The sequence below is a fragment of the Streptomyces kaniharaensis genome (genome assembly GCF_009569385.1).
Classification (GTDB): Bacteria; Actinomycetota; Actinomycetes; order Streptomycetales; family Streptomycetaceae; genus Kitasatospora; species Kitasatospora kaniharaensis.
The window spans coordinates 1,248,135-1,360,344 of the sequence record NZ_WBOF01000001.1 but is presented as its reverse complement, the minus strand read 5'-3'; the positions used below and the strand labels follow the sequence as shown (position 1 = coordinate 1,360,344).

Sequence of the window (112,210 nt, the reverse complement as noted above, 5' to 3'; positions counted from 1 at the left end):
CAGGCCAAGCTCGCCGAGCTGGACACCACCACGCAGCAGCTCAAGACCGCCAAGGAGGAGGTCCAGGGCAAGCTCAGGGCCGCCCAGGACCTGCTCAACACCCTGACCGAGCAGGAGCGCCAGGCGCTCCGCGCGGCCGAGGAGAAGGCCGCCGCCGACGCGAAGGCCAAGGCGGACGCCGCCAAGGCCGCCCAGCAGGCCGCCGACCGCGCCTCCCGCGACAGCACCCGCACCGGCCTGGGCTCGCAGCCGAGCTCCTCGCCGAGCTCCTCGCCGGTCGCCAAGCCGGCCCCCGGCAGCTCGCACGGTGCCGCCGCGCTGTCCTACGCCGCCAGCAAGGTCGGCAGCCCGTACGGCTGGGGCGACACCGGCCCGAACTCCTTCGACTGCTCCGGCCTGATGGTCTGGGCGTTCGACCAGGCCGGCGTGTCGCTGCCGCGCACCTCGCAGGAGCAGGCCCACGCCGGCACCCGGATCGGTACGGACCTCTCCCAGGCCCAGCCCGGCGACCTCCTGATCTTCTTCAGCGACGCCCACCACGTCGGCATCTACGCCGGCAACGGCCAGGTGCTGCACGCGCCGAAGCCGGGCGCCTACGTCCGCTACGAGGCGGTCTCGAACATGCCGCTCTCCGCCATCGTGCGCGTCTGATCCCCCTTCAGGCCCTCGCAGGCCCGGTCTTCCACCACGGAAGGCCGGGCCTGCGGCTTTTCCCCGGACTCGGACTGATGTCCGATTAGATGTCAAATATTCGGGTTGGGAAGGGTTTGGACTCGGTTGCCCGGACTCGCTAACGTCTGCCACCGGACTCCCGCTTCCAGGCCGCCCGCTCCGGTGCGGCGGCGGGGCCGTGCCGCAGGATTTGGAGCCGCCGCCGTCATGCCCGTGCACCGCCGTTCCCAACTGCTCGCCCGTGCGCTGGTACTGACCGCGGCCGCCACCACCGCCCTCGGCGTCACCGCCGGCGGCAGCGCCCACGGCGCCCCCGTGCCGGACGCGCCGAACCGCGGCGACGTCAAGGCGCAGGTCGAGCAGCTGTACAACGAGGCCGAGCAGGCGTCGGAGAAGTACAACGCCGCCCAGGAGGCCCAGCAGCGGCTCCAGGGCGAGACCACCATCCTCCAGGGCGAGATGGCCGTCGCCCAGGACCAGCTCAACCAGCTGCGCGGCGACCTCGCCACGGTGGCCGGCGCCGAGTACCGCGGCGGCGGCATGACCCGGGCCGTCCAGCTGATGCTCGCCACCGACCCGGACGGGTACCTCACCCGGGCCCGCACCCTCGACCAGGCCGCCGAGCGGCAGAACGACACGCTGCACGAGCTGGTCACCCGCCAGCGCCGGCTCGACCAGCGCCGCGCCGAGACCACCGGCAAGCTCGCCGAGCTCGACCAGGCCCGGCGCTCGCTCGCCGACAGCAAGGAGCAGATCCAGCAGCGGCTCGCCAAGGCCCAGAAGCTGCTCAACGGCCTGGGTGCCACCGAGCGGACCCGGATGGCCGCGCAGGACGCCCACGAGGCCGAGCAGCGCGCCACCCGGGGCACCGACCGGCTGGACCTCGGCACCGTCCCGCCGGCCTCCGACCGCGGCGCGGCGGCGCTGGCGGCCGCCGTGAGGATGATCGGATCCCCGTACGTCTACGGATCCGCCGGGCCCCGCACGTTCGACTGCTCCGGTCTGATGTACTACAGCTGGCGGCAGGCGGGAGTGACCCTGCCGCGCACCTCGCAGGCCCAGGCATACGCCGGCCAGCGGGTCAGCCTCTCCGAAGCGCGACCGGGAGACCTCGTGATCTTCTACCGGGACATGCACCACGTCGGCATGTACGCCGGCGGCGGGGTGATCGTGCACGCCCCCTACCCGGGCGCCAAGGTCCGCTACGAGAGCGTCAACGCGATGCCGGTCGCCGGGGTGGTCCGGCTCTGAGCCCGACCCCGGCCGCGATACGGTCCTGCGTCCTCTCCCGCCGCGGCGCGCTGCTGCTCGCGGCCGGCGGGCTGGTCCAGCTGTCCCTGCCGCCCGCCGCCCCCGCGGCGCCCGCCCGGGGCCGCGCGGCGGCGGAAGGGCGCGCCGAGGTGGCGGCGCTGCTGGACGAACGGGCACGGGCCCTGCCCGGCGCGTCCGGGCTGCCGCTCGCCGAGGCCGGCTACCGCAATCTGCTGCTCGCCGCGGACGGCGGTCCGGACCGGCTGACCGTCGCGGCCGACCTGGCCGTCCGGGTCGCCGGGTACGACGAATACCCCACGGTGTACCCGCGCCGCCTCGCGCTGGCACGGGCCGGCGACGGCTGGCGGGTCGAACGGGAGGAGAGCGCGAGCGGGCCCCCGGCGCTCTGGGACCTCGGCACCGGTCGGTCCGCGCAGGGCGCGCACTGCCTGGTGCTGGGCCTGGCCGACGGTCCCGACCCGGCCGGCCTGCTCGCGGTCGGCGACCGGGCCGCCCCCGCGGTCAGCGCGGTCTGGGGCGCCGGCTGGGCAGGCCGCCTGCTGCTCGAACTGCCCGCCACCGAAGCGCAGTTCGCCCGCCTGCTGGAGGCCGACCCGGCCGGCTGGACGGGCATGGCGGCGGTCACCGTGGCCGCCCCCGGTGCACCCCGGCACGCCCCGGCGGACCGGGTGCTGATCAACCCCGAGACGTACGGGCGGCTCAGCGACTTCGGCCGGCAGGCCGTCGTCACCCACGAGGCCACCCACGTCGCGACCCGGGCCGACACCCGCGCCTGGACGCCGCTCTGGCTCTCGGAAGGCGTCGCCGACTGGACGGCCTACCGGGACTGCGGCCGCTCGCCCCGGCAGATCGCCCCCGAGCTGGCCCGTGACGTCGCCGCAGGGAAGCCGCCCACCGCGCTGCCCGCAGACCGCGACTTCACCGCTGGTGCCACCGGCATCGCCCAGGCCTACGAGCAGGCCTGGCTCGCCTGCGAGCTGATCGCCCAGCGCCACGGCCCCGACCGGCTGGTCGGCCTCTACCGGGCGGTCGGCGCGGACGACGGCGCCGGGGAGGACCGGGAGCGCCGGCTGGACCGGCTGCTCCGCGCCGAACTGGGCGTCGGGACGGCCGAGTTCACCAGGCTCTGGCTGGCCGAGGTGGCCACGCTGGCCGGCTAACGACCGGCCGGGGTGTTCGGGCGGTCGATGCCGTCCAGCAGGTCCTGCTCGTAGGCGATGCCCGGGCGCACCGGGTACGCGGCGGCCGCGACCGGCTCGGGCTCGGCCAGCACCACCGTCGGCGGCAGCAGCCGGTCCGGCCCGCGGGTGGAGCGCCAGAGCCGGACGCAGGACAGCACGGTGGCGGCCAGCAGCAGCAGGTTGCGCGCGCTCAGCACGGCGACGGCCGACGGCTCGCTGGCGAGGATCCGGTTGAACATCAGCGGGAACTCGACGAGCGTCAGCGGGCTGGCGAGCAGGATCAGCACCGCCACCGGCCGCTGGCTGGTGCCGTGCACGGTCAGGCAGACCGCCGCGACGCCGATCAGCCACACCACGTACTGCGGGCTGATCACCCGGCTGGTGACGGTGAAGATGAGCAGCGCGGTCAGCGCCGCGTCGTACATCGTGGCGGCGTTGCGGCGCCGGGCGGTGAAGCGCCACAGCAGCAGCCAGACGAAGCCCAGCACGGTGCCGGCGATCATGACCTTGCCGATGACGCCGACCCAGGGGCCGAGCATCTCCGGCGAGCCGTAGTTCATCGTCACCCTGCCGTCCCAGGCGCCCGCGAGCCGGGCGTAGTGCAGCGGCAGCGCGCCGAGCGACTCCACCTCGATGCCGCGCTCCTTCTGGAACGCCAGGAAGTCGAAGGCGCCGTTCATCCCGGCCGCGAGCAGGAAGCCCACCGAGACGGCGGTGGCCGCCGCGAGCGTCCAGGAACGGCGGGTGCGGCGCCCGGAGGGGGTGCCGATCAGGCCGAGCAGCGGCCAGATCTTGATGATCCCGCCGAGGCCCAGCAGCATCCCGCCGACGGCCGGGCGGCGGATCAGCGCCAGCAGACCGGCCAGCGTGATCGCGGTCACGATGACGTCGAAGCGGTTGTAGACCATGGGGCCGAGCAGCGGCACGCCCACCACCCACATCCAGGCGCCGGTCAGCGCCCGGCCCCGGCGCAGGCCCGTGCGCACCAGCAGGGCCGTCGCGGCGACGTCGGCGACCCCGCACATCACCCAGAACGAGACCAGGTACGACCAGGGCAGCAGGCCCGGCAGGAGGATCACCAGGGCCGCGCCGGGCGGGTACTGCCAGGTCACGTCGTCGAACGGGAAGGTGCCGGTCTGCAGGACGCCGTACCAGGCGTGGTAGATCATCCAGACGTCGGCGGTGATGTCCCCGCCGGGCCCCTTCAGCACGCCGGTCATCAGCAGCACCAGCACCGTCCGGGTGGCCACCCAGGTGGCGCCGAGCGCCGCGAGCGCCCCGAGCGGGCGGCCCGCGCGGCCGCGCGAAGAACCGGACTCGGTGGCCGGGGCCAACTCCACTGCGCTCCCTCGTTCGTCTCGGACGTCCCCACCGGAGGCGCCGCGCGACGGACGCCCGGGCCGCCGCCTCAACGGCGCCTAGGTACTAGGACTGACCCGGGTGTGGAACGGTTGCCGTGCGGGGATCCGTTCCCGGCGGGTCACGGTGTTGACCTATCGTACGGATCACCCAGCGGTACACCGAGCACCCCCCGACCGAGCGAGCCGTGGCCTGATGCACAAGACCCTGATCGTCACCAACGACTTCCCGCCCCGCCCCGGCGGCATCCAGGCCTTCGTGCACAACATGGCCGTCCGTCAGCCCGCCGGGAGCATCGTGGTGTACGCCTCGACCTGGCGCGACGGCAGCGAGGTGGGCCGGTTCGACGCCGAGCAGCCGTTCCCGGTGATCCGCGACCGGACGAAGGTGATGGTTCCCACACCGCGGGTCACCCGGCGGGCCGCCGAGATCCTCCGGGCGGAGAAGTGCGACGCGGTCTGGTTCGGCGCCGCCGCGCCGCTCGGGCTGATGGCGCCCGCGCTGCGCCGGGCCGGGGCCGGGCGGCTGCTCGGCATGACCCACGGGCACGAGGCCGCCTGGGCCCAGCTGCCGGCCTCCCGGCAGCTGCTGCGCCGGATCGGCGCGGGCACCGACGTGCTGACGTACCTGGGCGAGTACACCCGCTCCCGGATCGCGGACGCCGTCGGGCCGGAGGCGGCGGCCCGGATGGTGCAGCTGCCGCCGGGCGTGGACGAGACGACGTTCAACCCGGGCTCCGGGGGCGGCGAGGTCCGGCGCCGGCTGGGGCTGGCGGACCGCCCGGTGGTGGTGTGCGTGTCCCGGCTGGTGCCGCGCAAGGGCCAGGACACCCTGATCGAGGCGATGCCGCAGATCCTCGCCGACGTCCCGGACGCGGTGCTGCTGATCGTCGGCGGCGGCCCCTACCGGGCGGACCTGGAGAAGCTGGCGGACGCCCGGGGCGTGCGCTCCGCGGTGCGCTTCACCGGCTCGGTGCCGTGGGAGGAGCTGCCCGCGCACTACGGCGCCGGGGACGTCTTCGCGATGCCCTGCCGGACCAGGCGCGGCGGGCTCGACGTCGAGGGCCTCGGCATCGTCTACCTGGAGGCCTCGGCGACCGGCCTGCCGGTCGTCGCTGGGGACTCCGGCGGCGCGCCGGACGCCGTCCTGGAGGGCGAGACCGGGTACGTGGTGCCGGGCGGCTCGGCCACGGCGGCGGCCGAGCGGATCGTCCGCCTGCTGCGCGACGAGGAGCTGCGGCGGCGGATGGGCGAGGCCGGGCGGCGCTGGGTGGAGCGCTCCTGGCGGTGGGACCTGCTGGCCGGGCGGCTGACGTCGCTGCTCGCCGCGTGACGCGCGCAAGCAGAAGCAGAAACAGAAGGGCCCGCCTCCCGGGGCGGGCCCTTCGTCGTGCGCTCAGCGCTGGTAGATCGCCTCGACGTCGGCGGCGAAGTCCTTCAGCACGACGTTGCGCTTCAGCTTGAGGGACGGCGTGAGATGGCCGCTCTCCTCGGAGAACTCGGTGTCCAGCAGGCGGAACTTCTTGACCGCCTCGGCGTGCGAGACGGCCGCGTTGCCGTCGTCCACCGCGGCCTGGAGCGCGGCCAGCAGGTCCGGGTCCTCGCACAGGTCGCTGACCGTCGCGGTGGCGGGCTTGCCGTTGAGCTCCTTCCACTTGGGGAAGAAGTCCGGGTCGACGGTGATCAGGCAGGCGACGAAGGGCTTGCGGTCGCCGACCACCATGACCTCGCCGACCAGCGCGTGCGCCCGGATCCGGTCCTCGATCACCGCCGGGGCGACGTTCTTGCCGCCCGCGGTGACGATGATCTCCTTCTTGCGGCCGGTGATGGTCAGGTAGCCCTCGGAGTCCAGCGAGCCGAGGTCGCCGGTGGCGATCCAGCCGTCCCTGAGGGTGTCGGCGGTGGCCTGCGGGTTGTTCCAGTAGCCGGTGAAGACCTGCGGGCCCTTGAAGAAGACCTCGCCGTCCTCGGCGATCCGGACGGCGGCGCCGGGCAGCGGCTGGCCGACCGTACCGATCTTCGGCTTGTCCCACGGGTTGAAGGCGGTGGCCGCGCAGGTCTCGGTCAGACCGTAGCCCTCCAGGACGGTGAAGCCGATGCCCCGGTAGAAGTGGCCCAGCCGCTCGCCCAGCGGGGCGCCGCCGGAGATGGCGTGGGTGGCCCGGCCGCCGAGGGCGGCGCGCAGCTTGCTGTAGACCAGCTTGTCGAAGATCGCATGCTTGATCCGCAGGCCCAGGCCAGCGCCGCCGGTGTCCATGGCCCGGCTGTAGGCGATCGCGGTGTCGGCGGCCCGGTCGAAGATCTTGCCCTTGCCGTCGGCCTGGGCCTTGGCGCGGGCGGTGTTGTAGACCTTCTCGAACACCCGGGGCACGCCAAGGATGAGGGTCGGCCTGAACGCGGCCAGCTCGGCGGTGACGTCCTTGATGTCGGAGACGTGGCCCAGCTTGATCGGGGCCATCGTCGGGGCGATCTCGGCGATCCGGCCGAGCACGTGCGCCAGCGGCAGGAACAGCAGGACGGAGCTCTCGCCGGTGCGGAACAGCGGGGTCAGCCGCTCCACGACGTTGCCGCACTCGGCGAGGAAGTTGCCGTGCGTCAGCTGACAGCCCTTCGGGCGGCCGGTGGTGCCCGAGGTGTAGACGATGGTGGCGACCGAGTCGGAGGTCGCGATCGAGCGGCGCTCGGCGACGGTGTCGTCCGCGACCTTCTCGCCGGCCTCGGCCAGCGCGGCGATCGCGCCGCCCTCGATCTGCCAGGTGTGCTTCAGCTCCGGCAGCCGGCCGCGCACCTCCTCGACCGCCTCGGCGTGCTGGTCGGTCTCGGTGAGCACGGCGACCGCCCCGGAGTCGCCGAGGATCCACTCGACCTGCTCGGCGGAGGAGGTCTCGTACACCGGCACGGTGATCGCGCCGGCCGTCCAGATCGCGAAGTCCAGCAGCGTCCACTCGTACCGGGTGCGGGACATGATGCCCACTCGGTCGCCGGGCCGGATGCCCGCGGCGATCAGGCCCTTCGCGGCGGCGTGCACCTCGACCTGGAACTGGGCGGCGGTCAGCTCCTGCCAGCGGCCGTCCACCTTCCGGCTGAGCACCGCGACGTCCGGGTGCCGCTCGGCGTTCTGGTGCACCAGGTCGGCGAGGTTGCCGCCGCTCGGTACCTGGTAGAGGGCCGGAAGGCTGAAGTCGAGCAAGACTGCTCCTCGTTCGCGACGCTGCGGGACGGCAGGACGTTACTGCCCGGTAGACGGCTTCGGCCAGAGGGGTCGGCTCCGGTGTTCGAAGTGTCACACCCGGACGGGTCCGGCCAGGCCCTGACCGGGTCGTTCGACTGGCACCCTACGGCAGGCCGGGGGTGACCGGCCGGTAGCATGCCCCGCCGCCCCGTGCCACCGGGCGCCCGCCGACCGCCGCCGGGTGCCCGTGCCGCCGAGGCGATCCCGGTCGCGATAGCCTGCTCCGGGCGCACCCGGGCGAGCACGCTCGACCGGAGCGGCAGGCAGACGGCAGGCAGAGGGACGAGGCGGAGGGCCATCCATGGCGGAGCACACCAGGTCGAGCATCACCATCGACGCGACCCCGGCCACGGTCATGGCCGTGATCGCCGACTTCGCCGCCTACCCGGCCTGGACCGGCGAGGTCAAGGAGATCGAGGTCGTGGAGACCGGCGAGGACGGCCGCGCGAGCCAGGTCCGTCTGCTCCTCGACGCCGGCGCCATCCGCGACGAGCACGTCCTCGCCTACACCTGGAACGGCGACCGCGAGGTGAGCTGGACCCTGGTGCGCAGCCAGATGCTCCGCTCGCTGGACGGCTCCTACACCCTCGCCCCGATCTCCGGCGGCGACCGCACCGAGGTGACGTACCAGCTCGCGGTGGACGTCAAGATCCCGATGCTGGGCATGATCAAGCGCAAGGCCGAGAAGGTCATCATCGACCGAGCCCTGGCCGGCCTGAAGAAGCGCGTCGAGGGCTGACACCGCGGAACGGGGGCCGGACGGCATGACGGCGACACGCACCATCCTGGTCAGCGGCGACACGGGCGCGCCCGCGGTGGCCGCCGCCACCGCCCTGCACGCCGCCCGGCGCGGGCACCGCACCTGGCTGCTCGCCGCGGACGACCCGCACCGGGCCCTGGACACCGTCCTCGACACCCGGCTGGAGCCCGAACCGGCCCGGTACGCACCCGGCCTGACCGTCTCCCGGATCGACGAGCAGGCCGCCTTCCGGCACGCCCTCGGCGAGATCGGCGGCCGGCTGGGGCCCGCCCTCGACCTGCTCGGCGCCGACCCGCTCGACCCCGAGGAACTGACCGCCCTCCCCGGCATCGCCCGGATCGCCCTGCTGCGCGCCCTGCCCGCCGCCGACCAGGACGTCCTGGTCGTGCTCGCCCCGCCGCCGGCCGAGCTGATCGCCACCCTCGCCCTGCCCGAGCAGCTGGAGCGCTACCTGGACCGGCTGGTCCCCGAGCAGCGGCAGGCCGCCCGGGCGCTGCGCCCGCTGCTGGCCGGCCTGGCGGGCGTGCCGATGCCCGCCGACTGGCTGTACGAGGGCCGGTCCAAGGCCGCCGCGCTGCTCGCCGAGTCCCGGTCCGCGATCACCGCGCCCGGCACCAGCGTCCGCCTGGTCGCGTCGGCCGACGGCCACCCGTACGAGGAGCTGCGCCGGATCCGCGCCGGGCTCGCCCTGCACGGGCACCGGCCGGACGCCGTCGTCGTGCACGGCGCCCTGCCGGACGCGGCGCTCGACTCGCCGGACCCGTGGCTGGCTGCCCTGGCCGGGCGCCGCCGCGACGAGCTGGCCGCGCTGACCGCTGCGACCGACGCCCCCGTCCTGGTCACCGGGCTCGCCGACGCGACCCTGGAGGCCGTCGCCGACCGCCTCTACGGTGACGGGCCCGGCCCGGAGCCGCTCGCCCCCGAGCCGTGGCGGGTCGAGGACCGGCTCGCGGAGGAAGGCCTGCTGGTCTGGCACCTCGCGCTGCCGGGCGCCGAGCGGGCCGACCTCGACCTGGTCCGGCGCGGCGACGAACTGGTCGTCGGCCTCGGCGCCCACCGCCGCGTGCTCACCCTGCCGTCCGCGCTGCGGCGCTGCACCGTCACGGGCGCGGGCCTGCACGACGGGGCGCTCGCGGTGCGGTTCGCGCCGGACCCGGCGCTCTGGCCTCGGGGCTGAGGCACTTCCCGGTCCCTCGGGTAGCGTCGGGGCCGGTGGCCGCGGGGTGCGGCCCCAGCAGAGGAGGCCCCGCGATGACCAGCACCGACCGGACCGAGCCCGCAGCTGAGCCCGCAGCCGAGCCGGCCGATGGCCCCGCCGCCGAGCCGGGCGGCCCGCAAGCCCACCCGTTCGGGCCGGAGCTGGGCCCGCTGGTCGACGAGGTGCGCCGGTTCGCCACCGTCGTCGGCCAGCGGGCCCAGGAGGCGAGCGCCGACACCCTGATCACCCTGGCCGGGCTGGCCGACCGGCTGCGCGAGCAGCAGCCCGAGGTCTACTCCCACCTCGCCGCCGCCGGCTCCGGACTCGCCTCGGCCGGTGCCGAGCTGCTGGCCGCCTACCGTGCCGCCGTCGTCGGCCACGAGCGCCGCTGGACCGCCGGCCCCGACGCCCCCGCCGAGCGGATCGACCTCGACACGCCTGACGAGCCGTCCGCCAAGCAGTGAATCCGTGACCGCTGAGCGGTGACTCGCCTTTCCCCGTGCGGGAAGAACCGGGAATATATGTACGACTTTTGAAGTGTCGCTGCCCGGTTCGTCCAGAATTGTCTTCGGTTAATGTATGCGAGGCTGTGTACGGGGGCCGGGTTGGGCGGTACCGTTCCGTCCAGCGGAACGAGTGAATAGCTGAGGGACACATGGCTCTGACCATCGGCGTCGATGTCGGCGGGACCAAGATCGCGGCAGGCGTGGTCGACGAGGCGGGCACGATCCTGGCCAGGACCAGGGTGCCCACCCCCGCTGACCCGCAGTGGGCCGTCGACGCCATCGCGCAGGCCGTGCGCGAACTCAGGGAGCAGCACCCCACCGTCACCGCGGTCGGCGTCGGCGCCCCCGGCTTCGTGGACCGCAATCGCTCCACCGTGATCTTCGCCCCCAACATCGCCTGGGAGAACGAGCCGCTGCGCGGCCGGATCGAGGAGCTCACCGGCCTGGACACCGTCGTCGAGAACGACGCCAACTGCGCCGCCTGGGCCGAGTTCCGCTTCGGCGCCGCCGCCGGCCACGAGGACATGGTCCTGATCACCGTCGGCACCGGCATCGGCGGCGGCATCGTCCTGGACGGCCGGCTGCACCGCGGCCGGTTCGGCGTGGCCGGCGAGATCGGCCACCTCAACATGGTCCCCGACGGCCTGCCCTGCGGCTGCGGCGGCAAGGGCTGCTGGGAGCAGTACGGCTCCGGGCGGTCGCTGCGCCGCTACGGCCGGGAGAAGGCCGCCGCCGACCCGGTGCGCGGCCAGCGGATGCTGGAGCTCAACGACGGCGTCGCCGAGACCATCCGCGGCATCCACATCACCCAGGCCGCCGAGGAGGGCGACCCGCTCGCCCTGGAGTGCTACGCCGAGCTGGCCGACTGGCTGGGCCGCGGCATGGCCGACCTCGCCGCACTCTTCGACCCGGGTGTCTTCGTCCTCGGCGGCGGCGTCTCCGACTCCGGCCGGCTGCTGCTCGACCCGGTCGCCAAGGCCTTCGAGCACTACCTGACCGGCGGCGGGCACCGCCCGCGTGCCGAGGTCGTGCTGGCCTCGATGGGCTCCGCCGCGGGCATCGTCGGCGCGGCCGACCTGGCCCGCACCGTCTGACGGCAGCCGCCGCTTCGCCTCCAGGGCCCTTCGGCTCAGGAGCAGCCCCTACGCCCGCCGGCGGCGGTGCGTCCGGACCCCGACCAACTCCGGACGCGCCGCCGCCGTCGCATTCCCCCGGCCCTGCCGTACGGTCGGTCGTACGGATCACGCACGGATCATGCACGGATCACGTACGGGGAGGACCATGACCACGGCACCGGTCGAACCGCTGCCCGGGCCGGGCCCGGGCCGGCTGCGTCTGCTCGGCTACAACGTCCGCTCGCTGCGCGACGACCGCGAGGCGCTGGTCCGGGTGATCCGGGCCTGTGCGCCCGACCTCGTCTGTATCCAGGAGTCGCCGCGCTACTGGCGGCCCGAGGGTCAGGCCGCCTGGCTGGCCCGGCGGACCGGGACGGCCGTCCTCGCCGGCGGCGGGCGGACGGCGGCCGGGCCGCTGCTGCTCGGCCGGCCAGGCGCCGTGGAGGTGCTCGGGGTGTACGACCGGCTGCTGCCCAAGGCCCGCGGCCTGCACGCCCGCGGCTTCGCCACCGCGCTGCTGCGACTGCCCGGCTCGGCGCCATTCACCGTCACCAGCTGCCACCTCAGCCTGGACGCCGACGAACGGTACGGCCAGTTCGAGTTGCTGCTCGACCAGCTGCGGATCGCCGAACTCGGCATCGTCGCAGGAGACTTCAACGAGCACCCGGACGGCCGCGGCTGGCGCCTGCTGGCCTCGCGGCTCCAGGACGGCCACTCCACCGCGCCCTGGGGCGGCGAGTTCACGTCCGTCCCGGAGCGCCCCTACCAGCGGATCGACGGGGTCTTCGCGACGCCCGGGATCACCGTGCTGGCCTGCGGAGTGCCGCACGGACTGCCCGGTGTCACCGAGGCCGACCTGCGGGCCGCGACCGACCACCTGCCGGTGCTCGCGGTGCTGGAGGTACCGGCGGCCTAGACCCGCCCTGGGCCGCCCTAGACCACGGCGCCGTGGTCCGGGTCCTCCGGCTCGTCCTCGTCGCGGTCCTTCATCCGGACCACCAGGGTGACGAAGCCGCCCAGGAAGGCGGTGAACCCGACCCAGGCCGGCCAGCCGGAGATCTCCTGCCACACCACCGCGTCGAACAGCAGCAGCGCCGGGCCGCCGAGCACCGCGATCCAGGCGAACTTGGCGGTCACGTCGACGTGCGGCAGCGGCGGGGGCTCCGGCGGGATGTAGTGGCCCTCGTCCGTCTCCTCGGCCAGCTCGAAGTCGCGCGGGCTCGCGCCGCCGGCCGGCAGCACCGGGCCGCCGGAGCGGGGGCGGGGCTGCGGGGCCAGGTCGGCGAGGTCGTCCGGCCCGCTCCGGTGGTCGGCGCCGTCCTTGAAGCCGCCCTTCAGCTCGCCGCGGGCCCGGAGGTTCTCGATCTCCGGCCAGTTCGGGTTGTTGAGGTCGACGGGGTCGTCGAACTGGGCGACCAGGGCGGCGAAGATCTCGTCCTGCTCGGCCTGGCTGCGCTCCGGCGCGCGCCGCGACCGGGGCTGCGCCGGGGCGGCGTCCCGCTCGGCGGCGCCGCCCGCCGCCGGACCGCCGCCGGCACCGTCCTTGGTCGCGTCGTCGGTCGTGCCGTCCTCGCGGGGTGCCTCGTCCCCGCCGCCCGCCGTGCTGCTCTCGTGCACTTCCGGCCCTTCAGCCATGGTGATCGTCGGATTCCACCCGGGTGACGCCCGCCGCGTGCGCGGGAGCCAGCCGTCGGATGAAGTCCAGACTGGCCGTGAATATTTCCGCCGCGTCGTGGTCCAGCGTCGCGACGTGGAAGCTGCGCTCGCACAGCCGCTCCGTCACGTCGGTCGAGGATATCCGCGCCAGTACCAGTTCCGAGTTGGCCGGCGAGACGACGTGGTCCTGCGGGCTGTGGAACAGCAGCACCGGCTGCGTCACCTCCGGCAGCCTCTGCTGGACCTCCCGCCACAGCCGGCCCAGCGACCAGGCGGCGTTCAGCGGTGTCCGGTCGTAGCCGCCCTCCGTCACCCCGGGCAGGGCGATGTCGTCGGCGATCCCGCGCAGGCTCGGGACGAGGTGCCGCAGCACCGGAAGGAGCACACTCGCGGGGTTGTCCGAGCGCACCGACGGGTTGACCAGCACCAGCCCGGACACCGTCGGGCCGTGCAGCGCCGCCAGCCGCAGCGCCAGCGCGCCGCCCATCGACAGCGCGCAGACGAAGACCTGCTCGCACTCCTCGGCCAGCGCCAGCAGCTCGCGTTCGACCTCCGCGTACCAGTCCTCCCACCGGGTGACCTGCATGTCCTGCCAACGGGTGCCGTGCCCGGGCAGCAGCGGCAGCGAGACGGTGAACCCGGCCGCCGCCAGTTCCTCCGCCCACGGGCGCATCGACTGCGGCGACCCGGTGAAGCCGTGACACAGCAGCACCCCCACCGGTCCGCCGCGGTGGTGGAACGGCTCGGCACCGGGCAGCAACGGCATGGCGGGCTCCTTCGCGGGCGGGCGACGCTGGGGGAGAGGACGCTGGAACGAGGGGCTGCGGTGTTCGACGAGAGGCTGCGAATTCGCATCGTCCCACGCATCCCGCCGGGTCGTACACCCCTGGTCGGATCCCCGGTCACCGCCCCGGGTGGCGGCCCATCGAGCGGGGCGGGGCGCGGGCGGCGCCCACGGGGCATTAGGATCGTGCGGTCCGCATAACAGGAGGCCCGGGTTGTTCTACCGACTGATGAAGTTGATCGTCGCGCCACTGCTTCGGATCTTCTTCCGGCCGTGGATCGAGGGTGAGGAGAACATCCCCACCGAGGGTGCGGCGATCATCGCGAGCAACCACCTGTCCTTCTCGGACTCCTTCTTCTTCCCCGCGCTGATCAAGCGCCGGGTGACCTTCATCGCGAAGGCCGAGTACTTCAACACCCCGGGCGTCAAGGGCCGGCTGACCGCCGCGTTCTTCAAGGGCGTCGGCCAGCTGCCGGTGGACCGCTCGGGCGTGCGCGGCGCCGGCGAGGCGGCGATCCGCAGCGCGATCGCGGTGCTGGAGCGCGGCGAGCTGTTCGGCGTGTACCCCGAGGGCACCCGCTCGCCCGACGGCAAGCTGTACCGCGGCAAGGTCGGCGGCCTGGCCCGCGTCGCGCTGGCCACCGGCGCGCCGGTGATCCCGGTCGCGATGATCGACACCGAGAAGGTGCAGCCCCCCGGCCAGGTCGTCCCCAACTTCGGCATCCGCCCCGGCATCCGGATCGGCCGCCCGCTGGACTTCTCCCGCTACCACGGCATGGAGAACGACCGCTTCATCCTCCGTTCGGTGACGGACGAGGTGATGTACGAGATCATGCGGCTCTCCGGCCAGGAGTACGTCGACATCTACGCGACCGCCGCCAAGCGGCAGATCGCCGAGGACAAGAAGCGCGCCGACGCCGAGCGCAAGGCCGCCGCCAAGGCCGAGAAGGCCGAAGCGGAGAAGGCGGAGGCCGAGAAGGCCGAGGCCGACAAGGCGGCCGAGGACCAGAAGGAGACCGGGTCGGCCTGACGGACCACCCGGGCGCCCAGGGGAGGGGCAGGCGGATGACGGACGGCGGCAGAACCGGCGCGGTCGGCGGCACGGTCGCGGCGGGCGGCATGTCCGTCGAACTCCCGCTCTGGCGGGCCATCTCCTACTTCCGGGTGCTGGCCCTGTGCTACGCCCTGCTGCGCTTCTTCAACTCCTACCTGCACTTCCTGCACCCCGTCGCCGGCTGGATCTACCTCGGCGCGCTCACCCTCTGGACCCTCGCCAGCACCCGCGCCTTCGCCGGCCCGCAGCGCTGCACCTGGTTCGTGCTCGGCACCGACCTCACCCTCGCCGTCACAGGCATCGTGATGAGCGGACTGACCGACGACCCGGTCCGGATCAACCACGGCGCGGCCACCCTGCCGACCATCTGGGCCGCCGGCACGGTGCTCGGCTTCGCCGGCAAGGGCGGCTGGCGCTGGGCGGCGGCCGCCGGCTCGGTCATCGGCGTGGCCAACATCCTCGGCCACGGCGGCCCCACCGCCGACAACATCCACAACATCGTGCTGCTGATGGTGGCCGGCTGCGCCATCGGCTACGTCATCGAACTCGCCCGCGCCAGCGAGGCCACGCTCACCCGGGCCCTCCAGGTCGAGGCCGCCACCCGGGAGCGCGAACGGCTCTCCCGGGACATCCACGATGGCGTCCTCCAGGTGCTCGCCCTCGTCCAGCGCCGCGGCGCCGAGCACGCCGAACACACCGGTGGCGGCGCCGACTTCGCCGAACTCGGCCGCCTCGCCGGCGAACAGGAGCGCGCGCTGCGGGCGTTGATGACCGGCGGCCCGCTCCCGGCCCAGCGAGCGCCGCAGGCCGTCGAGGAGCCGCCCGACCTCACCGCGCTGCTGCGCCCGTACGCGGACGACCGGATCACCCTCTCCGCCCCCGGCACACCGGTCGTGCTGCCCGCGCACGCCGCCGCCGAACTGGCCGCCGCCGTCGGCGCCGCCGTCGACAACGTCCGCAAGCACGCCGGGGAGCGGGCCCGTGCCTGGATCCTGGTCGAGGACGAGCCGGAGGCCGTCACGGTCAGCATCCGCGACGACGGCCCCGGCTTCGCCCCCGGCCGGCTCGGCGAGGCGGAGCAGGCGGGGCGGCTGGGCGTCTCCCAGTCGATCCGAGGCCGGCTGCTGGACCTCGGCGGCACCGCCGAGCTGTACTCGGCGCCCGGGCAGGGCGTCGAGGTCGAACTCCGCGTCCCCAGGAAGGGCTCTGATGACCGACCAGCCGACGACTGACCCGGCGGCCGAACGGCCGGTACGGGTGATGGTCGTGGACGACCACCCGATGTGGCGCGACGCCGTCTCGCGCGACCTCGCCGAGGCCGGGCTGGACGTGGTGGCCACGGCAGGCGACGGCGAGGAGGCCGTCCGCCGGGCCCGCGCCTGCTCGCCGCAGGTGGTCGTCCTCGATCTCAACCTGCCCGGCCTGCCCGGCGCCGAGGTGTGCCGCCAGGTCGTCGCACACGACCCGTCGGCGCGGGTGCTCGTGCTGTCTGCGAGCGGCGAGCACCAGGACGTGCTGGAGGCGGTGAAGTCCGGCGCGACCGGCTACCTGGTCAAGTCGGCCGGGCGGGAGGAGCTGCTGGACGCGGTGCGGCGCACGGCCGTCGGCGACGCCGTCTTCACGCCGGGCCTGGCCGGCCTGGTGCTGGGCGAGTTCCGCCGCCTGGCCGCCGAACCGGCCCCGGCCTCCGCGCCGGCCGTCCCCCAGCTGACGGCCCGCGAGACGGAGGTGCTGCGCCTGGTGGCGAAGGGCCTGTCCTACCGCCAGATCGCCGACCGCCTGGTGCTGTCGCACCGGACGGTGCAGAACCACGTGCAGAACACCCTGGGCAAGCTGCAGCTGCACAACCGCGTGGAGCTGGTGCGGTACGCGATCGAGCAGGGGCTGGACGACGAGATCTGACGGGCCCGGGCGGGCACACCGCCCGGGCCCGCCTCGCCCGTCCTCAGCGGCGGACGGCCGTCGCCTCGCGCAGCAGCCCGGCCACGATGTCGACGCCCTCGCGGGTCAGCACCGACTCGGGGTGGAACTGGAGGCCGGCGAAGCCGGGGCCGCGCAGGGCGTGCACGTCGCCGGTGAGGGCGTCCCGGGCGACCTCGACGCCCTCGGCGGCGAGCCGGGCGGCGTCGGCGTCCGAGCAGCGCGCGGTGAACGTGTTGTAGAAGCCGACCGTGTGCTTGGTGCCGAACAGGTCGACGGTCTCCTGTGCGCCCTGGTACGGGACGGCCTTGCGCCCGAGCGCGAGCCCGAGTTCGGCGGCGAGCAGCTGGTGGCTGAGGCAGACCGCGAGCAGCGGCGCCGTGCGGGTGCCGGAGCGGGCGGCGGCCAGCGCGTCCGCGACGATCGGTCGGAGGACGGCCATCTTGGGGTCGTCGGCGAGCGCCGGGTCGCCCGGCCCGGGCCCGAGCACCAGCGGCCCGTCGTGCGCGGTGACCAGCGCGCGCAGGCCGGGCTCGTCGTAGCGGACGACGGAGACCTGGTGGCCGAGCGAGCCGAGCAGGTGGGCGAGCATCGCGGTGAAGGTGTCCTCGCCGTCGACCACCAGGGTCGGCGCGGGCTCGGTGACCGCGGCCGGCGCCTGCATCCGCAGCCAGAACGGCGCGAGTCCGGTCCGCCGGGCGTCGAGCGCGGCCTGGACCCGGTGGTCGTCGGCGAGCCGGGGGCCGCTCCCGCCGGGCAGCCGGGTGGGCGCGGTCCGGGCGCCGATCGCGGCGAGCACCCCGGCGGCCTTGGCGTGGGTCTCGGCGACCTCGGAGTCCGGGTCGGAGTGGCGGACGAGGGTGGCGCCGACCCGGACGACGAGGCGGCCGGTGGCCGGGTCGATGTCGGCGGTGCGGATGCAGATGGGGGAGTCGAGCAGCTGCCCCCCGCTGGCGGAGCGGCCGATCAGGGCGAGCGCGCCGGAGTAGTAGCCGCGCCCGCCGGGCTCGTACCGCTTGATGACACGGGTGGCGTTCTGGACCGGGCTGCCGGTGACGGTCGCGGCGAACATCGTCTCGCGGAGCACCTCGCGGACGTCGAGCGAGGTCCGCCCGCGCAGTTCGTACTCGGTGTGGGCGAGGTGGGCCATCTCCTTGAGCCGGGGGCCGAGCACCTGGCCGCCGAGGTCGCCGACGGTGCACATCATCTTCAGCTCTTCGTCGACGACCATCGTGAGCTCTTCCGACTCCTTGGGGTCGTGCAGGAACTGGAGCAGCGAGTCGATGTCGGAGCCGCCCGCCGGATAGCGGTAGGTGCCGGAGATCGGGTTCATGACGACGGTGCCGCCGCTCTGCCGCACGTGCACCTCGGGGGAGGCGCCGACCAGCACGCGGTCCCCGGTGTGCACCAGGAACGTCCAGTACGCGCCGCGCTCCTGGTCGAGCAGCCGCCGGAAGAGGGTGAGGGCGAGCTCGGGCGAACAGTGTCCGCCGCCGGCTCCGCCGGGGGCGTCCAGGGTGGCGCTGAAGTCGCGCCGGATCACGAAGTTGGCGCCCTCGCCGTTGCCGATCTCGTCCTCGATCACCCGGCGGACGATGTCGGCGTACCGCCGGTCGTCGACGTCGAATCCGCTGCCGGACAGCGAGACCGGCAACTGCGGTAGTGCGGCGGCGAATTCGGCCAGCGGCAGGGCGTACTGCTCGGTCACCGCGAGGGCCCGCAGCGGGGTGCCGTCGTCGTGCGCCTCGAAGCCGCGCTCGCGGATCTGCCGGTACGGCACGAGCGCGAGCAGGTCGTGGACGGGGCCGCCGGCGGGGACGCCGGAGCGGACCGGCAGGTCGGCGAGGTGCTCGTAGTCGTCGACGGTGCCGAGCAGCACCTCGACGGTGTCCGGGGCGAGCCGGGGGGTGCGGCGGTGCAGCAGCGCGAAGGCGGGGGCGTCGGGGCCGGTGAGGCGGGCGAGCAGGTCGGCAGGGGTGGTCACGGGGCGGCTTCCTTCCGGGTGGACTGGGCGGGGGTGGTGCTGGTTCCGCTCCGGGAGGGCCGTCCGCTTCTACGCCGACGGCCGCCCCGAGGGGCGGCCGTCGTGTTCGTCTAGGAACGCGCGATCGGTGGGCCACCCTTGGGGGAGGCCCACCACCAGGACCGGGTGTGGGGCGCGTGCATGGGGCGAGCGTATCGGAGCGGGCGAGGCCGATCACTCCTTTGTCCGAGATGTGTCTCACCCATCGAGCATTGGTCACGAATCGCCGGTGCCACCCCGTAGCCTTGGCCGTGTGACCGTGACGAATCTCCACTCCTGGCAGTCCCTGCCCGCGGCGCAGCAGCCTGAATGGCCGGACCAAGAGGCTCTGCGCAAGACCCTTGCCGAGCTTGCCTCCTATCCGCCGCTCGTCTTCGCCGGCGAGTGCGATCAGCTGCGCGCCCGGCTCGCTGCCGTGGCGCGTGGGGAGGCGTTCCTCCTCCAGGGCGGTGACTGTGCCGAGGCCTTCGACGGCGTCTCGGCGGAGCACATCCGCAACAAGCTGAAGACCCTGCTCCAGATGGCCGCCGTACTGACGTACGCGGCCTCGGTGCCGGTCGTGAAGGTGGGCCGGATCGCCGGCCAGTACTCGAAGCCGCGTTCCAAGTCGACCGAGACCCGCGACGGCGTGACGCTGCCGGTCTACCGCGGCGACTCGGTGAACGGCTTCGACTTCACCCCCGAGTCCCGCATCCCGGACCCGGAGCGCCTGAAGCGGATGTACAACGCGTCCGCCGCGACGCTGAACCTGGTGCGCGCCTTCACCACCGGTGGGTACGCGGACCTGCGCCAGGTGCACGCCTGGAACCAGGACTTCGTCCGCAACTCGCCGGCCGGCCAGCGCTACGAGCAGCTCGCCCGGGAGATCGACAACGCCCTGGCGTTCATGAACGCCTGTGGCGTGGCCCCGGAGGAGTTCCGGACCGTCGAGTTCTACTCCTCGCACGAGGCGCTGGTCCTCGACTACGAGACCGCGCTGACCCGCGTGGACTCGCGCACCGGGGAGCTGTACGACGTCTCCGGCCACATGGTGTGGATCGGTGAGCGCACCCGGCAGCTGGACCACGCGCACATCGAGTTCGCCTCCCGGATCCGCAACCCGATCGGGGTCAAGCTCGGCCCGACCACCACGGTCGACGAGGCGCTGACCCTGATCGAGCGGCTGGACCCGGACCGCGAGCCCGGCCGCCTCACCTTCATCACCCGGATGGGCGCGGGCAAGATCCGCGACCACCTGCCGGCCCTGGTGGAGAAGGTCACCGCCTCCGGCGCCCAGCCGGTGTGGATCTGCGACCCGATGCACGGCAACACCTTCGAGGCCTCCAGCGGCCACAAGACCCGCCGCTTCGACGACGTGCTCGACGAGGTCAAGGGCTTCTTCGAGGTGCACCGCGCCCTCGGCACCCACCCGGGCGGCATCCACGTGGAGCTGACCGGCGACGACGTCACCGAGTGCGTCGGCGGCGGCGACGAGGTGCTGGTCGACGACCTGCACCAGCGCTACGAGACCGCCTGCGACCCGCGCCTCAACCGCAGCCAGTCGCTGGACCTGGCGTTCCTGGTGGCGGAGATGTACCGCGGCCAGTAGAGCCCGACCTGCGTCGATGCGGCGCCGGACGTGACCGCCAGATGTGACGAAAGCCCCTCCGGATTCGGGATCCCCGAGCCCGGAGGGGCTTTGTCATCCCCGGATCGCCAGGTAAGGTGAGGCTCAGTGAACTAAGGCAAGCCTTAGTCAAGATCGTTCCGCCAGGCGGCGGCCGCACCACCCCGGGAGAGACCGCGATGTACGTGTGCATGTGTCATGCGGTCACCGAGGACCAGGTGAAGAAGGCGATCGACGCGGGTGCCAACACCCCGCGGCAGATCGCCAAGGGCTGCAGGGCCGGCACCGACTGCGGGTCCTGCGTCCGCCGGATCCAGGCGCTGCTCGGCGAGCACGGCGCCCGGCCCTGCCCGACCGCCCGGCTGGCCGCCAAGCTCGGCCTGGCGGACCCGGAGGACCCCGCCCCGGCCCCGTCGGTCCCGGCCGCCCCGGCGAGCCCTGCCCCGTTCGTCCCGCTGCGCGCGGCCTGACCGCCCGCGCGGGGGCTCAGGACTCCGGCTGCTCGATCAGCTGGGCGAGGTAGAGCGCCTCGCCGAGCTTCTCCAGGAGCTCCAGCTGGGTGTCGAGGTAGTCGATGTGGTGCTCCTCGTCGGCGAGGATGTCCTCGAAGATGTTCGCCGAGGTGACGTCGTTCTTGGCGCGCATCACCACGATCCCGCGCTTGAGCCGGTCGATCGCCTCGACCTCGATCTGGCGGTCCGCCTCGAACATCTCCTTGACCGACTGCCCGATCCGGACGTGGAACAGCCGCTGGTAGTTGGGCAGCCCGTCCAGGAAGAGGATCCGGTCGGTGAGCACCTCGGCGTGCTTCATCTCGTCGAAGGACTCGTGCCGGGTGTACGCGGCGAGCTTCGTCCAGCCGAAGTTCTCCTGCATCTTGGCGTGGAGGAAGTACTGGTTGATCGCGGTCAGCTCGGCGGTGAGCTGTTCGTTGAGGAACTCGATGACCTCTGGATCGCCCTGCATGGCGCTGCCTCCCTGCGCTCTGTCCTGCTGTGAGTCCTGGTCCTGCGGTGAGTCCTACGTTCGGCATCCTGGCACCGCGATGGGAAGAAATTCCAGTAAGTCCACACTCACCGGGGCTTGTGGCGGAATATCCGATTCGAGTGGATACGGGGTGCCGGTTGGCCCGTACGGGCGGGCGTGCGTTCGTGCGAAGGGGCGCGCGCCGGGGCCTGACCGCCGTCTGTCACCATGGAGCCATGGGTCAGTCCGAACAAGAACCGCTTCCGCCGTCTGACCCGAGGCTCCCCCCGGGGCAGCGCGCCCAGCGAGGCTGGCCCGCGCTGCACTACGGGCCCGTCCCCCGCTTCAAGCCGCTGACCTGGGAACTCCAGGTGTTCGGCGCGACCGCCTCGGCGGAGAAGCACAGCTGGGACTTCGCCGCCTTCAACGCCCTGCCCCGCACCACCGTGCGCGCGGACCTGCACTGCGTCACGAAGTTCTCGATGCTCGGCAACGAGTGGACTGGCGTGCCGGCCGCCGCCGTCCTCGACCTGGTGCCCCCGGCGCCCGGCGTCACCCACGTCATGGTCTGGGCCGAGTACGGCTACAGCGCCAACCTCCGGCTGGCCGACTTCGCCGACCCGCGCACGATCTTCGCCACCCACCGCAACGGCGAGCCGCTGACCGTCGAACACGGCTTCCCGGTGCGGCTGATCGTCCCGCAGCTTTACGCCTGGAAGGGCCCTAAGTGGGTGCGCGCGGTCGAGTACATGCGGGCCGACCGCCGCGGCTTCTGGGAGGAGCGCGGCTACCACAACCTCGCGGACCCGTGGCGCGAGCAGCGCTACTCCTACCAGGAGGAGCCGGGCGACGGCCCGCTGCGCTGACCCTGCCGGCGGTCCCCTCAGAAACCCTCAGGACCTTCTCGGGACCCCTCAGAACCAGGGGAAGCTGACCGTCACCACGGTGCGCTGCGGGCGGCGCTCGCCGGCCGCGGGGGACTGGCCGGTCGCCCTGCCGCTGCCGAACAGGTTCACCCCGCTCGTCTGCATCGTGAACCCGGCCGCCGCCAGCGCCTTCTCCGCGGCGTCCTTGGTCATCCCGGTGACGTCCGGGACCGGCACCATGCCCTTGCTGACCACCAGCGAGACCGGGGTGTTCTCCGGCACCTGCTGGCCGGCGGCCGGCGAGCTGCTGATCACCGCGCCCTCCGGAACGGTGTCGTTGAACGTCTCGGTCACCGAGCCCTTGGCCAGCTGCACGCCGGTCAGCGCGGCGGCGGCCTGGTCGGAGGGCTTGCCCGCGACGTCCGGCACGGCGATCCGCTTCGGGCCCTTGGAGACGGTCACCGTCACGGTGTCGCTCTTACGGGCCTTGGTGCCCACCCCGGGGTCGGTGGAGATCACCTGGCCGGACGGCACGCTCTCGCTGAACGCCTCGACGAACCGGCCGTGCATGCCCTCCTTGTCCAGGATCCGCTGCGCCTCGGACCGGTCCTTGCCGAGCACGCCGGGCACCGGGGCGTACAGCGCCTCGGACAACCCGTACGAGGCGCCGCCGATCACCAGCACCAGGGCGGTCAGCGCGGACGCCCAGATCAGCGGCTTGCGGGGGATCCGGCGCAGCCGGCTCGGGCGGTTCGGGCGCACCGGGGTGGGCTCGTTGTACGGGCGGGGCTCGACCAGCAGCTGGTCCATCAGCTCCGGCGGGACGTCCAGCACGCTGGTGCGCTCGGCCGGCGGCGCGGCCGGCTGGGGGAGCGGCTGGATCACCGAGGTCGGCTCGCTGGTCGGGTAGCGGGGGCTCGTCCGCGTGGAGGCCGGCGGCTCCGCGTCCAGCTCCTCCGGGGTGAGTGCGCGGCGGACCCGCTGGAGGGCGGCCAGGAGCTCGACCGCGTCGTACGGGCGGGCGTCCGGGGTGCGGGCGCAGGCGCCGGCCACTATCGCGTCCAGCGCCGGGGTCACGGACGGGACGGCGAGCGACGGCGCGGGGACGTCCTCGTGCAGGTGCTTGTACATGACCTGGACGGGGTTGTCGCCGGTGTGCGGGCGCCGGCCGGTGAGCATCTCGTACAGCAGGATGCCGGCCGCGTAGACGTCGACGCGCTGGTCGGTGGGGGCGTCCGGGAGGATCTGCTCGGGCGCCAGGTAGGAGACGGTGCCCATGACGGTGCCGCCGGTCGCGGTGGACGTCGAGGTGGGCTGGCCGTCGGCGGTGCCCAGCACCCGGACCAGGCCGAAAGTCGGCGACCTTCACCAGGCCGCCGTCGGTGATCAGCACGTTCTCCGGCTTGACGTCCCGGTGGACCAGCCCGGCCCGGTGCGCGGCGCCGAGCGCGGCGAGGACCGGCTCCAGGACGTCCAGGGCGGCCCGGATCGACAGCGCACCGCGGTCGCGCAGCAGCTCGCGCAGGGTGCGGCCGGGCACGTACTCCATGGCGAGGAAAACGTTCCCGCCGTCGGCGCCCTGGTCGAAGACGTTGACCACGTTCGGGTGGGTGAGCCGGGCGACCGCCTTGGCCTCGCGGATGAACCGGGCGGTGAAGCCCTCGTCCCCGGCGAGGTCGGGGTGCATCACCTTGAGCGCGAGCACGCGGTCGAGGCGGGTGTCGGTGCCCCGGTAGACCGTGGACATCCCACCGGTCGCGATGCGCTGGTCGACCCGGTACCGGCCGTCGAGCAGGGTACCGATCAGAGGATCTGACAATGTGTGCACCACTTGGATACTGTCGGTGACCTGTCCACGGGCAGCGGTCAGGGCTTGGCCGTCATGAGGGTCTTCGGATCCGAGTGAGGAGCCCTCTCGCTTGCGAGGGGGAGGAGTGACGTCCACCGGGCGAGTCTAGTGAGGTGTGGACCGGAAGACCCCGGAGGGCATTGCCTCCGGGGCCATCTGTGCCCGGCTTGTGACGCGTCATGCCCCTAGAAGGCCGGGTGCTCCCGGGTGTCCAGGTCGGCGCGGCCGGCCATCGCGGACGAGGCCTCGGCGTGGAAGCGGCGCGGGATCCGGCCGGCCCGGTACGCGAGGCGGCCGGCCTCGGTCGCGTGCCGCATCGCCTCGGCCATCAGCACCGGGTCCTGAGCCCTGGTCACCGCGGAGGCGAGCATCACCGCCGAGCAGCCCAGCTCCATCGCCAGCGCGACGTCGGAGGCGGTGCCGGCGCCCGCGTCCAGGATCACCGGGACGTTCGCGCTCTCCACGATCAGCTGGAAGTTGTGCGGGTTGCGGATGCCCAGGCCGGAGCCGATCGGCGAGCCCAGCGGCATGATCGCCGCACAGCCGACGTCCTCCAGCCTGCGGGCCAGCACTGGGTCGTCGTTGGTGTACGGGAGCACCGTGAAGCCGTCGTCGACCAGGGTCTCGGCGGCGTCCAGCAGTTCGATCGGGTCCGGCAGGAGGGTCCGCTCGTCGGCGATGACCTCCAGCTTCACCCAGTCGGTGCCGAGCGCCTCGCGGGCCAGCCGGGCGGTCAGCACGGCCTCCCCGGCGGTGAAGCAGCCGGCCGTGTTGGGCAGCACGCGGATCCCGTTGCGGGTCAGCACGTCGAGCACCGAGCCCTGGGTGGTGGCGTGGACCCGGCGCATCGCGACGGTGGTGAGCTCGGTGCCGGAGGCCAGCAGCGCCTGCTCCAGGATCTCCAGGCTCGGCGCGCCGCCGGTGCCCATGATCAGCCGGGAGCCGAAGGTCGTCCCGGCGATGGTGAGGCCGTCCTTGTCGTCGGGGAAACGGTCGTCGGCCATGCTCAGCCTCCCTGCACGGCGGTGAGGATCTCGATCCGGTCGCCCGCCGACAGCGGGGTCTGCGACCACGAACTACGCGGCACCACGGCCTCGTTGAGCGCGGCGGCGACGCCGGAGTTGGCGGCGCTCAGGGTGGCCACCACCTCGGCGAGGGTGGTCGTGGCGGGCACCAGCCGGGGCTCGCCGTTGACGGTCAGGGCGATGTCGGTCATGCGTGGGCCTTCGTGGTGGGGCGGGCGGGGGAGAACCGGGCGGGCGTGAACGGCCTTGCGAGATCGGGTACTTCACCGGTCGCCAGGTACTCGGCGACCAGGTCGGCGGTCACCGGGGTGAGCAGCACGCCGTTGCGGTAGTGGCCGGTCGCGGCGACCAGACCGGGGAGTTCGGTCGGCCCGAGCAGCGGCGCGTTGTCCGGCGAGCCCGGCCGCAGCCCGGCCGAGGTCTCCACCAGCGGCAGTTCGGTGATCCCCGGTACCAACTCGTGGGCGTCCCGCAGCAGTTCGTACACCCCGCCGGCGGTGACGGTGGTGTCGTAACCCTGCTCCTCGGTGGTCGCGCCGATGACCAGCTCGCCGTTCTCCCGGGGCACCAGGTACAGGTGCTGCCCGCGCACCACCGCGCGGACGTTGCGGGAAAGGAACGGCCGGTACGCCTCCGGGATCCGCAGCCGTAGGATCTGTCCCTTCACCGGACGGATCGCCGGCAGCACGCCCTCCGGCAGACCGGGGAGCCGGTGGCTGTACGGGCCGGCGGCGAGGACGATCTGGTCGGCGGTGACGGTCTCCAGGGTCGAGAGCCGGGCGCCGACCGCGCGGCGGTCCTCGACCAGCAGCTCGACGGCCTCGGCGCGGTGGATCACGACGTTCGCACGCTCGCAGGCGAAGATCAGTGCCTTCAGCAGCCGGCGGCCGTCCACCTGGTGATCGTCGGCCACGTGCAGGCCGCCGCGGACGCCGGGGGCGAGCATCGGCTCCAGCCTGCGGGCCTCCCGGCCGGTCAGCCAGGTCGAGTCGAGGCCCAGCCGTTGGTGGAAGGCGTGCAGCTCGCGCAGCTCCTCGCGGTCGTCCGAGTCCAGCGCGACGGCGAGGGTGCCGCACCGCCGGTAGCCGGTGTCCTCGCCGCCGCTCGCCTCGGTGAGTTCGGCGACGAAGGACGCGTACCGCTCGTTCGACGCCATGCCCAGGCGCAGCAGCGGTTCCTCGCCGTACTGCAGCTCGGTGACCGGGGCGAGCATCCCGGCCGCGACGTGGGCGGCCCCGCCGCCGGGGGACGGATCGACCACGACGACTTTCCTCAGACCGCGCTGCGCCGCCCGCCAGGCGACGGCGAGGCCGATGACGCCCCCGCCGATCACCAGCACGTCGGCTTGCGCGCCCCGTGCCAAGCGTGTCAAAGCTCCTCTTCTCCCTTCGCCGGTATGACCCGGATCAGGTTCGGACGGTCGCAGGCCGTGTCAGCCCGCCTCTCAGCCCGGTACGCCGGGCTCCCGTGATGGTGCCCCCACCTTAACTCCGGGGCCCGGACCGGCCGAAGACGCGTACGAGGGGCGGACGGGCCGGTCGGGCCGCGGACGGCGCTGAGTACAGTGACGGCGTGGCAGAGCTGAGCGGAACGGATCAGGTGGTCGTCGTCGGAGCCGGGCTGGCGGGCGCGCAGTGCGCCCTGGGGCTGCGGCGCGGCGGGTGGCAGGGGCGGATCGTCCTGGTCGGCGAGGAGCCGCACGCGCCGTACGACCGGCCGCCGCTCTCCAAGGACGTCCTGCTCGGCAAGGCCGACGCGACCACCCTGGACATCGACTTCCCGCACCTGGGCGTCGAGCTGCTCACCGGCCGCCGGGCCACCGGCCTCACCCCGGGCGTGCTGCACACCGACGGCGGCGACCTGCCGTTCGGCGCGCTGGTGATCGCCACCGGCGCCGCCCCGCGCGCCCTGCCCGGAGCCGAGCGTGCGCACCTGCTGCACACCCTGGACGACGCGCTGGCGCTGCGGGCGCTGCTCCGGCCCGGCCTCCGCCTGGTGCTGGTCGGCGCCGGCTGGATCGGCGCCGAGGTGTCCACCGCCGCCCGCGCGGCCGGCTGCGAGGTGACCGTCGTCGAGGCGGGCCCGGCGCCCGTCCCCGGCGCGCTGCCGACCGAGGTCGGCACGGCGATGGCGGCCTGGTACGCCGAGGCGGGTGTGGACCTGCGCTGCGGGGTCGGCGTCGCCGCCGTCGAGTCCGGGTCGGTGCTGCTGGCGGACGGCGCGCACCTGCCGGCGGATCTCGTGGTGGTCGGCATCGGCGCCCGGCCCGCGACCGACTGGCTGGCCGGCTCCGGCGTCGAGCTGGACGCGACGGGCGCCGTGCTGGTGGACGAGCACCTGCGCACCAGCCTGCCGGGCGTCCTCGCGGCCGGCGACTGCATCAGCTACCCCTCCGCCCGCTCCGGTGCCCGGCTGGCCGTCCAGCACTGGGACCACGCGCTGCAGTCCGGCGAGGCCGCGGCCGCCTCCGTCCTCGGGGCGGACGCGCCGTACGACCCGGTGCCGTACTTCTGGTCGGAGCAGTTCGGCCGGATGGTGCAGTACGCGGGCCGGCACGCCGAGGGCGACGAGCTGCTGTGGCGCGGCTCGCCGCAGGACCCGTCCTGGGCCGTGCTGTGGCTGCGCGACGGCGTGCCGACCGCGCTGCTGGCCGTCGACCGTCCGCGTGACCTCACCCAGGGCCGGCGGCTGATCGAGCGCGGCACCGCGCTGGACCCGGCCCGGGCGGCGGATCCGGCCGTGCCGCTGAAGTCGGCGGCACTCTGACGCCCTCTGACGCCCTCTGACCCGGCCCCTTGGTGCGCGCCGGGCCGTGGAGGTGGCAGTCTGGTGCCGTGAGTGAGATCGAAGCCAAGATTGACGCCCTGGTCCCCGAGTGGCTGTACCTGCCCGACATCTCTGAGCAGTGGGGTGTGCTGGTCACCGAGGTGCGCAACATGGTCAAGAAGGGTGACCTGATCGCCGTCCGCCGCGGCCCGAACAAGTCGCTGCAGGTCCCGGCCGCGTTCATCGACGAGACCGGCCCGGTCAAGCACCTGGTCGGCCTGCTGACCGTGCTGCGCGACAGCGGGTTCAGCGACGACGAGATCCTGGAGTGGCTGTTCACCGAGGACCCGTCGCTGCCGGGCACCCCGATGCAGGCGCTGTGGGAGAACCGGGCCACCGAGGTCAAGCGGCGCGCCCAGGCGATGGCCCTGTGACCAGCGGCCCGCGGGCGCGCCTGGCCGACGCCAGGCTCTACCTGTGCACCGACGCCCGTCGCGAGCAGGGCGACCTGGCCGAGTTCCTGGACGAGGCGCTGGCCGGCGGGGTGGACATCGTCCAGCTGCGGGACAAGGGCCTGGAGGCGAAGCAGGAGCTGGCGGCCCTGGAGGTCTTCGCGGACGCCTGCCGCCGCCACGGCAAGCTGCTGGCGGTCAACGACCGCGCCGACGTCGCCCACGCGGCCCGGCCGGACGTGCTGCACCTCGGGCAGGACGACCTGCCGGTGCCGGCCGCCCGGGCGATCCTCGGCGACGACGTGCTGATCGGCCGGTCCTGCCACGCCGAGTCCGAGGTGGACGCGGCGATCGCCGAGCCGGGCGTGGACTACTTCTGCACCGGCCCGGTCTGGCCGACCCCGACCAAGCCGGGCCGCCCGGCGCCGGGCCTCGGCCTGGTCTCGTACGCGGCCGAGCAGCCCACCGACCGGCCGTGGTTCGCCATCGGCGGCATCGACCTCGGCAACGTCGACGAGGTGCTGGCGGCCGGAGCCCGCCGGATCGTCGTGGTGCGGGCCATCACCGCCGCCGACGACCCGCGGGCGGCAGCCGCCGAGCTGTCCCGGCGGCTGCGCTCGGCCTGACCCCCACCGGGGCCGTCACCGTTCCCCGTACGAGCTCAGTGCTGACGCACGTGCTCAGTACTTGCGGACGGTGGCGGCCTCGGCCAGTGCCAGCAGCACCGCGCGGGCCCGCTCGTCCACCAGCGGCGCCGCCGCCAGAGCGTCCAGCGCCTGGCGCATCAGCTCGTCGATCCGGCGCTCCACCAGCTCCGGCGCCCCGCTGCGGGCGACCAGCTCGCGCAGCCCGGCGACCTCCTCGGGCGCCAGGTCCGGCGCGCCGAGCCGTTCGTCGAGGTGGCGCGCGTCGGCGGCCGACAGCCCGCGCATCGCGTGCGCGACCAGCAGGGTGCGCTTGCCCTCGCGCAGATCGTCGCCGGCCGGCTTGCCGGTGACCGCCGGGTCGCCGAAGACGCCGAGCAGGTCGTCCCGCAGCTGGAACGCCTCGCCCAGCGGCAGCCCGAACGCCCCGTACGCCTCGACCAGCTCCGGCGGGGCGCCGGCCAGCAGCGCGCCGACCTGGAGCGGGCGCTCGATCGTGTACTTCGCCGACTTGTAGTGCAGCACCGTCTGCGCCCGGTCCAGCGCGCCCTCGTCCGTCGAGTCGCCGGCCACCGGCTCCAGCACGTCCAGGTACTGGCCGACCATGACCTCGGTGCGCATCAGGTCGAACACCGGCTTGGCGGCCAGGACGGCGGCCGGCTCCAGGCCGGAGCGCAGGAACAGCTCGTCGCACCAGATCAGCAGCAGGTCGCCGAGCAGCACCGCCGCCGAGGCGCCGTACTGCTCGCGGTCGCCGCGCCAGCCGCGCTCACGGTGCAGCGCTTCGAAGCGGCGGTGGATCGAGGGCAGGCCGCGGCGGGTGTCGCTGCGGTCCATCAGGTCGTCGTGGACGAGCGCGCTCGCCTGCAGCAGCTCCAGGGCCGCCGCCGCGTTGGCGATCCCCTCGCTCTCGGCCGCGCCGCCGGCGCCGCGCCAGCCCCAGTAGCAGAAGGCCGGGCGCAGCCGCTTGCCGCCGTCCAGCAGGAAGTCGCGCAGGGCGTCGGAGGCGGGCACCAGCTGGGGCGAGATCTTGCCGAGCAGCGCGGACTGGCCGTCCATGAACGCGACGAGGGCGGCGTTCACGCGCGCGCGGACCTCCTCCACGTCAATGGGGTTGGCCGGCCGGTTGCTGGACGAGGTCACGATGAGGCTCCGCGGTTCGCTTGGGGTGCAGCAAGCGTAGCGGGGCGGCCGGGGAACAGCCGTGCGAGCAGGGCGGACGGGCTGCCGGCAGGTAGTGGAATGTCGTCCACCGTTTGTCTCAATCCGTGGAACCAAGGTGTCCGGGCCCCCGGGTCGACGGATAGCCTGCCAGCATGGCACTCGGTATCGCGTCGACCAGATCGGACCGCGCGTTGACGGTCCGCGAGCTGCTGGCGGCCGGAAAGCGGTCCTTCTCCTTCGAGTTCATGCCCCCGCGCAGCGAGGTCGGCGAGCAGAAGCTCTGGGACGCCATCCGGCGGCTCGAACCGCTCGACCCGAACTTCGTCTGCATGACGTACGGAGCCGGCGGCTCCTCGCGCGAGCGCACCGTCAACATGGTCGGTCGGATCGCCACCGAGACCACCCTGACCCCGGTCGCCCACCTGACCGCCGTCGACCACTCGATCGCCGAACTGCGCAACATCATCGGCCAGTACGCCGACCAGGGCGTCCGCAACGTCCTCGCCGTCCGCGGCGACCCGCCCGGCGACCCGATGGCCGACTGGATCAAGCACCCCGACGGCGTCACCTACGCCTACGAGCTGGTGGAGCTGATCAAGGGCATCGGCGACTTCTGCGTCGGCGTCGCGGCCTCGCCGAACATGCACCCGCGCTCGACCAACTGGGACGACGACATCCGGCATTTCGTCGGCAAGATCCGCGCGGGCGCCGACTACGCGATCACCCAGATGTTCTTCGAGGTCGACGACTACCTGCGGCTGCGCGACCGGGTGACCGCCGCCGGCTGCGAGGCGCCGATCATCCCGGAGATCATGCCGGTCACCAACGCCAAGCAGCTGGAGCGCTTCCCGCAGCTCAGCGGCTCGGCCTTCCCCGCCGACCTGGAGGCCCGCCTGCGGGCGGCGATCGACGACCCGGCGGCGCTGCGCGCGGTCGGCATGGAACACGCCACCGCGATGGCCGAACGCCTCCTCGCCGAGGGCGCGCCGGGCCTGCACTTCATCACGCTCAACCACTCGACGGCGACGCTGGAGATCTACCAGAACCTCGGTCTGCACCGGCGCTGAGGGCCTCCCGGGCGCGGGTTCACGAGCCCGTCACCGTCCCGGCGGTGGCGGGTTCGGTCGTGTGCGGCCGGGTCCGGGGCGGCGGGAACGCGATGCGGTGCCCCGGCCGTTGAGCGGGTACAGTCGCCGCACACGCGCGGCGCGCGCGGGCACGCGACTGGAGGTAGCGGGCGGATGGGCATCGGATACCTGCTGCTGTACGCCGCGTTGGCGGTGGTGGCGCTCTGGCTGGTGGCCGAGCTGCTGCTGCAGAACCGGGCCCCGCTGCACTGGCGCGCCCTCGCGCTGGTCGGGTTCCTCGGCGTGGCCGGCGGGATGGGCCTGCGGTCCGTCCCGGTGATCGGCGCCGGCGCGGCCATGTTCGCGGTCGGCCAGACCCTCGTCACCCTCTCGGTCAAGCGCGGCTACACGGCCGGCTGGTCGCTGCGCAAGGCCGACGACAGCCTGCCCGGCCCGCTCGCCAAGGTGCCGCTGCTCGGTGCGCTCACCGGCGGTGCGGCGGCGGCGACCGCGGTCGAGGCGGCCGACACACGGGTCGGCGAGGTCAGCGCCGTCGAAGCGCCCCCGGAGCCCGCCCTGGCCGCCGAGGCCGTCGCGGAGGTCGAGCAGACCGCCGCCTTCGAGATGCAGGAGATGGCCGCCGACGGCGTCTACATGCCCGGCTACTACGAGCAGCAGCAGCCGCAGGACCCGTACGTCGAGGCCTACCAGGCCGGCTACGACCCCGTGCAGCAGCAGACGTCCTACGACCAGCAGCAGTGGCAGGCACAGCAGCAGCCCGCCTTCGCGTACGACCAGGGCTACGGCGCCTACCAGCAGCAGCCCGACCCGTACGGCGGCTACCAGCAGCAGGACCAGTACGCGGGCTACCAGCAGCAGCAGACCGCCGCCTGGGACCCGAACGCCCAGCACCAGCAGTGGCAGCAGCAGCCCGACCAGCACCAGATGCACCAGCAGGGCATCCCGCAGCAGCCGAGCTACGAGCACGGCTACGGCTACCAGCAGCAGAGCACCTGGCACCAGGGCTGACGCCCCGCTACGCCGGACCGATCAGGTTGGCCGCGATGCAGGCCGACATGCCGACGCGGGCGAGCCCGCCGCCGGGGTGGGCGGCGCCGCCGATCCGGTAGTGGCCGGGGGCCTGCTCGGTCGGGGCCTGGAGGTAGGCGCCGCGGTCGCCGGCCAGGGCGGGGCGCGGGACGGCGCCGAACGGGGAGCCGCTCTCCCGCTCGGTGTCCGCCGGGGTGCGGACCACCCGCCACAGCGCACGGTCGGCGAGGCCGAGTCCGGCCGCGTCCGCGTGGGCGATCATCCGGTCCGCGAACCGGTCGGCGGCCCCGGGCTCCGTCCAGTCGACGCCCCCGGCCGGGGCGGTGGCGGTCAGCACGGCCGTCTCGTGGCCCGCGGGGTGCAGCGACGGGTCGTCCGGCCGCAGCACCTGGACGGTCGGGCGGTCGGCGAGCGGGGCGCCCCAAGTGAAGATCCCGGCCAGTTCGGCGGCCGGGTCCGCCGCGTGGACGACCGTGCGGTGCACGGTGCCCGCGGGGCGCTCGCCGCGCAGCGCGAGCAGGACGACGACCCGGCCGGGGACCGGGTCGGTGCGGTCCTGCGCCGGGGCGCCCACCGCGGAGATCACCACGTCCGCCTCGATCGAGCCCGCCGAGGTGTCGATCCCGCAGGCCCGGCCGTCCCTCTCGACGACCTGCTCGAAGCGGGTGTCGAAGCGGAACTCCACCCGGCGCTGCTCGCAGCGCCGGTATACCGCGTCCGCCAGCGCGCGCAGGCCGCCCCTGACGTACCAGACTCCGAAGGACTGCTCCATGTACGGCAGCACGGTGGCCCCGGCCGGGGCGGTGCGCGGGTCGAACCCGAACCGCAGCGCGTGCTCGTGCAGCAGGGCCGTCAGCCCGGGGTGGCCGCCGAGTTCGCGGGCGGCGACGTCGGCGAGCGTCCAGCGGCCGGCCGGCCGCAACCGGGCGAGGCCGCGCCGGGGCGGGACGGGGTACGGGTCGGCGTGCAGCGGCCGGGGGTCGGCCGGGAGCGGCTCCTCCAGCAGCGGGCGGCGGGTGGCCTCCCAGACCGTCCGGCCGCGGTTCACCACCGCGTTCCACAGGGCGCCCGAGCCGGTGCCGAAGGCCGCGTCCAGGGCCTGACCCACACCGCCGCGCGAGGCGTTGGGCAGGGCGAGGTCGGTGCCGTCCGGGAACAGGTGCCGGCTCTCCGGGTCCACCGGGGCCAGGTCGACCAACTGCTCCAGCGGCTCCTTGCCGGTCTTCAGCGCGAGGTCGCGGTAGACGGCCGGGAGGGTGAGCAGGCCGGGGCCGGTGTCGAAGGCGAAACCGTCGCGCTCGTACCGGCCGACCATGCCCCCGTACGTGCCGCCCGCCTCGCAGACCGTCACCCGGTGTCCGAGGGTCGCCAGCCGGGAGGCTGCCGCGAGCCCGCTCATTCCTGCGCCGATGATGACGATCCGTGCCATGGCACACGATCCTAGGGCTGTCCGGCGTACACACCTTCCGGGCCCGCCACCCGGGCGGCGCGGGCGGCCTTGCGCTCCCGGCGGCGGGCCCGGAAGGCCCGGATACGGTTGATCGCGAACCAGACCAGCAGCAGTCCGACCGCCAGCAGCACGGCGGCGATCGAGGCGGCCAGCCAGGGGTGGAAGATCGCCAGGGTGACCAGGCCGGCCACCGACAGGTCCTCGGCCAGGCTCACCGCGATGTTGCTCGCCGGCTCGGGCGAGGTGTTGACCGCCATCCGCAGCGACGCCTTCACCAGGTGGCTCACCAGCGCCGTCGTGCCGCCCACCGCACCCGCCGCGACCTCGCCGAGCGAACCCGGGTCGGCGCTCGCGATCAGCGCGCCCACGGTGGCGCCCGCGATCGGCCGGATCACGGTGTGGACGACGTCCCAGACGCTGTCCACGTACGGGATCTTGTCGGCCACCGCCTCCAGCACGAACAGCACGGCGGCCGCGATCAGCACGTCGGTGCGCTCCAGCGCGGGCGGCACCGACTCGGCGCCCCCGAACCGCCCCAGCAAGCCGAGCAACAGCACCACCGCGTACGCGTTGATGCCACTGGCCAGTCCGCTGGTGAAGATCAGCGGCACGATCGTCATCGGGTCCCCTCCTCGAAAAGCCCGGCGGGGCCGCCCGGCCTCGCCGTACCGTAGCGGGACGCGGCGGGCCGCCTCGCCGGTTCCGGCGCCGACCGGATCGGTGGACATCGGGGCCGCCGGGGACGTCGGGGATCGGCGGACTGAGTACGGATACTCAGATCCACGATTGAGTAATTGCACGGATGCCCTCCGACCTGCGCAGACGGCAGAGTGGTGGCACCCGGGACGGCGGGCGCGTCGGGCGCCCGCTCCCGGGACGGCGGACCCGTCCGCCCGGCCGGCCCTGGGGAGCCGGCGGGCGGCGGCGCAAGGTCCGCCACCGGTGCCGGTCCGTCGCCGCGCACCGCCGGCACGGGGCGGCGGTGCGGGCTGGGGGGAGCCGGTCCGCCGGGGGGGAGCGTGGAACCGCCGCCTGTGGGGGCGGCGGTTCACCGGCGCCCGACCCCGGCCGGATTGTCAGTGGTCCCGTTCACGATGGAGGAGCACGGACCACCCGGTCCGCGCGCTGCCTCGGAACGGGGGAGACCATGACCATCAGCCACCCTGAGCCCGTCACCGCCCGCCTCCACTCCGCCGCCCTGCCGCACTCCCCGGGCGGACGCCCCGGCGCCGGGGACGTCCATCCCGTGCTGCGCCGCACCGCCGCGCCGCCGGCCGCCCTCGACCTGCTCGCCGACGCCCACCGCACCCTCGCCCGGGCCCGCGCCCTGGAGGATCCGCTGGAGCGGTACGCCACCGCCCACCTGGCCGCACTGCGCACCGTCGCGGCCGTCCTCGCGGTGCGCGGGCGGCCGGAGAAGAACCCGCGCCGGCGCCAGGCGATCCGCAGCGCCTGGGAGGTGCTGCCCGAGGTCGCGCCCGAACTGGCCGAATGGGCCGTCTACTACGGCGCCGGCGCCCGCCGCCGGGCCGCCGCCGAGGCCGGGATCCGGGGCGCCGCCACGGCCCGCGACGCCGACGACCTGATCCGCAACTCCGCACTCTTCCTCCGCCTGGTCGAGCGGCTGCTCGGCCTCCACCCGTCACCGCCCGCCCCACGGCTGCCCCTGGACGACGACCCTTCCCGCACGGGGTGACGGGCGGCCCCACCCGCCCGGTCTAAGGTGGAGGCATCCCGATCCGTCTGCACGTGCCGAGGAGTCCCGCCTTGTACCCGACGCGTCCCCGCAGCGCCCTGCGTACCGCCGTGGTGTGGGAGGTGGTGCGGGCGGCCCTGGAGAAGCGGGCCGCCGAGCTGGAACAGCCCGTGCTCGATGTGGTCGACACCGGCGGCGGCACCGGCAACTTCGCCGTACCGGTGGCCAGGCTCGGCCACCGGGTCACCGTCGTCGACCCGAGCCCGGACGCGCTGTTCGCGCTGGAGCGGCGGGCCGCCGAGGCCGGCGTCACCGACCTGGTCCGCGCCGTCCAGGGCGACACCCAGACGCTGCCCGAGGTGATCGCCCCCGGCACGGTGGACGCGGTGCTCTGCCACGGCGTGCTGGAGGTCGTCGACGACCCGGCCGAGGCGCTCGGCAGCCTGGCCGGCACGCTGCGCACGGGCGGCGTGGTCAGCCTGCTGGCCGCCAACCGCAACGGCGCCGTGCTGGCCCGCGCGCTGGCCGGCCACTTCACCGAGGCGCGCGCCGTGCTGTCGGCCGCCGACGGCCGCTGGGGCGAGCAGGACCCGATGCCGCGCCGCTTCACCGGCGAGGAGCTGAGCCGGCTCGCCGCAGGCGCCGGTCTGCGGGTGGAGTCGGTGCACGGTGTCCGGATCTTCTCCGACCTGGTGCCCGGCGTCCTGGTGGACACCGAGCCGGGCGCGCTGGACGCGCTGCTGAAGCTGGAGGAGGCCGCCGCCGCCCAGCCCGCCTTCCACGCCGTCGCCACCCAGCTGCACCTGCTCGCCACCCTGGCCTGAGCCGCCCGGGAGCCCCGATCCGCAGGACCCGCGCCGTGCGGTTCGCACGCCGTCCGGCGGCGGTTCGTCGTCCGCCGCCGCCCGGCCGCCCCGCCGTGATCGCCGAAGCTCCCCAGGTCCTGCCCGATTCCACCGGATCGGGCACTTGTACGGGTCTCGCCGCGTTGATCGGAGTGCGGCCGGGCCCGGTCGAAGTGGCCCGTCCCACGCGCCGCAGACCACCCCGTAACGGGCCCACGGACCGTATGATCTGGGTAAAGCCGGAAAGCATGACCGCCGGACGCATGGGGCATATGGACGACACGGGCCGGGTCCCCCGCACAGGCGTCCGACCGCGTGTTTCGAAGGCTGATTTGGACTTGCCTCCCCGACCGGGGCGGCGGACCGGTCGCACCCGCGACCGACGAGTAGGAGGACTCCGTGCCGCTCTCGGAGCACGAGCAGCGACTGCTCGACCAGATGGAGCGAGCGCTGTATGCCGAAGATCCCAAATTCGCGTCGGCGCTTGAGGGAACCGGGTTGCGCACCTACACCCGCCGACGGGTCTACCTGGCCGTCGCCGGCTTCGTGGTCGGCGTCGGCCTGCTGATGGGCGGCATGGTCGTCCCGGACCAGATCTGGGTCAGCGTGGTCGGGTTCCTGGTGATGCTCGGCTGCGCGGTGTTCGCCGTGACGGGCTGGCGCCGCGGTCCCGCGGGCCAGGGCTCGGGCCCCCGGCCGGCCGCCGCGCCGCGCCGCAAGGCCGGGATGATGGACCGGGTGGAGCAGCGCTGGCAGCGCCGTCGGGACGAGCAGACCGGCGGCTTCTGAGCCGCACGGCCGTACGGAAGCCTGAAACACCGCCGGGGGCGGGCAGTCGATCGACTGCCCGCCCCCGGCGTTCGTGCGTCTCCCGCCCTCAGGACTCCGGGTTGCGCTTCCGCCGGGTGAACACCCGCCGCACCGGCCCGGTGACCGCGTCGGTCACCCGGCGCGTCCGGGTGCCGGCCGCCGCCCGGGCGGTCATGACCGCCTCGGAGATTCGCCACCACAGCTGCGCCGAGGACGGCGGCAGCAGCACCGCCCTGGCCCGGTCGGCCCGGCCGGCGGTGGCCCGCAGGCCTGCCCGGGCGGTCCGGACGTCGGCCGCCAGCGGGCCGGTGACCTGGCCGGACGGGGCGTAGAGCACCCGTTCGGTGGCCAGCGCCAGCCGTCCGGCGGCGGCCGCCGCGTTCTCGTCCAGCTCGGCCGTCTCGGTGATCCGCCGGGCCGCGGCCCGCGGGGTGCGCGACTCGTCGGGCGGGATGCCGAGGTCCCAGGCGGAGTCGATCAGCTCGTCCCAGGCGGCCAGCACCTGGGCGTCGGTGAGCCCGCCCGGGCCGTCCCCGCCGGGCCTGCGGCGCCCGCCGCCGAGCCGGCGGCGGCGCAGCGCGGCCCGCCAGAACAGCGGGACGAGCAGCAGGGCGATCAGCGCCACCACCGCGGCGAGGGTGCCGAGCACCTGCCCGGAGAGCAGCCAGGACTCCTCGCCGGTGTTTGCGGCGGCGGTGTCCTTGTCACCGCACTCGCCCATGCGGCGCAGCTTGGGGTCGCAGTCCTTGCTGGCGGACGGCGCCGGCGCGGGCGCGGAGCTCTGGGCGGCGGCGGTCGGCTGCCGGGTGGGCGCGGTGGTCGGGGTGGCGCTCTGCTCGGTGTAGCGGGGCTGGACGCCGCGGCTCGGGGTGGGCTCGAAGCGCGTCCAGCCGTAGCCCGCGAAGTACAGCTCGGGCCAGGCGTGGTACATCCGGCCGGTCACCGCGTAGACGTTGGCGCCCTGCGCGTCGCCCGGGGTGAAGCCGACGGCGACCCGGGCGGGGATCTTCAGGGTGCGGGCCATCGCCGCCATGGTGGAGGCGAAGTGGACGCAGAAGCCCCTCTTGTCGCGCAGGAAGGTGACGATGGCGCTGTTTCCGGTGCCGCCGGTGACCGTCGTGTCGTACCTGAACTGCGGCCCGGTGAACCACGCGGCCAGCGCGACCGCCTTGTCGTAGTCGGTCGACGCCTTGGCGGTGACGACGCGGGCCTGCTCGGCGACGACCGCGGGCAGGTCGGCGGGCAGGGCGGTGTAGCGGTCGCGGACGTCCTGCGACGCCTGCGGTGCGGTTCGCAGGTCGTTGGCTGTGGGCCGTACGTCCAGCGCCGTGACCTGGTAGCGCAGGCCCTTGATCGCCTTGTCGCTGGTGGGCATGACGGTGCGCGTCACCTGGTCGAGCTTCCAGTCGCCGCGGTTGGGCAGCTGGACCGAGACGACCGGGTAGGGCAGCGGCAGCCAGCTCTTCTCCAGCCGGTCGCTGACCGTGAAGTCGCCCCTCACCTGGGGGACGCTGGAGTCCCGCAGACCCTCCGGGGAGGGGAAGGTGGCGGGCAGGTCGAGGACGGTGCCGGTGCCGAGCTTCCAGTTGGTGCCGTCGAATTGGTCCAGCGAGCCGGTCCGCAGGTACGTCTGCTCGGCGACGTCGGCGTCCAGCGAGTAGCGCAGCAGCTCGCCGTCGCTGGGCCTGGTGATCTCGGACTGCAGGCTGACCAGCGGGTCGAGGCTGGTCACCGCACCGCCGGAGCCCTTGCCCGGGGTGCCGCCGGAGCCGGAGCGCAGCAGGCCGGACTCCCAGTGCGGAAGGAAGACGGGCAGCAGCAGGGCCACCGCCAGTGCCAGGATGCCGACCTGCTGGCCGCCCAGGCCCACCGCGCCGGTGCTCTCGGTGCCCCGCGAGGTGCCGCGGAAGACCCGGCCCCAGCGGGAGACCCGGTCCTGGCCCTCGGCGAAGAGCAGCACCAGGTAGCCCGCGGACGCGAGGCCGAACCAGATCCAGCTGCCGCGGTCGCCGGCCAGGCCGTTGCCGACCGAGTACAGAGCCAGCAGTGGCAGCCCGGCCAGCGCCGAGCGCCGGTAGGTCACCGCGATGGTGTCCACCACGACGGCGATCAGGCCGACCGAGGAGACCAGGATCAGCCGCAGGCCCGCGCTGGGCGGGGCCGGGATGGCGTACTGCTGGATGTCGTCCAGGCCGGCGCCGAACACCCGGTCGAGGGCGCTCACCGAATTGGGCCCGGGCACCAGGCCGCCCCAGGCGGCACCCGCGCCGGCGAAGCCGATCAGCAGCATCACGAACAGGACGGCCAGCTGCCCGATCGGCACCGTCCAGCGGTACAGCGGGGCACGGCGCAGGCCCGCGCCGGCCGCGGCGACCACCGCGATCACCAGGAACGCGTGGGTGATCCAGCTCTTGGTGGTGAGCAGCGGGGTCAGGCAGAGCGAGGCGAGGGCGGTGGCCAGCGCCGAGTACACGGTCAGTTTGGCCCGGGTGGTCACGCGCCGGTCTCTTCTCGGTAGGGGGCGGTGGTCTTGGCGCCGTCGGCGGCCCGCCACAGGTCGGGGACGGAGTCCCCGGCGCGCACCGGCAGGACCGTCCAGCCGGCCTCGCGGAGCCGGCGGACCCGCGCGCGGAACTCGTCGCCGCCGGTGTCGGGGGCGAGCATCCGCAGACCGGACCAGGTGCCGGTGTCGAGCAGGAAGGCGATGGCGCCGCCGGTGCGGCTGCGCAGCCGTGCCAGCCGGGTGGTCTGCGCCTCGTCCAGCTCGCCGAGGACGGCGACCACCAGGCCCTCGCCGCCGGTGCGCAGCGGCTCCTCGGCGCGGGAGAGCCCGCCGCCGTCGGACAGGTCGGCCACCGCGAGCGCGTCCAGGATCAGCCCGGAGGCCTCGTCCGCGGTGTTGCTGCCGCCGGTGCCGGGGCCGGGGACCGACTGGCCGTCGTCGGTGAGCAGTCGGGTCTGGTAGCCGCGCTCCAGCAGGTGCACGGAGACGGAGGCCGCGCAGCTGACCGCCCACTCGAAGGAGGAGGCGGGGCCGCTGCCCCGGTGCGCGGTCTCCCGGGTGTCCAGCAGGACGGTGGCGCGGGCCCGCTGCGGCTGCTCCTCGCGGCGGACCATCAGTTCGCCGTAGCGGGCGGTGGACTTCCAGTGCACCCGGCGCAGGTCGTCGCCGGGCCGGTACTCGCGCAGGATCACGTCGTCGTCGCCGGCCAGCGCGAGCGTGCGGGTGTGGCTCTCGCCCTGTCCGGCCCACTCGCCGGTCAGCCGCATGTACGGCAGGGCCTGGACCTGGGGGACGACGGTGAGCACGTCGGAGGCGGTGAAGGAACGGTTCACCTCGCACATGCCGAACGGGTCCGACAGCCGCAGCTGGAGCGGCCCGAGCGGGTAGCGGCCGCGCAGGTCGGAACGGACCCGGTAGGAGACCTCACGGTGGCCGCGCGGCTCGATCCGGTCCAGCACGAAGCGCGGGCGCGGCCCGAGCACGTACGGGACCTTGTCCTCCAGGAGCAGCAGCCCGGTGGGCACCCGGGAGACGTTGTCGACGCGCAGGTGGACCCGGGCCTCCTGGCCGGCGACAGCCCGGCTCGGGCTCAGCCGGCGACCGCTGGCGACCCGGTAACGCGTGTTGGCCAGCACCAGGGCGGCGGCCAGCGGCAGCGCGGCGAGCAGCACGCCGACCCGCAGCAGCGCGTCCTGGTCGAGCAGGTAGGCGCAGACCACCGCGGTGAGCCCGGCGGCGAGGAAGGAGCGGCCCCGGGTGGTGAGGCCGCGCAGGCCGGCCCGCAGACCCGACGACGAGTCGGCCGATGCCACCTCAGCCCCTCCGGACGGCCGGGCCGCCCTGCGGGCGCGGCAGCGGCAGCCGGGCGACCAGGTCGGCCACGATCTGCTCGGCGGTCCGGCGGTTGAGGTGGGTCTCGGCGGTCGGCATCAGGCGGTGCGCGAGGACCGGGACGGCGAGGCGCTGGATGTCGTCCGGGGTGACGTAGTCGCGCCCGTCGAGGGCGGCGGCGGCGCGGGCGGCCCGGACCAGGTGCAGGGTGGCGCGCGGCGAGGCGCCCAGGCGCAGCTCGTGGCTGGTGCGGGTGGCGCCGACCAGGTCGACGGCGTAGCGGCGGACCGGGTCGGCGATGTGCACGGTGCGCACCAGGTCGATCAGCTTGAGGATGTCGGCGGCGTGCGCGACCGGCTGGAGGTCCTCCAGCGGGCTCGCGCCGGCGTGCACGTCGAGCATCGCGAACTCGGCCTCGGGGCTGGGGTAGCCCATCGAGATCCGGGCCATGAAGCGGTCCCGCTGGGCCTCCGGGAGGTGGTAGGTGCCCTCCATCTCGACCGGGTTCTGGGTGGCCACCACCATGAACGGCGAGGGCAGCTCGTAGCTGGTGCCGTCGATGGTGACCTGGCGCTCCTCCATCGACTCCAGCAGCGCGGACTGGGTCTTCGGCGAGGCGCGGTTGATCTCGTCGCCGACCACGATCTGGGCGAAGATCGCGCCCGGGCGGAACTCGAAGTCGTTGCGGTGCTGGTCGTAGATGTTGGTGCCGGTGACGTCCGAGGGCAACAGGTCGGGCGTGAACTGGATCCGGCGGACGGTGCAGTCGACCGAGCGGGCGAGCGCCTTGGCCAGCATGGTCTTGCCGACGCCGGGGACGTCCTCCAGCAGCAGGTGGCCCTCGGCGAGCAGGACGGTCAGGGCGATCCGGACGGCCTCCGGCTTGCCCTCGATCACGCTCTCGATGTTGGCGCGGACCCGGTCCACGACGGCTGCGAGCTCCGGAAGGCCGACCCGGTGGTACCCGTCCGCCTCCTGGGCGCCCCCGGAAGGACTGTCGAGACCGGCCTGATCGCTGTAGCTCGTCACCCGTAACGCTCCCTGGCACACTGCGCCGCCTCACCCCGAGGCCGGCCCCCACCCCATGCTTGACGCGGCCGTTCCGGGGGCGGTTCCGTGGGGGATCCGGCGCCGGGCAGCGGCCTGCGGCCCGGCCGCCCCAGGTGGTTCGAGGTCAACCGGCAGGCGCATTCTCCCCCGCCCGAGGGGCGGAAGTCACCCTGTCGCCCGGACGCCGTTGGCCGGGCGAGCGACGGCGGACGGGTCAGTGGATCTCGCGGAGCAGGCCGGTGTGGACGTCGAAGACGAAGCCGCGGACGTCGTCGGTGTGCAGCAGGAACGGGGACGTGCGGACCCGCTGCATGGACTGGCGCACGTCGCCGTCCAGGTCGACGAAGGCCTCCACCGCCCACTGCGGGCGCTGGCCGACCTCCATCTCCAGCTCACGGCGGAAGTCCTCGGTGAGCCCGAGCAGACCGCAGCCGGTGTGGTGGATCAGCGCGATCGAGCGGGTGCCCAGGGCACGCTGGCTGATGGTGAGCGAGCGGATGGTGTCGTCGGTGACGACGCCGCCCGCGTTGCGGATGACGTGCGCGTCGCCCAGTTCGAGGCCGAGCGCCGCGAACAGGTCGAGGCGGGCGTCCATGCAGGCCACCACGGCGATCCGCTGCACCGGGCGGGCGTCCATGCCGCCGTCGCGGAAGGTCACCGCGTAGTCGCGGTTGGCCGCCACGAAGCGGTCGATGATGGTGGGTCTCTCGGAGTCGGCAGCGGCGGTCGGCGTGGGCCGGTCGGGGGTCACTGTCATACGGGCGACGTTAGTGCGATTCGGGCCTCCGTGGTGGGGCGGAGAGCTACAGAACCGCCCGCTGTGACCGAGCGCATAGCCACAACGGAAGGGCTTCGGACGGGTTTGTCCGGCCTGGTCCCGGAGCGCGCGCGGCCGGGGCGCGGGACCCTTTGACGCGGCCCGCGCCGGTCGCCCCGGCCGGCCGCCGGGACGGCTGCGACCTGCGGTGATCCGTACCGCCGCCCGGGTGGTGCGCCGGAGCGGGCCATTGACTGGAAGGGGCCGCGCGATAGAGTTGCGGCGCAGTCGAGCACACCCGCCGGAGCCCGTCAACCGGGCTTTTCCGGCCGTGCGGCGGCCCACGCGGCCCGTGGCCTCCACCCGCTCCGTGCCCACCTGGCGCACCTTCCCCGGCGCCGGGCGGTCACGTCCTTCCCCTTGAGCGGGCGGGGACCACGGGCCGCGTCGTGTCCGCGTCCGGCGGTGGGCGAGAATGGTCGGAGCTCCCGGACGTCGGGCTGCTCCGCACCGAGGAAGGGCGCCACCGCGCATGACCACCAACGATCCGGGCCCCAAGCACGTCCCCGTGATGCTGCAGCGGTGCATGGACGCCCTGGCCCCGGCGATCTCCCGGCCCGGCGCCGTGGTGGTGGACGCGACCCTCGGCCTCGGCGGGCACAGCGAGGCGCTGCTCACCCAGTTCCCGGAGGTCCGGCTGGTCGCGGTGGACCGCGACCCGCAGGCGCTCAGGCTCTCCGGCGAGCGGCTCGCGCCCTTCGGCGACCGGGCCACCCTGGTGCACGCCGTCTACGACGAGATCCCCGAGGTGCTGGAGCGCCTGGGCATCGACCGGGTGGACGGCGTCCTGTTCGACCTCGGTGTCTCCTCGATGCAGCTGGACGAGGCCGAGCGCGGCTTCGCCTACGCCCAGGACGCCCCGCTGGACATGCGGATGGACCAGACCCGGGGGATCAGCGCGGCCGAGGTGCTGAACACCTACAGCCACGGCGACCTGGCCCGGATCCTCAAGGTCTACGGCGAGGAGCGGTTCGCGGGGAAGATCGCCTCGGTGATCGTGCGCGAGCGGGCGAAGGAACCGTTCACCACGAGTGCGCGTCTGGTCGAGTTGGTGCGTAACGCCATCCCGGCGGCGACCCGGCGCACCGGGGGGAACCCGGCCAAGCGGACGTTCCAGGCCCTGCGGATCGAGGTGAACGGCGAACTGGAGGTGCTGGACCGGGCGATCCCGGGGGCACTGGACGTCCTCGCGCTCGGCGGGCGGATGGTCGTGATGTCCTACCAGTCGCTGGAGGACCGCCTGGTGAAGCAGTACTTCGCCGCCGGGGCGACCAGCACCGCGCCGCCGGGGCTGCCGTTCGTCCCCGAGGAGCACCAGCCCTGGCTCAAGCTGATCACCCGCGGGGCCGAACTGGCCACCGAGGAGGAGATCGAGGAGAACCGGCGCGCCGCGCCCGTGCGGCTGCGGGTGGCGGAGAGGATCAGGGACCGGAACAAGCGGGGCTGAGCGGGAGTCCCGGGGCGGTCCGAAGGGCGGAGGAGAGCAGTGGGGCCGGTGGCTGGAGGGCCCCTCCTGCCCGTTGGCGGGCGAGGAGGGCGGGTCCGGGCGGGGAGCGGGGCACTGCCGGGGCAGGGCAGGGCGCGGATCACGGTCCGGCCGGGGCGGCGCCCCGTCCGGGGGCGCACGCCGTTCGCCGTGCTGGTGGTGGTCCTGCTGGCGGCGGGGCTGTTCGGGCTGCTGGCGCTGAACACGGCGCTCAACGAGGGCTCGTTCGAGCTGTCCCGGTTGCAGAAGCGCACCACCGTGCTGACCGACGAGCAGCAGGGGCTCCAGCACCAGATCGACCAGAACTCCGCCCCGGACGCGCTGGCCAAGCGGGCCGCGGAGCTCGGCATGGTCCCGGCGGGCGGGATGGCGTTCCTGGACGTGCAGAACGGCGGCAAGGTGCTCGGCAAGCCCGGCCCGGCGCAGGACAGCCCGCCGGTGAAGCGGTCGACGGCCGAGCCGTGGCCGATGAAGCAGCAGCCGTCGCCGAGCGCGCAGCAGAGCGCCCCGGCGCCGGCGGCGACGGCCGGTGACGCCGTGGTCCAGATCAATCCGGGCGTCCCGGCCGCGCCGGCCGCCTCCGCGGCCGCCAGTCCGGCCGCGCCGGCGCCGAGTCGGGGTGCGGGCCGATGAGCGGGTGGGACGAGCAGATCATGAGCGGGTCCGTACGGGCGGATGGCCCTGCGGGGGGAGAGATGGGCGCATGAGTACTCCGCGTCAGCCGTCGGCCGGCGGCTCCGGCAACGGCCGCCGCCCGGTGCCCAAGGGCGCCGCGCCGCGCCCTGCTGCGCCGCGCGGGCAGTCGGCGGGGAAGGCCCAGCCCGCGAAGGGGCAGCCCGTCAAGGGCCAGCCGACCAAGGGGCAGCCGGCCAAGGGGCAAACCTCGAAGGCCCAGCCGGCCAAGCCGCAGACCGCCCGGCCGAAGCAGCCCGCCAAGGGACAGCCCGTGAAGGCCGCCGCCGCCCGGACGCCCCGGGCCCCGCAGCAGCGCCGCCCCGAGGGGAGGCCGCCGGCCCGCGCCCAGGCGGCGGCCCGGCCGCGTCCGACGTCCCGCCCGCCGCAGCGCCCCAAGGCGCTCCGGCTGGCCGAACCGCGCCGCCGGCTGCGCGTGATCACCGTGGTGATGGCGCTGGTCTTCTCGGTGTTCGCGGGCCGGCTGGTCCAGCTCCAGCTGCTGGACGCCGACGCGCTGGCCGCCGACGCCAACACCAACCGCTACCTGAATATCCCGATCACCGCCGAGCGCGGCTCGATAACGTCCGCGGACGGCGTGGCGCTGGCCGCCACCGTCGACGCCTACGACATCACCGCCGACCCGGCGATGTTCACCCCGGACGCCACCGGCATCCCGGACGCCCCGGAGCAGGCGGCGGCGCTGCTGTCGCCGATCATCGGCGTGCCCAAGGAGAAGATCGCCGCCGACCTTCACACCCCCAAGAGCCGCTACAAGCGGCTCGCCGCCCGGCAGACCCCGAGCGCCAAGAACCAGATCAGCGACCTCAAGTCGGGCCTGGAGAAGCAGGCCGGCTCGCGCACCTGCCAGGCCCAGAAGAAGCTGCTCGGCAAGCCCGCCGACCAGGGCGGGCGCACCCGCGTCGACAACGAGTGCGCCAACCCGCTGGCCGGGGTGTTCAACCGGGAGACCCAGAAGCGGGTCTACCCCGCGGACGGCCTGGCGGCCAACCTGGTCGGCTTCGTCAACGGCGAGGGCGAGGGCGCCGGCGGCCTGGAGCTGCAGTACCAGAAGCTGCTGTCCGGCAAGGACGGCCACAACAGCTACGCCCAGGCCGGCGGCCGGCTGGTGCCCACCGCCGGCGGCTCGCTGGAGCCCGCCGTGCCCGGCAGCGACATCAGGCTGACCATCAACCGGGACATCCAGTGGGCCGCCCAGAAGGCGATCACCGACCAGGTCGCCAACTCCGGCGCCGAGAAGGGCTACGTCGTCGTCCAGGACGTGAAGACCGGCCAGGTCCTCGCGATGGCCACCGCGCCCGGCCTCAACCCGAACGACCTGTCCACCGCCAAGCAGTCCCAGCTGGGCAACACCGCGCTGGCCGACGCGTACGAGCCGGGCAGCACCGCCAAGCTGATGAGCCTGGCCGCCGTCCTGGACACCGGCAAGGCCACCTGGGACACCAAGGTCACCGTGCCCGACCGGCTGGTACGCGCCGGGCAGCAGTTCAAGGACGACGTCGACCACAACACCTGGTACCTGACGCTGGCCGGGGTGCTCGCCAAGTCCTCGAACATCGGCACCATCGAGGCCATCGAGACGCTCGGCGCCGACCAGCTGGAGTCCAACAAGGTGCTGGACGGCTACATGCGCAAGTTCGGCGTGGCCCAGCCGACCGGGCTGAACTTCCCCGGCGAGACCGCCGGGAAGCTCAAGAAGCCCGAGGACCTGGTCGCCTCGGAGAAGTACAACATCTCCTTCGGCCAGGGCCCGCTGCAGCTGAACGCGCTCCAGGCCACCTCCGTCTACTCGACCATCGCCAACGGCGGCGTCCGGGTCGCGCCCAGCATCGTCCAGGGCGTCACCAGCCCGGACGGCAAGTACACCCCCACCCCGCCGGGTGCGCAGACCCGCGTGGTCGGCGAGCAGACCGCGAAGACCCTGACCCAGATGCTGGAGTCCGTCGTCGACGACGAGCAGGGCACCGGCGGCAAGGCCGCCATCCCCGGCTACCGCGTCGCCGGCAAGACCGGCACCGCCAACCGGGGCGCCGCCAACGGCGTCGGCTACGACGGCTACACCGCCTCCTTCATCGGCTTCGCCCCCGCCGAGGCCCCCCGGGTCACCGTCTCGTGTACCCTCCAGGGCCCGGTCAACGGCCACTTCGGCGGCCAGCTGTGCGGTCCGGTGTTCAAGCAGGTGATGGAGTTCACCCTCAAGACCCTCCAGGTCCCGCCGAGCAACAGCGAGGCCCCCAACCTGCCCGTCGAGTGGAAGCCGTGAGCAAGCATGAGGAACGAGCGGGCCGCCGTGGACGGCGGCGCGGGGCAGGCCCGGTTTGGCCCTGGGCACCCTTCGGCGGATAGCCTTCCCGCCGTGCCGAAACCCGATCAAACCACCGTGAGTCCGCCCCGCCCGGCCCAGGCCGCCGCCCTGCCGCTCGCCGAGCTCGCCCGCCGGCTGGGCCTCGACCCCGTCGAGGGCGGCGCCGTCACGGGTGTCACCCACGACTCCCGCGCGGTGCGCCCGGGCGACGTGTACGTGGCCTTCCCCGGCGCCAACCACCACGGCGCGGCCTTCGCGGCCCAGGCCGCGGCGGCGGGCGCGGTGGCGCTGCTCACCGATCCGGCCGGCGCCGAGCTGGCGGCCGGCACCGGCCTGCCGCTGCTGGTCGTCGACCGGCCGCGGGCCCGCATGGGCGAGCTCGCCGCGGCCGTCTACGGCCACCCCTCCGAGCGACTGCTGATGATCGGGCTGACCGGTACCAACGGCAAGACCACCACGTCCTACCTGGTCGAGGGCGGTCTGCGCGGCGCCGGCCGCAGCCCCGGGGTGATCGGCACCGTCGAGATGCGGGTCGGCACCGAGCGGATCAAGAGCGAGCGGACCACCCCCGAGGCCACCGACCTGCACGCGATCCTCGGCGTGATGGCCGAGCGCGGCGCGGACGCGGTGACCATGGAGGTCTCCAGCCACGCCCTGGTCTTCGGCCGCACCGACGGGGTGACCTACGACGTCGCCCTGTTCAACAACCTCACGCCCGAGCACCTCGACTTCCACCCGGACATGGAGGACTACTTCCAGGCGAAGGCCCGGCTCTTCCAGCCCGGCAAGTCCCGCCGCGGGGTGGTCAACCTCGACGACGAGTACGGCCGCCGGCTGGCCGCCGAGGCCAAGATCCCGGTGACCACCTTCTCCGCCGCCGGCGCCCCCGAGGCCGACTGGCGCGCGGTCGACGTCCAGCTCGGCCCGGCCGGCTCCACCTTCCGGGTGCTCGGCCCGGACGGCGCCGAGGCCGACGCCGCCGTCCCGCTGCCCGGCCCGTTCAACGTGTCCAACGCGCTGGCCGCGATCGCCACGCTGGTCGCCGCCGGCCTGCCGCTGGAGCGGGCCGTCGCCGGCGTGGCTGCGGTGCCCGGCGTGCCGGGCCGGCTGGAGCGGGTGGACGCCGGACAGCCGTTCGTCGCCGTCGTGGACTACGCGCACAAGCCGGACGCCCTGCAGGCCGTCCTCGGCTCGCTGCGCGAGGTCACCAAGGGCCGGCTGCACGTCGTCGTCGGCTGCGGCGGCGACCGCGACCCGCACAAGCGCGGCCCGATGGGCGCCATCGCCGCCCGGCTCGCCGACACCGCCCTGCTGACCAGCGACAACCCGCGCAGCGAGGACCCGCTGGCGATCCTCGCCAGCATGCTGACCGGCGCCGCCGCGGTGCCCGAGGCCGAGCGCGGCGACGTCCTGGTCGTCCCCGACCGGGCCGAGGCGATCCGCCTCGCGGTGGCCCGCGCGCACGCCGGTGACACCGTGCTGGTGGCCGGCAAGGGCCACGAGCTCGGCCAGTACGTACGAGACGAGATCCGCCCCTTCGACGACCGGGAGGTGCTGCGCGAATCCATCACGCAGGCCACGGCCGCCCGGGGCGACCGAGGAGTAGAGCAGCAGTGATCGCACTGACCCTCGCCGAGGTGGCCGCAGCAGTCGGGGGCACCCTGGACGGCGCCGACCCCGACACCCTGGTGACCGGCCCGGTCGAGGTCGACTCCCGGAAGGTGCGCCCCGGCGGCCTCTTCGCGGCCTTCGTCGGCGAGCACGTGGACGGCCACGACTACGCGGCCACCGCGGTCGAGGCCGGCGCCGTCGCGGTGCTGGCCTCCCGCCCGGTCGGCGTGCCCGCCGTCCTGGTCGACAGTGTGGTGGACGCCCTCGGCAAGCTGGCCCGCACCGTGGTCGCCCGCGCCGAGGCCACCGCCGTGGTCGCGCTGACCGGCTCGGCCGGCAAGACCAGCACCAAGGACCTGATCGCCCAGCTGCTCCAGCGCCACGGCGACACCGTCTACCCGCCCGGCTCGCTCAACAACGAGATCGGCCACCCGATGACCGCGCTGCGGGTCGAGCCCGGCACCCGGCACCTGGTCATGGAGATGGGCGCCCGACACAAGGGCGACATCGAGTACCTCACCTCGATCACCCCGCCCCGGATCGGCCTGGTGCTGAACGTCGGCACCGCGCACGTCGGCGAGTTCGGCTCCCAGGAGGCGATCGCCGAGGCCAAGGGCGAGCTGGTCGAGGCGCTGCCCGCGGACGGCACGGCGATCCTCAACGCCGACGACCGCCTGGTGCGCGCGATGGCCGCCCGGACCCGGGCCAAGGTGGTCCTGTTCGGGGAGTCCCCGGACGCCCACGTCCGGGCGACGGAGGTTCGCCTGGATGCCACCGGACGGCCATCGTTCACGCTCACCACCCCAGCCGGTTCCGCGCCCGTGCAGCTGCGCCTGTACGGTGAGCACCACGTCTCGAACGCCCTCGCCGCCGCCGCGGTGGCGGTGGAGCTCGGGATGTCCGTCGACGACACCGCGGCAGCCCTGGGCGAGGCGGGTGCGCTGTCCCGCTGGCGCATGGAGGTCGTCGACCGGGCCGATGGTGTCACCGTCGTGAACGACGCCTACAACGCGAACCCCGACTCGATGAGGGCCGCGCTGCGGGCGCTGGTCTCGATGGGGGGCCGCGGCCCGGAGCGCCGCCGTACCTGGGCGGTGCTCGGCGAGATGCGGGAGCTCGGCGAGGAGAGCCTGGCCGAGCACGACGCCATCGGGCGGCTCGCGGTACGGCTGGACGTCACCAAGCTGGTGGCGGTCGGCGGACGCGAGGCGGCCTGCATGGAACTCGGCGCGAGGAACGAAGGTTCGTGGGGTGAGGAGTCGGTGCTGGTGTCCGACGCGGACGCGGCGGTCGAACTGCTGCGCAGTCAGCTGCGGCCGGGGGATGTGGTCCTGGTGAAGGCCTCCCGTTCGGTGGGGCTGGAGAAGGTGGCCGAGGCCCTCCTCGCGGACGGTGTGGCCGAGTGATGAAGCAGATCCTGTTCTCCGGCATGATCGGCCTGGTCCTGTCGCTGCTCGGCACCCCCGCCCTGATCAAGCTGCTCGCCAAGCACGGCTACGGCCAGTACATCCGTGACGACGGCCCGAAGGCGCACCACAGCAAGAAGGGCACGCCCACCATGGGCGGCATCGCCTTCATCCTGGCGACCCTGATCGCCTACTTCGCCACCAAGGCGATAACGGGCGAGAGCCCGACGGTCTCCGGACTGCTGGTGCTCTTCCTGACCGCGGGCCTCGGCCTGGTCGGCTTCCTGGACGACTTCATCAAGGTGGTCAAGCGCCGCTCGCTGGGTCTGCGGGCCAAGGCGAAGCTGGCGGGCCAGTCCATCGTCGGCCTCGGGTTCGCCGTCCTGGCGCTGCAGTTCCAGGACGACCGCGGGCTCGCCCCGGCCTCCCAGCACCTGTCCTTCGTCCGGGACTACGGCTGGTCGATCGGCCCCGTGCTGTTCGTCATCTTCGCCTACTTCATGATCGCCGCGATGTCGAACGGCGTGAACCTCACCGACGGTCTGGACGGCCTCGCCACCGGCGCGTCGGTGATGGTCTTCGGCGCCTACACCTTCATCGGCATCTGGGAGTACACCCAGAGCTGCGCCTACACCATCACCGCGACCGCCAACTGCTACGACGTCCGCGACCCGCTGGACCTCGCCGTCGTCGCCTCCGCCCTGATGGGCTCCTGCTTCGGCTTCCTCTGGTGGAACACCTCGCCCGCCAAGATCTTCATGGGTGACACCGGCTCGCTCGCCCTCGGCGGCGCCCTGGCCGGCCTGGCGATCTGCTCCCGCACCGAGCTGCTGGTCGCGCTGCTCGGCGGCCTCTACGTGATCATCACCCTGTCGGTGATCATCCAGGTCGGCTCCTTCCGGATGACCGGCAAGCGCGTCTTCAAGATGGCACCGCTGCAGCACCACTTCGAACTCAAGGGCTGGACCGAGGTCCTGATCGTCGTCCGGTTCTGGATCATCCAGGGCCTCTGCGTGGCCGTCGGCCTCGGCCTCTTCTACGCGGGATGGGTGACCGGATGACCAGTTCGCAGCCGGCAGGGCCGGGGTTCGAGGACCTGCCGGTCGTCGTCGCCGGGCTCGGCGTCTCGGGCATCAGTGCCGCGCGCGTCCTGCACGGCCTCGGCGCCCGCGTCACCGTCGTCGACGGCGGCAGCGGCGACGGCCTGAAGGCCCGCGCCGCCGAACTGGAGGCCCAGGGCATCGCGGTGCGCCTCGGCGACGGCGACAGCCTGCCCGAGGGCACCCGGCTGATCGTCACCTCGCCCGGCTGGCCGCCGAGCAGCCCGCTGTTCGCCACCGCCGACGCGGCCGGCGTCCCGGTCTGGGGCGACGTCGAACTCGCCTGGCGGCTGCGCAGGCCGTTGCCGGCCACCGGCGAGCCCGCCCCCTGGCTGGCCGTCACCGGCACCAACGGCAAGACCACCACCGTCCAGATGCTCGCCTCGATCCTCACCGCGGCCGGCAGGCGCACCGCCGCCGTCGGCAACGTCGGCGTCTCGGTGCTGGACGCGGTGCTCGCCGAGGAGCCGTACGACGTCCTCGCCGTCGAGCTCTCCAGCTACCAGCTGCACTGGGCGCCCTCGCTGCGCCCGTACTCGGCGGCCGTGCTCAACCTGGCGCCCGACCACCTCGACTGGCACGGCTCGATGGAGGCGTACGCCGCCGCCAAGGGCCGGATCTACGAGGGCAACGTCGTCGCCTGCGTCTACAACCTGGCCGACCCGGCCACGGAGGCGCTGGTCCGCGAGGCCGACGTCGAGGAGGGCTGCCGGGCGATCGGCTTCGGCCTCGGCTCGCCCGGCCCGTCGAACTTCGGCGTCGTGGACGGGCTGCTGGTGGACCGCGCGTTCGTGTCCGACCGGGCCAAGAACGCCGCCGAGCTGGGCTCCGTCGAGGACGTGTTCCCGCCGGCCCCGCACAACATCACCAACGCGCTCGCCGCGGCGGCGCTGGCCCGCTCCTACGGGGTCGAGCCGAAGGCCGTCCGGGAGGGCCTGCGCGCCTTCCGCCCGGACGCCCACCGGATCGCCGAGGTCGGCGTGGTCGGCGAGGTCACCTGGATCGACGACTCCAAGGCCACCAACACCCACGCCGCCGCGGCCTCGCTGGCCGCCTACCGGCCGATCGTCTGGATCGCCGGCGGCCTGGCCAAGGGCGCGACCTTCGACGACCTGGTCCAGGGCGCGGCCGAGCGGCTGCGGGCGGCCGTGCTGATCGGCGAGGACCGCGCGCTGATCCGGGAGGCACTGGCCCGACACGCGCCGGATGTCCCGGTGATCGAGGCGGCCGAGGGCCAGACTGGCGCGGTGGCGATGACCGAGGTGGTCCGGACGGCCGCCTCGCTCGCCCAGCCGGGTGACACGGTGCTGCTGGCCCCGGCCTGCGCCTCGATGGACATGTTCACCAACTACGGCGAGCGCGGAGACCTCTTCGCCGCCGCCGTCCGGGAGCTGGCGCACGGGTAGCGGGCCCGGCCGGGGCGTTGTTCGAAGAGAGTGAGCGGGGAGTTGGCGGGGCAGGGCAGGGCGGACTCGAGCGCGCCGGAACGGGGCGCCGCCGAGCCGTGGCGCGTGATCTCCGCCACCACGACGAAGTACAAGTCGGCCGGTCCGCTGGGCCGTCTCGGTGCCCTCAGGGCCCGGGTGCGGTACTGGCTGGACCGGCCGCTCACGCCCTACCTGCTGATCGTCGGCACGACGCTGCTGCTACTGGTGCTCGGCCTGATGATGGTCTTCTCTGCCTCGCAGATCCTCGCCCTGGGCCAGCACCACTCGGCGCAGTACTACTTCCTCAAACAGCTGATCGCGGCCATCCTCGGCCTGGTCCTGCTGATCGGCTTCGCGGCCGTCCCGGTGGCGGTGCTGCGGGTGATCGTCTACCCGGTGATGATCGGGGTGATCGGCGCGCTCGCGCTGGTCGCCGTGCCCGGCGTCGGTGTGCGGATCAACGGCAACCAGAACTGGCTGGACTTCGGGTTCTTCCAGTTCCAGCCCTCCGAGTTCGCCAAGCTCGCGCTGGTGCTCTGGGGCGCCGACCTGCTCGCCCGCAAGCAGCGGGCCGGCACCCTCACCACCTGGAAGCACCTGCTCGTCCCGCTCGTGCCGGGCGCCCTGCTGCTGCTCGCGCTGATCATGCTCGGCGGCGACATGGGCACCTCGATGATCCTGGTGGCCATGCTGTTCGCGCTGCTCTGGATGGTCGGCGCGCCGCTGCGGCTGTTCGTGGCCACCCTGGGCGTGGCCGTCGTCGTCTGCACCGCCCTGGTGGTCACCGTCCCGCACCGGGCGGAGCGCCTGGCCTGCATCGGGGTCACCAAGCTCGACCCCGAGGGAGCCTGCTTCCAGGCCCTGCACGGCGTCTACTCGTTCGCGCTCGGCGGCGGTTTCGGCGCCGGCCTCGGCGCCGGCGTCGAGAAATGGGGCCAGCTGCCCGAGGCGCACACCGACTTCATCTTCGCCGCGACCGGCGAGGAACTGGGCCTGGTGGGGACGCTGTCGGTGATCGGTCTCTTCGCGGCACTAGGCTACGCGGGTATCCGTGTGGCCATCGGTACGAAGGACTCCTTCGTCAGGTACGCCGCGGGAGCCGCCACCACCTGGATCACGGCGCAGGCCGTGATCAACCTGGGGTCGGCGCTGGGACTGCTGCCCATCGCGGGCGTCCCGCTCCCGCTGTTCTCCTACGGCGGTTCCGCCATGCTGTCGGCCATGTCCGCGATCGGTGTGCTGCTCTGCCTCGCACGCAGCACCTCGGGCGCGAAGGCGGCCCTGGCCGCCCGGAGCAAGAACTCCCGGATCAGGAGACGACTGGCCCGGGTGCTGCCACGACGACGAACCACAGCGCGCCCGGCCCCCGGGCCGGCACGCAGGGAGCGGTGAATTTCGGTGCATGTCGTACTCGCCGGCGGGGGGACCGCCGGTCACATCGAGCCGGCCATGGCGCTCGCGGACGCCCTTCGCAGGCACGACCCGTCCATCGGGATCACCGCCCTGGGCACCGAGCGCGGTCTGGAGACCCGGCTGGTGCCCGAGCGCGGCTACCAGCTGGAGCTCATCCCGGCCGTCCCGCTGCCCCGCAAGCCCACCCCCGAGCTGATCACCGTCCCGGGCCGGCTGCGCGGCACCGTCCGGGCCGCCCAGGAGATCATCGAGCGGGTCAACGCCGACGCCGTGGTCGGCTTCGGCGGCTACGTCGCGATGCCGGCCTACCTGGCCGCCAAGCGGGCCGGCGTGCCGATCGTGGTGCACGAGGCCAACGCCCGCCCGGGCCTGGCCAACAAGATCGGCGCGCGCTACACCGACTTCGTCGCCGTCTCCACCCCGGACAGCAAGCTGCGCGACTCCCGGTACATCGGCATCCCGCTGCGCCGGACCATCGCCACCCTGGACCGCAACGCGGCCCGCCCGGAGGCCCGGCAGTACTTCGGCCTCGACCAGCGGCTGCCCACCCTGCTGGTCTCCGGCGGCTCCCAGGGCGCGCGCCGGCTGAACGAGACCGTCACGGCGATCGCCCCGCGGCTCCAGCAGTACGGCGTGCAGATCCTGCACGCGGTCGGCCCGAAGAACGAGCTGCCGCAGGTGCAGGACGTCCCCGGGATGCCGCCGTACCGCGTGGTGCCGTACGTCGACCGGATGGACCTCGCCTACGCCGCCGCCGACCTGATGCTCTGCCGGGCCGGCGCCATGACGGTGGCCGAGCTGGCGGCCGTCGGGCTGCCCGCCGCCTTCGTCCCGCTGCCGATCGGCAACGGCGAGCAGCGGCTGAACGCCCAGCCGATGGTCAAGGCCGGCGGCGGTCTGCTGGTGGACGACGCCGAGCTGACCGCGGACTGGGTGCTGCAGAACGTGCTGCCGGTGCTCACCGACCCGCAGAAGCTGTGGGACATGAGCCGGGCCGCCGCCGAGTTCGGCCGCCGGGACGCCGACGAGCTGCTGGTCGGCATGGTCTACGAGGCGATCGAGGCCTCCCGCGGCGGTCGCGGCCGTGGCTGACGGCCGGCTCGCCGACCCCCTGGAGGAGGAGCTGGAGGCCGAGGAGCACGCTCCCCGGCTCCGGCTCTCCCGACGGGGCGTCGTGGTGCTGAGCGTGCTCGGTGCCACGGTGGTCGGCGTGCTGGCCTGGCTGGTCTTCTTCTCGTCGGTGCTGGACGTGCGCGAGGTCGCCGTCCAGGGAACCGCCGACGACCGGCTGACGGCGGACCAGGTCCGCGAGGCGATCGGCGGGGTCGGCGACGGCCCGCTGGCCCGCGTGGACCTGGACGCCGTCCGGCACCGGGTGGAGGCCATCCCGCGGGTGGCCGGGGCCGAGGTCTGGCGAGGCTGGCCGCACACGCTGCAGGTGAAGGTCACCCAGCGCAGGGCGGTGGCCGCCGTCAAGGGGGAGGACGGCCAGTTCACCCAGGTGGATGCCGGCGGCGTGAGCTTCGCCACCGAGGCCGCCCCGCCGGCGGGGGTACCGGTGGTGCAGCTGCAACTCAGTCAGCAGGCGAACGATGTCGACGGGGTGATCTCCCGTCCGCAGCTGGTGCAGGGCGCCGTGTCGGTGGCCGCCGGGCTTCCGGCCGAGGTCGCCCAGCGGGCCGGCGCGCTGCTGGTGCACTCGTACGACGACATCGAACTGCAGCTCAGCGGGGGTGCGACGGTGCGCTGGGGGAGTCCGGAGCAGAACGACCGGAAGGCCCGGGTGCTGCTGGCGCTGATGAGTCAGAAGGGTACGAACTACGACGTGAGTGCTCCGGACGCGCCGGCGGTGTCGGGATGATCCGGTAAGTTCTGTGGCTGAGGGAGGGGTTGACGCCTTCGACTGTCGGCCCGACCCTTGGTGGTCACCCCGGTTTCATATGCCGGTCGATGATCACATAGGCTCAAAAGAAAAAGGGAAGCTCGGCGTGTTCGTTGAAACACGTGCCCGGAGCCACCTAGTGTCCTGTGTCACCAGACTGTGCCCCCTGGTGATGTGACGGAGGCACAGGACTAACCCTAAAGGTCAAGTTTAGGGTTGGGGTCGGCGGTCGGCATTTCGGACATTCAGTCAGAAACCAGGCTCCCTCCCCATCGACATCCGTCGGTACGGGCCCTCATCGGGCCGGGCCGACCCGGAAATTCGAGGCGAGAGGCCTTCGACGTGGCAGCACCGCAGAACTACCTCGCAGTCATCAAGGTCGTCGGTATCGGCGGCGGTGGTGTCAACGCCATCAACCGGATGATCGAGGTCGGTCTCAAGGGCGTCGAGTTCATCGCGATCAACACCGATGCGCAGGCCCTCCTCATGAGCGACGCCGACGTCAAGCTCGATGTGGGCCGTGAACTCACCCGGGGCCTCGGCGCCGGAGCCAACCCCGAGGTCGGCCGCAAGGCCGCCGAGGACCACCGCGAGGAGATCGAGGAGGTCCTCAAGGGGGCCGACATGGTCTTCGTCACCGCGGGCGAGGGGGGTGGCACGGGCACGGGCGGCGCGCCCGTCGTCGCCAACATCGCCCGCTCGCTCGGCGCACTGACCATCGGCGTGGTCACCCGCCCCTTCACCTTCGAGGGCCGGCGCCGTGCCAACCAGGCCGAGGACGGCATCGCGAGCCTGCGCGAAGAGGTCGACACCCTCATCGTGATCCCCAACGACCGGCTGCTGTCCATCTCGGACCGCCAGGTCAGCGTGCTGGACGCGTTCCGCTCGGCCGACCAGGTCCTGCTCTCCGGTGTCCAGGGCATCACCGACCTGATCACCACCCCGGGTCTGATCAACCTGGACTTCGCCGACGTCAAGTCCGTCATGTCGGACGCCGGCTCCGCGCTCATGGGCATCGGCTCGGCCCGCGGCGAGGACCGCGCCAAGGCCGCCGCCGTGATGGCGATCTCCTCGCCGCTGCTGGAGGCCTCGATCGACGGCGCCCGCGGTGTGCTGCTCTCCATCTCCGGCGGCTCCGACCTCGGCCTGTTCGAGATCAACGAGTCCGCGCAGCTGGTCAGCGAGGCCGCGCACCCCGAGGCCAACATCATCTTCGGTGCGGTCATCGACGACGCGCTCGGCGACGAGGTGCGGGTCACCGTCATCGCGGCCGGCTTCGACGGCGGCCAGCCGCCGGCCATCGTCCGTGAGCCGGTGGTCAAGTCCACCCCCGCCACCCCGGCCACGTCGTCGGCCGCCCCGGAGCGCCCGGCCTCCCGGTCGTCGTACGGGAGCATCGGCTCGGTGACGTCCCGCTCGGAGGGCGAGACCTCCGCCGCGCCGGCGCGCTCGGCCGACACCCCGGCCACCACGACCACCGCCCCGGTGCCGCCGCAGGTGCAGCCGGCCCGGCAGCCGTTCGTGGAGAGCCCGGCCGAGGAGCTCGACGTCCCGGACTTCCTTAAGTGATCGATCACGCGGTACGCGATGGTGCTCACTTCGCCTTCACCGACCGGTGGGGCGGGGTGAGCACTTCGCCGTACGGGGAGCTCAACCTCGGCGGCGCGGTGGGGGACGACCCGGAGGCGGTCCGGGAGAACCGGGCGATCGCCGCCCGTGAGCTCGGGCTGGACCCGGCCGACGTGGTCTGGATGAACCAGGTGCACGGCGCCGACGTCGCCGTGGTGACGGAGCGCCAGCCGCTGGGGGAGGCCCCGACCGTGGATGCGGTGGTCACCGGCCGGCCGCTCGCGCTCGCGGTGCTGACCGCCGACTGCACCCCGGTGCTGCTGGCGGACCCGGTGGCGGGCGTGGTGGGTGCGGCCCACGCGGGCCGGCCCGGGCTCGCGGCCGGAGTGGTGCCCGCGGTGGTCCGGGCGATGGCCGAGCTGGGCGCAGAGCCCGGCCGGATCGTCGCCGCCACCGGCCCCGCGGTGTGCGGCCGCTGCTACGAGGTGCCGGCCGGACTGCGCGCCGAGGTCGCCTCGGCGGTGCCCGCCGCCTTCGCCGAGACCTCGTGGGGGACGCCGGCCCTGGACGTGCCGGAGGGAGTGGCGGCCCAGCTGGCCGCGGCGGGTGTCACCGAGGTGATGCGATCACCGGTCTGCACCCTCGAATCCGCCGATCACTACTCCTATCGCCGCGAGCAGCGCACGGGCCGGCTCGCGAGCTACGTCTGGTTGGGCTCTGATCACTGATGACGAACGACATCTACGGACCGTTCCCGGGGAGCCCGGAGTTCTTCGCGGGGCTGACGGAGGGCCAGCGGGCCCGGTTCGAGGAGCTGGGCACCAACCTCGACGTGGTCGAGCGCCGGATCGTCGACGCCTGCGCGGCCGCCGGGCGGGCCCGGAACGAGGTCACCCTGGTCGTCGTCACCAAGACCTATCCGGCCGAGGACACCGCGCTGCTGGCCGCGCTGGGCGTGACGGACGTCGCGGAGAACCGCGACCAGGACGCCGCGCCCAAGGCGGAGCGGTGCAGAAACCTTCCGCTCGACTGGCACTTCGTCGGGCAGCTGCAGACCAACAAGGTCCGCTCGGTCGTCCAGTACGCGAACCACGTGCACTCGGTGGACCGGCTGCGGCTGGTCGAGTCGCTCTCCGCGGCGGTGCTCAAGTCCGAGCGGCCGGAGCTGGGCTGCCTGGTGCAGGTCGCGCTGGACAAGGAGCACGGGGAGGGCGAGCACCGGGCCGGGGTCGCCCCGGTGGACGTCGCGGAGCTGGCCGACGCCATCGCCGGCGCGCCGGGGCTGCGGCTGGACGGCGTGATGACCGTCGCCCCGCTGTCCGGTCCGCTCGCCGGCGACCCGGCCCGGGCCTTCGATCGGCTGGCGGAAATCGCAACCGCAGTACGGACGGCCCATCCTGCTGCCACCATGGTCTCCGCAGGCATGAGCGGCGACCTTGAGCAGGCCATTGCCGCCGGTGCGACACATGTGCGCGTCGGAACGGCGGTACTCGGAGTGAGGTCACCCCTCAGGTAACGTCACCGGGTAAGTAGATCAGACTGCAGGACAAAACAGGACAGAAACTAGCAGCTTTTCGAAGCGCTGGTGAACCGTGGATCGCAGCTCTGCGGCCCCACCCCACGAAATCTGACCATCCGTCGATCTGACGGGCTGTCGTGGGCAGACCGCCGCGGATCCGCAGGCAGGGCTAGTGGCCCTGGCCGCCGAACCACCGAGCGGAGGAGACAGGAGCATGGCCGGCGCAATGCGCAAGATGGCGGTCTACCTCGGCCTCGTGGAGGACGAGACGTACGACGGCCAGGGGTACGACCCCGACGACGACTACGACGCGGACCCCGAGCCGATTCGAACGGGGGCGCGGACGGAGGACATTCCCCGGCCGGCCGCGGCACCTGCCCCGGTCTCCTCGATCACCCCGCAGCCGGTGCCGGCCGCGGTCCCGATCCGGCAGGAGACCCCGAGGATGGCCCCAGTGTCGTCCATCACACCCGAACGCCGCCACAACCTGGAGAAGAGCGCACCGGTGATCATGCCCAAGGTAGTGAACGAACGAGAGCCCTACCGCATCACCACGCTGCACCCTCGCACCTACAACGAGGCCCGTACCATCGGGGAACAGTTCCGTGGCGGTACCCCGGTGATCATGAATCTGACCGAGATGGACGACACTGATGCCAAGCGACTCGTAGACTTCGCCGCTGGACTCGTCTTCGGTCTGCACGGCAGTATCGAGCGCGTGACACAGAAGGTGTTCCTGCTGTCGCCTGCTAACGTCGATGTCACGGCGGAGGACAAGGCTCGGATCGCCGAGGGTGGGTTCTTCAACCAGAGCTGACCCGGCCACGACTTTACGTGTGGATCTGATCAACAGTGGGTTAGCGACAGGCGGCGGGCCCCAGGGCCCGGGACCGGGGAGGAAGGGCGATGGAGATCGTGTGGGCGGTGGCCTATTACGCCCTGACCGTCTTCCTGGTGTTCCTGCTTGTGCGGCTGGTGATGGACTGGGTCTTCCAGTTCGCGCGTTCGTGGCGGCCCGGCAGGGCCATGGTCCTGGTCCTGGAGGCCACGTACACTGTCACGGATCCGCCGCTCAAGCTTCTTCGGCGGTTCATCCCGCCGTTGCGTCTCGGGGGCGTGGCGCTCGACCTGTCGTTCTTCGTACTGATGATCATTGTGTATGTCCTGATCTCGCTTGTGCGGCCCTAGTCGTAGGTGAGCGATGCGACAGGATGCCGGTGTGCCGACGATCACGTTGAGGTGAAGAGATGCCATTGACCCCCGAGGACGTGCGGAACAAGCAGTTCACGACCGTCCGCCTGCGCGAAGGCTATGACGAGGACGAGGTCGATGCCTTCCTCGACGAGGTCGAGGCGGAGCTGACCCGTCTGCTTCGCGAGAACGAGGACCTGCGCGCCAAGCTGGCCGCCGCGACTCGTGCCGCCGCGCAGAACCAGGCCAACCTGCGGAAGGAACCGCCGCAGGACGCGCGTCCCGGTGCTCCCGTCCCGGCCGCCATATCCGGTCCGCCGGTCCCCGGCCAGCAGGGTCCGGGCGGCCCGCAGCAGATGGGCCCCGGTGGTCCCCAGCAGATGGGTCCGGGCCCGCAGCAGCAGATGGGCAACCAGCCCCTCGGCCTGCCCTCCGGCGCCCCGCAGCTCCCCGCCGGCCCCGGTGGTCCGCAGCAGATGGGCGGCCCGCAGCAGCAGATGAACCAGACCATGGGCGGCCAGCAGCAGCTGGTCCAGCCGATGGGCGGTCAGATGATGCAGCCGATGGGCGGCCCCGGTGGCCCGCAGCAGATGGGCAACCCGATGGGCCAGGGCATGGGCCAGGGCATGGGCCAGCAGCAGATGCAGCCGATGGGCGGCCCCATGGGCGGCCCGCAGCAGATGGGCGGCCCGCTCGGCGGCCCGATGCAGCAGCAGGGCCCCGGCGGCGACAGTGCCGCCCGCGTGCTGGCGCTCGCCCAGCAGACCGCCGATCAGGCGATCTCCGAGGCCCGCTCCGAGGCCAACAAGATCGTCGGCGAGGCGCGCAGCCGGGCCGAGGGCCTGGAGCGCGACGCCCGGGCCAAGGCGGACGCCCTGGAGCGGGACGCGCAGGAGAAGCACCGGGTCGCGATGGGCTCGCTGGAGTCCGCGCGGGCCACGCTGGAGCGCAAGGTCGAGGACCTGCGGGCGTTCGAGCGCGAGTACCGCACGCGCCTGAAGTCGTACCTGGAGACCCAGCTCCGTCAGCTGGAGTCGCAGGCCGACGACTCGCTCGCCCCGCCGCGGATCCCCGCCACCGCGTCGCTGCCGCCGGCCGCCTCGTCGATGGCTCCGGCCGCGAGCCCGATGAGCAGCGGGCCGAGCTTCGGTGGGAACCAGCCGGCCTTCGGCGGTAGCTCGCCGTCCTTCGGCGGACAGACCTCCTTCGGCGGTAACTCGCCGGCGCCGAGCTTCGGCGGGCAGTCGAACGGTGGCAACACCGGGGCGCCGCAGATGCAGCCGGCCGGGATGACCCAGCCGATGGCGGCCGTCCGGCCGCAGCCGCCGCAGCCGATGCAGCAGGCTCCGGCGCCGATGCGGGGCTTCCTGATCGACGAGGACGGCGACAACTGAGGTTGTAGCAGGGCCTTTCGAGGCGTCCCCTTTCCGACCTTCGGGTCGGGGAGGGGGCGCCTTTTTTGTGTGCGCGGATGGGGAGCCGGATGTGGGGAGGGCGCTTGGGGTGGGAAGGGGAGTCCGCGGCGCGCGCGTCCTCGCGCCCCTGCGGGCGCGGGGGTCGGGCGGGGGGCGTGAAACAGAACCGCCGCCACCTCCGGAGGGGAGGTGGCGGCGGTTCCGTTCGGGCAGGTCAGGCCTTGCGGAGCTGGAAGGCGAGGCCGAGGGATTCGTCGGTGAAGCTCTCGGAGTCCCAGTCGGCGGCGCCGGCGGCGAAGTCGGTGGCGAGCACCTCTTCGGCGACCAGGGGGCCGTGCTCGGCGATGGCCTCGGCGGTCTCCTCGGAGGTGGCGCGCCAGCGGAGGACGATGCGGTCGGCGACGTCCAGGCCGGAGTTCTTCCGGGCCTCCTGGATCTGGCGGATGGCGTCGCGGGCGATGCCGAGCCGCTTGAGCTCCGGGGTGATGGCCAGGTCGAGGGCGACGGTGGCGCCGGACTCCTTGGCGACGGCCCAGCCCTCGCGCGGGGTCTCGGTGATGATCACCTCGTCCGGGGAGAGGGAGACCGTCTCGCCGTCGAGCTCGACGCCGGTCTCGCCGTTCGCGCGCAGCTCGGCGGCCAGGCGGGCGGCGTCGGCGGCGGCGACCGCCTTGGCGACGTCCTGCACGCCCTTGCCGAAGCGCTTGCCCAGGGCGCGGAAGTTGGCCTTGGCCGTGGTGTCGACCAGCGAGCCGCCCACCTCAGCCAGAGACTCCAGGGTGGAGACGTTGAGCTCCTCGGCGATTTGCGCGCGCAGGTCGGCGGGCAGTTCGTCCCAGCCCTGGGCGGCGATCAGCGCGCGGGACAGCGGCTGACGGGTCTTCACGCCGGACTCGGCGCGGGTGGCCCGGCCGAGCTCGACCAGGCGGCGCACCAGCGCCATGTGCCGGGAGAGGTCGGCGTCGATCAGCGTCTCGTCCGCCTCCGGCCAGGTGGACAGGTGGACCGAGGCCGGGGCGTCCGGGACGACCGGGACGACCAGGTCCTGCCAGACCCGCTCGGTGATGAACGGGGTGAGCGGGGCCATCAGACGGGTGACCGTCTCCAGCGCCTCGTGCAGGGTGGCGAGCGCGGCGGCGTCGCCCTGCCAGAAGCGGCGGCGGCCGCGGCGGACGTACCAGTTGGACAGGTCGTCGACGAAGCCGGAGAGCAGCTTGCCGGCGCGCTGGGTGTCGTACGCCTCGAAGGCCGCGTCGACCTCGCGGACCAGGGTGTTCAGCTCGGAGAGCACCCAGCGGTCCAGCAGCGGGCGGTCGGCCGGGGCCGGGTCGCTCGCCGAGGGGGCCCAGTCGGAGGTGCGGGCGTACAGGGCCTGGAAGGCGACGGTGTTCCAGTAGGTGAGGAGGGTCTTGCGGACCACCTCCTGGATCGTGCCGTGGCCGACCCGGCGGGCCGACCAGGGCGATCCGCCGGCCGCCATGAACCAGCGGACGGCGTCCGCGCCGTGCTGGTCCATCAGCGGGATCGGCTGCAGGATGTTGCCCAGGTGCTTGGACATCTTGCGGCCGTCCTCGGCCAGGATGTGGCCCAGGCAGACGACGTTCTCGTAGCTGTTCTTGTCGAACACCAGGGTGCCGACCGCCATCAGCGTGTAGAACCAGCCGCGGGTCTGGTCGATCGCCTCGGAGATGAACTGCGCCGGGTAGCGCTTCTCGAACAGCTCCTTGTTCTGGTACGGGTAGCCGTACTGGGCGAACGGCATCGAGCCCGAGTCGTACCAGGCGTCGATCACCTCGGGCACCCGGGTCGCGGTGCCGCCGCACTCGCGGCAGGCGAAGGTGACCTCGTCGATGAACGGGCGGTGCGGGTCGAGGCCGCTCTGGTCGGCGCCTGTGAGCTCGGACAGCTCGGCCAGCGAGCCGACGCAGGTGAGGTGGCGCTCCTCGCAGCGCCAGATCGGCAGCGGGGTGCCCCAGTAGCGGTTGCGGCTGAGCGCCCAGTCGATGTTGTTGTTCAGCCAGTCGCCGAAGCGGCCGTGCTTGACCGTCTCCGGGAACCAGTTGGTGGCCTCGTTCTCACGGATCAGCCCGTCCTTGACGGCGGTGGTCCGGATGTACCAGGACGGCTGCGCGTAGTAGAGCAGCGCGGTGTGGCAGCGCCAGCAGTGCGGGTAGCTGTGCTCGTACGGAACGTGGCGGAAGAGCAGGTCGCGCGCCTTGAGGTCGGCGACCAGGGCCTCGTCGGCCTTCTTGAAGAACTGGCCGCCGACCAGCGGGACGTCGGGGGCGAAGGTGCCGTCGGCCAGCACCGGGTTGACCACCGGAAGGCCGTACTTGCGGCAGGTCGCGAGGTCGTCCGCACCGAAGGCGGGGGCCTGGTGGACGATGCCGGTGCCGTCCTCCGTGGTGACGTAGTCGGCGTTGAGGACGAAGTGCGCGTTCTCGATCTCGACCAGGTCGAACGGGCGGCGGTAGGCCCAGTGCTCCATCTCGGCGCCGGTGAAGGACTGGCCGGTGGTCTCCCAGCCCTCGCCGAGGGCCTTGGCGACCAGCTGTTCGGCGACGACCAGCTTCTCGTTGCCGTCGGTGGCCACCACGTAGGTGACCTCGGGGTGGACGGCGGCGGCGGTGTTGGAGACCAGGGTCCACGGGGTGGTCGTCCAGACCAGCAGCGCGGCCTCGCCGGCCAGCGGGCCGCCGGTCAGCGGGAAGCGGACGAAGACCGATGGGTCGACGACGGTCTCGTAGCCCTGGGCCAGCTCGTGGTCGGACAGGCCGGTGCCGCAGCGCGGGCACCAGGGGGCGACCCGGTGGTCCTGGACCAGCAGGCCCTTGTCGAAGATCTGCTTGAGCGACCACCAGACGGACTGGACGTACGACGGGTCCATCGTCCGGTAGGCCTCGTCGAGGTCGACCCAGTACCCCATGCGGGTGGTCAGCTCGGAGAAGGCGTCGGTGTGGCGGGTCACCGACTCGCGGCACTTGGCGTTGAACTCGGCGATGCCGTACGCCTCGATGTCCTGCTTGCCGGAGAAGCCCAGCTCCTTCTCGACGGCCAGCTCGACCGGGAGGCCGTGGCAGTCCCAGCCGGCCTTGCGGGCGACGTGGTAGCCCTTCATCGTCCGGAAGCGCGGGAAGACGTCCTTGAAGACGCGGGCCTCGATGTGGTGGGCGCCGGGCATGCCGTTGGCGGTCGGCGGGCCCTCGTAGAAGACCCACTCGGGGCGGCCCTCGGACTGCTCCAGGCTGCGCTGGAAGATCTTGTTGTCCTGCCAGAAGGACAGGATCCGGTGCTCCAGGGCAGGCAGATCCACCTGCGCGGGGACGGCGTTGTAGGTAGTCATCGCGGGCGTCATACCTCCGGCGGATGTGGACGGGATCCGACGGAGGGACGAGACGGCTTGCCGTCCCGCGGTACCACCCTCCTTGGCCGCGGTACTGCCTGCGGCCCTCTTGTTTGGGCTTGCTGCCGGGTCTAGTGGGCCGCCGCGCCGAGGCGGGCGGCTGTTCTTCCGGCGGCTCCGGGGTGATCTTCCCGCCGCGCACACCCCCGGGCTCGCACCGTCCCCGGGTCGCTGGTGGCTGCGTACGTCGGTACTCGTCCCATCTGCGCCTTGCAGGCCCAGTGTATCGGCTGCCGCAAGTCGATTCCGCGCGGTGCTTTCCCCGGTGTGCGGGGGTGATTAGGCGGGGGTGTTCTGGGCACAAATCTGGTCGGCGTGGGGCCGGGGCGGTTGGGGCGGCTGCCTGGGTGGGATCATGCTGGGGTGCCGGTATGTCATGTTGTGACCGGTTTTGATCGGGATTATCGTTCCGGCACTGGAGGCCGCCGGGAACCGGCGGCTCGATTCGTTCGTAGATGGGGTCGAAGCCATGGCTGATAAGGCAACCGGCGTGGGCACCGCCACGAAGCGGGCACGCAAGGCCGTGGCGGCCGATCCAGGGGAGGGGACCGTGACCACTACCGCACGGCAGAACACCAGCATCGACACCGTCACCGTGCCGCTCGGAGCCGAATCCGTGGACCCGGCCACGCTGCCGGTCCGTCCCGGCGAGGAGCCCTGGACCTCCGAGGAGGTCCACGAGCTGCACACCGAGCTGATCCGCGACCTGGAGCGGCTGCAGAACGAGATCGGTGCCGCCGAGGCCGCCATCTCCGGGCTGATGCGTGACTCCAACGACGGAGCCGGCGACGACCAGGTGGACGCCGGTACGAAGAACATCTCGCGGGAGAGCGAGCTGGCCCTCGCCAACAACGCGCGCGACAGCCTCGCCCAGACCGAGCACGCCCTGGCCAGGCTGGAAGGCGTCGGCTTCGGCGTCTGCGAGTCCTGCGGGCAGGCCATCGGCAAGGCCCGGATGCAGGCCTTCCCGCGGGCCACGCTCTGCGTGCAGTGCAAGGCCAAGCAGGAACGCCGCTGAACCGGCCGACCGACGCGACGCGGGGGGTCGGGCTTGCCGTACGCTCGACCCCGTAACGTCGCCCGAACGTCACCAGGAACGTCCGCAACGGACGCGTCCGGGACGTCATCGGCCCACCACCCTCCCCCACCTCCGGCCGGGGGAGTTCCATCGGCAGCGGAGCGGATCATCAGTACGCAAGGTTCCCCCCAGACCCGGGACGACGCCGTCCCGACCCCCGCCGATGCCGTGGAGGTGGCCGTGGCCGAGCCAGCCGAGGCGGCTCCCGTGACTGGCGCGACGGCGGCGGAGCGGCCCAAGGGTCCGCGGCGGATCGGCGTTCTGCTGGTCGTCGCCGTGCTCGCGTTCCTGATCGACCTCGGCAGCAAGCTGCTGGTCGTCGCCCGGCTGGAGAACCACGCGGCGATCAAGGTGATCGGCGACGTCGTCACGCTCCAGGTGATCCGCAACTCCGGCGCCGCCTTCGGCATGGGTCAGGCGCTCACCGTCGTCTTCACCATGATCGCCGCGGCCGTCATCGTGGTGATCTGGCGCATCGCCCGCCGCCTGTACAGCCTGCCCTGGGCGATCGCGCTCGGACTGCTGCTCGGCGGAGCGCTGGGCAACCTCACCGACCGGCTGTTCCGCGCGCCGGGTGTCTTCCGCGGGCACGTGGTGGACTTCATCTCCGTCCAGCACTTCGCGGTGTTCAACCTCGCCGACTCGGCGATCGTCTGCGGCGGGATCCTCGTCGTGCTGCTCTCCTTCCGCGGCAGCAACCCGGACGGGACCGTGCACCAGGCGGAGAAGAAGCCGGAGAAGTCCGAGAAGTAGGCCCCGACCGGGACGGCGGCAGGGGCGGGCCGCGTTTCCGGCATACTCGTACGGGTGAGTACCGCAGCGCAGATCCGCAGCCTCCCCGTTCCCGACGGCCTGGAGGGCGAGCGTCTCGACGCCGCCCTCGCCCGGATGTTCGGCTTCTCCCGGACCAAGGCCGCCGAGCTGGCCGCCGACGGCAAGGTGACGCTCGACGGCGCCACGGCCGGCAAGTCGGACCGGGTCACCGCCGGCTCCTGGCTGGAGGTCGAGATCCCCGCCCCCGCGGCCCCGGTGCAGATCGTCGCCGAGCCGGTCGACGGCATGCGCATCGTCCATGACGACGAGGACATCGTGCTCGTCGACAAGCCCGTCGGCGTCGCCGCGCACCCCAGCCCCGGCTGGACCGGCCCCACCGTCATCGGCGGGCTCGCCGCGGCCGGCTACCGGATCTCCACGTCCGGCGCCGCCGAGCGCCAGGGCATCGTGCACCGCCTCGACGTCGGCACCTCCGGGCTGATGGTCGTCGCCAAGTCCGAGCGCGCGTACACCGACCTGAAGCGGCAGTTCCACGACCGCGTCACCGAGAAGCGGTACCACACCCTCGTCCAGGGGCACCCGGACCCGCTGAGCGGGACCGTCGACGCGCCCATCGGCCGGCACCCCAGCTCGGACTGGAAGTGGGCGGTCACGCGGGACGGCAAGCCGTCCGTCACGCACTACGACCTGATCGAGGCGTACCGGGCCGCCTCGCTGCTGGACGTGAAGCTGGAGACCGGCCGCACCCACCAGATCCGGGTGCACATGTCCGCGCTGCGGCACCCGTGCGTGGGCGACCTGACGTACGGCGCCGACCCGACGCTCGCCAAGCGGCTCGGGCTGACCCGCCAGTGGCTGCACGCCGTCTCGCTCGGCTTCGAGCACCCGGCGGACGGGCAGTGGGTGGAGTTCTCCAGCGACTACCCGGCCGACCTGCGCAAGGCGCTCGACATCATCTCGGCGGAGAGCTGAGATGACGGCGACGGTCGGGATCAGGGTCGCCGAGGGCGAGGCGGACCTGGCGCTGGTGCGGGCCGTCCGGCGTGAGGTGTTCGTCGTCGAGCAGAACGTGCCGGAGGAGCTGGAGTACGACGAGTACGACGCCACGTCGGTGCACCTGCTGGCGGTGGGCGCGGACGGCGCCGCGCTCGGGACCGGACGGCTGATCTTCGGGGAGCAGGCGCTGAAGCTCACCGGGGGTGTCGAGGGCCGGGTGCTGCTCGGGCGGCTCGCGGTGGTCCGGGCGGCCCGGGGGACCGGGCTCGGGGCCGAGCTCGTGCGGGCGATCGAGGCGGCGGCCGTCGAGCGCGGGGCGGTCGAGCTGGAGCTGCATGCCCAGGTGCAGGCGCTGGGGTTCTACGAGCGGCTGGGGTACGTGGCGGAGGGGTCGGTGTACGAGGACGCCGGGATTCCGCATCGGACGATGACACGGGTTCTGTAGCCCCGCTTCTGTGGCCGGTTCCCCGTGCCCCTTCTCGGGGTGCGGGGAACGTTGCTTCCGGGTTGCGGAGGGCCGAACCGGGCGAAACGGTCAGGGGCTTTATCGGGCGCCTACCCGCGCGACGGATACGATCAACGCCCATGGAGCTCGGTGGGGCATGGCGCCGGTGGCGCGGTCGCGGGACGGTGGCGCGACGAAGACTGCTGGCCGGCGCGGTGGCCCTGGTGGCCGTCGCCGGGGTCGGCTCGGCGGCGGTGGCGGCCGGCGGCGAGCAGGCGGTCCGTCAGGAGGATCGTTTCCTCAGCATGCCGGAGACGCCCGGCAGCGACCGGCAAGTCCAGCTGGACACCTCGTTCTTCACCACCGGGTCCACCCCGCGCCCGGCCGTCCTGCTCGCGCACGGCTTCGGCGGCTCCAAGGACGGCGAGCGCGACCGCGCCCGGCAGCTGGCCCGGCAGGGCTACGCGGTGCTGACCTGGTCGGCGCGCGGCTTCGGACACTCCGGCGGGAAGATCGGCCTCAACGCGCCCGACCGCGAGGTCGAGGACGTGAAACACCTGGTGGACTGGCTGGCACAGCGGCCCGAGGTGCGGCTCGACGCCCCCGGTGATCCCCGGGTCGGCATCACCGGCGCCTCCTACGGCGGGGCGATCTCGCTGCTGGCATCCGCGTACGATCACCGGATCGACGCGGTGGCCACCCAGATCACGTGGTGGAACCTGGCCGACGCGCTGTTCCCGCAGGGCATGCAGGGCTCGGACGCGGCGGACGGCGTGTTCAAGAAGCTCTGGGCCGGGATCTTCTTCACCACGGGCGCGGCCGGCGACCTCGGGCCGTCCGGCGGCGCGCCGCGCGGGGGCGGCGGGTCGAAGCCGGGCGACGGCGGGGCGGATGAGGGCAGGCCGGTCGGGTGCGGGCGGTTCCTGGAGTCGCTCTGCCAGATGTACGACCGGGTCGCCACCGCCGGGCACGCCGATCCGGACGCCGTCGCGCTGCTGGAGCGCTCCAGCCCGTCCTCGGTGGCCGCGCAGCTCACGGCGCCCACCCTGGTCGTCCAGGGCCAGCAGGACTCGCTGTTCCCGCTCGACCAGGGCGACGCGATCGCCCGGGCGGTCGCCGCCAACGGCGCGCCCGTCGCGGTGGACTGGTTCGCGGGCGGGCACGACGGCGGCACCGACACCAGCGCCCGGGTGGACGACCGGGTGACCGCCTGGTTCGACCACTATCTGACGGGGCGCGGGAACGACACCGGTCCGGCGTTCCGCGTCACCCGTACCGGCGGGGTCGACTCCACGGGCTTCCAGGCCGTGCTGCGCGGCGCCACCGCCGACCGGTACCCGGGCCTGGGCGGGACGGGCTCGCGCTCGGTCGAGCTGGCCGGTGGCGAGAAGACCTTCGCGAATCCGCCCGGCGGCGCGCCGCCGAACATCTCCACGCTGCCCGGCATCGGCGCGCTCAGCCAGGCCGCCTCGCTCGGCGCCGGGCTGTCGCTCGACTTCCCCGGCCAGCACGCCGCCTTCGAGTCCGCGCCGCTCGACGGCCCGCTGCACCTGACCGGTCAGCCGACCGTGCCCGTCCGGGTACAGGCCGACAAGGCGGACGCGGTGCTCTTCGCCAAGCTGTACGACGTCGGGCCGGACGGCAAGGCCGTGCTGCCGCAGCAGCTCGCCGCCCCGCTGCGGGTCACCGGCGCGGACGCGGGCCGGACCGTGACGGTCGCGCTGCCCGCCGTCGACCACACCTTCCCGGCGGGGCACCGGCTACGGCTCGTCCTGGCCGGCACCGACCTCGCGTACGCCTCGCCCGCCGAACCGGCCACCTACCGGGTGGCGGTGGCCGGGGCGCTCAGCGTGCCGACCGTCGAAGGGCTGGTCACCGAGGCGGCGCCGCTGCCCGCGCGCACCTGGGTGCTGCCGCTGGTCGCCGTTGCGGTGGCAGCCGGTGTGGTGCTCCTGCCCTGGCTGCGGCGGCGCCGGGTGCCGCGGGGGCCTGGTTACGACCCGGCGCTCGCCGAAGTGCCACTGCAGATCACCGGGCTCAGCAAGCGCTACCAGGGTGCCGCGGACCGGTACGCCGTACGGGAGTTGAGCTTCCGGGTCGAGCAGGGGCAGGTGCTCGGCCTGCTCGGGCCCAACGGCGCCGGCAAGACCACCACCCTGCGGATGCTGATGGGCCTGATCAGGCCCGACGCGGGCGAGATCCGGATCTTCGGCCACCTGGTGCGGCCGGGCGCGCCGGTGCTCTCCCGGGTCGGCGCGTTCGTCGAGGGCGCGGGCTTCCTGCCGCACCTCAGCGGGCGGGCCAACCTGCGGCTGTACTGGCAGGCCACCGGACGGCCGGAGGAGGACGCCCGCTTCGACGAGGCGCTCGCCATCGCCGGGCTCGGCGAGGCGCTCGACCGCGCGGTCCGGACGTACTCGCAGGGCATGCGGCAGCGGCTCGCGATCGCCCAGGCGATGCTGGGGATGCCGGACCTGCTCATCCTGGACGAGCCGACCAACGGGCTCGACCCGCCGCAGATCCGCGAGATGCGCGAGGTGATGATCCGGTACGCGGCGGCCGGGCGGACCGTCATCGTGTCCAGCCACCTGCTGGCCGAGGTGGAGCAGAGCTGCACGGATCTCGTGGTGATGGACCACGGGCAGCTGGTGACGACGGGCGCCGTCGGCGAGATCGTCGGGGCCGGCGAACTGCTGATGATCGGTGTCGCCGCCTCGTACGCGCCGGAGTCGGTCGTCGAGAAGGTGGACGCGCTCGCCGGGGTCGGCTCGGCGGAGGCCGTCGAGGGCGGGCTGCTGGTGCAACTGGACGGGCTGGCGGCGAGCGAGCTGCTGGCCGAGCTGGTGCGCCTCGGCGTGCCGGTGGAGAGCGCCGGGCCGCACCGGCGGCTGGAGGACGCGTTCCTGTCGTTGATCGGAGGTGCGGCGTGAGTGGCGTCGAGTCGGGCGTGGGTGGCGCCGCAGCGGGCGCGGGTGGCGTCGAGTCGGGCGTGAGTGACGTCGCAACGGGTGTGAGTGGCGCCGTTTCGGCGGATCACGCCGAGGGGTACCGGGCGGGGCGGACGCTGCCGCTGCGGGTCGAGGCCATGCGGCAGCTGCGGCGGCGGCGGACGCTGATCATCGGCGGGGTGCTGGCGGCGATGCCGCTGGTGCTGCTGGCCGCGTTCCAGATCGGCGGCACGCCGGGCCGTCCGGACCGGACGACGTTCATCGAGCTGGCGACCGCCTCCGGGCCCAACTTCGCCATCACGATGCTGTTCGTGGGCACCGGCTTCATGCTGGTGATCCCGGTCGCGCTGTTCTGCGGCGACACCGTCGCCTCCGAGGCCAGCTGGTCCTCGTTGCGCTACCTGCTGGCCGCGCCGGTGCCCCGGGCCCGGCTGCTGGCGCGCAAGTTCGTGGTCGGGCTGGCGTTCTCGGCGGCCGCGGTGGTCATGCTGCCCGCGATCGGGCTGGTCGTGGGGACGATCGCGTACGGGTGGGGGGATCTGAAGCTCCCGACGGGCGTCAGCCTGTCGGCCGGGCAGGCGCTGCCGCGGCTGGCCATCGCGGTGGCGTTCGTGTTCCTCAGCGAGATCGTGATCGCGGCGCTGGCGTTCTGGCTCTCGACGGCGACGGACGCGCCGCTGGGCGCGGTCGGCGGGGCGGTGTTCGCGTCGATCATCACCGGGGTGCTGGACGCCGTCACGGCGCTGGGCGACCTGCGGCAGTGGCTGCCAGCGCACTGGCAGTACGCGTGGGCGGACGCCCTGCAGCCGCAGCTGGAGTGGGGCGGCATGGTGCAGGGCGTCTCGCTGTCGCTCTCGTACGCGGTGGTGCTGCTGGCGTTGGCCTTCCGGGGGTTCGGGCGGAAGGACGTGGTGTCGTAGCGCGTCCTTGTACGGGATCAGCGCTGGTGGCCGTCAGATCGCCGGAGGCCGCCCCAGGCGGAGGACCTCGTACTGTCCCGCGTACGGGATCATGGGTGGGTAGCCGACTCCGATTCCAAGGACCCCGACCGTGGCCCAGATCGTCCTCTTCCACTCCGCCTACGGGCTGCGCCCCGCCGTCCACGCCGCCGCAGACCGGCTGCGCGCCGCCGGGCACACCGTGCACACGCCGGATCTCTTCGACGGGCGGACCTTCGACGACATCGAGGAAGGGCTGGCGTACCAGGAGGAGGTCGGCGGGAACGACGAACTGCTGCGGCGGGCGGTCGGCGCCGTCGCCCCGCTGTCCGACCGCGGCCTGGTGTACGCGGGCCTCTCGCTGGGCGGCTCGCTCGCACAGAACCTCGCGCTCGCGGACGAGAAGGCGCGCGGGCTGCTGCTCCTGCATGGCACCTCCGACCTGCGGGAGGACGCGGCCAGCGAGATCCCGGTGCAGCTGCACGTCGCCGAGCCGGACCCGTTCGAGACCGAGGACTGGCTGAACGCCTGGTACCTGCGGATGCGCAAGGCCGGGGCGGATGTGGAGGTGCACCGGTACCACGGAGCCGGGCATCTCTTCACCGACCCCGACCTGGCCGACTACGACGCCGAGGCCGCCGAGCGCACGTGCGCCGTCGCGCTCGACTTCCTCGCCGAGCTGGACGCCTGACGGCCGTGGCCCTGTAGAGCCCGGCGGGATCGATGCCCTGCGTGCCACGACTTGATCTTCCTTCGTCGGTAGGGTCGCTATCGGGTGTGCCGGAGGGAGATGTGCGTGTATCGGATGCGTAAGGCGACGGCCGCCGATTCCGAGGCGATCGCCGAGACCGTGCGGGCCCGGTCGGAGTGGCTGTCCACGCGGGGCCTGGGCGAATGCGCGGATGACGCGGCGGAGTACGGCGCGCAGGCCGCGAATCCGGACCTCGCGGTATGGGTGCTGGAGCACGCGGCCGAAGGCGTCGTCGGCTGTACGACGCACTTCGGGAACGAGGCCTTGCCGCACTGGGCGTTCACCGAGGAGGAACGAGCCGAGTCGACGCTCTTCCTGGCGACGACGTTCACCCGGCCGAACCCACACCGGCTCGGACGGCTGATCGCCTGGTGGTCGCTGAACCGGGCGGCCGAGCAGGGCCTGACGTGGGTGCGGCGGGGTACGGGGCAGGAACAACTGTCCCGGTACTACCAGCAGGCCCAGGGTTGGGAGCTGCTCCGGGTCGCCGAACGGCACGGGTCGAAGGTGTTCTTCCTGCAACGCGATGCCCGGCCGGTGCCCGAACTCGCCGACCTGATGGCAGGCCGCGGCCTGTAGCGGACGTATGTCGGCCCCCGGCGGAGGCTTCTCTCTGCCGGGGCCGACGTCGAATTCAGCGGGTAGTGAGGGCAGAGTCCGCGAGCAGGGCGAAGACGACCTCATGGTCGTCGCCTGTCGGCTTTCCGGCCTCCAGCCGGTCCGCGACCTGGGCGAGTCCGTCCGGATCGAGGAGCCGGGCTTCGATCAGCGGCGAGCCATCGCTGAGGATCTGCCGGATACGGGGTGCCCCGTGCCGGCACATCGCCGTGACGATGACATGGTGGAAGTTCTCCACGACCGGCGGTCGAGCGACCTGGACGGGCATGCCGGTGCGGCCGATGAGCTCCCGCATGAGGTGCTTGCCCCGGCGCCACTCCACCGGCAGCCACTCGCAGAAGCGGACGAGCAAGGGGTCGGTGAGCGGGTGAATCGGCCACATGCCCCGGCGCATGAGTGCCGGACCGCATACGGTCTTCGCCATCAGCGCGGTCTCCGGGACGACGGCGGCCGGGGTGATCGCAGAGTCGACGTCGACGAGCAAGGCCCGTGCGGCGGAGCCGAGCCACGGCGGGGCATCCGGTTCGAACCCGCCTGGCCCGGCGATGTCCTCGGCGGCCGTGGTGGCCATGAGCTCGTCCCCGCCGATGCCGGTGAACACCGCGCGGACGCCCAGGTCTGCGAACCGAGCGGCGAGAGTTTCGAGCGCGTCGATGTAGATGTCACTGGTCGGCGAAACCCGACCAGCCCGGGAGAACAGGGAGGTGCCCCCGTACGGCAGGTGGTCCATCGCGTTCACGGTGATGCTCGTCCAACCTGAGGCGATGTGCTCCAGGATCAGCCGTCGGCGCCCGTTCTGTTGGAGACCCCGTTCGGTGTCGAGGACGACCGTCCCGGCGGTGACGCCGGTGCCTTGCGGTGCGGTGCGGAGTGCGAGGGCGACGGTGGTGGAATCCATGCCGGCCGACAGCTGGACGGCGGTCCGGGATCCGGTCCACGGGAGCCGGGTGACGGTTCGTTCCAGCAGGTCCCGGAACAGCGGGATCGGGTCCGTGCCCGCCAGGAGAGAGCGGGCACGGGAGTGCTCGGCGGGTTCTGGGAACCGGATCAGGAGTCGCCCGTCGTCCGGGAAGTGAGCGGTGGCCCGCTCGGTCAGCAGCTTGATGTCTTGCCAGAGCGTTGATGCGGAGTACCGGTTGCGCAGGCCGATCATCCGCGTGACCGCGACGGGATCGAGCCGGTCCGAGGCTTGGTGGTCACGGAGGTTCAACAGGTCCCACGAGCCGTGAAGTACCTTGCCCGTAACGGCGAGGTACTGCGGGGCTGTGCACGCGCTGCCGGTCCGTACTCTGGCGGTCTGACCAGGGACGAGCTCAATCGTGGTCCAGTCGTCTCGATCCTCCCGGAGTTTGCGGAGCGTCTTGTCATAGGTGCTGGGCGGGACGGTGGTGGGCTCGGGGCGGGTTGGGCTGGAGTGGGTTTTCCTGGCAGCTGCGATGAACACGGTGCGGATGCCGTCGGTCAGGGCGGCCTGCTCGGTCAGCTGGTGCCGAAACGGGGCGATCCACGATGATCCGCATTGCCAGCGGCTCCCGGCCCACTGCCAGGTGCGGGTAGGAGAGATGTCGTCGTGGGTGAGGCGGATGTCGAACATCGGCGGTGAGCCTTCGTGAGACGGTGAGGGTGGACACGGCCCGGCCCAGCAGGGGTGCTGCTGGGCCGGGAAGACAGTCGGTCAGACCCCCGTGGTGTCGTACGTGTGGTTGGTGTCGGAAGAGCCCTCCTTCTTCTTGTACGAGTACCGGTCGGTGGTGTCCATGACCTCGTACGCGGGCTCGTCGCCGAAGATCCGGTCGGCCGCTTCCAGCAGCATTCGTTCGTCGGTGATGTTCAAGGATCTGTTCCCTTCACCTGGGACGTCGGTGGCCTCCCCCGGCAGGCCGGGGGAGGCCCGGTACCGGCGGGATTGCCGGCACCGGCGCCGGGGCCCGATGGGTGTGCCTGTCTGGCCGGGGCCTGCGCATGACCAGTGAACGGGCATCAACTGTGCGTGAGCGAGGAAGAGTTCGGTGTGAGACGGTCCACTTCGAACCGGAAAACTTGGCCAGCTCATTACTCGGCGCCGTGCGCGGCAAGTGATGGTGCGGTTACGTTGACTGCATGGTGGCCAACATCCTTCTCCGCCGCAGGATGGCCGAACGCCGCATGACGAAAGCCGAGTTGGCCTGCGAGGTGAACAATGAGATCGAGATGCTCACCGGGAAAGCCGGCACGGTGTCCGAGCGAACGATCCACAACTGGCTGACCGGCGCGACTCGGTGGCCACCTGCCAAGATCCGCCACGCACTCAAGGCGGTGTTCGGCTGCAGCCTCGAAGAACTCGGCTTCGTCCCGACGAGCCGGACCCGCACCACACCGGAGGAAGACGTGAGACGGCGCGACTTCATGACCGCCGTAGGAGGGAGCGTCCTGGCCGCCGCCGCTACGACCGCGGCGTCGACCACGTCGCGCCGGATCGGCACTGCCGACATCGAACGGCTGCAGTTTCGTTTTGCCGAGGTCATCGCCAGCGATCACCGACTCGGCGGCCGGCTGAGCATCGAATCTCAAGCGGCCGCCCTCGCTGACGCAGCCCTTGCTCTCCAGGAACACGGCATCGCGACCCAACGGATTCGGTCCGCCCTGTATGCCTGTGCGGCTTCCTTCACCTCCAGCGCGATGTGGGCCGCTATCGACGGTCGCCGTTTCGACGCCGCTCTCCGGCACCACCAGAAGGCCGCGTACCTCGCGGCCATGTCCGGCGACTTCAGCATTCAGTTCCGGATCTGGTCGCACGCCGGGAGCCTCTATCGTCACCTCGGACGGCCCGGCGACGCGCTCGCCGCCAACGACGTCGCCCGCAACCTGCCGATCACCCGCCGTGATCCCTTGTTTGCCTCGCTTGGGCATGCCAGGCACGCGGCCATCCACGGCCTGACCGGCGACGTCAATGCCGTTCGCCGGTCTCTCGGCCGGGTTCAGGAGGCCCTGGACCGTGCGGACCCGAGCGCGCCGCGGCCGCTGTGGATAGCAGCCTTCTACGACCAGGCCGAACTCGACTCCCTCGCCCTTGCGGCCCACCTGTCAGCAGGGAACTGGGAGGACGCCGAAGCCCACGCGCACCGTAGCCTTGCCGGTCTCCGCGACACCATGCAGCGGTCCCGCGCGATCACCACCGTCCGCCTCGCCCAAGCCCAACTGGGCCAAGGGGACTTCGAGCACGCCGTCTCCACCGCCATGGCGGTGCCGACCGAAGTCTCCAACCATCCTCGTATCACCGGCATGCTGACCGTCTTCGGTGCCAAGCTGGACGACCTGGCTGTCGGCAGCAGCCCGGCCCGGGACTGGGCCGAGTACGCCCACACCATCTGGAGGACTACGTGACCACCGAGCTCCTCCGGCACCGCGACCTGCCCCCCAACGTCCGGCAGGTCCTGCTGGACGTCTACGCCGACGTACGAGCGCCGCTGCTGCACCTGCCGAACTACCGCGTCGCCGCGTTCGCGGAACGCCTCGACCGGCACGCGGCCGAGCCAGGCTTCGAGGTGGTCATCGCCTACGACGACCATGTGCCGGTCGGATACGCCTACGCCAACACCCTTGCGCCGGACGACCGCTGGTGGAAGCGCATGACCGAGCCGCTGCCCGATGGCTTGACCGAGGTGCCCACGGTAGCGCTCAAGGAGATCGGCGTCCGGACTCCCTGGCGCGGAACCGGTGTCGCCCGACGTATCCATGACGAGCTACTGTCCGGCCGCACCGAGAATCACGTCACTCTGCTGGCCAACCCGCTCGCCGGAGACGGCAAGGTCGAAGCCCTGTACGAGTCTTGGGGCTACGAGACGTTCAACAGCCAGCAGCCTTCGCCCGAGTCGCCTCGCCTGATCGCCATGATCCGTTCTGTGGCCGCGTGAAGCGCGCGTTACTGTAGGCCCGGATCGGCAGGCTCCTGTCGGGAAACGCGGCGAGGGATGCGTCGGTGGTCTGGTCCGGAACGGCAGGCGACCCCTTGGAGGCATGAGACAGCAGCGGCTCGCAAGGGCCGTCGTACCGTCAACATGTGGATCCCTAGCGGGACATGAGCGATAGACCTCCCTTGCTATGGTGGGTCGATGGCATCGATCAAGCAGTTCCAAGTCACCTTCGACTGCGCGGAACCTGAGCGCGTCGCTCGTTTCTGGTGCGATGTGCTGGGGTACGTCGTACCGCCGCCACCGAAGGGGTTTGCCACCTGGGGCGATTTCGATCGCTCGCTGCCGTCTGAGCGTCAGGGTTCGGCGTTCGCCTGCATCGACCCCTCGGGTGTGGGCCCGCGGCTGTACTTCCAGCGTGTCCCCGAAGGCAAGGTCGTCAAGAACCGGGTGCATCTTGACGTGCGGGTCGGCACCGGACTCGTGGGTGAAGAGCGCCTCGCCGCACTCGAAGCCGAGTGCGCACGCCTGGTCGCGCTCGGCGCAGTACGCGTGCGACTGCTGTATGACGGCGGCGACGACTCGTGCATCCACATGGAGGACATCGAGGGCAACGACTTCTGTCTCGACTGAGCATCCTCCGAGACGGCGAGGTGGGGAGCGGTGGTAGCGGTCGCCGACAGCTGGTCGCCGGCCGCCCGCCGGGACCGGCGGATTTCGTGGTTGCGGGCCACCGCGAGCACGTAAGGGCGGTGCGCAGTTCCGGGTCGTCGCCGTAGTCGCGATCGGGCCCGTCACGGCCTCGGATGGCTCCTGCCGGCGGGCAGGATCTGCGCTGTGACCTGCGGTCTCCGCGCGATCGTCGCTCTTCGTTCAATGCCGGAGGAGTTCGCAGAAGCGGTCCAGGGCGCGGTCGGTGCGGCGGCGGTCCCCGGTGGTCGTGAGATCGAACAGCAGGCCCCGGATGACGGCCATGACCAACGTGGGAGTGATGGTGTCGTCAGGGCCGGTGGTGATGCCGTGCAACGTGGCGCCGAGGGTGTTGAACCAGCCCGTGATCGCCTCGGCCCGGTCCGGGTAGTTCTCGGGGTGAGCGAGGCCGTCGGCGTGCACCTCGAAGAACAGACGGACGAACGGGGCGCGCTCCGGTGCGCTCATCCAGGCCCAGATGTCGCGCAGGTGTTCCTCCGGAGAGGCTGCCTCCGTCGGGAGGTTCTCGGCCAACCGTGTCGCACCGCGGCGGCGGGCCTCGGCAAGGACGGCAGAGATCAACTCCTGCTTGCTGCCGAAGTCGTAGAGCAGCATCCGCGGGCTGGTGTCGAGAGCTGCGGCCAGCGGCCGCAGGCTCAGCCCGGCCAGGCCGTGCGCCAGTACGTAGTCGGTCGCCCGCGCCAGCGTGGCCTCCCGTCGGGCGGGATCTGGGGGTCGCCCCACGGTGGATCGTCCTCTCGTTGCCGCGTTTCTGAGCCTGCGTCAGTATATGGTACGACTGTTTCAATAATGGGAGGGAGACAGTCATGCACGCACTCGACCGGGCACTCGTACTGGGCGCCGGAGGTCTCGTCGGCACGGCCTGGACGGCTGGGATCGCCAGCGGACTGCGCCGCAGCGGGGTGGATCTCGGCGAGGCCGAACTGATCGTCGGAACCTCGGCCGGCGCGATCACCGCCGCACTGCTGGCCACCGGTCAGGACCCCGACCGGCTCGCCGCCCCAGTGCGCCCCGCCGGCTCCGACAGCACTCCTCCCCAGGTGGACGGGCGCTCGGTGGGCGAGGCATTCGCTGTACTCGGTAATGCCGCCTCGGACCCGGCCGGGGCACGGCGCCGAGTGGGCCAGATCGCGCTCGCTGCCGAGACCGGCCCCGAGCAGGCACATGTCGCCCGGATGCGCGCCATGGTCGGCGCGGACCAATGGCCGGACCGGCAGCTGCTCATCCCCGCGGTGGACGCCGAGACGGGCGAGCAGGAGGTCTTCGACCGCGCGAGTGGCGCACCGCTGTCCTCCGCCGTGGCGGCAAGCACGGCCTTCCCGGGCATCTACCCGCCGATCACCATCAACGGCCGTCGATACATGGACGGCGCCCTGCAGTCGGCGACCAACGCCGGACTCGCGGCGGGAGCCCGCACGCTCGTCGTGATCGACCCGCAGGCGCACCTGTTCCCCCGCGAGTTGCTCCACCAGGAGCTGGCGGTCGCCGCGGCGCACACCGTGGTGACCATCGAGCCCGATCCGGAATCGATACGCGCATTCGGCTCGGACCTGAATGACCGGACAGCCTGGGAACCGGCCTACCAGGCGGGTCTTCGCCAAGCCGCCGATGCTGCAGAGCAGCTTGGTCTCGCCTGGAAGACCGGATCCGACACGGACTGAGCGCCGCCCGCGATCTACGGGCTGGAGTACTGGCTGGGGTCCTTCTGCCGGTGGCCCCTTGCGAGCGCAAGGGGCCACCGGAACGATGCGCTACGAAGTGGCGATGACGTGGTGGAATTCGCCGGCCTTGGCGGCTTGGAGGAAGGTGGCGAAGGTGGTGGGGGTGGTGCGGAGGATGAGGTGGCCCTCGTCGGACTCGCGGAGTTCGACCGCCCCGTTGGTCGTGCAGACCTCCACGCAGTCATTGCCGGACCCGCTGAAGGATGACTTCTGCCACTCGGTGTAGGTCATGGTCGGCCTTTCATAGGCTCTTTGCGATCTTGCGAATCAGGCTACGAGACTTGTTCTCGCTCAGCGCCATCGATTCGGTGCGGTCGAAGATGGAGCGATAGCTGGTGAGCTCGCTGACGGCATCCATGTACACGGGACCACGGGAGGACTCAACCTCGACGGTGTCGAGTTCTGGCACCTTGCCGAACGCGTAGGTGAGGTTCTCAACAGCCCCGGGGAACGTGTCGATGTCGAACGGTACGACTCGGATCGTTACCCATGGCTGCTCGGAGTCTTCGAGCAGGGATGCCAGTTGCTCCCGGAGGATCTCGGTGCCCCCGAAGCGAGTCCACAGCACGGATTCGTAGATGAAGAAGGTCATCGGCTTCTGGTCGCGACGCAGATCGGCCTCCTGGCGGAGTCGGGCAGGGGCCTTCAGCTCGTCGTGGGGCTCACGCACCGGTGGGGCGTGGAGCCCCACGAGCGCGGCAAGTCCTGGACTCCGTCGCGTGAAGCGTCACCCGATGAAGCCGACGGACCCCCGTATCCGGCACTACACCGACGAGCACATCCGCATCCTGCTGGGTGAAGTCCACGAGCGGGGAAAGAAGTTCGGGCTGGTCTGGCCGTCGGCTACCACGGACGAGACCCTCGACGGGCGGGTCCTCGTCTGCTTCAACACGGCGCCGGTTTCCACTCTCCTCAACCTCCTGAATCTGCTCCTCGACGCCGAACGCGAGATCTCGTGCGATTCCTGATCGCCACCGCTTTCGCCGTCCTCCTCGCCCTCGCGATCGCCACCGTCGCCCTGGGCGTCGTCACCGCCCTCCGTGCGACCCCGCCGGACGAGGACGCGTGATCCGCCGGCCCCCGCCGCCCCGCGCGCCGGGGGCTGCGGCACGATGGGGGCGTGGCAGAGCGGAGATACGAGTACGCGCCGGCGAGCACCTTGCCGGGCTTGTTGCAGCGCGGCCGGGGCCTGGGCGCGCTGATGGCGGCGGAGGATCCGGCGGCCGCCGCCGACCTCGTCTACGGGTGCATCCGCTGGGAGTGGCGGTGGGACCGGCAGGTCGATGACCGGCACCTCTACCTCGCCCGGCTGGTACGGGATCTGGACCTCCCGCTGGGACCGATCGTCGAGCAGTTGGCCGCAGCCGAGGACACCTGCATGCGGGCCGCCCGCGTCCTGGAGTTGCTGGCGCTCGACGGCTCGACCGAGGCGCGGGATGCGCTGAACGCCTACGTCCAGGACGGCGAGCACCGTGAGCTCGTTCTCGAATCGGTGGAGTCGATGAGGTCGATGGCCGACGCCCCGGCGCCGACTCGTCGGACGTGGGCCGACCCGCTCCCGGAGCGGGACAGCGCAAGCCTGCTCGCCATGCTGGCCGACCCGGACGTACCCGAGAACGCCAAGGCCACGGCCCTGCGCGCACTGTCCCGCCGGGCTCCCGAACCCGCGCTGATCCCGTTGGTGCCCACCCTCGGTGCAGCCGACGGCACCTGCCAGCTGCCCATGCTGGGACGGGCGGTCGACGTCCTCGGCGAACAGGCCGTACCCGCCGCGCGCGAGTGGGCGACCAGCGACCGGCCGTGGCTCGCCGGCCTGGGCCTCGTGGTCCTGGCAGGACACGGCGACGAGAGCGATCTGCCGACGGTGCTGAACGAGCTCGAACGGGCGTGGGTGGCCCAGGAGTGGTGCGGGCCGGACACCCTGGCCCGCGGCCTGGCCAGGTTCGGGCCCAGGGCGGCGGACGCGGCGTCCCTTCTGCGGCGCTTCTGGCTCTGGACACCGCACTCGTACGAGCGCTCCGCCTACCTGGAGGCGCTGGGGGCACTCGGGGCGGCGGGCATGGACGAGGCGTACACCGAGTCGCTCCGGGACTGCGAGGCGAACGCCCGCCTCCTGGCCGTCCGGCGCGCCCCGGACGGGCCGCGCGTGCGGGAGCGGCTGGCGTATCTTCGGGACGATCCGATGGAGGAACCGGAGGTGCGGGAGGCCGCCCGGGTGCGACTCGCCGGGGTGACCTCGTGACGCTCCGGAGGGGAGTCGGAGGGCCTCCGCAGGGGGCTAGAGTAGACGCGTGAACGTGTGAGTGATGGTCCGGACCCTACGAGGTGGTTCGGACCTCATCTGTTTCCAGGGACCCCCTGTGACCTGCGCGTTCGCCGGCCCACCAGACCAGCACCAGCCTCCGGAGGCCCCGCCTTGAGCGACCAGCCGTTCGCGCATCTGCACGTCCACACCGAGTACTCGATGCTGGACGGTGCCGCCCGGCTGAAGCAGTTGTTCAAGGAGGTCGAGCGGCTGGGACAGACCCACGTCGCGATGACCGACCACGGGAACATGTACGGCGCCGCGGAGTTCCACAAGCAGGCCACCGCCGCCGGGCTCACCCCCGTCATCGGCATCGAGGCGTACGTCGCGCCGGAGTCCCGCTCCAACACCAAGCGCATCCTCTGGGGCCAGCCCCACCAGAAGAGGGACGACGTCTCCGCGTCCGGCGCCTACACCCACAAGACCATCTGGGCCCGGAACAAGGAGGGCCTGCACAACCTCTTCAAGCTGACCTCGCGCTCCTACTCCGAGGGCTGGCTGGTGAAGTGGCCCCGAATGGACAAGGAGCTGATCTCCGAGCTGTCCGGCGGCCTGATGGCCACCACCGGCTGCCCCTCCGGTGAGGTGCAGACCCGGCTGCGCCTGGGCCAGTTCGACGAGGCGCTGAAGGCCGCCGCCGACTACCAGGAGATCTTCGGCAAGGAGAACTACTTCCTGGAGCTGATGGACCACGGCCTCGACATCGAGAAGCGGGTCCGCGACGGGCTGCTGGAGATCAGCAGGAAGCTGAACATCCCCCCCGTCGTCACCAACGACTCGCACTACACCACCGAGGCCGACGCCGGCGCGCACGACCTGCTGCTCTGCGTGCAGACCGGCAAGAACCTCTCCGACCCGGACCGCTTCCGCTTCGACGGCACCGGCTACTACATCAAGTCGGCCGCCGAGATGTACGCGCTGGACTCCTCGGACGCCTGGCAGGAGGGCTGCCGCAACAGCCAGCTGCTGGTCGCCTCCCGGGTCGACACCGAGGGCATGTTCACGTTCAAGAACCTGATGCCCCGCTTCCCGATCCCGGAGGGCTTCGAGTCCGAGGCGGACTTCTTCCGGTCCAAGGTCTGGGAGGGCATGGACTGGCGTTTTCCGGGCGGCTACGACGAGGAGCACAAGAAGCTCGCCGAGTACGAAATGGACACCATCATCCAGATGGGGTTCCCGGCGTACTTCCTCGTGGTCGCCGACTTCATCATGTGGGCCAAGAGCCAGGGCATCGCGGTGGGCCCCGGCCGTGGCTCGGCGGCCGGCTCGCTGGTCGCGTACGCGATGGGCATCACCGACCTCGACCCCATCCCGCACGGCCTGATCTTCGAGCGCTTCCTCAACCCCGAGCGCATCTCCATGCCCGATGTCGACATCGACTTCGACGAGCGCCGGCGCGGTGACGTGATCCGGTACGTGACCGAGAAGTGGGGATCCGACAAGGTCGCCATGATCGTCACGTACGGCACCATCAAGGCGAAGGCCGCCATCAAGGACTCCTCGCGCGTCCTCGGCTACCCGTACGCGATGGGCGACCGGATCACCAAGGCGATGCCGCCGGACGTCATGGGCAAGGGCATCCCGCTCTCCGGCATCACGGACAGCAGCCACCCGCGCTACAGCGAGGCCGGCGAGATCCGCGGGCTGTACGAGACCGACCCGGACGTCCGCAAGGTCATCGACACCGCGCGCGGTATCGAGGGCCTGATCCGCCAGCCCGGTGTGCACGCGGCCGGCGTCATCATGTCCGCCGAGCCGCTGACCGACCACATCCCGGTCTGGACCCGGCACACCGACGGCGTCACCATCACGCAGTTCGACTACCCCACCTGTGAGGGCCTCGGCCTTCTCAAGATGGACTTCCTCGGCCTGCGCAACCTGACGATCATGGACGACGCCGTCAAGGCGATCGAGAAGAACAAGGGCGTCAAGATCAACCTGCTTGATCTGCCCCTGGACGACAAGCCGACCTACGAACTGCTGGCGCGCGGCGACACGCTGGGCGTGTTCCAGCTCGACGGCGGCCCGATGCGCTCGCTGCTGCGGCTGATGAAGCCCGACAACTTCGAAGACATCTCCGCCGTCCTGGCGCTCTACCGGCCCGGCCCGATGGGCGTCAACTCCCACACCAACTACGCGCTCCGCAAGAACGGGCAGCAGGAGATCACCCCGATCCACCCGGAGCTGGAGAAGCCCCTGGAGGAGGTGCTCCGGCCGACGTACGGCCTGATCGTCTACCAGGAGCAGGTGCAGAAGGCCGCGCAGATCCTCGCCGGGTACTCGCTCGGCCAGGCAGACCTGCTGCGCCGCGCCATGGGCAAGAAGAAGAAGGAGATCCTGGAGGCGGAGTTCGTCCCCTTCCAGAAGGGCTGCCGGGAGCGCGGCTACTCCGACGCGGCCATCCAGGCGGTGTGGGACGTCCTCGTCCCCTTCTCCGGCTACGCGTTCAACAAAGCGCACACCGCCGGGTACGGGCTCGTCTCGTACTGGACGGCCTATCTGAAGGCCAACTACCCGGCCGAGTACATGTCCGGCCTGCTGACCTCCGTGAAGGACGACAAGGACAAGTCCGCCGTCTACCTGAACGAGTGCCGCAAGATGGGCATCCAGGTGCTGCCGCCGGACGTCAACGAGTCGGACTCCGACTTCACGCCGCACGGCAGCGACACCGTCCGGTTCGGGCTGACCGCCATCCGCAACGTCGGTGGCCCGGTGGTCGATTCGATGATCCGCACCAGGAAGGCGAAGGGGAAGTTCACCTCCTTCCCGGACTTCCTGGACAAGGTGGAGTCGGTGGTCTGCAACAAGCGGACCGTCGAATCGCTGATCAAGGCGGGCTCGTTCGACTCGCTCGGGCACACCCGCAAGGGCCTGAGCGCGCAGTTCGAGCCGATGATCGACAACGTCGTCGGGGTGAAGCGCAAGGAGGCGGAGGGCCAGTTCGACCTGTTCGGCGGGGACGCCGTCTCCGACGAGCCGAGCTTCGGGCTGGACGTGACGTTCTCCGAGGAGGAGTGGGACAAGGCCTTCCTGCTCACGCAGGAGCGGGAGATGCTCGGCCTGTACGTCTCCTCGCACCCGCTGCACGGCATCGAGCACGTGCTCGCAGACAAGGCGGACTGCGCGGTGGCGGACCTCGCGGAGCGCCCGGACGGGACGATCGTCACCATCGGCGGCATCATCTCGGGCCTCCAGCGGAAGATGACCAAGCAGGGCAACGCGTGGGCGATCGCCACGGTCGAGGACCTGGCCGGGTCGATCGACTGCATGTTCTTCCCGGCGAGCTACCAGCTGGTGTCGTCCCAACTCGTCGAGGACGCCGTGGTGTTCGTGCGCGGCAAGCTGGACAAGCGGGAGGACGTGCCACGGCTGATGGGGATGGAGCTGTCGGTTCCGGACCTGTCGAACGCGCACACCGAGCCGCCGATCGTCATCAACATCCCGAGCGTGAAGGTGACGCCGCCGCTGGTGGCGCGCCTCGGCGAGGTGCTCAGCAGCCACAAGGGCACGACGGAGGTCAGGCTGCGGCTGGAGGGCTCGCGGACGACGACGGTGCTGCGGCTGGACCGGCACCGGGTGAAGTCGGATCCGGCGCTGTTCGGGGACCTGAAGCAGCTGCTCGGGCCCAGCTGTCTGGCCGGCTGAGAGAGTGACTGATCCCCCCGGGGCCCTCGCCCCGGGGGGATCAGCTGTTTCCGCCCAGACCTGGGGGCACGGCCGTGTGCAGGGCGGAGACGAAGGCCGAGATCGCCGGATGGGAGCCGGCGCCCGCGCGGAAGGCGGCGCGGGTGCGGCGGTACATCGGCAGCCGGGTGAGGACGACGCCGGGCGGGGGCTGGGCGGTGCCCAGGTGGGGGACCAGGGCGACGCCCTGGCCGGCCGCGACCAGGGCCAGCACGGTGGTGAAGTCGTCGATCTGGTGCCGGATCCGGGGCGCGAACCCGGCGGACTCGCACGCCCGGACGGCCATGGTGTGGCAGAGCGTGCCGCGCGGGGACAGGATCCACGGTGCGGTGCGCTGTTCGGCGACGGTGCCCGGCTTCCGGGCGGCCAGGTACATCGGCTCGGTGAACACCGGGCGGGTCACCGCGAGGCCGGGTTCCGGGTCGGCCGGAACCAAGTCGTACTCGTGGACCAGGGCGATGTCCAGTTCGCCCGCGCGCAGCGCGGCGGCGACGGCCGCCGGGTCGACCTCGGTGACCATCGGCTCCAGGTCCGGGTGCCAGCCGGCCAGTTCGGCGAGCACCGCGGGGATGATCGCACGGGCCGCCGACGGGTAGGTGCCGATCCGCAGCGGGCCGGCCAACCCCTGCCGGGCGTGGGCGAGTTCGGCGTCCGCCTGTTCCAGCCGGGCGAGGACCGCCTCGGCGTGGCGGACCAGGTTCCGCCCGGCCGGGGTGAGCGCGACCCTCCGCCCGGTGCGCTCCAGGAGCGGGACGCCGGCCTCCTTCTCCAGGACGGACAGCTGCTGGGACACCGCCGAAGGGCTGAAGGACAGCGCCTCGGCGACGGCGGCGATGGTGCCGAGGTGGGCCAGTTCGCGCAGCAGGCGCAGGCGTCGGACGTCGAGCATCGGCTCAGCTTACGAGAAGCGTCACAAATGTGAACTGGACCTGGGCGATCGGCGGGTCCCAAGATCGTGGTCATGGAACTCAAGGGCATCTACGTCCCCCTGATCACGCCTTTCGCCGCCGACGGCTCGGTCGCGCTGGAGGCACTGGAGAAGCTCGCGCACGAGGTGCTGGACGCCGGCGCGGCCGGACTGGTCGCGCTCGGCACGACCGGCGAGCCCGCCGCGCTGACCCCGCAGGAGCGGCAGGCGGTGGTCGACGTGTGCGCCGCCGCCTGTGCCGGGTGCGGGGCGCAACTGATCGTCGGAGCGCACGGCGGCGACACCCGGTCCACCGCCGAGTCGCTGGCCGCGCTCGGCGCGCAGGTGCCGCAGGCCGCGGCGGCGCTGGTCACCGTCCCCGCCTTCGTGCGGCCGGGCGAGGCCGGGACGGTCGCGCACTTCCGGGCGCTCGCCGAGGCGAGCCCGCTGCCGCTGATCGTCTACCACATCCCCTACCGGACCGGGCAGCAGCTGTCGGCCGCCGCGATGCGTGAACTCGCCGCGATCGACGGCGTGGTGGGCGTCAAGTGCGCGACCGGCGGGCTGGACCAGGACGCCGTCGAACTGCTCGCGGACGCCCCGGACGGGTTCGCGGTGCTGACCGGGGAGGACGCCTTCCTGGCGCCGATGCTGGCGCTCGGCGCGGCCGGCGGCATCCTCGCGTCCGCCCACCTGGCCACCGCCCGGTTCGTCGAGCTGGCCGACGCCTGGCAGGCCGGGGACGTGACCCGGGCCCGGGCGCTGGGACACCGGCTGACTGGGCTGGCGCTGGCGGCGTTCACGGCGCCGAACCCGGCGGTGACGAAGGGCGTGCTGCACGCCCAGGGGCGGATTCCGACGCCGGACGTGCGGCTGCCGCTGCTGCCGGCCGGGCGGGCCGAGGTGGACGCGGCGCTGGCACTGGCGAATGGTCTGGACCACTAGCCGGACCGGTAGCGGCCTCTCACACCGTGGCCCGCTCTCAACCCGTGAAATGGCAGGTCGCCCCACCCGCGTGACAAGGCATGATGGGCAGAGTGCGGCTGTGAACAGCACCATTCAGAGGAGTAGTCGGATGAAGATCGGCATTGTCGGGGCCACCGGCCAGGTCGGCGGCGTGGTCCGCGAGATCCTGGCTGAGCGGGCGGCTCGTCCCGGAGGATTGGGCCCCGTGGAGCAGCTGCGGCTGTTCGCCTCGGCCCGCTCGGCCGGGCGCACCCTGCCCTGGCAGGGCACCGAGGTCACGGTCGAGGACGCGGCCACGGCCGACTACACCGGCCTGGACATCGTGATCTTCTCGGCGGGCGGCGCCACCTCCAAGGCCCTTGCCCCCAAGGTCGCCGCGGCCGGCGCCGTCGTCATCGACAACTCCTCCGCCTGGCGCCGCGACCCCGAGGTCCCGCTGGTCGTCTCCGAGGTCAACCCCGGCGCCATCGCCGACCGGCCCAAGGGCATCATCGCCAACCCGAACTGCACCACCATGGCCGCCATGCCCGTGCTGCGCCCGCTGCACGAGGAGGCCGGCCTCGCCGCCCTCGTCGTCTCCACGTACCAGGCCGTCTCCGGCAGCGGCGTCGCCGGCGTCGCCGAGCTGCAGGACCAGGCCGCCAAGGTCGTCGACGGCGCCGCCGCGCTCGCCCACGACGGCTCCGCCGTGGAGTTCCCCGAGCCCAAGGTCTACAAGCGCCCGATCGCCTTCAACGTGGTGCCGCTGGCCGGCTCCATCGTCGAGGACGGCTCCAACGAGACCGACGAGGAGCAGAAGCTCCGCCACGAGAGCCGCAAGATCCTCGGCATCGCGGACCTCAAGGTGGCCGGCACCTGCGTGCGCGTCCCGGTCTTCTCCGGCCACTCGCTGCAGATCAACGCCCGCTTCGAGCGCCCGATCAGCCCCGAGCGCGCCACCGAGCTGCTCGCCGGCGCCCCCGGCGTCGAGCTGTCCGACATCCCCACCCCGCTCCAGGCCGCCGGCCGGGACCCGAGCTACGTCGGCCGCATCCGGGTCGACGAGACGGTGGAGAACGGCCTGTCGCTCTTCATCTCCAACGACAACCTGCGCAAGGGCGCCGCGCTCAACGCCGTCCAGCTCGCCGAGCTGGTCGCCGCGGAGCTGAAGGGCTGACACCCCGGACACCCCGGACTCGACCTCCGGACGCGACGTCCGGCGCATGACGTCCACGCGTGATCTCTGGCGGGCCCCGTCGTCGAACGGGGCCCGCCTTCGCGTTCCGCCTGGCCGGCTGTTGCGGGACCGCGACATCCCCCGGGGTTCGGCGCGCGAACCAGGGGGAAAGGGTGAGCCAACGATCGGGCGGTCGCGGGGGCCCCTCACCCACCCACGCCGGGCCGAGGGCGTACCGCGCCCACCTGTCCTGATCCAGAGGGCGAGCGGAAAGAGGTGCGCGATGGATCGCTGTGTCGTCCTGGTGGACGCCGGATACCTGCTGGGCGCCACCGCCAGCCTGCTCGCCGGCGACCCGTCCCGCTCCCGCGTCACCGTCGACCACACCGCGCTGATCACCGCGCTGCGCGAACGCGCCGAGGCCGAGACCGGACTGCCGCTGCTGCGGATCTACTGGTTCGACGCCGCCCCCGACCGGCGCCCGATGCCCGAACACCGCCGGCTCCGGGTACTGCCCCGGGTGACCGTCCGGCTCGGCGCCCTCACCCGCGCGGAGGGCCGCTGGGTGCAGAAGGGCGTGGACGCCGCCATGCACGCCGAGCTCTCCGAGCTCGCCCGCAACCGGGCCTGCGCCGACGTCGTCCTGATCACCGGCGACGGCGACCTGCTGCCCGGCATGATGACCGCCAAGGAGCACGGCGTGGCCGTCCACCTGTGGGCGCTCCAGGCCGCCGACGGCGACTTCAACCAGTCCGAGGACCTGGTCGGCGAGGCCGACGAGCGACGGGTCCTCGACCGCGAGTGGATCGAGGGCTCGTTCAGCCTCCGCGAGAACGCCAGCGTCTTCCCCGCCCCGGGCCAGGGCCCTCCGCAGGAGATCGCCAAGATCCTCGCCGCGCCGCCCGCCGTCGCGCCCCCGTCCGTGCCCGTCCCCGTCCGTCCGGCCGCCGTCGTGCCCGCGCCCGGCGCCCCCGCCGCGGCGAACGGGCGCCCGCAGCCGGCCGCGGCCGCGCTCAAGGTCGTGCCCACCCCGAAGGACCTCGCCGGGCGCACCGCCGCCCTGACGTCGGTCGGCGCCGTCGGCGGGCACGGTGTGAACGGCGGGGCGAACGCCGGCCCGGTGCTGCGCTGGTCCTCCGACCGGGGCTGGGTCGACCGGCCCGCCCCCGAACCCGCCGTCACCGCCGGGGACGGCCTGCCCACCCTCGCCCAGCTCACCACCGCCGAACAGCGCTGGGCCGACCGCGAGGAGGACATCACCTCCATCGGCGGCGACGCCCACGAGGTCGGGCAGGTCTTCGCCCGCCGCTGGAGCGAACGCCTCGGCGACGTCGAACGGCTCACCGCGCTCTGGCCCGACTACCCGCGCATCCCGCACCGCGTCGACGGCGAACTGCTGCGCTACGCGGCCCGCTTCGGGCTGCTCGCGCACAAGGACGACCAGATCGACGAGCACGACCGCTACGCGATCCGGGCCGGGTTCTGGAAGGAGCTCGCCGCCCGGGTGCCCGGCGGGTCCATGATCGTGGACGACTGAGGGCCCGGGCCCCTTGTCCGGCTCGCCCGTGTGAGCGCGTAGTCTTCGGTCGTGAACGAGACGGCAGGACGAGTACAGCACGACACCCTGCCGTGCTGTGCCGTACGCGACCTGGTGAAGACCTACCGCACCGGGCGCGGCGCCGCCGCCACCGAGATCCGGGCCAACGACGGGATCGGCCTGACCGTCCGGCAGGGCGAGATCTTCGGGCTGCTCGGGCCCAACGGTGCCGGCAAGTCCACCCTCGTCCGCCAGCTCACCGGCCTGCTGCGGCCCGACTCCGGTTCGATCGAACTCCTCGGCCACGACATCGTCCGCCACCCCGAACGGGCCGCCCGCCTCCTCGGCTACCTCGGCCAGGAATCCACCGCCCTCGACGAGCTGACCGTCGCCCTTGCGGCCGAGACCACCGGACGGCTGCGTGGGCTCGGCCGCGCGCAGGCCCGCGCCGAGGCCGCCGACGTCCTCACCGAGCTCGGCCTCGAACCAATAGCCCACCGGCCGCTCGCCAGGCTCTCCGGCGGCCAGCGCCGGCTCGCCTGCTTCGCCGCCACCCTGGTGGGGGAGCGGCCGCTGCTCGTCCTCGACGAGCCCACCACCGGCATGGACCCCGTCGCCCGTCGCGCCGTGTGGACCGCCGTCGACCGGCGGCGCGCCGAGCGCGGCACCACCGTGCTGCTCGTCACCCACAACGTCATCGAGGCGGAGACCGTGCTCGACCGGGTGGCGGTGGTGGACGAGGGCCGGGTGATCGCCTGCGACACGCCGGGCGGGCTGAAGGCCCTGGTCGACGGCGACGTCCGGCTCGACCTGGTCTGGCGGGACGAGGCGCCGCTGAGCGTCCCCGCCGTCGCCGAACTCGCCGGACGGGCCGAGCGCACCGGCCGCCGCTGGACCGTCCGCACCACCCCCGAACAGGCCCGCGAACTCGTCGCCGCCGTCACCACCGGCCCGGCCTTCGCCGCCCTCGACGACTTCACCCTGGCCACCCCGAGCCTTGAGGACGCCTACCTCAAGCTGGGCGGCCGCCACGGAGGACTGGCCAAGTGACACTGCTCTCGGTGCCGCCGCAGGCCGCCGCCCCCGACGCGGGCGGCGCACCCTTCCCGCTCGCCCCCGCCGCCCGGCTGCTGCCCGCCCTCGCCGCCGTCTACCGGGCCCAGCTCGCCCGGGCCCGTGTGGCGCGTATCCCGCTGCTGTTCGTGGCGACCTTCCAGTCCCTCGGCATCCTGGTGATGATGCGGGGCGTCGTGGACGGCGGTCAGACCTCGGCGGCGCGGTCGGTCGTCGCCGGGTCGAGCGTGCTGGTCGTGGCGTTCGTCGCGCTGAACCTGCTCGCCCAGTACTTCGGGAAGCTCCGTGCCACCGGCGGGCTCGACCACTACGCGACGCTGCCCGTCCCGGCCGCCTCCGTGGTGCTCGGCGCGGCGGGCGCGTACGCGTCGTTCACCCTGCCGGGCACGGCGGTGACGGCGGCCGTGGGCGCGGTGATGTTCGGGCTGCCGGTCGGGCAGCTGTGGGTGCTGCTGGCGGTCGTCCCGCTCGCGGGCGCGGCGCTGTCCGGACTGGGCGCCGCCTGCGGGCTGCTCGCGCCGCGCCAGGAGATCGCCACCATGCTCGGGCAGCTCGGCATGTCGGCGGCGCTGCTGCTCGGGGTGCTGCCCGTCGACCACCTGCCGCAGCCGGTGCTGTGGCTGCGCGACCTGCTGCCCTCGACGTACGGCGTGGAGGCCTTCGCCCGTACGTTCACGGCCGACCCGGACTGGGTGCTGGTGGCCGGTGACCTGGCGGTCTGCGCGGGCGTCGGCGTGGTGTCGCTGGCGATCGCAACCTGGGCGTACCGGCGGGCCGTCTCCCGCTAGCCGCGGGCGTCGCGGGGTACGGGTGGAGGGCTCGTCCGGGGCACGATCGTGAAACGATGGGGCCTGTGACCGTACCGAACACACCTCCGGATCCCACCCGCGCCGACGTGCACGCGGTGCCGGACACCGCCACCGACCCGTTCGCGCCGCCGCCGGCCCCGGACGGCGGGGCGGTTCCGCCGCTGCCGGCGGAGCTGGGCCGGCCCGCGGAGCCGGCGCCCTCGCTGCCGCAGCGGCTGCTGCCGGAGCTGCGGGTCGGAGCCGGCACGGTGCTCGCGTGCATCCTCCTGGGGCTGGTCATGGCCGGGCTGTGGGCCTGGCTGGCGCCCAAGGTTCCGCTGGTCGTCGACCGGGACCGGATCCTGTACGTGGACCCCGAGGGGGAGCAGCGGGCCGGGGCCGACGCGGTCTTCGTCCTGATCGGGCTGGGCATGGGGATCGTGACGGCGCTCGGGGCGTTTCTCGTCACCCGGCGCCGGGGCGGCGGCATCGCGGTCGCGGTCGGGCTGACCATCGGCGGCCTGCTCGGCTCGCTGGGCGCCTGGCGGCTGGGGCGGTGGCTCGGGCCGAGCGACAACCTCATCGCGGAGGCCCGACGGGTCGGCAACGGCGGGCATTTCACCGCGGACATCGATCTGGGGGCGCACAGCGCCCTGCTGGCGTGGCCGATGGCGGCGATGGTGGTGCTGCTCGTGCTGTCCGCGGCGTTCGGCAAGCGCGAGGAGGACCCGCCGCCGTACTGGGCGGGGCCGTCGGGGCAGGCTGCCGTGGATGGGCAGGTACCCGTGACCGGGCAGGCTCCCGTGAACGGGGTCGCGCCGGAGCAGCCCGAGGACGGGACGACGCGGAGCTGAGACAGCGTCGCGGCACCTCCCGGTTCGCGGTCAGCGGGCGATGGGGGCGGTCCGGGCGTTGGTGAGGGTGATGAGGTCGCCGGGGGAGAGCTCGACCTCCAGGCCGCGGCGGCCGGCGGAGACGTAGACCGTCGGGTGGGCCAGGGCGCCGGCGTCGACGACCGTACGGAGGGGGCGGCGCTGGCCCAGCGGCGAGATGCCGCCACGGACGTAGCCACTGCTGCGCTCGGCGGCGGCCGGGTCCGCCATGGCGGCGCGCTTGCCGCCGACGGCGGCGGCGAGGGCCTTGAGGTCGAGCTGGCCGGCCACCGGGACCACGCCGACGGTGAGGACGCCGTCCACGTCGGCGACCAGCGTCTTGAAGACCCGGTCGGCGGGGACGCCCAGCGCCTCGGCGGCCTCGCCGCCGTACGAGGCCGCGGCCGGGTCGTGCTCGTAGGCGTGCACGGTGAACGGGACGGCGGCGGTCTCCAGGGCGACGGTCGCGGGCGTGCCCTGGCCGCCCTTTTTCGGCTTCTTCGCCACGGGTGCCTCCGGAGTCAGTTGGGGCTGAACGACTGGCGGGTGAGGTCGACCGCGGGCAGTGACGGCAGCCAGCTGAGGACGGCGGTCTCGCGGCGCAGCAGGTCGAGTTCGGTGCGCAGCCGCTGGGCGGTGTCGGGGCAGGCCAGCAGCTGCTGCTTGATCGAGGTCTCGAAGACGGAGGCGGCGGCGACCAGGTAGGAGAGCACCTGCGGGTCGTCCGGGAGTTCCTGACGGCCGACGGTGCTGGCCTCGCGGGCGCCCGCGAGGCGCTTCTGGTAGCTGCGGAAGGCCCGTTCGACCTCGGAGGCGAGCGCGCCGGAGCCCTCGCCGGGGCGCTCCTCGATCGGCTGGATCTCGCCGGTCAGGTACGGGCCGGAGGTGTCGACGGAGCGGAGCACGAACCGGGTGGTGCCGGTGACGAGGAGTTCGTAGCGGCCGTCGGGCTGGTCCTGGACGGAGGCGATGTCGGCGACGCAGCCGACGTGGTGGATCGCCTCCAGCGGGTCCCCGGTGACGGTGCCGAGGCCGTCGAGCGGCCCGGCCGGGCCGTCGTCGGGGCGGACCGGGGCGACCTCGCGGCCGTCCTTGATGGCGAGCACGCCGAAGCGGCGCGGCTCGTCCTCGGGGTGGTCGAGCAGGTCGGCGACGAGACGGCGGTAACGCTCCTCGAAGACGTTCAGGGGCAGCACCAGGCCCGGATAGAGCACGGTGTTCAGCGGGAAGAGCGGTAGCCGTTCTGTCACGGCGCACAGCGTAGTTCCCCGGACCCCGGCCTTGTCGCGGGGTTAACGGCGTCGCGGGCTCATCGGCGTCATCCGCGCTGGAGCATCCGCGTGGCGCCGGCGACGACGGTGGTGGCGAGCAGCCAGCCGACGACGACGAGTCCGGCGGAGATCCACTGCGTGAGGCCGCCCGGATTCCAGGCCCCCTGGTTGAGGTCGACGATCGGCAGGAGCTGGTTGAGCGTGTACAGCACCGGGTTCCAGTGCGGGTGCTCGTCCTCCTTGAGCGGCTCCAGCGGGTGGGTGGCGAAGTAGATGCTGCCGAGGGCCCAGGCGAGCAGCAGCCAGAGGGCGGCCCGGCCGGGTCGGAAGCCGTAGCCGACGGTGACGTCCTGGACCTGGCCCCAGATCCGGGCGGGCAGCGGGAGGGTCTGACGGCGGCGGCGCTGCTTGGCGTAGAGCACCTCGCGGGCGTCGTCGTCGGCGCCGTCGCGGCGCAGGGCGGCGGCGAGCTGCTCGTAGGACTCGGGCTGGAAGTCCACCGAGGAGCCTTCCAGCCAGGCGATCCGCTGCTGGACGGTGAACGGCGCGACGGGGCGCAGGACCTCGTAGACGAAGCCGGTGAGGCCGAGGTGCTTGCCGTGCGGCCAGGCGTCCGGGGTGTCGACGAGGTTGCCGATCCGGGCGCGGGAGAGCGAGACGGTGCCGGTGGGGCGGATCCGGCAGGTGAAGCGCAGCTCGGGGGTGTGGATGCGGCGCAGGGAGAGCTCGTCGTCGCCCTCCAGGTGGAACTCGCCGGAGATCAGCAGGGCGCCGTCGAACCGGGCGTCGGACAGCCGCACCTGGCCGTGGGCGCGGAACGGAGTGCTGGCGGCGCCGGGCGGAGCCGCCTGGCCGTAGCCGGAGCCGTAGTAGCTGCGGGAGCCGTACCAGCCGGCGTCGGGGGAGCCGGTGAGGTAGCAGGTGTGGCCGACGGTGATCCGGACGGCGTTGAGGCAGATGCGGTTCTGCGGGACGGCGTGCAGCTGGGCGCCGCGCAGCGAGAGCCGGCCGCCGATCCGGGCCGTGCGCAGGCTCAGCTCGCCGTGGACCTCGAGCCGGTCGGCCTCGAAGTCCTGGTGGACGGACATCCCGTCGGCCGAGATCGCGCGGCCGTAGCGGTCGCATTCGAGGACGGTCTGGTTGAGCAGCAGGTCGGTGCCGATCTTGGCGTCGGTCAGCCGGATGCCCTCGGGGATCCGGCAGCGGGCCAGGTGGAGGTCGCCGGTGGTGGCCAGCCGGGAGGCCTCCAGCCGGGGGATCAGGCAGTCGACGAACCGCAGCGTGCTGGCCTCGGCCTCGGAGATGAGGATCTTGTGCTCGAAGCGGCAGCCGTACAGCTCGACGTACTGGTTGATGCGGCCGCCGGCCAGGTTGAGCGCGCCGGTGACGTTCACGCCGTTCATCCGCAGCGAGGAGACCCGGCCGGGGGCCGCGTCCGGGCCGGCCAGCAGCAGCCGGGCCAGCACCTCGGCGCGGACGGTGCGCTCGGTGCCCCAGACGGCGCTGCCGAAGGGGTCGTCCTCGTCGCTGTCGCGGCTTCGCCGGTCGAACACGTCGCCCTGGCGGAAGGCCTCCCAGAGCTCTCGCTCGGTCTTCGTCCAGTCTTCCGGCGCCTGTTCCACCATGGTTTCCCCCGTCCCCCGGCCGTCTCGCCTTTCGTATCACGGACTGAAATGCGGGACCAGCGATTCCGGCCACTCCTTACACTGGGGGCGTGATCTCTCGAATCGACCTCCGCGGATCGCTGGACGACCCGCGTGACCTGCTGCCCCGTGCCGAGTTCGACGTGGCGGCCGCCCTGGAGAAGGTGCGGCCGATCGCCGAGGACGTACACCATCGCGGGGTCGCGGCGCTGATCGAGATCACCGAGCGCTTCGACGGCGTGCGGCTGGAGTCCACCCGGGTGCCCGCCGAGCAGCTGGCCGAGGCCCTGGCGGAGCTGGACCCGAAGGTGCGGGCCGCGCTGGAGGAGTCGATCCGCCGGGCCCGGGCCGTCCACGCCGACCAGCGCCGCACCGGGCACACCACGCAGGTGGTGCCGGGCGGCACGGTCACCCAGCGCTGGGTGCCGGTGGACCGGGTCGGCCTGTACGTGCCGGGCGGGCTGGCGGTGTACCCGTCGTCCGTGGTGATGAACGTGGTGCCGGCCCAGGAGGCGGGCGTGCGGGGCATCGCGGTGACGTCCCCGCCGCAGAAAGAGTTCGGCGGCCGGGTGCACCCGACGATCCTGGCGGCCTGCGCGCTGCTCGGCGTCGACGAGGTGTACTCCGTCGGCGGTGCCCAGGCGGTCGCGATGTTCGCCCTCGGCACCGAGGAGTGCGCGCCGGTGAACATGGTCACCGGCCCGGGCAACATCTACGTGGCCGCCGCCAAGCGGCTGTTCGCCGGCCGGATCGGCATCGACTCCGAGGCCGGCCCGACCGAGATCGCCGTCCTCGCCGACGACAGCGCGCTGCCCAGCGACGTCGCCGCCGACCTGATCAGCCAGGCCGAGCACGGCCCCACCTCCGGCTCGGTGCTGGTCACCGACTCCGTGGCGCTGGCCGACGCGGTCGAGGCCGAGCTGGCCGTGCAGGTCGCGAAGACCAAGCACAGCGAGCGGGTGGCCGAGGCGCTGGGCGGCCGGCAGTCCGGCATCATCCTGGTCGACGACCTGGAGCAGGGCCTCGCCGTCGTCAACGCCTACGCCGCCGAGCACCTGGAGATCCAGACCCGGGACGCCCACGCGGTGGCGGCCGGGGTCCGCAACGCCGGCGCGATCTTCATCGGCCGCTGGACGCCGGTGTCGCTGGGCGACTACGCGGCCGGCTCCAACCACGTGCTGCCCACCGGCGGCTGCGCCTGCCACTCCTCCGGCCTGTCCGTGCAGACCTTCCTGCGCGGCGTCCAGGTCGTCGAGTACGACCGGGACGCACTCGCGGACGTCGCCGCGCACGTGGTCAACCTCGCCAACGCCGAGGACCTCCCGGGCCACGGCGACGCGATCAAGGCACGTTTCGTCGGAGACGAACGGAACTGGCACAGCGACTGGACGGTGCCCACCTCGTGACCGCCATCGACGACCTCCCCGTCCGGGACGAGCTGCGCGGCCAGTCCCCGTACGGCGCACCGCAGTTGGACGTGCCCGTCCAGCTGAACACCAACGAGAACCCGTACCCGCTCCCCGAGGAGCTGGTCGCCCGGATCGCCGAGCGCGTCGCCGAGGCCGCCCGCAACCTCAACCGCTACCCCGACCGGGACGCGGTCGAGCTGCGCGACGGCCTGGCCGCCTACCTGACCCGCACCACCGGCTTCCCGGTCGAGCGCGCCCAGGTCTGGGCCGCCAACGGCTCGAACGAGGTGCTTCAGCAGCTCCTCCAGACCTTCGGCGGCCCCGGCCGCAGCGCGCTCGGCTTCGAGCCCTCGTACTCGATGCACGCCCTGATCTCCCGGGGCACCGGCACCGAGTGGATCTCCGGCCCGCGCAACGCCGACTTCACCATCGACGTCGACGCCGCCGTCGCCGCGATCGCCGAGCACCGGCCGAACGTGGTCTTCATCTGCTCGCCGAACAACCCGACCGGCACCGCCGTCGCCGCGGACACCGTGCTGAAGCTGTACGAGGCCGCGCAGGCCGCCCGGCCCAGCCTGGTCGTCGTCGACGAGGCCTACGTCGAGTTCTCGCACCGCGCCTCGCTGCTGCCGTTGATCGAGGGCCGCCCCAACCTGGTGGTCAGCCGCACCATGTCCAAGGCTTTCGGCGCGGCCGGGCTGCGTCTGGGCTACCTCGCGGCCGACCCGGCCGTGGTGGACGCGGTACAGCTGGTCCGGCTGCCGTACCACCTGTCGGCCGTCACCCAGGCCACCGCGCTGGCCTGCCTGGAGTACACCGACACCCTGCTCGGGTACGTCGGCCGGCTCAAGGAGGAGCGTGACCGGCTGGTGGACGCGCTGCGCGGGCTCGGCCTGGAGGTGACCGACTCGGACGCCAACTTCGTCCAGTTCGGCCGCTTCGCCGACACCCACGCGGTCTGGCAGGCCATCCTCGACCAGGGCGTCCTGGTCCGCGACAACGGCGTCCCCGGGTGGCTGCGCGTCACCGCCGGGACGCCCGCCGAGAACGACGCCTTCCTGGCCGCCGTCCGCGCCGCCCTCTGGCCGCCCACCCCGTCCGATGCGCGTGCGTGCTTCGCGCGCGCAGCCAGTCAGGAGCTGTAACCCGTATGTCCCGTATCGGACGTGTTGAGCGCACCACCAAGGAGACCTCGGTCCTGGTCGAGATAGACCTCGACGGCACCGGCAGGACCGACGTCTCCACGGGCGTCGGGTTCTACGACCACATGCTCGACCAGCTCGGCCGCCACGGTCTGTTCGACCTCACCGTCAAGACCGACGGCGACCTGCACATCGACACCCACCACACCATCGAGGACACCGCCCTCGCCCTCGGCGCCGCCTTCAAGCAGGCGCTCGGCGACAAGGTCGGCATCTACCGCTTCGGCAACTGCACGGTGCCGCTGGACGAGTCGCTCGCCCAGGTCACCGTCGACCTCTCCGGCCGCCCCTACCTGGTGCACACCGAGCCGGAGCACATGGCGCCGATGATCGGGACGTACGACACCACGATGACCCGGCACATCCTGGAGTCCTTCGTGGCCCAGGCGCAGATAGCCCTGCACGTCCACGTCCCGTACGGCCGCAACGCCCACCACATCGTCGAGTGCCAGTTCAAGGCGCTCGCCCGGGCCCTGCGCTACGCCTCCGAGCGCGACCCGCGCGCGGCCGGCATCCTCCCGTCGACCAAGGGTGCACTGTGAGCAGGTCCGCCATCGCCCTCATCTTCGCCGGACTCTTCCTGCTCGGCGGGGTGATCTCGTTCTGGAAGCAGAAGCTGCCCAAGGGCGTGATCCTGGTGCTCGGGCTCGGCTCCGGCATGTGCCTGGCCGCCGGCATCATGCGCCTGTAGACCGCCGTAGAGAGACTGGACACCTGAACATGGGCAAGAACGTCGTCGTCCTCGACTACGGGTCGGGCAACCTCCGCTCCGCGCAGCGCGCCCTGGAGCGCACCGGCGCCACCGTCACCGTCACCTCCGACTACGACGCCGCGATGGCCGCGGACGGGCTGCTCGTCCCCGGCGTGGGCGCCTTCGAGGCCTGCATGCGCGGGCTGAAGTCGGTCCGCGGGGACTGGATCATCGGCCGTCGGCTCGCCGGGGGCCGCCCGGTCATGGGAATCTGCGTCGGCATGCAGATCCTCTTCGAGAAGGGGGTCGAGCACGGCGTGGAGACGGCCGGGTGCGACGAGTGGCCGGGCACCGTCGAGCCGCTGGACGCCCCGGTCGTCCCGCACATGGGCTGGAACACCGTGGACGTGCCCGAGGGCAGCCGGATGTTCGCCGGCCTCGACCCGCAGACCCGCTTCTACTTCGTGCACTCCTACGGCGTGCGGCGCTGGGAGCTGGAGATCCACAGCGCGCGGATCCACGCCCCGCTCGTCACCTGGGCCACCCACGGCCAGCCGTTCGTCGCCGCCGTCGAGAACGGCCCGCTCTGGGCCACCCAGTTCCACCCCGAGAAGTCCGGCGACGCCGGCGCCGCCCTGCTGACCAACTGGGTCAACACCCTCTGACGAGCTGAAAGTTGTTATTGATGAGTCGCCTCGAACTGCTTCCCGCCGTCGACGTCCGGGACGGCCAGGCCGTCCGCCTGGTCAAGGGCGCCTCCGGCACCGAGACCTCCTTCGGCGAGCCGCTGGCCGCCGCCCTCGCCTGGCAGAACGCCGGCGCCGAGTGGCTGCACCTGGTGGACCTCGACGCCGCCTTCGGCACCGGCTCCAACTACGAGCTGCTGCGCGAGGTCACCGGCGCGCTCGACATCAAGGTCGAGCTGTCCGGCGGCATCCGCGACGACGAGTCGCTCGCCAACGCGCTCGCCACCGGCTGCACCCGGGTCAACCTCGGCACCGCCGCCCTGGAGAGCCCCGAGTGGGTCGCCAAGGCCATCGCCGAGCACGGCGACAAGATCGCCGTCGGCCTCGACGTCGTCGGCACCACCCTGCGCGGCCGCGGCTGGACCCGCGACGGCGGCCAGCTCTTCGAGGTGCTGGACCGGCTCGACAAGGAGGGCTGCGCCCGCTACGTCGTCACCGACGTCAACCGCGACGGCACCCTGACCGGCCCCAACCTCCAGCTGCTGCGCGACGTCTGCGCCTCCACCGACCGCCCGGTCGTCGCCTCCGGCGGCGTCTCCTCGCTGGACGACCTGCGCGCCATCGCCGGCCTGGTCGCCGAGGGTGTCGAGGGCGCCATCGTGGGCAAGGCACTCTACGAGCAGAAGTTCACCCTCGAAGAGGCCCTGGAGGCGGTTTCAGGATGACGGAACGTCGGATCGTGCGCGGCCGGGTCACCGGATTCTCCCCCTGGGAGGAGGAGTTCGGCTACGCACGGGCGGTCGCCGCGGGCGACCACGTGCACGTGGCCGGCTCCACCGCCTGGGTCGACGGCCGGATCGAGCACGAGGGCGACCCGTACGGGCAGACCCTCGCCGCGTTCGGCGTCGGGCTCAAGGCCCTGGCCGCGTACGGTCTGACGGTGGACGACGTGGTCCGCACCCGGATGTACATCACCCACGTCCGCGACGCCGAGGAGGTGGGCCGCGCCCACCGTCAACTCTTCGACGCCGCCCGCCCGGTGGCCACCATGGTGGTGGTCGAGGGACTGATCGACTCCCGGATGATGGTCGAGGTCGAGATCGACGCCTACCGTGCCGGGCTGGCAAAGACCCTGGAAGGCAAACAGCCGTGACCCTCGCAGTACGTGTCATCCCCTGCCTGGACGTCGACGCCGGGCGGGTGGTCAAGGGCGTCAACTTCCAGAACCTGCGCGACGCCGGCGACCCGGTCGAGATGGCCAAGCTCTACGACGCCGAGGGCGCCGACGAGTTGACCTTCCTCGACATCACCGCCTCCTCCGGCGACCGGGAGACCACCTACGACGTCGTCCGCCGCACCGCCGAGCAGGTGTTCATCCCGCTCACCGTCGGCGGCGGCATCCGCTCCGTCGAGGACGTCGACCGGCTGCTGCGGGCCGGCGCCGACAAGGTCGGTGTCAACACCGCGGCCATCGCCCGGCCGGAGCTGGTCCGCGAGATCGCCCAGCGGTTCGGGCGGCAGGTGCTGGTCCTGTCGGTCGACGCCCGGCGCTGCGCCGAGGGCACCGAGACGCCGTCCGGCTTCGAGGTCACCACGCACGGCGGGCGCCGCGGCACCGGCCTCGATGCGGTCGAATGGGCGGGCCGCGCGGCCGAGTTGGGCGCGGGCGAGATCCTGCTCAACTCGATGGACGCGGACGGCACCAAGGACGGCTACGACCTGGACATGATCCGGGCCGTCCGCAAGGCCGTCTCGGTGCCGGTGATCGCCTCCGGCGGGGCCGGCAAGCTCGCCGACTTCGCGCCGGCGGTCGAGGCGGGCGCGGACGCGGTGCTCGCCGCGAGCGTCTTCCACTTCGGCGACCTGCGGATCGGCGAGGTCAAGAACGCGCTGCGCGAGGCCGGGCACCCGGTGCGCTGACGCTCGTGAAAGGGGCCCGCCGGCCGGTACGCACCGGGTTCGGCGGGCCCCTTCACGTGCTCAGGACTCCTGCGGCTCGGGCTTGAGCAACGCGAACGGCGCGCCGTTCGGGTCCGCCAGCCAGGCGATCCGGCCGACGTTCTCCACGTCCGCGGCGGGCATCAGCACCGAGCCGCCGGCCGCCGTCGCCTTCGCGATCAGCGCGTCCACGTCCTCGGTGGCGAAGTACGGCGTCCACGCGGGGGGCTGGCCCTGCATCACCGGGGCGATGCCGCCGAAGCTGGTGGCCTGCTGGTCGCCGTCCGCGGGGGAGATCACCTGGTAGAGCAGGTTCGGGTCGGGCCGGAAGGTCTCCGCCCGCCAGCCGAAGACCTTCCGGTAGAACTCGAGCCCGGCGTCCTGGTCGGGGGTGTGCAGCTCGGCCCAGACCAGGGCGTTGTCCGCGGAGACGGCGTCCAGGCCGGTGGTCGAGCCGGCCTGCCAGATCGCGAAGTCGGCGCCCTGCGGGTCGGTGAGCTGGGCGAACCGCCCTTCGCTCATGACGTCCATCGGCGCGACGCGGACCGAGCCGCCGGCCTGCTCGACGGCCTTCGTGGTGGCGTCCGCGTCGGCGGTGAGGAAGTACGTCGTCCAGGTGGACTGGTCGCCCTCGTTGAGCGGGCCGATGGCGCCGACGGTCTTGCCGTTCAGCTGGAAGAATCCGTAGCCGCCGGTGTCCGGGCCGGCGGACGTGTAGGTCCACCCGAAGACCTGCTTGTAGAAGTCGGCCGTGGCGGGGATGTCCGGGCTGCCGAGGTCTATCCAGCAGGGCGCGCCGGCGGGAAAGTCGGTGGTGAGCATGAGGTGGTGCCCCTTCGACGGAGAGGTGACCGGGGCGGTATTCCGCTGGGCGCGCGCACGCCCCCTCCCGGCCATCTGCGAGTCTGCACCCCGGCACTGACATTCGCAGCCGGAGACGGAGCCGGGCTGCGCGTTCGGAGTGTCGGGGGAGGGGCGACGAGGGCAGGGAGGGGGCGGGCCGGGGTTACGGCAGCGGCAGGGCGTGGCGGAGGGCCTCGACGGCGTCCTCGGGGCCGTCGACGGTGAGTGTGGTGCGGTCGCCGCGGCCGTAGACGAAGAGGATCAGCTCGCCCGGTTCGCCGGTGATGCGGACGGTGGGGGAGCCGGCCGGGCCGACCGTCAGCGACCGGCCGTCCGGGTGGCGCAGCTCCAGCCGGACCGGCGAGCGGCGGTGGGCCTCCAGCCGGGCCAGCAGCGGCAGGCGCCGCCACAGCGCCTCGGCGCGGCCGGGCGGTACCGGCTGCGGCGTCCAGTCCTCGCCCGCCCGGAGGACGTCCTCGGCGTGGACGAAGTACTCGACGGTGTTCGCCGCCTCGTCGGCGCCGGGCAGGGCGAACGGTGAGAGCAGCGGCGGGCCCGACCGGAACAGCTTCAGCAGCTCCTCGTACGGGCGCTCGGCGTACGCCGACTGCACGCGGTGGGTCCAGCCCGCGAGTGCGCCGATGCGGATGCCGGCCGCCGCGTCCGTCCGGCGTTCCCGGATCACCAGGTGGGCGGCGAGGTCCCGGGTGGTCCACCCGGCGCAGAGGGTGGGCGCGTCCGGCCCGGCGGCGGCCAGGAGTTCGGCGAGGCGGTGGCGCTCGGCGAGGGCGTGGTTCGACATGGCGCCACCTTAGAACTCAGTGCAGGTGCCCGGTGAGTCTGGGGCCGCCCTGGTGGTTGCTGACGGTCAGCGAGCAGGTGTAATCCCGCCAGCCCTGCTGGTAGTTGGCCATCGTCGGGCCGAGCGGGCGGCCGTAGTAGGTGCGGTCGTCGCCCTGGCGGGCCTTGGCGGCGGTCTCGGCGCCCTTGCAGCCGTCCAGCATCGCAAGGTTGATCTTGAGGTCGCCGGTGAGGCCCTCGGGCAGTTGCAGAGTGGCGATCACCTCGCCGTCGTGCTCGCGCTCGCAGGGCCGCTCCTCCGACGTGACGATCACCGGGCTCAGTTGGGGGTGGTCGAAGCAGGTGCCGACCGCGAAGAAGGGGTACGGCGGGACGCGGGTCGGCGTCGGGGTGGGTGTCGGCGTGGGCGTGGGCGTCGGCGTCGGGGTGGCCGTGGGGGTGGGCGGGGGCGGCGCGGCGGCCGGCTTCTTCTCCTCCGGCCACAGCAGCACGGCGGCGACGACCGCGAGCAGCACGGCCAGGACGCCCCCGACGGTCAGGACCAGGCCGCGGGACGGGCGGGAGTCGGCGGCTGCGGGCGGCGGCTGCTCGGAGGTCATGGCCACGAGAATGGCCCAACCCGGGGCCTCCCGGCAGGCAGTTGGCGGAACTCGTCGCCGCACCGGACGGGCTCCCGGCGGCGCGACAGCGAACGCGGCCGTACGACGGCGAACCGGTGGCGCGGCCGCGATCCGGACATCGGGCCGGCGGGTACGGCCGGGCTGACACAATGGCCCCATGTCCACCACACCCGCCGCCCCCGGCACGACCGCCCTGGCCCCCGAGATCGCCGCCCGCCTCAAGCGGACCGAGGACGGACTGCTCCCGGCCATCGCGCAGCAGTACGACACCGGCGAGGTGCTGATGCTCGGCTGGATGGACGACGAGGCGCTGCACCGCACGCTCACCACCGGCCGCTGCACCTACTGGAGCCGCAGCCGCCGCGAGTACTGGGTGAAGGGCGACACCTCCGGCCACGTCCAGGCGGTCAAGTCGGTGGCGCTGGACTGCGACGGCGACACCCTGCTGGTCAAGGTCGACCAGACCGGCGCGGCCTGCCACACCGGCGACCGCACCTGCTTCGACGCCGACGTGCTCCCGCTCGCCTGACCGTCCCCTCCCAGAACCCCAGAAGGTGCCGCCCGCCATGGATCTCGAAGCCTTCCGCAAGCTCGCCGTCGACACCCGGGTCATCCCGGTCACCCGCAGGCTCCTCGCGGACGGCCTCACCCCGATCGGCCTCTACCGCAGCCTCGCCGACGAGCGGCCCGGCACCTTCCTGCTGGAGTCCGCCGAGCAGGGCCGCAGCTGGTCGCGCTACTCCTTCGTCGGCGTCCGCAGCGCCGCCACCCTCACCGCCGACCCGGACGGCAACGCCCGCTGGCTCGGCACGCCGCCCGTCGGCATCCCCACCACCGGCGACCCGCTGCAGGTGCTGCGCGCCGCCCTGGAGGCGCTGCACACCCCGCGCCACACCGACGACGGCCTGCCGCCGCTCACCGGCGGCCTGGTCGGCTACCTCGGCTACGACATCGTCCGCCGGCTGGAGAAGCTGCCCGACCTCAACCCGGACGACCTGCGGCTCCCCGAGCTGACCATGCTGCTCGCCACCGACCTCGCCGTCCTCGACCACGCCACCGGCACGGTGCTGCTGATCGCCAACGCCGTCAACCACAACGACCTGGCCAGCGGCGTCGACGAGGCCTACGCGGATGCCGTCGCCCGCCTCGACGCGATGGAGGCCGACCTGCTGAAGCCGGTCGACCCGGGCCTGGCCACCTTCACCCCGGCCGGCCCCGGCGAGGCCCGCTCGCCGTTCGGCGGCGCGCCGTACCGGGCCGCGGTGGACGAGATCAAGGAGCGGATCCGGGCCGGCGAGGCCTTCCAGGTCGTCCCCTCGCAGCGCTTCGAGGCGCCCTGCCCGGCCTCCGCGCTGGACGTCTACCGGGTGCTGCGCACCACCAACCCCAGCCCGTACATGTACCTGTTCCGCTTCCCCGGCCCGGACGGCACCGCGGACGGCGGCTTCGACGTGGTCGGCTCCAGCCCGGAGGCGCTGGTCAAGGTCACCGACGGCGAGGCGCTGCTGCACCCGATCGCCGGCACCCGGCACCGCGGCGCCACCCCGCACGAGGACGCCGCGCTGGCCGCCGAGCTGCTCGCCGACCCCAAGGAGCGGGCCGAGCACCTGATGCTGGTCGACCTCGGCCGCAACGACCTCGGCCGGGTCTGCGAGCCGGGCAGCGTCGAGGTGGTCGACTTCATGCAGATCGAGCGCTACAGCCACGTCATGCACATCGTCTCCACCGTCACCGGCACGGTGGCGCCCGGACGCACCGCCTTCGACGTGCTGACCGCCTGCTTCCCGGCCGGCACCCTGTCCGGCGCGCCCAAGCCCCGCGCGATGCGGATCATCGAGGAGCTGGAGCCCACCCGCCGCGGCCTGTACGGCGGCTGTGTCGGCTATCTGGACTTCGCCGGCGACTCCGACACGGCGATCGCGATCCGCACCGCGGTGCTGCGCGACGGCACCGCGTACGTGCAGGCCGGCGCGGGCGTGGTCGCCGACTCCGACCCGCACGGCGAGGACACCGAGTGCCGCAACAAGGCGGCGGCCGTGCTGCGGGCCGTCGCCACCGCCAATACGCTGCGGACGCCGGAGCTCTCGTGAGTTCGTGAGTTCGCGAGGCCGGGATCGCAGCAGGTCCGCAGTAGGTTCGCAAGGGAGGCGGCCGGGATGTCCGAGTTGCCGCACGACGAGCGGCGGTGGGAGATCGTGCTCAGCGCCGCCGTGCAGATCGGGGACCAACTGGCGGGCCACGGCCGGGTCCTGTCCGATGTCCTGATCGACTTCCCGGCCGCGCCCGGCGGCCTCGCCCCCGACCTGGCGGTGATCGCCCCGGGCGCCGAGCGCAACGCCCGCGGGCGCTACGCCGGGCCGGACGTCGAAGCGGTGCTGGAGGTCGCCGCGCCGGGCGGCGGCCACGGCACGACGGCCCCGGTCTACGCCGACTGCGGGATGCCGTTGTTCGTGGTGGTCGACCCGGTGGCCGGCGCCTGCACCGTGCACACCGCCCCCGCCCCGGGCGGGGTGTACCGGGAGGCCGAACGGGTGCCGTTCGGCAACGACCTCTTCCTGCCGCTCGGCGGGCGGACGGCGGTCGTGCGCACGGACGAGTTCCCGTACGGGCCGCCCACCCCGGCTGCGGGGCCGGACGCCGGCCGGGGGATAGTGGACGGGTGAGCGCTCCAGACCAGACCCCCGTACCCGCCACGGCCCCCGCGGCGGCCGCCGCGCCTAGCCGGCGGACGCTCGGCGTGATGCTGCTGCTGACCGTGCTGAGCGCCGTCCTGGTGCTGACCGCGGCCGGGCGGGACTGGGCCTCGGGCCGGGCCGGCACCTTGGAGGTGTCCGTCACCGGCGGCAGGATCTCCGAACTGCCCGGCGGGCTGGCCCTGGTGGGGCTGGCCGCGGCCGTCGCGGTGTTCGCGGTGCGCGGCGCCGGCCGGGTCGCGGTCGGCGTGCTGACCCTGCTGGCCGGACTCGGCGCGGCCGCCGCCGCCGTGGCCGGCGCGAGCGACACGACCGCGCTCGACGCCGAGGCGGCCCGCAAGCTCGCCCTCGCCGGCTCGACGGCCACCGAGGTCGGCCACAGCGGCTGGCCGTGGGTCGCGGTGGCCGGCGGGGCGCTGCTTGCCCTCGCCGGACTGCTCACCCTCCGCTTCGGCCGCCGCTGGCCGGCCATGGGCAGCCGCTACGAGGCGCCCACCCGCACGGCGCCCGCGAAGACCGACACCGCGGCCGACCTGTGGAAGGCCCTGGACCGCGGCGAGGACCCCACCGCCGTCTGACGTCGCACATGTGACGCGATAGACCCGCCACCCGCTTTGGGGCGCCGATGTGTGGCCCGGCACAATGGGACCCGTCAACCCGCCGGCGGCCCCGCAGGCCCGGCCGGGCCCCGAGAGCCAAGGAGCATCATCGATGGCAGCAGAAGCACACGGCCACACCCCCGCCGCCTGGACCGGCGTGACCATCGCCTTCGTCGGTTTCGCCATCGCGGGTGTCGCGATGATCCAGCCGTCGCCGCTGCTGGTCGCGGCCGGTCTGGCGGTCGTCGTGATCGGCGGTGTCGTCGGCAAGGCCATGGCGATGGCCGGCATGGGCAAGCAGCCGAGCACCAACGTCTACGGGACCGTCGAGGAGCAGGTCGAGGCCCGCGCCGCGCGCGCTGCCGTCGCCGCCTGACGACGGGACCCTCGCACAACGGACGAGAGACGAACCGGGTCGTACGACCAGTCGACAGACGGAGCTTTCGCACAGCAGAACGGCGGGCGCGCCACGCCCGCCGTTTTCGTTCCCTCCGGGCCCCTGCCGGGCAGAATCGGGGGCGTGAACGCCGTTCCTACCGCCTCCGCCCCGCCGCCCGTGCTGCGACGGCTCGGCCCGCCGATGGCCGCGCTGGCCGCGGTGGCCCTCCCCGCCCTGTACGTCTCCGTGGTGGACCCGAACGCGCCCGGGCACTACCCGGACTGCCCCTTCCTGGCCGCGACCGGCTGGTGGTGCCCCGGCTGCGGGGGCCTGCGCTGCGTCCACGCCCTCACCCACGGGGACCTCACCGGCGCGCTGCACGACAACGCGGTGGCGGTGCTGCTGTTCGCTGTGCTGGCGGTGCTCTGGCTGCGCTGGGGCTGGGCGGCGCTGACCGGCGGCCAGGGGCCGAGGATCTCGGTCGGGGCGCGTCGCTGGGCGCTGATCGCGCTGCTGGTCGTGGTGTTCACGGTCGTGCGGAACCTGCCGATCGGCGCGGGACTGGTGCCGCCGCTGGTCTGAGCCGCCGCTTGGGCGGAAACCGCAGGAATGTCGGTGGAGACCCGGTGAAGCCGCAGCTGGGAGCCCGCGCAAGGGGCGTCCGGTCTGCGAGACGCGCGCCGGGCTGATGCGCTGTGCGCCCCCGGCTGCCGATACCATCGAAGAGCCGCCGGGCCTCTGCCCGGACGGCTCATCGCTAGCGAACTAGCAGAAACGATGGGGGCACTTCGCGTGAGCGAGCGGAGCGAGCGAACCATTGACAGGTGCGTGTTGCGCGCAGCGCCTGCCGAGCGGAGCGAGGTGGGCGCATGAGTGTGCTCGACACGATCATCGAAGGGGTCCGCGAGGACCTCGCCGAGCGGCAGGCCCGGGTCTCCCTGGACGAGCTCAAGGAGCTCGCCGCCAAGGCTCCGGAGGCCAAGGACGGCGTCGCCGCCCTCAAGGGCGAAGGGGTCCGGGTGATCTGCGAGGTGAAGCGCTCCAGCCCGTCCAAGGGCGCACTGGCCGCGATCGCCGATCCGGCCGCCCTGGCGCGCGACTACGCGGCCGGCGGTGCCGCCGCGATCAGCGTGCTGACCGAGCAGCGCCGCTTCGGCGGATCGCTGGCCGACCTGGACTCCGTCCGCGCCGCGGTGGACACCCCGCTGCTGCGCAAGGACTTCATCGTCACCGCCTACCAGCTGTGGGAGGCCCGCGCGCACGGCGCCGACCTCGCGCTGCTGATCGTCGCCGCCCTCGACCAGCCGGCCCTGGTGTCGCTGATCGAGCGCGCCGAGTCGATCGGCCTCACGCCGCTGGTGGAGGTGCACGACGAGGAGGAGATCGCGCGCGCGGTGGACGCCGGGGCGCGGATCATCGGCGTCAACGCCCGCAACCTCAAGACCCTCGAGGTGGACCGCAACACCTTCGGCAACGTCGTCCACGCCATCCCGGACGGCATCGTCAAGGTCGCCGAGTCCGGTGTGCGCGGCCCGCTGGACGTGATCTCCTACGCCAACCTCGGCGCCGACGCGGTGCTGGTCGGCGAGTCCCTGGTGACCGGCAAGGACCCACGCGCCGCGGTCGCCGACCTGGTCGCCGCCGGGGCCCACCCCGCCGTCCGGCACAAGGACTGAAGCAGCCCGGATGAAGACCGCCACCCGACCCGAACCCTCCGGATGGTCGGGCTCCGCCTCGACCGCGCGGTGGGCGGGCGCCGCGTCCCCGCACCTCGGACGCGACCCCCACCCCCCGCTGCGGCTCGGCGCCGCCCTCCGGAACGGCTGCCGCCCGCGCGGCTGCCGCGCGCCCGCACGCCGGGTGCTGGGGCGGCGGGTGCGCTACGTCATCGGGTGCGAGCCCGGGCAGGTGCAGGGCCGGCGATGGCGCGTGACGCACGGCTGATCATTCGGCCACGAGACGTCACTGTCGTCATCTCCCTGAGGGGTTCCACCATGTCCGAGAAGGACTATCTGCCCGGTGCCCAGGTGCCGGACGCCCGCGGCTACTTCGGCGCGTACGGCGGCCGCTTCATCCCCGAGGCGCTGGTCGCCGCCGTCGAGCAGGTCGCCGAGGAGTACGAGAAGGCCAAGGCCGACCCGGCCTTCGCCGCCGAGCTCGACACCCTGCTCAAGGACTACACGGGCCGCCCGAGCCCGCTGACCGACGTGCACCGCTTCTCCGCCGAGGCGGGCGGCGCGCGCATCCTGCTCAAGCGCGAGGACCTCAACCACACCGGCTCGCACAAGATCAACAACGTCCTGGGCCAGGCCCTGCTCACCAGGCGGATGGGCAAGACCCGGATCATCGCCGAGACCGGCGCCGGCCAGCACGGCGTGGCCACCGCCACCGCCTGCGCGCTGTTCGGCTTCGACTGCACCATCTACATGGGCGAGGTCGACACCGAGCGCCAGGCGCTGAACGTCGCCCGGATGCGGATGCTCGGCGCCGAGGTGGTGGCCGTCAAGTCCGGCAGCCGCACCCTCAAGGACGCCATCAACGAGGCGTTCCGAGACTGGGTCGCCAACGTCGACTCCACCCACTACCTGTTCGGCACCGTGGCCGGCCCGCACCCGTTCCCGATGATGGTCCGCGACTTCCACCGGATCATCGGCGTCGAGGCCCGCCAGCAGGTGCTCGACCGCACCGGGCGGCTGCCCGACGCCGTCGTCGCCTGCGTCGGCGGCGGCTCCAACGCGATGGGCATCTTCCACGAGTTCATCCCGGACGCCGGCGTGCGGCTGATCGGCTGCGAGGCCGCCGGCGAGGGCGCCGACACCCCCCGGCACGCCGCCACCCTCACCAAGGGCGACCCCGGCGTGCTGCACGGCTCGCGCACCTACGTCCTCCAGGACGAGGACGGCCAGACCATCGAGTCGCACTCCATCTCGGCCGGCCTCGACTACCCGGGCGTCGGCCCGGAGCACGCCTGGCTCAAGGACACCGGACGGGCCGAGTACCGCCCGGTGACCGACGACGCGGCTATGCAGGCACTGCGCCTGCTGTCCCGCACCGAGGGCATCATCCCGGCCATCGAGAGCGCCCACGCGCTGGCCGGCGCCCTGGAGCTGGGCCGCGAACTCGGGCCCGAGGCCACCATCCTGGTCTCGCTCTCCGGGCGCGGCGACAAGGACATGCACACCGCGGCCCAGTACTTCGGCCTGTACGACGAGCCCGCCGGCGACTCCGGCGACGACGCGGCCAACGGGGGTAAGTGACCATGACATCCAAGCTCAGCGACATCCTGGCCGCCGCCAAGGCGGAGAACCGCGCCGCGCTGATCGGCTACCTGCCGGCCGGCTTCCCGACCGTCGACGGCGGCATCCGGGCGATCGACGCGCTGATCGAGGGCGGCTGCGACGTCGTCGAGGTCGGCCTGCCGCACTCCGACCCGGTGCTCGACGGCGCCGTCATCCAGACCGCCGACGACATCGCGCTGCGCGGCGGCGTGCGGATCAAGGACGTGCTGCGCACCGTCCAGGAGGTCGCCGCCGCGCACCCCGAGGCGGCGGTGCTGGTGATGACGTACTGGAACCCGGTCGAGCGCTACGGCACCGCGCGCTTCGCCGCCGACCTGGCCGCCGCCGGCGGGGCCGGCTGCATCCTGCCGGACCTGCCGGTGGAGGAGTCCGAGGAGTGGCGCAAGTCGGCGGACGAGCACGGGCTGGACACCGTGTTCGTGGTCGCCCCCAGCAGCAAGGACCGCCGCCTGGCCGAGGTCACCGCGGCCGGCAGCGGTTTCGTCTACGCGGCCGCGGTGATGGGCGTCACCGGCACCCGCACCCAGGTCGACTCGCTCGCCGAGGACCTGGTGGCCCGCACCCGGGCCGTCACCGACCTGCCGGTCTGCGTCGGCCTCGGGGTCTCCAACGCCGATCAGGCCGCCGAGGTGGCGGGCTTCGCGGACGGCGTGATCGTCGGCTCCGCGTTCGTCAAGCGGATCCTGGACGCCGACGGTGACGAGCCGGCCGCGCTGGCCGCCGTCCGCGCCCTGGCCGGCGAGCTGGCGGAGGGTGTGCGCCGCCGCTGATCCGCCGCACCGCACGCGCCTGACGGCCCGTCGCTCCCTCGGGAGTGACGGGCCTTCGGTGCTCTGGGCAACGGGTGTCGGGGCCCCGAACGGGTGAA

107 protein-coding genes, 2 pseudogenes and 1 riboswitch (1 of these 110 running past the window's edge) are annotated in these 112,210 nt (G+C 72.9%); of the genes and pseudogenes, 78 read left to right on the top strand and 31 right to left on the bottom strand.

Annotated elements, in window-relative coordinates; all coding sequences use genetic code 11:
• The 3 genes from F7Q99_RS06210 to F7Q99_RS06200 form a co-directional block, all read left to right on the top strand.
• Window positions 1-651, top strand: partial view of an NlpC/P60 family protein gene (locus tag F7Q99_RS06210; RefSeq protein WP_326846325.1) — the 3' portion only. The gene continues 483 nt to the left of window position 1, outside the view; the window shows 651 of its 1,134 coding nt (coding positions 484-1,134); its start codon lies beyond the left edge, outside the window; the stop codon is at window positions 649-651.
• Window positions 652-879: 228 nt separating this feature from the next.
• Window positions 880-1,923, top strand: a complete 1,044-nt coding sequence (locus tag F7Q99_RS06205; protein WP_153460410.1) for a C40 family peptidase — start codon at window positions 880-882, stop codon at window positions 1,921-1,923.
• 149 nt (window positions 1,924-2,072) lie between these two features.
• Window positions 2,073-3,104, top strand: a complete 1,032-nt coding sequence (locus tag F7Q99_RS06200) for a hypothetical protein (RefSeq protein ID WP_153460409.1) — start codon at window positions 2,073-2,075, stop codon at window positions 3,102-3,104.
• Here F7Q99_RS06200 and F7Q99_RS06195 read toward each other — a convergent pair.
• Complete coding sequence (locus tag F7Q99_RS06195) at window positions 3,101-4,465, bottom strand: glycosyltransferase family 87 protein (RefSeq protein ID WP_326846324.1); 1,365 nt, start codon at window positions 4,463-4,465, stop codon at window positions 3,101-3,103. The two genes, F7Q99_RS06200 and F7Q99_RS06195, sit on opposite strands and share 4 nt — an antisense overlap.
• Before the next feature lie 214 nt (window positions 4,466-4,679).
• Between F7Q99_RS06195 and F7Q99_RS06190 the strand changes: the two genes are divergently transcribed.
• On the top strand, window positions 4,680-5,816 hold the full coding sequence (locus F7Q99_RS06190) for a glycosyltransferase family 4 protein (RefSeq protein WP_153460408.1): 1,137 nt from the start codon (window positions 4,680-4,682) through the stop codon (window positions 5,814-5,816).
• Between the two features lie 63 nt (window positions 5,817-5,879).
• On the opposite strand, the gene F7Q99_RS06185 is transcribed toward F7Q99_RS06190, so the two are convergent.
• Window positions 5,880-7,673 carry an AMP-dependent synthetase/ligase gene (locus F7Q99_RS06185; protein WP_153460407.1) on the bottom strand — a complete coding sequence of 598 codons (1,794 nt, stop codon included), beginning with the start codon at window positions 7,671-7,673 and terminating at the stop codon, window positions 5,880-5,882.
• Window positions 7,674-8,016: 343 nt separating this feature from the next.
• On the opposite strand from F7Q99_RS06185, the gene F7Q99_RS06180 reads away from it, so the two are divergent.
• The 5 genes from F7Q99_RS06180 (at window position 8,017) to F7Q99_RS06160 (ending at window position 12,210) form a co-directional block, all read left to right on the top strand.
• A complete protein-coding gene (locus F7Q99_RS06180; RefSeq protein WP_153460406.1) occupies window positions 8,017-8,454 on the top strand; it encodes an SRPBCC family protein in 438 nt (145 codons plus the stop codon).
• Between the two features lie 25 nt (window positions 8,455-8,479).
• The gene (locus F7Q99_RS06175; protein WP_153460405.1) at window positions 8,480-9,652 is read left to right on the top strand and encodes an ArsA family ATPase; all 1,173 of its coding nucleotides are present in this window, start codon (window positions 8,480-8,482) and stop codon (window positions 9,650-9,652) included.
• 74 nt (window positions 9,653-9,726) lie between these two features.
• Complete coding sequence (locus F7Q99_RS06170) at window positions 9,727-10,137, top strand: DUF5304 family protein (protein ID WP_153460404.1); 411 nt, start codon at window positions 9,727-9,729, stop codon at window positions 10,135-10,137.
• A 191-nt stretch (window positions 10,138-10,328) separates the two neighbouring features.
• Entirely contained in the window at window positions 10,329-11,273 is a 945-nt protein-coding gene (locus F7Q99_RS06165; protein WP_153460403.1) for an ROK family glucokinase, read from the top strand.
• 187 nt (window positions 11,274-11,460) lie between these two features.
• Window positions 11,461-12,210, top strand: a complete 750-nt coding sequence (locus F7Q99_RS06160) for an endonuclease/exonuclease/phosphatase family protein (protein WP_153460402.1) — start codon at window positions 11,461-11,463, stop codon at window positions 12,208-12,210.
• A gap of 17 nt (window positions 12,211-12,227) precedes the next feature.
• Here the strand turns inward: F7Q99_RS06160 and F7Q99_RS06155 are convergent, their stop codons facing one another.
• Window positions 12,228-12,929, bottom strand: a complete 702-nt coding sequence (locus F7Q99_RS06155) for a hypothetical protein (protein WP_153460401.1) — start codon at window positions 12,927-12,929, stop codon at window positions 12,228-12,230.
• The gene (locus F7Q99_RS06150) at window positions 12,922-13,716 is read right to left on the bottom strand and encodes an alpha/beta hydrolase (protein WP_153460400.1); all 795 of its coding nucleotides are present in this window, start codon (window positions 13,714-13,716) and stop codon (window positions 12,922-12,924) included. Before F7Q99_RS06150 ends, F7Q99_RS06155 begins: the two co-directional genes overlap by 8 nt.
• Window positions 13,717-13,963: 247 nt before the next feature.
• Between F7Q99_RS06150 and F7Q99_RS06145 the strand changes: the two genes are divergently transcribed.
• Genes F7Q99_RS06145 through F7Q99_RS06135 form a run of 3 tightly spaced genes read left to right on the top strand, consistent with a single transcriptional unit; the run spans window position 13,964 to window position 16,690 of the window.
• Window positions 13,964-14,764, top strand: coding sequence for a lysophospholipid acyltransferase family protein (locus F7Q99_RS06145; RefSeq protein WP_153465859.1), 801 nt, complete (start codon window positions 13,964-13,966; stop codon window positions 14,762-14,764).
• Between the two features lie 35 nt (window positions 14,765-14,799).
• Window positions 14,800-16,020 carry a MacS family sensor histidine kinase gene (gene macS / locus F7Q99_RS06140; protein ID WP_230210163.1) on the top strand — a complete coding sequence of 407 codons (1,221 nt, stop codon included), beginning with the start codon at window positions 14,800-14,802 and terminating at the stop codon, window positions 16,018-16,020.
• On the top strand, window positions 15,998-16,690 hold the full coding sequence (locus tag F7Q99_RS06135) for a response regulator (protein WP_153460399.1): 693 nt from the start codon (window positions 15,998-16,000) through the stop codon (window positions 16,688-16,690). The genes macS and F7Q99_RS06135 overlap by 23 nt, the downstream gene beginning before the upstream one ends.
• A 43-nt stretch (window positions 16,691-16,733) precedes the next feature.
• Here F7Q99_RS06135 and F7Q99_RS06130 read toward each other — a convergent pair whose 3' ends face one another.
• Entirely contained in the window at window positions 16,734-18,692 is a 1,959-nt protein-coding gene (locus F7Q99_RS06130; RefSeq protein ID WP_326846323.1) for an anthranilate synthase family protein, read from the bottom strand.
• Between the two features lie 292 nt (window positions 18,693-18,984).
• On the opposite strand from F7Q99_RS06130, the gene F7Q99_RS06125 reads away from it, so the two are divergent.
• Window positions 18,985-20,319 (top strand): class II 3-deoxy-7-phosphoheptulonate synthase, encoded by a 1,335-nt coding sequence (locus tag F7Q99_RS06125; RefSeq protein ID WP_326846322.1) that lies wholly within the window; start codon window positions 18,985-18,987, stop codon window positions 20,317-20,319.
• Window positions 20,320-20,528: 209 nt separating this feature from the next.
• The gene (locus F7Q99_RS06120) at window positions 20,529-20,807 is read left to right on the top strand and encodes a (2Fe-2S)-binding protein (protein ID WP_407697749.1); all 279 of its coding nucleotides are present in this window, start codon (window positions 20,529-20,531) and stop codon (window positions 20,805-20,807) included.
• A 16-nt stretch (window positions 20,808-20,823) separates the two neighbouring features.
• Here the strand turns inward: F7Q99_RS06120 and bfr are convergent, their stop codons facing one another.
• Entirely contained in the window at window positions 20,824-21,303 is a 480-nt protein-coding gene (gene bfr, locus F7Q99_RS06115; RefSeq protein WP_153460397.1) for a bacterioferritin, read from the bottom strand.
• 236 nt (window positions 21,304-21,539) lie between these two features.
• Between bfr and F7Q99_RS06110 the strand changes: the two genes are divergently transcribed.
• Entirely contained in the window at window positions 21,540-22,169 is a 630-nt protein-coding gene (locus tag F7Q99_RS06110) for a sulfite oxidase-like oxidoreductase (protein ID WP_153460396.1), read from the top strand.
• A gap of 48 nt (window positions 22,170-22,217) precedes the next feature.
• On the opposite strand, the pseudogene F7Q99_RS43595 reads toward F7Q99_RS06110, so the two are convergent.
• The 5 genes and pseudogenes from F7Q99_RS43595 to thiO form a co-directional block, all read right to left on the bottom strand.
• A pseudogene (locus F7Q99_RS43595) lies at window positions 22,218-22,589 on the bottom strand (PASTA domain-containing protein); the annotation flags it as partial.
• 84 nt (window positions 22,590-22,673) lie between these two features.
• A pseudogene (locus F7Q99_RS43590) lies at window positions 22,674-24,000 on the bottom strand (protein kinase domain-containing protein); the annotation flags it as partial.
• A gap of 203 nt (window positions 24,001-24,203) precedes the next feature.
• Window positions 24,204-25,022 carry a thiazole synthase gene (locus F7Q99_RS06095; protein WP_153460394.1) on the bottom strand — a complete coding sequence of 273 codons (819 nt, stop codon included), beginning with the start codon at window positions 25,020-25,022 and terminating at the stop codon, window positions 24,204-24,206.
• Between the two features lie 2 nt (window positions 25,023-25,024).
• Window positions 25,025-25,234: a sulfur carrier protein ThiS gene (gene thiS / locus F7Q99_RS06090; RefSeq protein ID WP_153460393.1), complete on the bottom strand. Its 210-nt coding sequence runs from the start codon at window positions 25,232-25,234 to the stop codon at window positions 25,025-25,027.
• A complete protein-coding gene (thiO, locus tag F7Q99_RS06085; RefSeq protein WP_153460392.1) occupies window positions 25,231-26,406 on the bottom strand; it encodes a glycine oxidase ThiO in 1,176 nt (391 codons plus the stop codon). The genes thiS and thiO overlap by 4 nt, the downstream gene beginning before the upstream one ends.
• Window positions 26,407-26,409: 3 nt before the next feature.
• Window positions 26,410-26,522, bottom strand: a riboswitch (TPP riboswitch).
• A 93-nt stretch (window positions 26,523-26,615) separates the two neighbouring features.
• On the opposite strand from thiO, the gene F7Q99_RS06080 reads away from it, so the two are divergent.
• The 3 genes from F7Q99_RS06080 (at window position 26,616) to thiE (ending at window position 28,887) form a co-directional block, all read left to right on the top strand.
• A complete protein-coding gene (locus F7Q99_RS06080; RefSeq protein ID WP_326846321.1) occupies window positions 26,616-27,809 on the top strand; it encodes an NAD(P)/FAD-dependent oxidoreductase in 1,194 nt (397 codons plus the stop codon).
• A gap of 68 nt (window positions 27,810-27,877) precedes the next feature.
• Window positions 27,878-28,243: an Rv2175c family DNA-binding protein gene (locus F7Q99_RS06075; protein WP_326846320.1), complete on the top strand. Its 366-nt coding sequence runs from the start codon at window positions 27,878-27,880 to the stop codon at window positions 28,241-28,243.
• The gene (thiE, locus tag F7Q99_RS06070; RefSeq protein WP_326846319.1) at window positions 28,240-28,887 is read left to right on the top strand and encodes a thiamine phosphate synthase; all 648 of its coding nucleotides are present in this window, start codon (window positions 28,240-28,242) and stop codon (window positions 28,885-28,887) included. The genes F7Q99_RS06075 and thiE overlap by 4 nt, the downstream gene beginning before the upstream one ends.
• Before the next feature lie 54 nt (window positions 28,888-28,941).
• Here thiE and F7Q99_RS06065 read toward each other — a convergent pair whose 3' ends face one another.
• Window positions 28,942-30,048 carry a polyprenyl synthetase family protein gene (locus F7Q99_RS06065; protein ID WP_326846318.1) on the bottom strand — a complete coding sequence of 369 codons (1,107 nt, stop codon included), beginning with the start codon at window positions 30,046-30,048 and terminating at the stop codon, window positions 28,942-28,944.
• A 173-nt stretch (window positions 30,049-30,221) separates the two neighbouring features.
• Here F7Q99_RS06065 and metF point away from each other — a divergent pair, with 173 nt between their 5' ends.
• Window positions 30,222-31,136 (top strand): methylenetetrahydrofolate reductase [NAD(P)H], encoded by a 915-nt coding sequence (gene metF / locus F7Q99_RS06060; RefSeq protein ID WP_153460390.1) that lies wholly within the window; start codon window positions 30,222-30,224, stop codon window positions 31,134-31,136.
• A 174-nt stretch (window positions 31,137-31,310) separates the two neighbouring features.
• Window positions 31,311-32,165 (top strand): hypothetical protein, encoded by an 855-nt coding sequence (locus tag F7Q99_RS06055; RefSeq protein ID WP_153460389.1) that lies wholly within the window; start codon window positions 31,311-31,313, stop codon window positions 32,163-32,165.
• 7 nt (window positions 32,166-32,172) lie between these two features.
• Here F7Q99_RS06055 and F7Q99_RS06050 read toward each other — a convergent pair whose 3' ends face one another.
• Window positions 32,173-33,615 carry a phytoene desaturase family protein gene (locus F7Q99_RS06050; protein ID WP_195910999.1) on the bottom strand — a complete coding sequence of 481 codons (1,443 nt, stop codon included), beginning with the start codon at window positions 33,613-33,615 and terminating at the stop codon, window positions 32,173-32,175.
• An 11-nt stretch (window positions 33,616-33,626) separates the two neighbouring features.
• Window positions 33,627-34,256 (bottom strand): DUF4126 domain-containing protein, encoded by a 630-nt coding sequence (locus tag F7Q99_RS06045; RefSeq protein ID WP_153460388.1) that lies wholly within the window; start codon window positions 34,254-34,256, stop codon window positions 33,627-33,629.
• Between the two features lie 533 nt (window positions 34,257-34,789).
• On the opposite strand from F7Q99_RS06045, the gene F7Q99_RS06040 reads away from it, so the two are divergent.
• The 3 genes from F7Q99_RS06040 (at window position 34,790) to F7Q99_RS06030 (ending at window position 36,966) form a co-directional block, all read left to right on the top strand.
• Entirely contained in the window at window positions 34,790-35,332 is a 543-nt protein-coding gene (locus F7Q99_RS06040) for an SAV_6107 family HEPN domain-containing protein (protein ID WP_407697841.1), read from the top strand.
• Window positions 35,333-35,403: 71 nt separating this feature from the next.
• Window positions 35,404-36,156 (top strand): methyltransferase domain-containing protein, encoded by a 753-nt coding sequence (locus F7Q99_RS06035; protein WP_153460387.1) that lies wholly within the window; start codon window positions 35,404-35,406, stop codon window positions 36,154-36,156.
• Window positions 36,157-36,576: 420 nt separating this feature from the next.
• Window positions 36,577-36,966 (top strand): DUF3040 domain-containing protein, encoded by a 390-nt coding sequence (locus F7Q99_RS06030; RefSeq protein ID WP_326846317.1) that lies wholly within the window; start codon window positions 36,577-36,579, stop codon window positions 36,964-36,966.
• Window positions 36,967-37,054: 88 nt separating this feature from the next.
• Here F7Q99_RS06030 and F7Q99_RS06025 read toward each other — a convergent pair whose 3' ends face one another.
• The 4 genes from F7Q99_RS06025 to F7Q99_RS06010 all read right to left on the bottom strand — a co-directional run bounded on the left by F7Q99_RS06025 (window position 37,055) and on the right by F7Q99_RS06010 (window position 42,629).
• Window positions 37,055-39,484, bottom strand: coding sequence for a transglutaminase family protein (locus tag F7Q99_RS06025; protein WP_153460386.1), 2,430 nt, complete (start codon window positions 39,482-39,484; stop codon window positions 37,055-37,057).
• On the bottom strand, window positions 39,481-40,803 hold the full coding sequence (locus tag F7Q99_RS06020; RefSeq protein WP_326846316.1) for a DUF58 domain-containing protein: 1,323 nt from the start codon (window positions 40,801-40,803) through the stop codon (window positions 39,481-39,483). Before F7Q99_RS06020 ends, F7Q99_RS06025 begins: the two co-directional genes overlap by 4 nt.
• A 1-nt stretch (window position 40,804) precedes the next feature.
• Window positions 40,805-41,749 carry an AAA family ATPase gene (locus F7Q99_RS06015; RefSeq protein WP_326847179.1) on the bottom strand — a complete coding sequence of 315 codons (945 nt, stop codon included), beginning with the start codon at window positions 41,747-41,749 and terminating at the stop codon, window positions 40,805-40,807.
• 337 nt (window positions 41,750-42,086) lie between these two features.
• On the bottom strand, window positions 42,087-42,629 hold the full coding sequence (locus tag F7Q99_RS06010; protein ID WP_153460385.1) for a beta-class carbonic anhydrase: 543 nt from the start codon (window positions 42,627-42,629) through the stop codon (window positions 42,087-42,089).
• A 532-nt stretch (window positions 42,630-43,161) separates the two neighbouring features.
• Here F7Q99_RS06010 and rsmH point away from each other — a divergent pair.
• From rsmH to F7Q99_RS05930, 16 genes are all read left to right on the top strand, one after another.
• Window positions 43,162-44,136: a 16S rRNA (cytosine(1402)-N(4))-methyltransferase RsmH gene (gene rsmH, locus F7Q99_RS06005; protein ID WP_153460384.1), complete on the top strand. Its 975-nt coding sequence runs from the start codon at window positions 43,162-43,164 to the stop codon at window positions 44,134-44,136.
• A 189-nt stretch (window positions 44,137-44,325) separates the two neighbouring features.
• Window positions 44,326-44,808, top strand: coding sequence for a septum formation initiator family protein (locus tag F7Q99_RS06000; protein WP_326846315.1), 483 nt, complete (start codon window positions 44,326-44,328; stop codon window positions 44,806-44,808).
• Window positions 44,809-44,878: 70 nt separating this feature from the next.
• A complete protein-coding gene (locus F7Q99_RS05995) occupies window positions 44,879-47,131 on the top strand; it encodes a peptidoglycan D,D-transpeptidase FtsI family protein (RefSeq protein WP_153460383.1) in 2,253 nt (750 codons plus the stop codon).
• Between the two features lie 6 nt (window positions 47,132-47,137).
• The gene (locus tag F7Q99_RS05990; protein WP_153460382.1) at window positions 47,138-48,790 is read left to right on the top strand and encodes a UDP-N-acetylmuramoyl-L-alanyl-D-glutamate--2,6-diaminopimelate ligase; all 1,653 of its coding nucleotides are present in this window, start codon (window positions 47,138-47,140) and stop codon (window positions 48,788-48,790) included.
• Window positions 48,787-50,190: a UDP-N-acetylmuramoyl-tripeptide--D-alanyl-D-alanine ligase gene (locus F7Q99_RS05985; RefSeq protein WP_326846314.1), complete on the top strand. Its 1,404-nt coding sequence runs from the start codon at window positions 48,787-48,789 to the stop codon at window positions 50,188-50,190. The genes F7Q99_RS05990 and F7Q99_RS05985 overlap by 4 nt, the downstream gene beginning before the upstream one ends.
• Window positions 50,190-51,251, top strand: a complete 1,062-nt coding sequence (gene mraY / locus F7Q99_RS05980; protein WP_153460381.1) for a phospho-N-acetylmuramoyl-pentapeptide-transferase — start codon at window positions 50,190-50,192, stop codon at window positions 51,249-51,251. Before F7Q99_RS05985 ends, mraY begins: the two co-directional genes overlap by 1 nt.
• A complete protein-coding gene (gene murD, locus F7Q99_RS05975; protein ID WP_153460380.1) occupies window positions 51,248-52,696 on the top strand; it encodes a UDP-N-acetylmuramoyl-L-alanine--D-glutamate ligase in 1,449 nt (482 codons plus the stop codon). The genes mraY and murD overlap by 4 nt, the downstream gene beginning before the upstream one ends.
• Before the next feature lie 105 nt (window positions 52,697-52,801).
• Window positions 52,802-54,109: a putative lipid II flippase FtsW gene (gene ftsW / locus F7Q99_RS05970; protein WP_407697748.1), complete on the top strand. Its 1,308-nt coding sequence runs from the start codon at window positions 52,802-52,804 to the stop codon at window positions 54,107-54,109.
• Window positions 54,110-54,115: 6 nt separating this feature from the next.
• On the top strand, window positions 54,116-55,222 hold the full coding sequence (murG, locus tag F7Q99_RS05965; RefSeq protein WP_326846313.1) for an undecaprenyldiphospho-muramoylpentapeptide beta-N-acetylglucosaminyltransferase: 1,107 nt from the start codon (window positions 54,116-54,118) through the stop codon (window positions 55,220-55,222).
• Entirely contained in the window at window positions 55,215-55,991 is a 777-nt protein-coding gene (locus tag F7Q99_RS05960; RefSeq protein ID WP_153460379.1) for a cell division protein FtsQ/DivIB, read from the top strand. The genes murG and F7Q99_RS05960 overlap by 8 nt, the downstream gene beginning before the upstream one ends.
• Window positions 55,992-56,354: 363 nt before the next feature.
• Window positions 56,355-57,581 (top strand): cell division protein FtsZ, encoded by a 1,227-nt coding sequence (ftsZ, locus tag F7Q99_RS05955; RefSeq protein ID WP_326846312.1) that lies wholly within the window; start codon window positions 56,355-56,357, stop codon window positions 57,579-57,581.
• The gene (gene pgeF, locus F7Q99_RS05950) at window positions 57,578-58,309 is read left to right on the top strand and encodes a peptidoglycan editing factor PgeF (RefSeq protein ID WP_326846311.1); all 732 of its coding nucleotides are present in this window, start codon (window positions 57,578-57,580) and stop codon (window positions 58,307-58,309) included. The genes ftsZ and pgeF overlap by 4 nt, the downstream gene beginning before the upstream one ends.
• Window positions 58,309-59,097 carry a YggS family pyridoxal phosphate-dependent enzyme gene (locus F7Q99_RS05945; RefSeq protein WP_153460378.1) on the top strand — a complete coding sequence of 263 codons (789 nt, stop codon included), beginning with the start codon at window positions 58,309-58,311 and terminating at the stop codon, window positions 59,095-59,097. The genes pgeF and F7Q99_RS05945 overlap by 1 nt, the downstream gene beginning before the upstream one ends.
• A gap of 217 nt (window positions 59,098-59,314) precedes the next feature.
• Window positions 59,315-59,917: a cell division protein SepF gene (locus F7Q99_RS05940; RefSeq protein WP_153460377.1), complete on the top strand. Its 603-nt coding sequence runs from the start codon at window positions 59,315-59,317 to the stop codon at window positions 59,915-59,917.
• A gap of 89 nt (window positions 59,918-60,006) precedes the next feature.
• Window positions 60,007-60,288 (top strand): YggT family protein, encoded by a 282-nt coding sequence (locus tag F7Q99_RS05935; protein WP_153460376.1) that lies wholly within the window; start codon window positions 60,007-60,009, stop codon window positions 60,286-60,288.
• A 59-nt stretch (window positions 60,289-60,347) separates the two neighbouring features.
• Window positions 60,348-61,685: a DivIVA domain-containing protein gene (locus tag F7Q99_RS05930; protein ID WP_153460375.1), complete on the top strand. Its 1,338-nt coding sequence runs from the start codon at window positions 60,348-60,350 to the stop codon at window positions 61,683-61,685.
• Between the two features lie 235 nt (window positions 61,686-61,920).
• On the opposite strand, the gene ileS is transcribed toward F7Q99_RS05930, so the two are convergent.
• Entirely contained in the window at window positions 61,921-65,049 is a 3,129-nt protein-coding gene (ileS, locus tag F7Q99_RS05925; protein ID WP_153460374.1) for an isoleucine--tRNA ligase, read from the bottom strand.
• A gap of 610 nt (window positions 65,050-65,659) precedes the next feature.
• On the opposite strand from ileS, the gene F7Q99_RS05920 reads away from it, so the two are divergent.
• The 8 genes from F7Q99_RS05920 to F7Q99_RS05885 all read left to right on the top strand — a co-directional run bounded on the left by F7Q99_RS05920 (window position 65,660) and on the right by F7Q99_RS05885 (window position 73,618).
• Window positions 65,660-66,127 (top strand): TraR/DksA family transcriptional regulator, encoded by a 468-nt coding sequence (locus F7Q99_RS05920; RefSeq protein WP_326846310.1) that lies wholly within the window; start codon window positions 65,660-65,662, stop codon window positions 66,125-66,127.
• Window positions 66,128-66,367: 240 nt separating this feature from the next.
• Entirely contained in the window at window positions 66,368-66,940 is a 573-nt protein-coding gene (lspA, locus tag F7Q99_RS05915; protein WP_407697747.1) for a signal peptidase II, read from the top strand.
• Window positions 66,941-66,994: 54 nt separating this feature from the next.
• Window positions 66,995-67,933 (top strand): RluA family pseudouridine synthase, encoded by a 939-nt coding sequence (locus F7Q99_RS05910; protein WP_326846308.1) that lies wholly within the window; start codon window positions 66,995-66,997, stop codon window positions 67,931-67,933.
• Between the two features lies 1 nt (window position 67,934).
• A complete protein-coding gene (locus F7Q99_RS05905; RefSeq protein WP_153460371.1) occupies window positions 67,935-68,402 on the top strand; it encodes a GNAT family N-acetyltransferase in 468 nt (155 codons plus the stop codon).
• Between the two features lie 140 nt (window positions 68,403-68,542).
• Entirely contained in the window at window positions 68,543-71,332 is a 2,790-nt protein-coding gene (locus F7Q99_RS05900; RefSeq protein ID WP_153460370.1) for an alpha/beta fold hydrolase, read from the top strand.
• 155 nt (window positions 71,333-71,487) lie between these two features.
• On the top strand, window positions 71,488-72,270 hold the full coding sequence (locus F7Q99_RS05895) for an ABC transporter permease (RefSeq protein ID WP_153465845.1): 783 nt from the start codon (window positions 71,488-71,490) through the stop codon (window positions 72,268-72,270).
• Between the two features lie 112 nt (window positions 72,271-72,382).
• A complete protein-coding gene (locus tag F7Q99_RS05890; RefSeq protein WP_326847177.1) occupies window positions 72,383-72,979 on the top strand; it encodes a dienelactone hydrolase family protein in 597 nt (198 codons plus the stop codon).
• Window positions 72,980-73,084: 105 nt separating this feature from the next.
• Window positions 73,085-73,618, top strand: coding sequence for a hypothetical protein (locus tag F7Q99_RS05885; RefSeq protein ID WP_153460369.1), 534 nt, complete (start codon window positions 73,085-73,087; stop codon window positions 73,616-73,618).
• Between the two features lie 55 nt (window positions 73,619-73,673).
• On the opposite strand, the gene F7Q99_RS05880 is transcribed toward F7Q99_RS05885, so the two are convergent.
• Both F7Q99_RS05880 and F7Q99_RS05875 read right to left on the bottom strand, forming a co-directional pair.
• The gene (locus F7Q99_RS05880) at window positions 73,674-75,251 is read right to left on the bottom strand and encodes an asparagine synthase-related protein (protein WP_153460368.1); all 1,578 of its coding nucleotides are present in this window, start codon (window positions 75,249-75,251) and stop codon (window positions 73,674-73,676) included.
• 81 nt (window positions 75,252-75,332) lie between these two features.
• Window positions 75,333-75,491 carry a hypothetical protein gene (locus tag F7Q99_RS05875; protein ID WP_153460367.1) on the bottom strand — a complete coding sequence of 53 codons (159 nt, stop codon included), beginning with the start codon at window positions 75,489-75,491 and terminating at the stop codon, window positions 75,333-75,335.
• Window positions 75,492-75,757: 266 nt separating this feature from the next.
• Here F7Q99_RS05875 and F7Q99_RS05870 point away from each other — a divergent pair, with 266 nt between their 5' ends.
• The 3 genes from F7Q99_RS05870 to F7Q99_RS05860 all read left to right on the top strand — a co-directional run bounded on the left by F7Q99_RS05870 (window position 75,758) and on the right by F7Q99_RS05860 (window position 78,180).
• Window positions 75,758-77,020, top strand: a complete 1,263-nt coding sequence (locus F7Q99_RS05870; protein WP_153460366.1) for a helix-turn-helix domain-containing protein — start codon at window positions 75,758-75,760, stop codon at window positions 77,018-77,020.
• Window positions 77,017-77,550, top strand: coding sequence for a GNAT family N-acetyltransferase (locus F7Q99_RS05865; protein ID WP_326846307.1), 534 nt, complete (start codon window positions 77,017-77,019; stop codon window positions 77,548-77,550). Before F7Q99_RS05870 ends, F7Q99_RS05865 begins: the two co-directional genes overlap by 4 nt.
• A gap of 198 nt (window positions 77,551-77,748) precedes the next feature.
• Complete coding sequence (locus F7Q99_RS05860) at window positions 77,749-78,180, top strand: VOC family protein (protein ID WP_153460365.1); 432 nt, start codon at window positions 77,749-77,751, stop codon at window positions 78,178-78,180.
• 240 nt (window positions 78,181-78,420) lie between these two features.
• On the opposite strand, the gene F7Q99_RS05855 is transcribed toward F7Q99_RS05860, so the two are convergent.
• The gene (locus tag F7Q99_RS05855; RefSeq protein WP_153460364.1) at window positions 78,421-78,981 is read right to left on the bottom strand and encodes a TetR family transcriptional regulator; all 561 of its coding nucleotides are present in this window, start codon (window positions 78,979-78,981) and stop codon (window positions 78,421-78,423) included.
• An 83-nt stretch (window positions 78,982-79,064) separates the two neighbouring features.
• On the opposite strand from F7Q99_RS05855, the gene F7Q99_RS05850 reads away from it, so the two are divergent.
• Window positions 79,065-79,919 (top strand): patatin-like phospholipase family protein, encoded by an 855-nt coding sequence (locus F7Q99_RS05850; protein WP_153460363.1) that lies wholly within the window; start codon window positions 79,065-79,067, stop codon window positions 79,917-79,919.
• A gap of 90 nt (window positions 79,920-80,009) precedes the next feature.
• On the opposite strand, the gene F7Q99_RS05845 is transcribed toward F7Q99_RS05850, so the two are convergent.
• Both F7Q99_RS05845 and F7Q99_RS05840 read right to left on the bottom strand, forming a co-directional pair.
• Window positions 80,010-80,210, bottom strand: coding sequence for a DUF397 domain-containing protein (locus F7Q99_RS05845; RefSeq protein WP_153460362.1), 201 nt, complete (start codon window positions 80,208-80,210; stop codon window positions 80,010-80,012).
• Between the two features lie 10 nt (window positions 80,211-80,220).
• On the bottom strand, window positions 80,221-80,649 hold the full coding sequence (locus tag F7Q99_RS05840; protein WP_153460361.1) for a DUF5753 domain-containing protein: 429 nt from the start codon (window positions 80,647-80,649) through the stop codon (window positions 80,221-80,223).
• 64 nt (window positions 80,650-80,713) lie between these two features.
• Here F7Q99_RS05840 and F7Q99_RS05835 point away from each other — a divergent pair, with 64 nt between their 5' ends.
• From F7Q99_RS05835 to dnaE, 3 genes are all read left to right on the top strand, one after another.
• On the top strand, window positions 80,714-80,947 hold the full coding sequence (locus F7Q99_RS05835; protein ID WP_153460360.1) for a hypothetical protein: 234 nt from the start codon (window positions 80,714-80,716) through the stop codon (window positions 80,945-80,947).
• Window positions 80,948-81,099: 152 nt separating this feature from the next.
• Window positions 81,100-82,221, top strand: coding sequence for a hypothetical protein (locus F7Q99_RS05830; RefSeq protein ID WP_153460359.1), 1,122 nt, complete (start codon window positions 81,100-81,102; stop codon window positions 82,219-82,221).
• Window positions 82,222-82,395: 174 nt separating this feature from the next.
• Window positions 82,396-85,929, top strand: coding sequence for a DNA polymerase III subunit alpha (dnaE, locus tag F7Q99_RS05825; protein WP_153460358.1), 3,534 nt, complete (start codon window positions 82,396-82,398; stop codon window positions 85,927-85,929).
• 40 nt (window positions 85,930-85,969) lie between these two features.
• On the opposite strand, the gene F7Q99_RS05820 is transcribed toward dnaE, so the two are convergent.
• Complete coding sequence (locus F7Q99_RS05820) at window positions 85,970-86,857, bottom strand: LysR family transcriptional regulator (RefSeq protein ID WP_153460357.1); 888 nt, start codon at window positions 86,855-86,857, stop codon at window positions 85,970-85,972.
• A gap of 72 nt (window positions 86,858-86,929) precedes the next feature.
• Between F7Q99_RS05820 and F7Q99_RS05815 the strand changes: the two genes are divergently transcribed.
• The 6 genes from F7Q99_RS05815 (at window position 86,930) to F7Q99_RS05790 (ending at window position 93,250) form a co-directional block, all read left to right on the top strand.
• The gene (locus F7Q99_RS05815; protein WP_153460356.1) at window positions 86,930-87,820 is read left to right on the top strand and encodes a dihydrodipicolinate synthase family protein; all 891 of its coding nucleotides are present in this window, start codon (window positions 86,930-86,932) and stop codon (window positions 87,818-87,820) included.
• A 130-nt stretch (window positions 87,821-87,950) separates the two neighbouring features.
• Complete coding sequence (locus tag F7Q99_RS05810; RefSeq protein ID WP_153460355.1) at window positions 87,951-88,997, top strand: aspartate-semialdehyde dehydrogenase; 1,047 nt, start codon at window positions 87,951-87,953, stop codon at window positions 88,995-88,997.
• Between the two features lie 283 nt (window positions 88,998-89,280).
• Window positions 89,281-90,534 carry an NYN domain-containing protein gene (locus tag F7Q99_RS05805; RefSeq protein WP_153460354.1) on the top strand — a complete coding sequence of 418 codons (1,254 nt, stop codon included), beginning with the start codon at window positions 89,281-89,283 and terminating at the stop codon, window positions 90,532-90,534.
• Between the two features lie 51 nt (window positions 90,535-90,585).
• Complete coding sequence (locus F7Q99_RS05800) at window positions 90,586-91,584, top strand: ABC transporter ATP-binding protein (protein ID WP_326846306.1); 999 nt, start codon at window positions 90,586-90,588, stop codon at window positions 91,582-91,584.
• Window positions 91,581-92,396 (top strand): ABC transporter permease, encoded by an 816-nt coding sequence (locus F7Q99_RS05795; protein ID WP_407697746.1) that lies wholly within the window; start codon window positions 91,581-91,583, stop codon window positions 92,394-92,396. Before F7Q99_RS05800 ends, F7Q99_RS05795 begins: the two co-directional genes overlap by 4 nt.
• Window positions 92,397-92,461: 65 nt before the next feature.
• Window positions 92,462-93,250 (top strand): hypothetical protein, encoded by a 789-nt coding sequence (locus F7Q99_RS05790; RefSeq protein WP_153460353.1) that lies wholly within the window; start codon window positions 92,462-92,464, stop codon window positions 93,248-93,250.
• A 30-nt stretch (window positions 93,251-93,280) separates the two neighbouring features.
• Here F7Q99_RS05790 and ybaK read toward each other — a convergent pair whose 3' ends face one another.
• The 3 genes from ybaK to F7Q99_RS05775 all read right to left on the bottom strand — a co-directional run bounded on the left by ybaK (window position 93,281) and on the right by F7Q99_RS05775 (window position 96,164).
• Window positions 93,281-93,775, bottom strand: a complete 495-nt coding sequence (gene ybaK, locus F7Q99_RS05785) for a Cys-tRNA(Pro) deacylase (RefSeq protein ID WP_326846305.1) — start codon at window positions 93,773-93,775, stop codon at window positions 93,281-93,283.
• A 14-nt stretch (window positions 93,776-93,789) separates the two neighbouring features.
• The gene (locus tag F7Q99_RS05780) at window positions 93,790-94,518 is read right to left on the bottom strand and encodes an LON peptidase substrate-binding domain-containing protein (RefSeq protein WP_326846304.1); all 729 of its coding nucleotides are present in this window, start codon (window positions 94,516-94,518) and stop codon (window positions 93,790-93,792) included.
• A 68-nt stretch (window positions 94,519-94,586) separates the two neighbouring features.
• Window positions 94,587-96,164: an oxidoreductase gene (locus tag F7Q99_RS05775; protein WP_153460351.1), complete on the bottom strand. Its 1,578-nt coding sequence runs from the start codon at window positions 96,162-96,164 to the stop codon at window positions 94,587-94,589.
• Between the two features lie 89 nt (window positions 96,165-96,253).
• On the opposite strand from F7Q99_RS05775, the gene hisD reads away from it, so the two are divergent.
• From hisD to hisF, 8 genes are read left to right on the top strand one after another with little or no spacing between them, the layout of a single operon-like run.
• Window positions 96,254-97,588 (top strand): histidinol dehydrogenase, encoded by a 1,335-nt coding sequence (gene hisD / locus F7Q99_RS05770; RefSeq protein WP_326846303.1) that lies wholly within the window; start codon window positions 96,254-96,256, stop codon window positions 97,586-97,588.
• Entirely contained in the window at window positions 97,585-98,736 is a 1,152-nt protein-coding gene (locus F7Q99_RS05765) for a histidinol-phosphate transaminase (RefSeq protein WP_326846302.1), read from the top strand. The genes hisD and F7Q99_RS05765 overlap by 4 nt, the downstream gene beginning before the upstream one ends.
• Window positions 98,737-98,741: 5 nt before the next feature.
• Window positions 98,742-99,335, top strand: coding sequence for an imidazoleglycerol-phosphate dehydratase HisB (gene hisB, locus F7Q99_RS05760; RefSeq protein ID WP_153460350.1), 594 nt, complete (start codon window positions 98,742-98,744; stop codon window positions 99,333-99,335).
• Entirely contained in the window at window positions 99,332-99,484 is a 153-nt protein-coding gene (locus F7Q99_RS05755; RefSeq protein ID WP_153460349.1) for a hypothetical protein, read from the top strand. Before hisB ends, F7Q99_RS05755 begins: the two co-directional genes overlap by 4 nt.
• A gap of 29 nt (window positions 99,485-99,513) precedes the next feature.
• Window positions 99,514-100,149 (top strand): imidazole glycerol phosphate synthase subunit HisH, encoded by a 636-nt coding sequence (gene hisH / locus F7Q99_RS05750; protein ID WP_153460348.1) that lies wholly within the window; start codon window positions 99,514-99,516, stop codon window positions 100,147-100,149.
• Window positions 100,150-100,169: 20 nt separating this feature from the next.
• Window positions 100,170-100,895, top strand: coding sequence for a bifunctional 1-(5-phosphoribosyl)-5-((5-phosphoribosylamino)methylideneamino)imidazole-4-carboxamide isomerase/phosphoribosylanthranilate isomerase PriA (priA, locus tag F7Q99_RS05745; protein ID WP_153460347.1), 726 nt, complete (start codon window positions 100,170-100,172; stop codon window positions 100,893-100,895).
• Window positions 100,892-101,323 carry a RidA family protein gene (locus F7Q99_RS05740; protein ID WP_153460346.1) on the top strand — a complete coding sequence of 144 codons (432 nt, stop codon included), beginning with the start codon at window positions 100,892-100,894 and terminating at the stop codon, window positions 101,321-101,323. Before priA ends, F7Q99_RS05740 begins: the two co-directional genes overlap by 4 nt.
• Window positions 101,320-102,090 (top strand): imidazole glycerol phosphate synthase subunit HisF, encoded by a 771-nt coding sequence (gene hisF, locus F7Q99_RS05735; RefSeq protein WP_326846301.1) that lies wholly within the window; start codon window positions 101,320-101,322, stop codon window positions 102,088-102,090. Before F7Q99_RS05740 ends, hisF begins: the two co-directional genes overlap by 4 nt.
• A gap of 60 nt (window positions 102,091-102,150) precedes the next feature.
• Here hisF and F7Q99_RS05730 read toward each other — a convergent pair whose 3' ends face one another.
• From F7Q99_RS05730 to F7Q99_RS05720, 3 genes are all read right to left on the bottom strand, one after another.
• Window positions 102,151-102,930, bottom strand: coding sequence for a VOC family protein (locus F7Q99_RS05730; RefSeq protein ID WP_153460345.1), 780 nt, complete (start codon window positions 102,928-102,930; stop codon window positions 102,151-102,153).
• A gap of 184 nt (window positions 102,931-103,114) precedes the next feature.
• The gene (locus tag F7Q99_RS05725; RefSeq protein WP_153460344.1) at window positions 103,115-103,753 is read right to left on the bottom strand and encodes a TIGR03085 family metal-binding protein; all 639 of its coding nucleotides are present in this window, start codon (window positions 103,751-103,753) and stop codon (window positions 103,115-103,117) included.
• Window positions 103,754-103,769: 16 nt separating this feature from the next.
• On the bottom strand, window positions 103,770-104,351 hold the full coding sequence (locus tag F7Q99_RS05720) for a hypothetical protein (RefSeq protein WP_153460343.1): 582 nt from the start codon (window positions 104,349-104,351) through the stop codon (window positions 103,770-103,772).
• A gap of 178 nt (window positions 104,352-104,529) precedes the next feature.
• Between F7Q99_RS05720 and hisI the strand changes: the two genes are divergently transcribed.
• From hisI to trpA, 10 genes are all read left to right on the top strand, one after another.
• On the top strand, window positions 104,530-104,901 hold the full coding sequence (hisI, locus tag F7Q99_RS05715; protein WP_153460342.1) for a phosphoribosyl-AMP cyclohydrolase: 372 nt from the start codon (window positions 104,530-104,532) through the stop codon (window positions 104,899-104,901).
• 37 nt (window positions 104,902-104,938) lie between these two features.
• Window positions 104,939-106,462 carry an anthranilate synthase component I gene (locus F7Q99_RS05710; protein WP_153460341.1) on the top strand — a complete coding sequence of 508 codons (1,524 nt, stop codon included), beginning with the start codon at window positions 104,939-104,941 and terminating at the stop codon, window positions 106,460-106,462.
• Between the two features lie 66 nt (window positions 106,463-106,528).
• Complete coding sequence (locus tag F7Q99_RS05705; RefSeq protein ID WP_153460340.1) at window positions 106,529-107,035, top strand: Uma2 family endonuclease; 507 nt, start codon at window positions 106,529-106,531, stop codon at window positions 107,033-107,035.
• Window positions 107,032-107,643 carry a TIGR02234 family membrane protein gene (locus tag F7Q99_RS05700; RefSeq protein WP_326846300.1) on the top strand — a complete coding sequence of 204 codons (612 nt, stop codon included), beginning with the start codon at window positions 107,032-107,034 and terminating at the stop codon, window positions 107,641-107,643. Before F7Q99_RS05705 ends, F7Q99_RS05700 begins: the two co-directional genes overlap by 4 nt.
• Window positions 107,644-107,776: 133 nt before the next feature.
• Window positions 107,777-108,040 (top strand): HGxxPAAW family protein, encoded by a 264-nt coding sequence (locus tag F7Q99_RS05695; protein WP_230210162.1) that lies wholly within the window; start codon window positions 107,777-107,779, stop codon window positions 108,038-108,040.
• Window positions 108,041-108,184: 144 nt separating this feature from the next.
• Window positions 108,185-108,625, top strand: a complete 441-nt coding sequence (locus F7Q99_RS05690) for a DUF2752 domain-containing protein (RefSeq protein ID WP_326846299.1) — start codon at window positions 108,185-108,187, stop codon at window positions 108,623-108,625.
• 287 nt (window positions 108,626-108,912) lie between these two features.
• Window positions 108,913-109,719: an indole-3-glycerol phosphate synthase TrpC gene (trpC, locus tag F7Q99_RS05685; RefSeq protein ID WP_153460339.1), complete on the top strand. Its 807-nt coding sequence runs from the start codon at window positions 108,913-108,915 to the stop codon at window positions 109,717-109,719.
• Window positions 109,720-109,729: 10 nt separating this feature from the next.
• Window positions 109,730-109,987, top strand: coding sequence for a tryptophan biosynthesis modulator TrpM (trpM, locus tag F7Q99_RS05680; protein WP_153460338.1), 258 nt, complete (start codon window positions 109,730-109,732; stop codon window positions 109,985-109,987).
• A gap of 50 nt (window positions 109,988-110,037) precedes the next feature.
• Window positions 110,038-111,300 (top strand): tryptophan synthase subunit beta, encoded by a 1,263-nt coding sequence (gene trpB, locus F7Q99_RS05675; RefSeq protein WP_153460337.1) that lies wholly within the window; start codon window positions 110,038-110,040, stop codon window positions 111,298-111,300.
• Window positions 111,301-111,302: 2 nt separating this feature from the next.
• Window positions 111,303-112,112, top strand: a complete 810-nt coding sequence (gene trpA / locus F7Q99_RS05670) for a tryptophan synthase subunit alpha (RefSeq protein WP_153460336.1) — start codon at window positions 111,303-111,305, stop codon at window positions 112,110-112,112.
• Window positions 112,113-112,210 lie beyond the last annotated feature (98 nt).

Excerpts from the sequence above, each read along its gene's own strand:
- F7Q99_RS05870 (WP_153460366.1), top strand. The coding sequence starts at position 75,758 with ATGGTGGCCAACATCCTTCTCCGCCGCAGGATGGCCGAACGCCGCATG.
- F7Q99_RS06175 (WP_153460405.1), top strand. The coding sequence starts at position 8,480 with ATGACGGCGACACGCACCATCCTGGTCAGCGGCGACACGGGCGCGCCC.
- F7Q99_RS05905 (WP_153460371.1), top strand. The coding sequence starts at position 67,935 with ATGACGGCGACGGTCGGGATCAGGGTCGCCGAGGGCGAGGCGGACCTG.
- F7Q99_RS05720 (WP_153460343.1), bottom strand. The coding sequence starts at position 104,351 with ATGACCTCCGAGCAGCCGCCGCCCGCAGCCGCCGACTCCCGCCCGTCC.
- F7Q99_RS05815 (WP_153460356.1), top strand. The coding sequence starts at position 86,930 with ATGGAACTCAAGGGCATCTACGTCCCCCTGATCACGCCTTTCGCCGCC.
- F7Q99_RS05945 (WP_153460378.1), top strand. The coding sequence starts at position 58,309 with ATGACGAACGACATCTACGGACCGTTCCCGGGGAGCCCGGAGTTCTTC.
- F7Q99_RS05805 (WP_153460354.1), top strand. The coding sequence starts at position 89,281 with ATGGATCGCTGTGTCGTCCTGGTGGACGCCGGATACCTGCTGGGCGCC.
- F7Q99_RS05820 (WP_153460357.1), bottom strand. The coding sequence starts at position 86,857 with ATGCTCGACGTCCGACGCCTGCGCCTGCTGCGCGAACTGGCCCACCTC.
- F7Q99_RS05705 (WP_153460340.1), top strand. The coding sequence starts at position 106,529 with ATGTCCGAGTTGCCGCACGACGAGCGGCGGTGGGAGATCGTGCTCAGC.
- F7Q99_RS06120 (WP_407697749.1), top strand. The coding sequence starts at position 20,529 with ATGTGTCATGCGGTCACCGAGGACCAGGTGAAGAAGGCGATCGACGCG.
- trpM (WP_153460338.1), top strand. The coding sequence starts at position 109,730 with ATGAAGACCGCCACCCGACCCGAACCCTCCGGATGGTCGGGCTCCGCC.
- F7Q99_RS05895 (WP_153465845.1), top strand. The coding sequence starts at position 71,488 with ATGCGGCAGCTGCGGCGGCGGCGGACGCTGATCATCGGCGGGGTGCTG.
- F7Q99_RS06155 (WP_153460401.1), bottom strand. The coding sequence starts at position 12,929 with ATGGCTGAAGGGCCGGAAGTGCACGAGAGCAGCACGGCGGGCGGCGGG.
- F7Q99_RS05845 (WP_153460362.1), bottom strand. The coding sequence starts at position 80,210 with ATGACCTACACCGAGTGGCAGAAGTCATCCTTCAGCGGGTCCGGCAAT.
- F7Q99_RS05740 (WP_153460346.1), top strand. The coding sequence starts at position 100,892 with ATGACGGAACGTCGGATCGTGCGCGGCCGGGTCACCGGATTCTCCCCC.
- F7Q99_RS06160 (WP_153460402.1), top strand. The coding sequence starts at position 11,461 with ATGACCACGGCACCGGTCGAACCGCTGCCCGGGCCGGGCCCGGGCCGG.
- thiS (WP_153460393.1), bottom strand. The coding sequence starts at position 25,234 with ATGACCGACATCGCCCTGACCGTCAACGGCGAGCCCCGGCTGGTGCCC.
- F7Q99_RS05860 (WP_153460365.1), top strand. The coding sequence starts at position 77,749 with ATGGCATCGATCAAGCAGTTCCAAGTCACCTTCGACTGCGCGGAACCT.
- F7Q99_RS05835 (WP_153460360.1), top strand. The coding sequence starts at position 80,714 with ATGAAGCCGACGGACCCCCGTATCCGGCACTACACCGACGAGCACATC.
- F7Q99_RS05725 (WP_153460344.1), bottom strand. The coding sequence starts at position 103,753 with ATGTCGAACCACGCCCTCGCCGAGCGCCACCGCCTCGCCGAACTCCTG.
- hisB (WP_153460350.1), top strand. The coding sequence starts at position 98,742 with ATGTCCCGTATCGGACGTGTTGAGCGCACCACCAAGGAGACCTCGGTC.
- mraY (WP_153460381.1), top strand. The coding sequence starts at position 50,190 with ATGAAGCAGATCCTGTTCTCCGGCATGATCGGCCTGGTCCTGTCGCTG.
- F7Q99_RS05810 (WP_153460355.1), top strand. The coding sequence starts at position 87,951 with ATGAAGATCGGCATTGTCGGGGCCACCGGCCAGGTCGGCGGCGTGGTC.
- F7Q99_RS06190 (WP_153460408.1), top strand. The coding sequence starts at position 4,680 with ATGCACAAGACCCTGATCGTCACCAACGACTTCCCGCCCCGCCCCGGC.
- metF (WP_153460390.1), top strand. The coding sequence starts at position 30,222 with ATGGCACTCGGTATCGCGTCGACCAGATCGGACCGCGCGTTGACGGTC.
- F7Q99_RS06135 (WP_153460399.1), top strand. The coding sequence starts at position 15,998 with ATGACCGACCAGCCGACGACTGACCCGGCGGCCGAACGGCCGGTACGG.
- F7Q99_RS06145 (WP_153465859.1), top strand. The coding sequence starts at position 13,964 with ATGAAGTTGATCGTCGCGCCACTGCTTCGGATCTTCTTCCGGCCGTGG.
- trpC (WP_153460339.1), top strand. The coding sequence starts at position 108,913 with ATGAGTGTGCTCGACACGATCATCGAAGGGGTCCGCGAGGACCTCGCC.
- priA (WP_153460347.1), top strand. The coding sequence starts at position 100,170 with ATGAGTCGCCTCGAACTGCTTCCCGCCGTCGACGTCCGGGACGGCCAG.
- F7Q99_RS05930 (WP_153460375.1), top strand. The coding sequence starts at position 60,348 with ATGCCATTGACCCCCGAGGACGTGCGGAACAAGCAGTTCACGACCGTC.
- macS (WP_230210163.1), top strand. The coding sequence starts at position 14,800 with ATGACGGACGGCGGCAGAACCGGCGCGGTCGGCGGCACGGTCGCGGCG.
- rsmH (WP_153460384.1), top strand. The coding sequence starts at position 43,162 with ATGACCACCAACGATCCGGGCCCCAAGCACGTCCCCGTGATGCTGCAG.
- F7Q99_RS05775 (WP_153460351.1), bottom strand. The coding sequence starts at position 96,164 with ATGGTGGAACAGGCGCCGGAAGACTGGACGAAGACCGAGCGAGAGCTC.
- F7Q99_RS05935 (WP_153460376.1), top strand. The coding sequence starts at position 60,007 with ATGGAGATCGTGTGGGCGGTGGCCTATTACGCCCTGACCGTCTTCCTG.
- F7Q99_RS05695 (WP_230210162.1), top strand. The coding sequence starts at position 107,777 with ATGGCAGCAGAAGCACACGGCCACACCCCCGCCGCCTGGACCGGCGTG.
- F7Q99_RS05880 (WP_153460368.1), bottom strand. The coding sequence starts at position 75,251 with ATGTTCGACATCCGCCTCACCCACGACGACATCTCTCCTACCCGCACC.
- F7Q99_RS06165 (WP_153460403.1), top strand. The coding sequence starts at position 10,329 with ATGGCTCTGACCATCGGCGTCGATGTCGGCGGGACCAAGATCGCGGCA.
- F7Q99_RS06095 (WP_153460394.1), bottom strand. The coding sequence starts at position 25,022 with ATGGCCGACGACCGTTTCCCCGACGACAAGGACGGCCTCACCATCGCC.
- F7Q99_RS05710 (WP_153460341.1), top strand. The coding sequence starts at position 104,939 with ATGGATCTCGAAGCCTTCCGCAAGCTCGCCGTCGACACCCGGGTCATC.
- F7Q99_RS06110 (WP_153460396.1), top strand. The coding sequence starts at position 21,540 with ATGGGTCAGTCCGAACAAGAACCGCTTCCGCCGTCTGACCCGAGGCTC.
- F7Q99_RS06045 (WP_153460388.1), bottom strand. The coding sequence starts at position 34,256 with ATGACGATCGTGCCGCTGATCTTCACCAGCGGACTGGCCAGTGGCATC.
- hisI (WP_153460342.1), top strand. The coding sequence starts at position 104,530 with ATGTCCACCACACCCGCCGCCCCCGGCACGACCGCCCTGGCCCCCGAG.
- F7Q99_RS06180 (WP_153460406.1), top strand. The coding sequence starts at position 8,017 with ATGGCGGAGCACACCAGGTCGAGCATCACCATCGACGCGACCCCGGCC.
- F7Q99_RS06170 (WP_153460404.1), top strand. The coding sequence starts at position 9,727 with ATGACCAGCACCGACCGGACCGAGCCCGCAGCTGAGCCCGCAGCCGAG.
- trpA (WP_153460336.1), top strand. The coding sequence starts at position 111,303 with ATGACATCCAAGCTCAGCGACATCCTGGCCGCCGCCAAGGCGGAGAAC.
- F7Q99_RS06010 (WP_153460385.1), bottom strand. The coding sequence starts at position 42,629 with ATGACAGTGACCCCCGACCGGCCCACGCCGACCGCCGCTGCCGACTCC.
- F7Q99_RS05995 (WP_153460383.1), top strand. The coding sequence starts at position 44,879 with ATGAGTACTCCGCGTCAGCCGTCGGCCGGCGGCTCCGGCAACGGCCGC.
- F7Q99_RS06050 (WP_195910999.1), bottom strand. The coding sequence starts at position 33,615 with ATGGCACGGATCGTCATCATCGGCGCAGGAATGAGCGGGCTCGCGGCA.
- F7Q99_RS06150 (WP_153460400.1), bottom strand. The coding sequence starts at position 13,716 with ATGCCGTTGCTGCCCGGTGCCGAGCCGTTCCACCACCGCGGCGGACCG.
- F7Q99_RS05990 (WP_153460382.1), top strand. The coding sequence starts at position 47,138 with ATGAGGAACGAGCGGGCCGCCGTGGACGGCGGCGCGGGGCAGGCCCGG.
- F7Q99_RS05850 (WP_153460363.1), top strand. The coding sequence starts at position 79,065 with ATGCACGCACTCGACCGGGCACTCGTACTGGGCGCCGGAGGTCTCGTC.
- murD (WP_153460380.1), top strand. The coding sequence starts at position 51,248 with ATGACCAGTTCGCAGCCGGCAGGGCCGGGGTTCGAGGACCTGCCGGTC.
- F7Q99_RS05940 (WP_153460377.1), top strand. The coding sequence starts at position 59,315 with ATGGCCGGCGCAATGCGCAAGATGGCGGTCTACCTCGGCCTCGTGGAG.
- bfr (WP_153460397.1), bottom strand. The coding sequence starts at position 21,303 with ATGCAGGGCGATCCAGAGGTCATCGAGTTCCTCAACGAACAGCTCACC.
- F7Q99_RS05730 (WP_153460345.1), bottom strand. The coding sequence starts at position 102,930 with ATGCTCACCACCGACTTTCCCGCCGGCGCGCCCTGCTGGATAGACCTC.
- hisH (WP_153460348.1), top strand. The coding sequence starts at position 99,514 with ATGGGCAAGAACGTCGTCGTCCTCGACTACGGGTCGGGCAACCTCCGC.
- F7Q99_RS06205 (WP_153460410.1), top strand. The coding sequence starts at position 880 with ATGCCCGTGCACCGCCGTTCCCAACTGCTCGCCCGTGCGCTGGTACTG.
- F7Q99_RS05900 (WP_153460370.1), top strand. The coding sequence starts at position 68,543 with ATGGAGCTCGGTGGGGCATGGCGCCGGTGGCGCGGTCGCGGGACGGTG.
- F7Q99_RS06055 (WP_153460389.1), top strand. The coding sequence starts at position 31,311 with ATGGGCATCGGATACCTGCTGCTGTACGCCGCGTTGGCGGTGGTGGCG.
- trpB (WP_153460337.1), top strand. The coding sequence starts at position 110,038 with ATGTCCGAGAAGGACTATCTGCCCGGTGCCCAGGTGCCGGACGCCCGC.
- ileS (WP_153460374.1), bottom strand. The coding sequence starts at position 65,049 with ATGACTACCTACAACGCCGTCCCCGCGCAGGTGGATCTGCCTGCCCTG.